This is a genomic window from Rhodococcus sp. NPDC057297, assembly GCF_042667435.1.
Lineage (GTDB): Bacteria > Actinomycetota > Actinomycetes > Mycobacteriales > Mycobacteriaceae > Rhodococcoides.
Map to the genome: position 1 here is coordinate 590,270 of NZ_JBHUZE010000001.1, position 115,343 is coordinate 705,612.

105 protein-coding genes and 1 pseudogene (2 of these 106 running past the window's edge) are annotated in these 115,343 nt (G+C 64.7%); 57 read left to right on the plus strand and 49 right to left on the minus strand.

Translation table 11 applies throughout. The features are described from left to right. A protein-coding gene (gene nhaA / locus ACFULT_RS02755; RefSeq protein WP_378480896.1) for a Na+/H+ antiporter NhaA crosses the window boundary here: on the minus strand, positions 1-1,260 show its 5' portion. It extends 597 nt beyond the left edge of the window; the window shows 1,260 of its 1,857 coding nt (coding positions 1-1,260); its start codon is at positions 1,258-1,260; the stop codon falls past the left edge of the window. Positions 1,261-1,585: 325 nt separating this feature from the next. Between nhaA and ACFULT_RS02760 the strand changes: the two genes are divergently transcribed. Both ACFULT_RS02760 and ACFULT_RS02765 read left to right on the plus strand, forming a co-directional pair. Further along, positions 1,586-2,629 carry a putative zinc-binding metallopeptidase gene (locus ACFULT_RS02760; protein ID WP_378480541.1) on the plus strand — a complete coding sequence of 348 codons (1,044 nt, stop codon included), beginning with the start codon at positions 1,586-1,588 and terminating at the stop codon, positions 2,627-2,629. 20 nt (positions 2,630-2,649) lie between these two features. Continuing rightward, positions 2,650-3,492 (plus strand): GAF and ANTAR domain-containing protein, encoded by an 843-nt coding sequence (locus tag ACFULT_RS02765; protein ID WP_378480542.1) that lies wholly within the window; start codon positions 2,650-2,652, stop codon positions 3,490-3,492. A 10-nt stretch (positions 3,493-3,502) separates the two neighbouring features. Here ACFULT_RS02765 and ACFULT_RS02770 read toward each other — a convergent pair whose 3' ends face one another. From ACFULT_RS02770 to ACFULT_RS02790, 5 genes are read right to left on the minus strand one after another with little or no spacing between them, the layout of a single operon-like run. Continuing rightward, a complete protein-coding gene (locus ACFULT_RS02770) occupies positions 3,503-4,777 on the minus strand; it encodes an EAL domain-containing protein (RefSeq protein WP_241483745.1) in 1,275 nt (424 codons plus the stop codon). An 11-nt stretch (positions 4,778-4,788) separates the two neighbouring features. Then, positions 4,789-5,463: an SAM-dependent methyltransferase gene (locus tag ACFULT_RS02775; protein WP_094719974.1), complete on the minus strand. Its 675-nt coding sequence runs from the start codon at positions 5,461-5,463 to the stop codon at positions 4,789-4,791. Next, entirely contained in the window at positions 5,460-6,239 is a 780-nt protein-coding gene (locus ACFULT_RS02780) for a PIG-L deacetylase family protein (RefSeq protein ID WP_094719973.1), read from the minus strand. The genes ACFULT_RS02775 and ACFULT_RS02780 overlap by 4 nt, the downstream gene beginning before the upstream one ends. Continuing rightward, positions 6,233-7,195 carry an acyl-CoA/acyl-ACP dehydrogenase gene (locus tag ACFULT_RS02785; protein WP_094719972.1) on the minus strand — a complete coding sequence of 321 codons (963 nt, stop codon included), beginning with the start codon at positions 7,193-7,195 and terminating at the stop codon, positions 6,233-6,235. Before ACFULT_RS02785 ends, ACFULT_RS02780 begins: the two co-directional genes overlap by 7 nt. After that, positions 7,192-7,911, minus strand: coding sequence for a glycosyltransferase (locus ACFULT_RS02790; protein WP_378480543.1), 720 nt, complete (start codon positions 7,909-7,911; stop codon positions 7,192-7,194). The genes ACFULT_RS02785 and ACFULT_RS02790 overlap by 4 nt, the downstream gene beginning before the upstream one ends. Positions 7,912-8,123: 212 nt before the next feature. Here ACFULT_RS02790 and ACFULT_RS02795 point away from each other — a divergent pair, with 212 nt between their 5' ends. From ACFULT_RS02795 to ACFULT_RS02825, 7 genes are all read left to right on the plus strand, one after another. Beyond that, positions 8,124-8,645: a DUF6764 family protein gene (locus tag ACFULT_RS02795; RefSeq protein ID WP_037109426.1), complete on the plus strand. Its 522-nt coding sequence runs from the start codon at positions 8,124-8,126 to the stop codon at positions 8,643-8,645. Positions 8,646-8,680: 35 nt separating this feature from the next. Further along, positions 8,681-9,343, plus strand: a complete 663-nt coding sequence (locus ACFULT_RS02800) for an HdeD family acid-resistance protein (protein WP_037109423.1) — start codon at positions 8,681-8,683, stop codon at positions 9,341-9,343. Positions 9,344-9,467: 124 nt separating this feature from the next. Then, complete coding sequence (locus ACFULT_RS02805; protein ID WP_094719969.1) at positions 9,468-10,358, plus strand: L,D-transpeptidase; 891 nt, start codon at positions 9,468-9,470, stop codon at positions 10,356-10,358. Between the two features lie 115 nt (positions 10,359-10,473). After that, complete coding sequence (locus ACFULT_RS02810) at positions 10,474-11,382, plus strand: carbohydrate ABC transporter permease (protein ID WP_378480897.1); 909 nt, start codon at positions 10,474-10,476, stop codon at positions 11,380-11,382. Then, complete coding sequence (locus tag ACFULT_RS02815; RefSeq protein WP_037109402.1) at positions 11,379-12,266, plus strand: carbohydrate ABC transporter permease; 888 nt, start codon at positions 11,379-11,381, stop codon at positions 12,264-12,266. The genes ACFULT_RS02810 and ACFULT_RS02815 overlap by 4 nt, the downstream gene beginning before the upstream one ends. Positions 12,267-12,297: 31 nt before the next feature. Beyond that, positions 12,298-13,617 (plus strand): ABC transporter substrate-binding protein, encoded by a 1,320-nt coding sequence (locus ACFULT_RS02820; protein WP_378480544.1) that lies wholly within the window; start codon positions 12,298-12,300, stop codon positions 13,615-13,617. Continuing rightward, positions 13,617-14,690 (plus strand): ABC transporter ATP-binding protein, encoded by a 1,074-nt coding sequence (locus ACFULT_RS02825; RefSeq protein ID WP_378480545.1) that lies wholly within the window; start codon positions 13,617-13,619, stop codon positions 14,688-14,690. Before ACFULT_RS02820 ends, ACFULT_RS02825 begins: the two co-directional genes overlap by 1 nt. Here ACFULT_RS02825 and ACFULT_RS02830 read toward each other — a convergent pair. Further along, positions 14,668-15,978: a cytochrome P450 gene (locus ACFULT_RS02830; protein ID WP_378480546.1), complete on the minus strand. Its 1,311-nt coding sequence runs from the start codon at positions 15,976-15,978 to the stop codon at positions 14,668-14,670. The two genes, ACFULT_RS02825 and ACFULT_RS02830, sit on opposite strands and share 23 nt — an antisense overlap. A gap of 96 nt (positions 15,979-16,074) precedes the next feature. Then, positions 16,075-18,054, minus strand: a complete 1,980-nt coding sequence (locus ACFULT_RS02835) for a M13 family metallopeptidase (protein WP_378480898.1) — start codon at positions 18,052-18,054, stop codon at positions 16,075-16,077. 62 nt (positions 18,055-18,116) lie between these two features. Here ACFULT_RS02835 and ACFULT_RS02840 point away from each other — a divergent pair. The 3 genes and pseudogenes from ACFULT_RS02840 (at position 18,117) to ACFULT_RS02850 (ending at position 21,785) form a co-directional block, all read left to right on the plus strand. Then, positions 18,117-19,060, plus strand: a pseudogene (locus tag ACFULT_RS02840) (ATP-binding cassette domain-containing protein). Continuing rightward, positions 19,057-20,646, plus strand: coding sequence for an ABC transporter permease (locus tag ACFULT_RS02845; RefSeq protein WP_378480547.1), 1,590 nt, complete (start codon positions 19,057-19,059; stop codon positions 20,644-20,646). The pseudogene ACFULT_RS02840 and the gene ACFULT_RS02845 overlap by 4 nt, the downstream one beginning before the upstream one ends. Positions 20,647-20,720: 74 nt before the next feature. Further along, positions 20,721-21,785 carry a GGDEF domain-containing protein gene (locus ACFULT_RS02850; RefSeq protein ID WP_241483743.1) on the plus strand — a complete coding sequence of 355 codons (1,065 nt, stop codon included), beginning with the start codon at positions 20,721-20,723 and terminating at the stop codon, positions 21,783-21,785. A 37-nt stretch (positions 21,786-21,822) separates the two neighbouring features. On the opposite strand, the gene ACFULT_RS02855 is transcribed toward ACFULT_RS02850, so the two are convergent. Together ACFULT_RS02855 and ACFULT_RS02860 are read right to left on the minus strand one after the other, a co-directional pair. Then, on the minus strand, positions 21,823-22,248 hold the full coding sequence (locus ACFULT_RS02855) for a DUF4190 domain-containing protein (RefSeq protein WP_378480548.1): 426 nt from the start codon (positions 22,246-22,248) through the stop codon (positions 21,823-21,825). 247 nt (positions 22,249-22,495) lie between these two features. Further along, a complete protein-coding gene (locus ACFULT_RS02860) occupies positions 22,496-23,281 on the minus strand; it encodes a pirin-like bicupin family protein (protein ID WP_037109380.1) in 786 nt (261 codons plus the stop codon). A 163-nt stretch (positions 23,282-23,444) separates the two neighbouring features. On the opposite strand from ACFULT_RS02860, the gene ACFULT_RS02865 reads away from it, so the two are divergent. After that, complete coding sequence (locus ACFULT_RS02865; protein ID WP_378480549.1) at positions 23,445-24,824, plus strand: hypothetical protein; 1,380 nt, start codon at positions 23,445-23,447, stop codon at positions 24,822-24,824. Between the two features lie 6 nt (positions 24,825-24,830). Here the strand turns inward: ACFULT_RS02865 and ACFULT_RS02870 are convergent, their stop codons facing one another. After that, complete coding sequence (locus ACFULT_RS02870) at positions 24,831-25,805, minus strand: pirin family protein (protein ID WP_037109378.1); 975 nt, start codon at positions 25,803-25,805, stop codon at positions 24,831-24,833. 123 nt (positions 25,806-25,928) lie between these two features. Between ACFULT_RS02870 and ACFULT_RS02875 the strand changes: the two genes are divergently transcribed. From ACFULT_RS02875 to ACFULT_RS02925, 11 genes are all read left to right on the plus strand, one after another. Beyond that, a complete protein-coding gene (locus tag ACFULT_RS02875) occupies positions 25,929-26,525 on the plus strand; it encodes an MSMEG_1061 family FMN-dependent PPOX-type flavoprotein (RefSeq protein WP_094719962.1) in 597 nt (198 codons plus the stop codon). 10 nt (positions 26,526-26,535) lie between these two features. Next, the gene (locus tag ACFULT_RS02880) at positions 26,536-28,680 is read left to right on the plus strand and encodes a molybdopterin cofactor-binding domain-containing protein (protein WP_378480550.1); all 2,145 of its coding nucleotides are present in this window, start codon (positions 26,536-26,538) and stop codon (positions 28,678-28,680) included. A gap of 62 nt (positions 28,681-28,742) precedes the next feature. Next, complete coding sequence (locus ACFULT_RS02885) at positions 28,743-29,201, plus strand: (2Fe-2S)-binding protein (RefSeq protein WP_378480551.1); 459 nt, start codon at positions 28,743-28,745, stop codon at positions 29,199-29,201. Between the two features lie 102 nt (positions 29,202-29,303). Then, positions 29,304-29,474 carry a hypothetical protein gene (locus tag ACFULT_RS02890; RefSeq protein ID WP_170945190.1) on the plus strand — a complete coding sequence of 57 codons (171 nt, stop codon included), beginning with the start codon at positions 29,304-29,306 and terminating at the stop codon, positions 29,472-29,474. Positions 29,475-29,547: 73 nt separating this feature from the next. Next, a complete protein-coding gene (locus tag ACFULT_RS02895; protein WP_378480552.1) occupies positions 29,548-30,000 on the plus strand; it encodes a GtrA family protein in 453 nt (150 codons plus the stop codon). A gap of 44 nt (positions 30,001-30,044) precedes the next feature. Then, entirely contained in the window at positions 30,045-32,261 is a 2,217-nt protein-coding gene (locus tag ACFULT_RS02900; protein WP_378480553.1) for a DUF2254 domain-containing protein, read from the plus strand. Between the two features lie 188 nt (positions 32,262-32,449). Then, the gene (locus ACFULT_RS02905) at positions 32,450-33,508 is read left to right on the plus strand and encodes a Dyp-type peroxidase (protein ID WP_378480554.1); all 1,059 of its coding nucleotides are present in this window, start codon (positions 32,450-32,452) and stop codon (positions 33,506-33,508) included. Then, positions 33,505-34,314 carry a family 1 encapsulin nanocompartment shell protein gene (locus tag ACFULT_RS02910; RefSeq protein ID WP_037109366.1) on the plus strand — a complete coding sequence of 270 codons (810 nt, stop codon included), beginning with the start codon at positions 33,505-33,507 and terminating at the stop codon, positions 34,312-34,314. Before ACFULT_RS02905 ends, ACFULT_RS02910 begins: the two co-directional genes overlap by 4 nt. A gap of 146 nt (positions 34,315-34,460) precedes the next feature. Further along, entirely contained in the window at positions 34,461-35,423 is a 963-nt protein-coding gene (locus ACFULT_RS02915) for an acyl-ACP desaturase (protein ID WP_037109363.1), read from the plus strand. Positions 35,424-35,471: 48 nt separating this feature from the next. Beyond that, complete coding sequence (locus ACFULT_RS02920) at positions 35,472-37,022, plus strand: acyl-CoA carboxylase subunit beta (protein ID WP_170945209.1); 1,551 nt, start codon at positions 35,472-35,474, stop codon at positions 37,020-37,022. A 113-nt stretch (positions 37,023-37,135) separates the two neighbouring features. Next, entirely contained in the window at positions 37,136-37,840 is a 705-nt protein-coding gene (locus ACFULT_RS02925) for a M50 family metallopeptidase (RefSeq protein WP_094719958.1), read from the plus strand. Here the strand turns inward: ACFULT_RS02925 and ACFULT_RS02930 are convergent. Then, complete coding sequence (locus ACFULT_RS02930) at positions 37,785-39,236, minus strand: NAD(P)/FAD-dependent oxidoreductase (RefSeq protein ID WP_378480555.1); 1,452 nt, start codon at positions 39,234-39,236, stop codon at positions 37,785-37,787. The genes ACFULT_RS02925 and ACFULT_RS02930 overlap by 56 nt on opposite strands. Before the next feature lie 168 nt (positions 39,237-39,404). Next, on the minus strand, positions 39,405-39,773 hold the full coding sequence (locus ACFULT_RS02935) for a hypothetical protein (RefSeq protein WP_037109354.1): 369 nt from the start codon (positions 39,771-39,773) through the stop codon (positions 39,405-39,407). Between the two features lie 91 nt (positions 39,774-39,864). On the opposite strand from ACFULT_RS02935, the gene ACFULT_RS02940 reads away from it, so the two are divergent. From ACFULT_RS02940 to fabG, 5 genes are all read left to right on the plus strand, one after another. After that, complete coding sequence (locus ACFULT_RS02940; RefSeq protein ID WP_378480556.1) at positions 39,865-40,863, plus strand: ATP-binding cassette domain-containing protein; 999 nt, start codon at positions 39,865-39,867, stop codon at positions 40,861-40,863. A gap of 11 nt (positions 40,864-40,874) precedes the next feature. Next, positions 40,875-41,621, plus strand: a complete 747-nt coding sequence (locus ACFULT_RS02945) for an ABC transporter permease (protein ID WP_378480557.1) — start codon at positions 40,875-40,877, stop codon at positions 41,619-41,621. Positions 41,622-41,684: 63 nt separating this feature from the next. Continuing rightward, the gene (locus tag ACFULT_RS02950) at positions 41,685-42,620 is read left to right on the plus strand and encodes a lysophospholipid acyltransferase family protein (protein WP_170945189.1); all 936 of its coding nucleotides are present in this window, start codon (positions 41,685-41,687) and stop codon (positions 42,618-42,620) included. A gap of 14 nt (positions 42,621-42,634) precedes the next feature. Next, positions 42,635-43,369 carry a 1-acyl-sn-glycerol-3-phosphate acyltransferase gene (locus ACFULT_RS02955; protein WP_378480558.1) on the plus strand — a complete coding sequence of 245 codons (735 nt, stop codon included), beginning with the start codon at positions 42,635-42,637 and terminating at the stop codon, positions 43,367-43,369. A 67-nt stretch (positions 43,370-43,436) separates the two neighbouring features. Beyond that, positions 43,437-44,195 (plus strand): 3-oxoacyl-ACP reductase FabG, encoded by a 759-nt coding sequence (gene fabG, locus ACFULT_RS02960; RefSeq protein WP_037112123.1) that lies wholly within the window; start codon positions 43,437-43,439, stop codon positions 44,193-44,195. Between the two features lie 44 nt (positions 44,196-44,239). Here fabG and ACFULT_RS02965 read toward each other — a convergent pair whose 3' ends face one another. From ACFULT_RS02965 to ACFULT_RS02980, 4 genes are all read right to left on the minus strand, one after another. Next, complete coding sequence (locus ACFULT_RS02965; RefSeq protein ID WP_378480899.1) at positions 44,240-45,151, minus strand: SDR family oxidoreductase; 912 nt, start codon at positions 45,149-45,151, stop codon at positions 44,240-44,242. A gap of 158 nt (positions 45,152-45,309) precedes the next feature. Then, positions 45,310-46,155, minus strand: coding sequence for a 3-hydroxybutyryl-CoA dehydrogenase (locus tag ACFULT_RS02970; RefSeq protein WP_275041290.1), 846 nt, complete (start codon positions 46,153-46,155; stop codon positions 45,310-45,312). Positions 46,156-46,160: 5 nt separating this feature from the next. Then, on the minus strand, positions 46,161-47,318 hold the full coding sequence (locus ACFULT_RS02975) for an acyl-CoA dehydrogenase (RefSeq protein ID WP_019666868.1): 1,158 nt from the start codon (positions 47,316-47,318) through the stop codon (positions 46,161-46,163). A gap of 132 nt (positions 47,319-47,450) precedes the next feature. After that, on the minus strand, positions 47,451-48,143 hold the full coding sequence (locus ACFULT_RS02980; RefSeq protein ID WP_378480559.1) for a TetR family transcriptional regulator: 693 nt from the start codon (positions 48,141-48,143) through the stop codon (positions 47,451-47,453). A gap of 123 nt (positions 48,144-48,266) precedes the next feature. Between ACFULT_RS02980 and xylB the strand changes: the two genes are divergently transcribed. Next, on the plus strand, positions 48,267-49,655 hold the full coding sequence (xylB, locus tag ACFULT_RS02985; protein ID WP_378480560.1) for a xylulokinase: 1,389 nt from the start codon (positions 48,267-48,269) through the stop codon (positions 49,653-49,655). A gap of 14 nt (positions 49,656-49,669) precedes the next feature. On the opposite strand, the gene ACFULT_RS02990 is transcribed toward xylB, so the two are convergent. Genes ACFULT_RS02990 through ACFULT_RS03020 form a run of 7 tightly spaced genes read right to left on the minus strand, consistent with a single transcriptional unit; the run spans position 49,670 to position 57,053 of the window. Next, complete coding sequence (locus tag ACFULT_RS02990; protein WP_378480561.1) at positions 49,670-50,743, minus strand: SDR family oxidoreductase; 1,074 nt, start codon at positions 50,741-50,743, stop codon at positions 49,670-49,672. A gap of 35 nt (positions 50,744-50,778) precedes the next feature. Next, positions 50,779-51,495 (minus strand): sulfite exporter TauE/SafE family protein, encoded by a 717-nt coding sequence (locus ACFULT_RS02995; protein ID WP_176459961.1) that lies wholly within the window; start codon positions 51,493-51,495, stop codon positions 50,779-50,781. Between the two features lie 21 nt (positions 51,496-51,516). Further along, positions 51,517-52,527, minus strand: a complete 1,011-nt coding sequence (locus ACFULT_RS03000; protein WP_037112113.1) for an ABC transporter ATP-binding protein — start codon at positions 52,525-52,527, stop codon at positions 51,517-51,519. Continuing rightward, positions 52,520-53,545, minus strand: a complete 1,026-nt coding sequence (locus tag ACFULT_RS03005; protein WP_037112112.1) for an ABC transporter ATP-binding protein — start codon at positions 53,543-53,545, stop codon at positions 52,520-52,522. The genes ACFULT_RS03000 and ACFULT_RS03005 overlap by 8 nt, the downstream gene beginning before the upstream one ends. Then, complete coding sequence (locus ACFULT_RS03010) at positions 53,542-54,525, minus strand: ABC transporter permease (RefSeq protein WP_019666861.1); 984 nt, start codon at positions 54,523-54,525, stop codon at positions 53,542-53,544. Before ACFULT_RS03010 ends, ACFULT_RS03005 begins: the two co-directional genes overlap by 4 nt. An 8-nt stretch (positions 54,526-54,533) precedes the next feature. Next, positions 54,534-55,463, minus strand: coding sequence for an ABC transporter permease (locus tag ACFULT_RS03015; protein WP_020112376.1), 930 nt, complete (start codon positions 55,461-55,463; stop codon positions 54,534-54,536). 9 nt (positions 55,464-55,472) lie between these two features. Then, positions 55,473-57,053, minus strand: coding sequence for an ABC transporter substrate-binding protein (locus tag ACFULT_RS03020; protein WP_378480562.1), 1,581 nt, complete (start codon positions 57,051-57,053; stop codon positions 55,473-55,475). 343 nt (positions 57,054-57,396) lie between these two features. On the opposite strand from ACFULT_RS03020, the gene ACFULT_RS03025 reads away from it, so the two are divergent. From ACFULT_RS03025 to ACFULT_RS03035, 3 genes are all read left to right on the plus strand, one after another. Then, a complete protein-coding gene (locus ACFULT_RS03025; RefSeq protein ID WP_241483871.1) occupies positions 57,397-58,392 on the plus strand; it encodes a 2-hydroxyacid dehydrogenase in 996 nt (331 codons plus the stop codon). Beyond that, a complete protein-coding gene (locus tag ACFULT_RS03030; protein WP_378480563.1) occupies positions 58,389-58,784 on the plus strand; it encodes a universal stress protein in 396 nt (131 codons plus the stop codon). The genes ACFULT_RS03025 and ACFULT_RS03030 overlap by 4 nt, the downstream gene beginning before the upstream one ends. Positions 58,785-59,106: 322 nt before the next feature. Next, complete coding sequence (locus ACFULT_RS03035; RefSeq protein WP_378480564.1) at positions 59,107-59,952, plus strand: endonuclease domain-containing protein; 846 nt, start codon at positions 59,107-59,109, stop codon at positions 59,950-59,952. A 67-nt stretch (positions 59,953-60,019) separates the two neighbouring features. Here the strand turns inward: ACFULT_RS03035 and ACFULT_RS03040 are convergent, their stop codons facing one another. The 6 genes from ACFULT_RS03040 to ACFULT_RS03065 form a co-directional block, all read right to left on the minus strand. Beyond that, entirely contained in the window at positions 60,020-60,913 is an 894-nt protein-coding gene (locus tag ACFULT_RS03040; protein ID WP_378480900.1) for a LysR substrate-binding domain-containing protein, read from the minus strand. An 84-nt stretch (positions 60,914-60,997) separates the two neighbouring features. Further along, positions 60,998-62,278: a glucarate dehydratase family protein gene (locus ACFULT_RS03045; RefSeq protein ID WP_378480565.1), complete on the minus strand. Its 1,281-nt coding sequence runs from the start codon at positions 62,276-62,278 to the stop codon at positions 60,998-61,000. Then, positions 62,278-63,204: a 5-dehydro-4-deoxyglucarate dehydratase gene (locus tag ACFULT_RS03050; RefSeq protein ID WP_037112104.1), complete on the minus strand. Its 927-nt coding sequence runs from the start codon at positions 63,202-63,204 to the stop codon at positions 62,278-62,280. Before ACFULT_RS03050 ends, ACFULT_RS03045 begins: the two co-directional genes overlap by 1 nt. A 31-nt stretch (positions 63,205-63,235) precedes the next feature. Beyond that, positions 63,236-64,834: an aldehyde dehydrogenase (NADP(+)) gene (locus ACFULT_RS03055; RefSeq protein WP_378480566.1), complete on the minus strand. Its 1,599-nt coding sequence runs from the start codon at positions 64,832-64,834 to the stop codon at positions 63,236-63,238. A 160-nt stretch (positions 64,835-64,994) separates the two neighbouring features. Continuing rightward, positions 64,995-66,008, minus strand: coding sequence for an ABC transporter substrate-binding protein (locus ACFULT_RS03060; protein ID WP_094719946.1), 1,014 nt, complete (start codon positions 66,006-66,008; stop codon positions 64,995-64,997). A gap of 24 nt (positions 66,009-66,032) precedes the next feature. Beyond that, positions 66,033-66,857, minus strand: coding sequence for a siderophore-interacting protein (locus ACFULT_RS03065; protein ID WP_037112101.1), 825 nt, complete (start codon positions 66,855-66,857; stop codon positions 66,033-66,035). A gap of 191 nt (positions 66,858-67,048) precedes the next feature. Here ACFULT_RS03065 and ACFULT_RS03070 point away from each other — a divergent pair, with 191 nt between their 5' ends. Together ACFULT_RS03070 and ACFULT_RS03075 are read left to right on the plus strand one after the other, a co-directional pair. After that, a complete protein-coding gene (locus ACFULT_RS03070) occupies positions 67,049-68,398 on the plus strand; it encodes an enolase C-terminal domain-like protein (protein WP_378480567.1) in 1,350 nt (449 codons plus the stop codon). Positions 68,399-68,409: 11 nt separating this feature from the next. Next, on the plus strand, positions 68,410-69,345 hold the full coding sequence (locus ACFULT_RS03075; RefSeq protein ID WP_378480568.1) for a 2-hydroxyacid dehydrogenase: 936 nt from the start codon (positions 68,410-68,412) through the stop codon (positions 69,343-69,345). A gap of 21 nt (positions 69,346-69,366) precedes the next feature. Here ACFULT_RS03075 and ACFULT_RS03080 read toward each other — a convergent pair whose 3' ends face one another. The 6 genes from ACFULT_RS03080 to ACFULT_RS03105 all read right to left on the minus strand — a co-directional run bounded on the left by ACFULT_RS03080 (position 69,367) and on the right by ACFULT_RS03105 (position 75,785). Next, on the minus strand, positions 69,367-70,173 hold the full coding sequence (locus ACFULT_RS03080; protein ID WP_378480569.1) for an IclR family transcriptional regulator: 807 nt from the start codon (positions 70,171-70,173) through the stop codon (positions 69,367-69,369). Positions 70,174-70,226: 53 nt separating this feature from the next. Further along, the gene (locus ACFULT_RS03085; protein ID WP_378480570.1) at positions 70,227-71,387 is read right to left on the minus strand and encodes an enolase C-terminal domain-like protein; all 1,161 of its coding nucleotides are present in this window, start codon (positions 71,385-71,387) and stop codon (positions 70,227-70,229) included. A gap of 12 nt (positions 71,388-71,399) precedes the next feature. Further along, the gene (locus ACFULT_RS03090) at positions 71,400-72,725 is read right to left on the minus strand and encodes a sugar ABC transporter substrate-binding protein (protein ID WP_037112097.1); all 1,326 of its coding nucleotides are present in this window, start codon (positions 72,723-72,725) and stop codon (positions 71,400-71,402) included. 2 nt (positions 72,726-72,727) lie between these two features. Further along, positions 72,728-73,609 (minus strand): carbohydrate ABC transporter permease, encoded by an 882-nt coding sequence (locus ACFULT_RS03095; RefSeq protein WP_170945186.1) that lies wholly within the window; start codon positions 73,607-73,609, stop codon positions 72,728-72,730. A 4-nt stretch (positions 73,610-73,613) separates the two neighbouring features. After that, complete coding sequence (locus tag ACFULT_RS03100; protein ID WP_378480571.1) at positions 73,614-74,555, minus strand: carbohydrate ABC transporter permease; 942 nt, start codon at positions 74,553-74,555, stop codon at positions 73,614-73,616. 258 nt (positions 74,556-74,813) lie between these two features. Continuing rightward, entirely contained in the window at positions 74,814-75,785 is a 972-nt protein-coding gene (locus ACFULT_RS03105; protein WP_378480572.1) for a dienelactone hydrolase family protein, read from the minus strand. 106 nt (positions 75,786-75,891) lie between these two features. Between ACFULT_RS03105 and ACFULT_RS03110 the strand changes: the two genes are divergently transcribed. Further along, positions 75,892-77,070, plus strand: coding sequence for a hypothetical protein (locus ACFULT_RS03110; protein ID WP_378480573.1), 1,179 nt, complete (start codon positions 75,892-75,894; stop codon positions 77,068-77,070). A gap of 102 nt (positions 77,071-77,172) precedes the next feature. Here the strand turns inward: ACFULT_RS03110 and ACFULT_RS03115 are convergent, their stop codons facing one another. Next, positions 77,173-77,985, minus strand: coding sequence for an NAD-dependent epimerase/dehydratase family protein (locus ACFULT_RS03115; RefSeq protein WP_378480574.1), 813 nt, complete (start codon positions 77,983-77,985; stop codon positions 77,173-77,175). A 171-nt stretch (positions 77,986-78,156) separates the two neighbouring features. Between ACFULT_RS03115 and ACFULT_RS03120 the strand changes: the two genes are divergently transcribed. Continuing rightward, entirely contained in the window at positions 78,157-79,236 is a 1,080-nt protein-coding gene (locus ACFULT_RS03120; protein ID WP_037112089.1) for an ABC transporter ATP-binding protein, read from the plus strand. 162 nt (positions 79,237-79,398) lie between these two features. Further along, positions 79,399-80,613, plus strand: coding sequence for a mandelate racemase/muconate lactonizing enzyme family protein (locus ACFULT_RS03125; protein ID WP_378480575.1), 1,215 nt, complete (start codon positions 79,399-79,401; stop codon positions 80,611-80,613). A gap of 3 nt (positions 80,614-80,616) precedes the next feature. Here ACFULT_RS03125 and ACFULT_RS03130 read toward each other — a convergent pair whose 3' ends face one another. Continuing rightward, a complete protein-coding gene (locus ACFULT_RS03130; protein WP_378480576.1) occupies positions 80,617-82,089 on the minus strand; it encodes a mannitol dehydrogenase family protein in 1,473 nt (490 codons plus the stop codon). After that, entirely contained in the window at positions 82,086-83,108 is a 1,023-nt protein-coding gene (locus ACFULT_RS03135; RefSeq protein WP_037112083.1) for an NAD(P)-dependent alcohol dehydrogenase, read from the minus strand. Before ACFULT_RS03135 ends, ACFULT_RS03130 begins: the two co-directional genes overlap by 4 nt. Before the next feature lie 123 nt (positions 83,109-83,231). Here ACFULT_RS03135 and ACFULT_RS03140 point away from each other — a divergent pair, with 123 nt between their 5' ends. The 6 genes from ACFULT_RS03140 (at position 83,232) to ACFULT_RS03165 (ending at position 90,340) form a co-directional block, all read left to right on the plus strand. Then, positions 83,232-84,242, plus strand: a complete 1,011-nt coding sequence (locus tag ACFULT_RS03140; RefSeq protein ID WP_378480901.1) for a sugar-binding transcriptional regulator — start codon at positions 83,232-83,234, stop codon at positions 84,240-84,242. Positions 84,243-84,256: 14 nt separating this feature from the next. Beyond that, positions 84,257-85,591 carry a sugar ABC transporter substrate-binding protein gene (locus tag ACFULT_RS03145; protein WP_037112081.1) on the plus strand — a complete coding sequence of 445 codons (1,335 nt, stop codon included), beginning with the start codon at positions 84,257-84,259 and terminating at the stop codon, positions 85,589-85,591. Beyond that, positions 85,588-86,538, plus strand: coding sequence for a carbohydrate ABC transporter permease (locus tag ACFULT_RS03150; RefSeq protein WP_019667813.1), 951 nt, complete (start codon positions 85,588-85,590; stop codon positions 86,536-86,538). The genes ACFULT_RS03145 and ACFULT_RS03150 overlap by 4 nt, the downstream gene beginning before the upstream one ends. Further along, positions 86,538-87,419 carry a carbohydrate ABC transporter permease gene (locus ACFULT_RS03155; RefSeq protein ID WP_019667814.1) on the plus strand — a complete coding sequence of 294 codons (882 nt, stop codon included), beginning with the start codon at positions 86,538-86,540 and terminating at the stop codon, positions 87,417-87,419. The genes ACFULT_RS03150 and ACFULT_RS03155 overlap by 1 nt, the downstream gene beginning before the upstream one ends. A gap of 18 nt (positions 87,420-87,437) precedes the next feature. Beyond that, entirely contained in the window at positions 87,438-88,544 is a 1,107-nt protein-coding gene (locus tag ACFULT_RS03160; protein ID WP_019667815.1) for an ABC transporter ATP-binding protein, read from the plus strand. 113 nt (positions 88,545-88,657) lie between these two features. Further along, on the plus strand, positions 88,658-90,340 hold the full coding sequence (locus ACFULT_RS03165) for an AMP-binding protein (RefSeq protein WP_378480577.1): 1,683 nt from the start codon (positions 88,658-88,660) through the stop codon (positions 90,338-90,340). Between the two features lie 31 nt (positions 90,341-90,371). Here the strand turns inward: ACFULT_RS03165 and ACFULT_RS03170 are convergent, their stop codons facing one another. After that, positions 90,372-91,523 (minus strand): LLM class flavin-dependent oxidoreductase, encoded by a 1,152-nt coding sequence (locus ACFULT_RS03170; protein WP_378480578.1) that lies wholly within the window; start codon positions 91,521-91,523, stop codon positions 90,372-90,374. A gap of 101 nt (positions 91,524-91,624) precedes the next feature. Between ACFULT_RS03170 and ACFULT_RS03175 the strand changes: the two genes are divergently transcribed. Continuing rightward, positions 91,625-92,941, plus strand: a complete 1,317-nt coding sequence (locus tag ACFULT_RS03175; RefSeq protein WP_378480579.1) for an MFS transporter — start codon at positions 91,625-91,627, stop codon at positions 92,939-92,941. A 111-nt stretch (positions 92,942-93,052) separates the two neighbouring features. Here the strand turns inward: ACFULT_RS03175 and ACFULT_RS03180 are convergent, their stop codons facing one another. The 3 genes from ACFULT_RS03180 to ACFULT_RS03190 are packed head-to-tail and all read right to left on the minus strand — an operon-like array spanning position 93,053 to position 97,112. Next, the gene (locus ACFULT_RS03180; RefSeq protein WP_378480580.1) at positions 93,053-93,838 is read right to left on the minus strand and encodes an alpha/beta fold hydrolase; all 786 of its coding nucleotides are present in this window, start codon (positions 93,836-93,838) and stop codon (positions 93,053-93,055) included. 4 nt (positions 93,839-93,842) lie between these two features. Next, positions 93,843-95,540, minus strand: a complete 1,698-nt coding sequence (locus ACFULT_RS03185; RefSeq protein WP_037112075.1) for a SulP family inorganic anion transporter — start codon at positions 95,538-95,540, stop codon at positions 93,843-93,845. Positions 95,541-95,549: 9 nt separating this feature from the next. Next, complete coding sequence (locus tag ACFULT_RS03190) at positions 95,550-97,112, minus strand: ABC-F family ATP-binding cassette domain-containing protein (RefSeq protein WP_378480902.1); 1,563 nt, start codon at positions 97,110-97,112, stop codon at positions 95,550-95,552. A gap of 269 nt (positions 97,113-97,381) precedes the next feature. Between ACFULT_RS03190 and ACFULT_RS03195 the strand changes: the two genes are divergently transcribed. The 3 genes from ACFULT_RS03195 (at position 97,382) to ACFULT_RS03205 (ending at position 101,806) form a co-directional block, all read left to right on the plus strand. Next, positions 97,382-99,181, plus strand: coding sequence for a penicillin-binding transpeptidase domain-containing protein (locus ACFULT_RS03195; protein ID WP_378480903.1), 1,800 nt, complete (start codon positions 97,382-97,384; stop codon positions 99,179-99,181). 253 nt (positions 99,182-99,434) lie between these two features. Next, complete coding sequence (locus tag ACFULT_RS03200) at positions 99,435-101,057, plus strand: NTF2-like N-terminal transpeptidase domain-containing protein (RefSeq protein WP_378480904.1); 1,623 nt, start codon at positions 99,435-99,437, stop codon at positions 101,055-101,057. An 11-nt stretch (positions 101,058-101,068) separates the two neighbouring features. Further along, positions 101,069-101,806 carry a sulfite exporter TauE/SafE family protein gene (locus tag ACFULT_RS03205; RefSeq protein ID WP_094719932.1) on the plus strand — a complete coding sequence of 246 codons (738 nt, stop codon included), beginning with the start codon at positions 101,069-101,071 and terminating at the stop codon, positions 101,804-101,806. Between the two features lie 10 nt (positions 101,807-101,816). Here the strand turns inward: ACFULT_RS03205 and ACFULT_RS03210 are convergent, their stop codons facing one another. The 3 genes from ACFULT_RS03210 to ACFULT_RS03220 all read right to left on the minus strand — a co-directional run bounded on the left by ACFULT_RS03210 (position 101,817) and on the right by ACFULT_RS03220 (position 104,476). After that, positions 101,817-103,265: a peptide MFS transporter gene (locus ACFULT_RS03210; RefSeq protein ID WP_037112068.1), complete on the minus strand. Its 1,449-nt coding sequence runs from the start codon at positions 103,263-103,265 to the stop codon at positions 101,817-101,819. Between the two features lie 45 nt (positions 103,266-103,310). Continuing rightward, a complete protein-coding gene (locus ACFULT_RS03215; RefSeq protein ID WP_378480581.1) occupies positions 103,311-103,694 on the minus strand; it encodes a DUF3054 domain-containing protein in 384 nt (127 codons plus the stop codon). A gap of 230 nt (positions 103,695-103,924) precedes the next feature. Then, entirely contained in the window at positions 103,925-104,476 is a 552-nt protein-coding gene (locus tag ACFULT_RS03220) for a YceI family protein (RefSeq protein ID WP_019667830.1), read from the minus strand. Between the two features lie 143 nt (positions 104,477-104,619). Between ACFULT_RS03220 and map the strand changes: the two genes are divergently transcribed. After that, a complete protein-coding gene (gene map / locus ACFULT_RS03225) occupies positions 104,620-105,390 on the plus strand; it encodes a type I methionyl aminopeptidase (RefSeq protein WP_378480582.1) in 771 nt (256 codons plus the stop codon). On the opposite strand, the gene ACFULT_RS03230 is transcribed toward map, so the two are convergent. Beyond that, positions 105,391-106,536, minus strand: a complete 1,146-nt coding sequence (locus ACFULT_RS03230; protein ID WP_378480583.1) for a YbhN family protein — start codon at positions 106,534-106,536, stop codon at positions 105,391-105,393. It lies immediately after the preceding gene. Positions 106,537-106,566: 30 nt separating this feature from the next. Beyond that, positions 106,567-108,021, minus strand: coding sequence for an adenylate/guanylate cyclase domain-containing protein (locus tag ACFULT_RS03235; RefSeq protein WP_037112063.1), 1,455 nt, complete (start codon positions 108,019-108,021; stop codon positions 106,567-106,569). A 154-nt stretch (positions 108,022-108,175) separates the two neighbouring features. On the opposite strand from ACFULT_RS03235, the gene ACFULT_RS03240 reads away from it, so the two are divergent. From ACFULT_RS03240 to ACFULT_RS03255, 4 genes are read left to right on the plus strand one after another with little or no spacing between them, the layout of a single operon-like run. Beyond that, positions 108,176-109,369, plus strand: a complete 1,194-nt coding sequence (locus ACFULT_RS03240) for an AI-2E family transporter (protein WP_037112061.1) — start codon at positions 108,176-108,178, stop codon at positions 109,367-109,369. Next, on the plus strand, positions 109,362-110,576 hold the full coding sequence (gene macS / locus ACFULT_RS03245) for a MacS family sensor histidine kinase (protein ID WP_378480584.1): 1,215 nt from the start codon (positions 109,362-109,364) through the stop codon (positions 110,574-110,576). The genes ACFULT_RS03240 and macS overlap by 8 nt, the downstream gene beginning before the upstream one ends. Beyond that, complete coding sequence (locus tag ACFULT_RS03250) at positions 110,573-111,223, plus strand: response regulator transcription factor (protein WP_020112333.1); 651 nt, start codon at positions 110,573-110,575, stop codon at positions 111,221-111,223. The genes macS and ACFULT_RS03250 overlap by 4 nt, the downstream gene beginning before the upstream one ends. A 42-nt stretch (positions 111,224-111,265) precedes the next feature. After that, positions 111,266-111,490, plus strand: a complete 225-nt coding sequence (locus tag ACFULT_RS03255) for an autophagy-related protein 2 (RefSeq protein WP_241483869.1) — start codon at positions 111,266-111,268, stop codon at positions 111,488-111,490. A gap of 29 nt (positions 111,491-111,519) precedes the next feature. On the opposite strand, the gene ACFULT_RS03260 is transcribed toward ACFULT_RS03255, so the two are convergent. Continuing rightward, a complete protein-coding gene (locus ACFULT_RS03260; protein ID WP_037112049.1) occupies positions 111,520-111,909 on the minus strand; it encodes a MarR family transcriptional regulator in 390 nt (129 codons plus the stop codon). Positions 111,910-112,064: 155 nt separating this feature from the next. On the opposite strand from ACFULT_RS03260, the gene ACFULT_RS03265 reads away from it, so the two are divergent. The 4 genes from ACFULT_RS03265 to ACFULT_RS03280 form a co-directional block, all read left to right on the plus strand. Then, positions 112,065-113,171 (plus strand): glycosyltransferase, encoded by a 1,107-nt coding sequence (locus tag ACFULT_RS03265; protein ID WP_378480905.1) that lies wholly within the window; start codon positions 112,065-112,067, stop codon positions 113,169-113,171. A gap of 52 nt (positions 113,172-113,223) precedes the next feature. Then, complete coding sequence (locus ACFULT_RS03270) at positions 113,224-113,892, plus strand: DUF1707 domain-containing protein (RefSeq protein WP_378480585.1); 669 nt, start codon at positions 113,224-113,226, stop codon at positions 113,890-113,892. 70 nt (positions 113,893-113,962) lie between these two features. After that, a complete protein-coding gene (locus ACFULT_RS03275) occupies positions 113,963-114,190 on the plus strand; it encodes a hypothetical protein (RefSeq protein WP_378480586.1) in 228 nt (75 codons plus the stop codon). A 145-nt stretch (positions 114,191-114,335) separates the two neighbouring features. Next, positions 114,336-115,343, plus strand: partial view of a DUF222 domain-containing protein gene (locus tag ACFULT_RS03280; RefSeq protein WP_378480587.1) — the 5' portion only. The gene runs 936 nt beyond the window's last position; 1,008 of the gene's 1,944 nt are visible here — the first part of the coding sequence; it begins with the start codon at positions 114,336-114,338; the stop codon falls past the right edge of the window.

Sequence of the window (115,343 nt, forward strand, 5' to 3'; positions counted from 1 at the left end):
CAGCCAGCCGAGCAGTGCTGCCACGACGGACGCGGCCAGTACGCCGACGCGCGCCTGGTCGGCCAGGAACTCGTCGTCGAGGGCGAGGTCGACGATGAACAGCGAGATCGTGAATCCGATTCCGGACAGTGCTGCACCGCCCGCGATGTGTGAGATCGTCAGACCGGGCGCCAGGGCCGTCGGTTTCATCCTGGCGAAAATTGCTGCTGCACTGGTGATTCCGATGAGCTTGCCGGCGACGAGGCCGACGACGATGCCCCACGTCAACGGTGACGTGGCGGCGGCACGCAGGGTGTCGCCGCTGAGGACGACGCCCGCGTTGGCGAGGGCGAAGATCGGCACGATCAGGAACGCGGTGTAGGGCTGATACAGCCGCATCAGACGTTCGTTGACAGAAACAGCCTGGTCGAGGCCTAGCCTCGCCGCGCGGGCGTACTCGGGATTGGGCGACTGGCGGAACGCTCGGGTGAGGTCGGCTGCGCGTTCCACCTCGCTGCGCCTCGGCGGGTACACCGGCAGGATGAGTGCGATCATGACTCCGGCGAGCGTGGCGTGCACGCCCGACTCGTAGAAGGCGACCCACGTGGCCAACGAGACGACGAGATAGCCGATTCCGCGCCACACCTGCATGCGTCGGAGCAGTGCGATAGCGGCCAGACCGACGAACGCCAGGATCAGCGGAACGATCTCGACCTTGTCGGTGTAGAAGAACGCGATGATGGCCAGCGCGCCGACGTCGTCGGCGACGGCGAGTGTCAACAGGAAGATGCGCAGGCGCGCGGCCTTCTTCGGCCCGATGACCGCGAGTGCGCCGAGGACGAACGCGGTGTCGGTCGAGATGACGACGCCCCAGGCTCCCGCGGCCTCACCGGACGGGTTGAGGACCAGGAACAGGACCGCGGGGACGGCAAGTCCTGCGAGCGCGGCCACGATGGGGATGCTCGCGCGAGAGCGGTCGGTGAGCTCGCCCATCGCGAACTCTCTCTTGACTTCGAGACCGACGACGAAGAAGAACAACGCCATCAAGCCGTCGTTGACCCAGTGCGCGAGATCGAGCGAGATACCGTGGCCACCCACGGTGATCGAGAGTTCGGTGTGCCAGAAGCTCTGATAGGAGTCACCGAAGGGCGAGTTCGCCCACAACAGTGCGAGTAGGGTCGCTCCGAGTAGGACCCCTGCGGCAAGGGTCTCGCTACCGCCCGCTCCGCGAGAGGCGATTCCTTTTCCGGGGCCGAGGGTGTCGGTGATGCGCTGGGCCAGTCGCCGTACGGGCGAGACCGTCGGTGTCATGTCGGCCATCAGGTGCGAGGTCCGGGGAAGGGAAGCGTGCTCATCGGTTGAAGAAATCCCCTCGATCGGTGGTCCAGCCGGTGGACCTGACTCTGCGCAGCGTGTTCGGTCGCTGCGCACACCACGCAACGCGCCGACGGGAAGAAAGCTTCCACCGTTCCGGTGCCCCGTGACCGTATCGTGATTATTCTGTTATCTCCGACGTACCGAAACCGACGGGATACCGTCATATTCGCAGTCGAGCATTGGTGGGCCTGAAGTCGACCAAGGCACCTGAGCAATGAAAGTCGGGATCATGCGTGCTTTGATCTGCCGCAAGTGCGGTCAGAAACTCTCGTTCGAGAACTCACTGTGCCTCAACTGCCACAGTGCGTTGGGGTTCCACCTTCCCACCCGCGCCCTGTTGCCGCTCCCGGACACGGACGGTGACGGTGCCGCCGAGATCGACATCACCACACCCGGCAGCGATGTCGACGTCACCTGGAAGGTGTGCGCCAACCTCGGCACAGCCAGGTGCAACTGGCTCGTCGACACCTCGACCGGCGAGGAACTGTGCTTCTCCTGCCGACTCACCCGAACACGCCCCGCGGACGACGACGTCGATGCGATGGTCGCCTACGCCGACGCGGAGACGAACAAGCGCCGGGTCATTCTCGAGCTCACCGAGCTGGGTCTCCCGATCGACGGGCGTGACAAAGACCCGGAGACCGGTCTCGCGTTCGATCTGCTGTCGAGCGCCAACACGCAGGTGATGACCGGCCACGCCAACGGACTGGTGACGCTCGACCTGGCCGAGGGGGACGACGTCCACCGCGAACAGCTCCGAGTGTCGATGTCCGAGCCGTACCGCACCCTCGTCGGACACTTCCGCCACGAGATCGGCCACTACTTCCAGATGGTCCTCGTCGGAACGGGCGAACACCGACCGCGGTTCGAGGAACTGTTCGGAGATCCGGACACCGACTACCAGGCGGCACTGGACCGGCACTACAACGAGGGTGCGCCGGAGAACTGGGAGGACGACTACGTGTCGTCCTACGCGACGATGCACCCGGCCGAGGACTGGGCCGAGACATTCGCCCACTACCTGCACATTCGTGACACCCTCGATACAGCCGCAGCCTTCGGCATGGCCCCGGCCGGATCGACGCTGGACAGCCCACTGCCAGGCGACGTCGGCTTCGATCAGATCGTGGAGTGGTGGCTACCGCTGTCCTGGGCGCTCAACCAGATCAACCGCTCGATGGGCCACCAGGATCTGTACCCGTTCGTGTTGCCGCCCACAGTGCTGGACAAAATGCGATTCGTGCACCAGCTCATCGCACCCGGCGAACTCTGAGTCGTAAAATCTCGGCGGAGGTGGTTGTCATCAGTGAGCAGGTTCTCGGCGCGGACGTCCCGAAGACGACCGGGGCCGACTTCGATCTGAGTCAGCGTCTGGCGACGGTGGCCAGGGAATTTCGCCGTGAGCACGGAGACCCGGACCGGACACTGGCCGCCATCACCGAGTCGGCCGTCATGAACGTCCCGGCCGCCGAAGCGGCGAGCATCACGACGGTGCTGCGCGGCAAATTCGTACACAGCGCCGCACTGACCGGTGACCTCGCCGGTCAGTGCGACGCGATTCAGCAGAAGATCGGCGAAGGTCCGTGCCTGGAGTCGGCCGTCGAACAGCGAACCATCCGCATCGACGACATGGACTCCGATCGACGCTGGCCACGGTTCGCCGCAGCCGCGTCGGCGCTGGGGGTGCGCAGCATGATCTGCTTTCAGTTGTACGTCGAGGGCCACAACTTCGGTGCTCTCAACCTGCACTCGACCCGTCACGATGCGTTCGGTGAGGACGCCGAGTCGATCGGATCGCTCTTCGCCGCGCACGCGGCCATCGCGTTCTCGAGCGCCAAGGAGGAGCAGCAGATTCGCGCAGCGCTGACCTCCCGCGACATCATCGGCCAGGCCAAGGGCATGCTGATGGAACGCTACAAGCTGGGTGCGCAGGAGGCGTTCGCGTTGCTTTCCAAGCTTTCCCAGGAAACCAACACGCGTCTGGCCGAACTGGCGGGCCGGGTTGTCGCCGACGCCGAGAGTTACGCAGGAGTGGAGCCTGCAGGAACGACCAGGGCAGGAGTGGAGCCTGCAGGAACGACCAGGGCAGGAGTGGAGCCTGCAGGAATGACCCGGAAACGACAGGCCGAGGGCTGATCGGTATCGGTCAGAGCCCGGTACGTTCCACCGGAAGCCGCAGCAGCAGGCTTCGCGCGCAGTCGACCGTCAGTTGCGGGTCGTGGCTCAGGACGTAGGAGAAGCGCCGGTTCATGTCCGGTCCGGTGTCTCCCATGTCCTTCGCCGCCAGCACCGCCGAGAAGTGCGGAGACAGCACGACCACCACCCATTCGAGCCGTACCGGGTCGTCGGGGTCGAGGTCCGCTCCGCGCACGCGCGGCGCGGGCTCGGGATCGATGCCTGCGGCGAGCGCGCCGACGAGGGCGGCTCTCGTCGCCATGACCTCCCAGCGTCGCGCGGTCAGTGGCGTGAAATGTTCCCGGCTCTCGAACGAGCCGAGGATGACGGCGGTCTGCAGGCTCTGGCCGGCAATGGACTCCAGCCCCTTGCTGACCTCCACCAGAAGACGCTTGGTCGACGGTTTGGAATCGCGTCCCGCCGCGGCCAGTTGGTACGGCGAGGAACGCGGAAGCGATCCGCGCTCGGGTGACGTGCGGAAATCCAACGGTGACAGCCGCTTCGACGGCTCTACCGGGACGGGGTTCTGCTCGGTGAAGAACCGGCCCTGCCCGACGCGTGCGCCCAGCGCGATGGCGGTCCCGACGGCGTCCTCGGTGTCGATTCCTTCGGCCATGACGATCGCGCCCGTGCGTTCGGTGTACGCCGCGACGGCGTTGACGACTCGGGCGGTGAACCGGCTCGGACGTTGGGTGATCAAGCTGCGATCGAGTTTGACCACATCCGGTTCGAGGAGTGGCAGCAGAGCCAGCGATTCCGGCTTCACCCCGACGTGGTCGACGGCGATTGCCCAGCCGAGCTTGCGGACGTCGGCCACCGCGCGCAGTAACTGCGCGGGTCGACGGATCAGTGAGGTCTCGTCCAGCTGCAACACGGCGGAGCCTGCGTCGACGTCTCCGCGGTCGGGGAGGTACGGCAGTGTGTCGGGGTCGATCGCGATGAACAGCGGCAGCCCCTGAAGCGAATCGAGGCGTGCGGCACCCTCGACGGCGCCGGCCCAGCGAACGAGGTCCAGGTCGACGGTCATGTCCATCGCCCGCGCCGCCGACGCGAGGGCCGCAGGCTCGCGAAACGCTGAATCCTCGGGTCCCATGACGATGGCTTCGTACCCGATCACCTCACGGGTCATCAGGTCGACGATGGGGGCGAAGTCGGTGTGCAGACTGTTCGGTCCGAGCAGGTCCTCGAGTGCGCCACCGCGATAGGTGCGCGTCGCGGTCTCGCCGCTGGTCATTCTGTCGCTCATCTCAGTCCCACTCATATCAAACCCTCACGTCGTGCGACCGATTCCGGTCTTCCGGTCGGCTCCGCCGACTCGCTCCGTGCGGACGACTCCGCAGCGAACACTTCGAGTATCACATCTTCGTCGACATAACCGCCCATACGGACCAGTCCGTCGGTGGCCCCGATGGCGTCGTGCACCTGGTCACCGGTCTGCGGATAGTCCGCGACGAGGTGTCGCCAATGCACCGCGAGAAGCGTTCCACCGGGCTCGAGATGCGCCACCGCCTGGCCCAGGGCGGCGCGTAGATCGGCGGGGCCGAGGTAGTACCCCACCTCGCTGAGCACGATCAGATCGAACGGACCGACCTCGTCGAAGACGTCCCACGAGTCCGTGAGCGACCATTCGCGCAGCTGAACCCGACCGTCGGACTCGCCGCTGCGTGCGTCGAGACGAGCCCGCGTGGTCTCCAACGCCGACGCGACGATGTCGGTGGACGTCAGATCGTCGCACCGGCTCGACAGTTTCTCGGTCAGTATTCCGACCGAGCAGCCCGGTTCGAGCGCGCGGCGATACCGGGGCTCGGTCAACGCGGCCAACGTCAGAGCGTATTTCCGCTCCTCGTACCAGTTGTTTCCGAGCCGGAACGGATCGTCGTTGCCGTCGTAGACATCGTCGAAATAGTCCTTCTGCAGAGTGCCGTCCGTCATGCGAAGACCACCTCCTCGGATCGAAGCAAACGCGCCAGAATATGCGGGGGTAGTACTGCCCGGTCGGCCGGATCGTCCGACAGGTCCTGGATCTGGGACGTGAACCGGTGCGCCGCGGCCTTTTTCGCTCGGGCCGTGTGATCGTCCAGAGTGATCCCCAGTGCGCGACCCCAGGGAACCTCGGGATGATCCGGCCACGCCCAGTGCCACATCCACACCGGGTACTCGAGCACCGCGATCCCGACGCGTTTCGACGCCGTCAGGCATGCCCGCGCCGTCGCCTCGTGGTCGGGGTGACGGTCGCCGCGCCACGGCGTCAGGCACCAGGTGCCCTGTCCACCGGACAACAGCTCGGTGAGCGCCCGCGCGAGCTCGTCCTCGTGCTCGGCGACCTCGCCGTCCGGGAAGCCGAGCCGGATCGGGTCGACGTCGAGACCGAGTTCGGTCAGAGCGCGCCTCGCCTCACGCGGCCGCTCGTCGATCAGCTGCGCCTCGGACATCGTCGGCGAGCCGGGATGCGACGCGCCGCCGTCGGTGACGGCCACGACGGACACCCGGATGCCCGACGCGGCGGCGAGCGACATCAGGCCACCGACACCGAGCACTTCGTCGTCGGGATGGGGCGCGACGACGATCATCTCGCGGCATCGACCGAGATCGAGCGGCGGGAACGACGGTGTCCACTGCCGCCACACCTCGAGCGGTGTGCCCGGGTCGTCGACGGTGTCGAACGTTCTGGTTTCCTGCGTGTCGGTGTGTTCGGCGGCGGCTACCATGGCGACTCTTCCTTCGCGATCTCCTGGCCCAGCGCTGCGAGATCGCGCTCGGCATGGCTCTGGCGTAGAAAAACGGTCAGATCGGCGACGCGGCGTGCATGCTCACCGTTCGCGCACAGCGGGGCGGCGCCCAACGCGCGGCCCACTCGGTCGATGGTGTCGGTCGCGGCGCTCTCGACGATCGCCCGGACGATCCGTGCTCTGGTGCTGCCGCGGGCCTCCGAGTCGGTGGGATCGGCGTCGATCTCCGCTGCGGCGGTGGTCAGCGCTGCCGACGCGGCGCCGAGCGATGCCGCCACCGCGCCGAGATGAGCCATGGTGTGCGGATCGGAACTCGATTGCGCGGCCGCGTGCAACGTATCGGCGACGGCGCAGGCACTGCCGAACCACACCGCAGCCACGCCGAGCCCACCGTGCCAGAAGCCCGGGCGTTCGACGTAGGACCCGATCTCGCCGACGGGGACCGCGTTCGCACCGTCGAAACGCACTGTCCCGGAGTCGCTTCGAGACATCCCGACGGCGTGCCACGTGTTCGGAATCGGCGAGCACCAGTCCTGTGTCATGTCGACGGCGAACAACCGCGATCGATCTCCGACACGGGCAGTGACGAGGGCATTCGTGACGATATGAGCGCCCGAGCACCACGGTTTGACGCCGGTGAGCTTCCACCCGTTCTTGCCCTGCGCCGCCTCGAGCACCGGCGACGGCGGTTCCGCCGCCCAGACGCCCCAGATCTGCCCGCGGCTCGGAGCCGGGCCGCCGAGTTCGGCGAGAATGGCCACTGCGTCGGCGTGGCCCTCGGCCAGACGCCCGAGAACCGTGTCCTCGCGGCCGAGTCCGGCGAGCGTCAACCAGCGAGTGTCGGTGAAACCCGATCCGGGAAGCGGCATTTCGGGTGCCTCGTCGGCGACGAACCGCTTGAGACGCTCGACGAGCGAGCTACCGTCGACCGTCATCGGGCGATGGCCAATTCGAGATCTTGCAGGTGAGCGGCAAACCCGTCGGGTGCTCGGCCGGAGCGCCTCGACGACGTCAGCACGGGCGAATCGCACGAGTAGAGAACCGGTACGCCCGCGCGTTCGACCCGAGCCATCAGGTCGACGTCTTCGCCGGTGGTCAGTGCTCCGAATCCGCCGACGGTCCAGTACACGTCCGAGCGCAGTCCGAGATTGGTGCCGTGCACGTGGCGATGGCCGGACCTGTGGCGGTAGCCGGCGTCGTACACCAGAGTCAACGCGGGCGAATCCAGCTCGGTGACGACGGTCCCCGCCACGGCATGCGCACCCTGCGCTGCGTGAGCGAGGTGCGAGGAGATCCACTCCAGTCCGACGGTGCTGTCGGCGTCGGTCGTCGCGAACCAGGTGTTGTCCTGTGCTTTGCCTGCGGGTCCGGTGGCCGACAGAAAACCGGCTGCGCGGGCTGCTCCGACGTTGCGTCGCTCGATGGTGAGGACCGTGGCATCGACCTTGTCGGCCCACGTCGCGGCGATGTCGGCGGAGGTGTCGGTGCAGGAATCCAGAACCACGACGAGGTCGACGTCGATGTCGACCTGCTCACACGACCTGACCAGCGCGGACAGGCACGAGTCGAGAAGTGCCTCTTCGTTGTGAACCGGCACAACCACCACAGTGCGCTCGATCGGCGCTTGCTTGTCGAACACTTCGACCCCCATCCGCGGAAGCCGTTCCGTCCCCATACGAGAGAACAGGCCCCGGGCCGCGGTGACCAGGGGCAACGATTCGTACAGGCGTCGGAGGCGGCATTGTGTGAGCCGCCGGTGGCTCGACGGAGAATTGACGGGTCCGATAGACCCGCTAGATGGTCCCCCGTAGTGGCACAATCCAAACATACGAGCGTCGATCACGCTGACAGAAAGGTGCTCCGGTGGCAGGGTACGGGCGATACCGAACGGCAGCGCTGTTCGCGGGCTGCGCTCTTGCCGGAGCCTCGGTGGCCACGGTGTCGCCGTCGCAGGCGTCGGCCGCCGAGTTGTCGTGTCCGGCGCGACCAGGTGTCGACACTGTCGTCGTGGACGGCACAGCCGCATGCGGATCGAGCGTCGACGAGTTCTCCCGCGCGCTGGCACACGCGCTGGACGGAGTGTCCTTCGCACGTGCCGAAGCCGGCGGGTCGGCTCTGTCCGTCGCCCGTTCCGGTGGTGTGGCCGCCGCGGAAAGCGCAGCGGGCACCGTCGGCGCCGTGTCGATCGGCGGTGATTCCGTGTCGATCGTCTCTCCCGATCCAGGCGCTCTCGCGTTCGCGTTGTCGCTGACCAGGGGACAGACGTTCGTCGGAACAGCTGCCGAAGGCGTCAGCTGCCAGGCAGGCGCCGGATTCGCTGTCAACCTCAGCACCGGCCAGATCTGCATTTCCGACGGGTCGACCACCTGGAACTCGATGCCGTGAGCGTTCGGTGACGACGTGCACTTGTACTCATTGCGATGGACAGAAGGAGAACCGACGTGACCACTGAGCCTTCGGGACGCTACGAATTCTCTGAACGCGACGGGGCCGACGCGTTGCTGAGAATCGGCAAGGACTTGTGGTGGGCGGTGCTGCTCAGAGGCATCGTCGCCGTGATCTTCGGCATCGTGGCCCTCGTGTGGCCCGGCGTCACCGTCTGGGCACTCGTCGTGGTCTTCGGTGCCTACGCGATCGTCGACGGCATCTCCGCGATCATCCGAGCGGTCCAGGCGCGCCGTGTCCAATCCGGATGGGTGTGGTGGTTACTCGGCGGCGTCGTCTCGCTCGTCGCCGGAATCGTGGCGTTCGTATGGCCGGGCATAACCGCACTCGCGGCTGTTTTCGTCATCGGTATCTGGGCCATCATGGGTGGAATTCTCGAAATAGCAGGTTCCATCCGCTTGCGAAAAGTTGCAGGCACATCGCCGGGTTCGTCTCACTGGGGAATGCTTCTGTTCGCCGGCATCGTGGAACTCTTGTTCGGACTCGTTCTGGTGTTCTCGCCGGTCAGCGGCATTCTGAGCATCGTGTGGTTGATCGGCGTATTCGCACTGCTGTTCGGTGTCCTGTTTGTCGTATCTGCATTTCAAGTACGGTCGGCAGCGAAGAAAGCAGGAATAGTCGGTCAGCCTGCGGAATGACCCTGAATTCACGAAGTCGATTGGCACTCGGCGGTAAGGGTGTGTGTTAATGGCGGCGAGGACTTCATGCGCCAGCCCACCACACGGCAGGTCGCACAGCACAGAAGGATGGATCGGGATACTCATGGCATTTCGTCGTACTGTCACACGCATCTCTCTGACAGCGGTGATCGCGGCCGTCGGTGCGGCCACCCTGGTGTCGCCCGCCACTGCAGAGCCGTTGTGGCCCGGTGGCCCCGACATCCCCGGCGTCGGATCGTCCGATCAGGTTCTTCCTGTTGTTCCTGAACCGCAGATCCAGCGCCTCGCGCCCGCCAACTTCTCCGATCCGTCGATCACGCCCAACGGTGAGGTCGTCGGAGTCGCGCAGCCCATCGCCATTCGGTTCAACGAGGCCATCGCGGACCGCGGCGCAGCCGAGGCAGCCATCCGGGTCACCACGAGCCCATCGGTCGAGGGCCACTTCTACTGGATCAACGACACCCAGGTGCGGTGGTTGCCCAACGAGTTCTACCCGGCGCACACCCAGGTCACCGTCGAGGCCGGCGGTTCGCGCGCGGACTTCTCCACCGGCGACTCGGTGATCACCACGGCCGACGACGCCACCAAGACCATCACCGTCACCCGCAACGGTGAGGTCGTCAGGACGATGCCCACCTCGTTCGGCAAGGCCGGTCACGAGACACCGAACGGCACCTACATCGTCGGCGAGCGTGTTCGCGAGATGTACATGGACTCCTCGACCTACGGAGTTCCGGTGGACTCCCCCGAGGGGTATCGCACCTACGTCGAGTACGCCACGCGTATCTCGTACAGCGGCATCTTCGTCCACGCAGCGCCGTGGTCGGTGGGTTCGCAGGGCTACGAGAACGTCAGCCACGGCTGCCTCAACGTCAGCACCGAGGACGGCAAGTGGTTCTTCGAGAACTCGCAGAAGGGTGACCCCGTCGTCGTCACCGGCACGGCAGGCGGCACCCTCAGCGGCTCCGACGGCCTGGGGGACTGGAACCGCTAGCCCCCACTCACAGTGGGTTGTTTTCTTTTCGACGACCGACTGAGTTAGGGATTCGTTCACCAACCGTTCTCGGTAGGTGAGCACAGTCCCCGCAGTGAGTACTACAACGGAACGAGTGCTGCCCACAGCACGCCGAAAATCGTTCTTCGGCAGACCGTGGAGTGACTACGCACTCTTCCTGATTCTTCTGGGCCCCAACCTGGCCCTGCTGGTGGTGTTCACCTATCGGCCGCTCGTCGAGAACTTCCAGTTCAGCTTCTACGACTGGAATCTGTCCTCGCCCACGTCGACGTTCATCGGGTTCGCGAACTACCGCGAATGGTTCTCGCGGGACGACACGTGGACCATCGTGTCCAACACTGTCATCTTCACGATCGCCGCCGTCGTCGGATCGTTGGTGCTCGGTCTGGTCCTGGCCATGCTGTTGGACCGAAAGTTGCGGGGCCGCAATTTCGTCCGGTCTGCCGTGTTCGCGCCGTTCGTGATCTCCGGCGCGGCGATCGGTATCGCGTTCCAGTTCGTGTTCGATCCCAACTTCGGCCTGGTGCAGGATCTGTTGCAGCGCATCGGAGTCTCGTCGCCGGACTTCTATCAGGACCCCACGTGGGCGCTGTTCATGATCACGGTGACCTACCTGTGGAAGAACCTCGGCTACACCTTCGTCATCTACCTCGCCGCGCTGCAGGGGACACGCAAGGAGTTGATGGAGGCCGCCGAGATCGACCGCGCGTCCAAGTGGACGACGTTCCGCAAAGTGCTGCTGCCGCAACTGCGTCCGACGACGTTCTTCCTGTCCATCACCGTGCTCCTGAACTCGCTGCAGGTCTTCGACATCATCAATGTCATGACCCGAGGTGGCCCGCTCGGCAACGGCACCACGACGATGGTCTTCCAGGTGTACGAGGAGACTTTCCGCAACTTCCGAGCGGGTTACGGGGCGACGGTCGCGACGATCATGTTCGTGGTCCTTCTGATCATCACCCTCGTACAGGTTCGCATCATGGATCGAGACGATCAGCGATGACCGCCACACTGAAACCGGACACGTCCCAGCCGCCTCGGAGCGCACCGAAAGACCCGCAACGTCAGCGCAGCCTGTCGACGGTGTTCGGCTACATCGCAATGGTTCTCGTGTTGTTGATGATCGGGCTTCCACTGTTCTGGATCCTCATCACCTCGTTCAAGGAACGCGGCGACATCTACGTCCAACCCGTCACCTGGTGGCCGAGTTCCTTCCGACCCGAGAACTATACCGAGGCGACGACGGAGGTCCCGTTCTTCACATACCTACGTAATTCGGTGATCATCACCAGTGTCGTTGCGTCCATCAAGTTCGTCCTCGGCGTACTCAGTGCATACGGCCTGGTGTTCCTGCGGTTCCCCGGCAAGAACATCGTGTTCCTGGTGATCATCGCCGCTCTGATGGTGCCCAATCAGATCACCGTCATCTCCAACTACTCGCTGATCTCCGAGCTGGGATGGCGAAACACGTTTCAAGGCATCATCATTCCTCTCGCCGGCGTTGCGTTCGGAACCTTTCTGATGCGCAACCACTTCCTGTCGCTGCCGGCCGAGATCATCGAAGCGGCACGAATGGACGGGGCAGGGCCTTTCCGGTTGCTGTTCCGGGTGGTGCTCCCGCTCTCCGGACCGACCATGGTGGCGTTCGCGATCATCACGATCGTGAACGAATGGAACGAATACCTCTGGCCCTTCCTGATGTCCGACGATTCGTCCGTCGCACCGCTACCGGTGGGCCTGACGCTTCTGCAGAACAGTGAGGGATACACCAACTGGGGCGCGGTGATGGCCGCGACCATTCTGACCATCCTTCCGATCCTCATCGTTTTCCTCGCCCTGCAACGCCACATGATCAAAGGCCTCACCTCCGGTGCGGTCAAAGGTTGATTCGCTCTACCTCTTCAGGAGAAAGAAACACATGGCCCACATCAATCGCCGCGGATTCCTCACGCTCACCGGTGCAGCAGCCGCTGCCGCCGCCCTGGCTGCGTGCAGCAGCCCGGGAACCAGCTCGTCCGGATCCGAAGGATCGGGCGACGCGAACACCATCAACTTCTGGTCCAGCCACCCCGGCAAGTCGCAGGAGTTCGAGCGCGAGCTCATCTCCCGCTTCCAGGCCGAGAACCCCGGTCTGACGGTCAATCTCATCGATGGTGGCAAGAACTACGAGGAAGTGGCGCAGAAGTTCAACGCCTCGCTGTCCGGCAACGACGTCCCGGACGTGGTGGTCCTCTCCGACGTGTGGTGGTTCAACTTCGCGCTCACCGGCGCCATCGAGCCGCTCGATCAGCACTTCTCCGCCGCGGGTGTGGATTCCAGCGACTACGTCGATTCTCTTCTCGCGGACTACAACTGGAACGGCAACCACTGGGCGCTGCCGTACGCACGCTCGACCCCGCTGTTCTACTACAACAAGGACGTCTGGGCGCAGGCGGGACTCCCGGACCGCGGACCGGCCAGCTGGCAGGAATTCGACGAGTGGGGTCCGCGCATCCAGGCTGTCGTCGGAGGTGGCAAGCTGGCCCACGGCTGGGGCAACGCGGTGGACTACCTGGGGTGGACCTTCGAGGGCCCCATCTGGACGTTCGGCGGTGCGTACTCCGACGGCTTCACCCTGAAGTTCGACGACCCCAACACCATCGCCGCCGGTCAGTTCCTCAAGGACATGATCCACACCAAGAAGTACGCGGCGGTCTCCAACGACATCGCCAACGACTTCGGTGCGGGCATCCTCGCGTCGACGATCGCGTCCACCGGTGACCTGTCCGGCATCACCCAGAATGCGGCGTTCGACTTCGGCACGGCGTTCCTCCCTGCCGCCGACGGACAACCGGGCTGCCCGACGGGTGGAGCCGGCCTCGCCATCCCGTCGAAGATCTCGGAGGAGCGCAAGGTCAATGCGCTGAAGTTCATCGACTTCTTCACCAATGCAGCGAGTACGTCGTACTTCTCGCAGAACACCGGGTACATGCCGGTCCGTAAGTCCGCGCAGGAGGATCCGAGCGAGATCGAGTTCCTCGCCGCCAACCCGAACGCCAAGACGGCCGTCGACCAGCTCGCTCGGACGCGGTCGCAGGACTACGCACGTGTCTTCGTTCCCGGTGGTGACAAGATCATCGGTACGGGCCTCGAGCAGATCGCACTGCAGAATGCCGATGTCGCAACCACGTTCGCCGGCGTTCAGGATCAGCTGCAGCAGATCATCGACCGCCAGATCACCCCGAACCTCCCGTCGTAATGGCAGGGGTTCACTACGCGGGCGTATCGCACCGCTACCCGGGGGCGGACACGCTGGCCGTCGACTCGCTCGAACTCGACATCGCCGACGGTGAATTCATCGTTCTCGTCGGCCCGTCGGGGTGCGGCAAGTCGACGAGCCTGCGGATGCTGGCCGGTCTGGAATCGGTCGAGAGCGGCCACATCGACATCGGCGGCGTCGACGTCACGTCGCTCGCTCCTCGTGAGCGGGACGTGGCGATGGTGTTCCAGAACTACGCGCTCTACCCCAACATGACCGTCGGGGACAACATGGGATTCGCGCTCCGCAACGCGGGAATGAGCAAGGCGGACACAGCTGCTCGTGTACTCGACGCCGCGAAGATGCTGGAACTCGAGCCCTTGCTGAACCGCAAACCCGGCAAGCTGTCGGGTGGTCAGCGTCAGCGGGTGGCGATGGGCCGTGCGATCGTCCGGCAGCCCAAGGTGTTCTGCATGGACGAGCCGCTGTCCAACCTCGACGCCAAACTGCGCGTCAGTACCCGGGCGCAGATCGCCGGATTGCAGAAGCGGCTCGGCACCACGACGGTGTACGTGACGCACGATCAGGTCGAGGCCATGACGATGGGTGACCGAGTCGCGGTACTGCAGGCAGGCAAGTTGCAGCAGATCGCGTCGCCGCGTGAGCTGTACGACAACCCGGTCAACACGTTCGTCGCGTCGTTCATCGGCTCACCCGGGATGAACCTGATCGACGCCCCGGTCGTCGACGGCGCCGCCGTTGTCGGCGACGTGCGCATCCCTGCTCCCACGCAGGATCCCCGCGTGACGGTCGGAATCCGGCCGGAGTCGTGGGATCTCGTCGGGAAGGGGGTTGGGGCTGTTGCGGTGGCGGTCGAACTGATCGAGGAGCTGGGCGCCGAGTCGTTCCTGTACGGCGCTCCACCCCTCGGTTCGGACTGGAGCACGCAGTCCGGCCGGGTGTCGGTGCGCGTCGACCGGCGGTTGTCCATCGGGTTGGCCGAGACCGTTCGGCTCGTTCCGAAGCTCGACGAGGTGTTCTTCTTCTCCGCTACGACGGGTGATCGGCTGTAGCGGGTTGTCCCAGATCCACCGGCAGCGACGCCCAGCCGTGCAGGACTCGGGTGTCGCGGCGAATTCCCTCACCTGCGAGCCGCAGGTGGGGGAATTTGTCGAACAGGGTCTTCAGACCCACTTCGGTTTCCGCCTTGGCCAACGACGCGCCGAGGCAGTAGTGCCTGCCGCCGGAGAACGACAGGTGCTTGCCTGCGTTGGCTCGGGTGACGTCGAAGCGGTACGGGTCGTCGAACACGTCGGGGTCGCGGTTGGCGCCGGCCAGGACCAGAATCACCAGCGACCCTTCGGAGATGGGGACGCCCTCGATCGTCACGTCGTGGCGTGCCATGCGGGCGGTGAGCTGCACCGGGGATTCCAGCCGAAGCATCTCGTCGACGGCCGTCGGCCAGTGCGACGGGTCGTTGCGCAGAATCTCGAGTTGGTCCGGGTTGTCGAGCAGGAGCCGGATTCCGCTGCCGAGTAGGTTCACGGTCGTTTCGAAGCCCGCCGCGAGTACGAGGCCTGCCGTTGCCCGCAGTTCCTCGTCGTCGAGTCCGACGCCGTCGTCCTCGGCCCTGATCAGCTGGCTCATCAGGTCGTCGCCGGGGTTGCGGCGCAGTTCCGCGAGGTGGCCGGCAAGCCAGGCGTCGAACTGTGCCAGGCCGTCCTCGACGCGGTTGAACTGCTCCCAGGACAGCCCGATGTCCAGGCTCGGGGCGGCCATCTCCCCGAATTCGAGCACCCGTTGCCGGTCCTTGTCGGGGACTCCGAGGATGGTGCTGATGACGGCGACGGGCAGCTGCGCGCAGTACTCGTGCACGATGTCCACCTGTGGACCTGCCGCGGCGAGCTCGCTGAGCAGACTGTCGGCCTTCTCCTGCACCATCTCTCGCATGCGGGCGACCGCGCGTGGGGTGAACACCGAGGTCACGAGCTTTCGGTACCGGGTGTGCTCGGGCGGTTCGACCGACAGCAGGGAGGGCGGTTTCAGCGGATGAAGAGCCTTGGACCTGGTTCGGTTCTCGATCCATCGAAGTGGACTGGGCAGGCTGGCGCCGATCTCGGTGACCCTGAGGTCGTCCGAGCGCAGCAGATCGTGGACCACGCGATGGGTGACCGTGATGTTGGAAATCCGGGTTTTCACCAGGGGCCCGGTGGCGCGAATCTTCTCGAACACTTGCCGCGGATTCGCGCGCGTCTCCGGATCGACAACCAGCTTGGCCTGCAGATCACCGGCCTTCGCGGCCTTCTCGGCCCCGTACCGCACGAGACCGTGCGCTGCGATCCACCTGATTCTGTTCTTCACGTCGTCCCCCCATCCGTTGTGGGTGGAAATGTAGGCCAGGGGGCAGGAGCGGAGCCTGCGGAGCGACCCGAAGGCACTACATTTCCACTCACGTGATTACCAGATCCTGACCCGCTCCTGTGGCTCCAAGTACAACGCATCGCCCGGCTTCACATCGAACGCTTCGTGAAAACTGTCCAGATTGCGTACTACGCCGTTGCAGCGGAACTCGGGCGGCGAGTGCGGATCGACCGCAAGCCTGCGAATCGCTTCCTCGTCGCGTGCCTTCGTTCGCCACACCTGCGACCAGCCGAAGAACACTCGCTGCAGCCCGGTCAGCCCGTCGAGCACCGGAGCCTCCTTGCCGTCCAGCGCGATCTTGTACGCGGCGACGGCGATGGACAGGCCGCCGAGGTCGCCGATGTTCTCACCGATCGTGAACTCGCCGTTGACCTTGTGGCCGGGGAGCGCCTTCGGTTCGAACTGGTTGTACTGGTCGATCAGCGCAGTGGTGCGTTTGCCGAATTCAGTTCTGTCCGAATCGGTCCACCAGTCCACGAGGTTGCCGTCGCCGTCGTACTTGGCGCCCTGGTCGTCGAAACCGTGCCCGATCTCGTGGCCGATGACGGCTCCGATTCCGCCGTAGTTGGCCGCGTCGTCGGCGCCCGAGTCGAAGAACGGAGGCTGCAGAATCGCTGCAGGAAAGACGATTTCGTTGAGCCCCGGGTTGTAGTAGGCGTTCACGGTCTGCGGAGTCATGAACCACTCGTCACGGTCCACCTCGCCACCGAGCTTGTCGAGATCGCGCTGGTATTCGGCGACGTAGCCGCGTCGGTAGTTGCCGAGAAGATCGCTCGCCTCGATCTCCACGGCGGAGTAGTCGCGCCAGCGATCCGGGTACCCGATCTTCGGGGTGAACTTCTCGAGTTTGTCCAGTGCCTTCTGCCTGGTCTCCGGGCTCATCCACTCGAGATCGGTGATGTTGCGACGGTAGGCCTCACGCAGATTCGCGACGAGAACCTCCATGCGCGCCTTGGCATCCGCGGGGAAGTGACGCTCGACGTAGAGCTTGCCGACGGACTCGCCGAGCAGGTCCTGCACCAGCGAGACGCCACGCTTCCAGCGCTCCCGGTTCTCCTCGGTGCCGCTCAGCTTCTTTCCGTAGAACGCGAAGTTCTCGTCGACCAGCGCGGCAGTCAGGTAGGGCGCACGGCCGTGCACGATGCGCCAGGCGAGCCACGCCTTCCAGTCCTCGATGTCCGCGGACACCCACAGTCCGGTGAACGTGGACAGGAACGGGGGCTGCCGCACGACGATCTCGGCGAACTGCTCCGTGGTGCCTCCGAGTCCGGAAATCCATGCGGTCCAGTTGAATCCGGGTTCGTTCTTCACCAGCGTGTCGAAGTCGACCAGGTTGTAGCTCTTCTCCGCGTCACGACGCGCGACGACGTCCCAGTGGCCCGCGGCGAGCTTCTTCTCGAGGTCGAACACCTTCCTGGCGTCGTAGGAGAGTCCGGCGAGCGAGAACATCTTCTCGATGTGAGCGACGTAGGCGTCGCGGATGTCGGCGTACCCCTCCTCGCGGTAGTACGACTCGTCGGGCAGGCCGATGCCGGACTGCGAGAAATGTACGAGGTAGCGGGAGGAATCCTTGGCGTCGGTGTCGACGTAGTGGCCGATGGCGCCGCCGATCCCGGTGCGCTGCAACGAACCGAGAACCTCGGCGAGGGTGACCAGGTCACCTGCATCGGCGACGGCAGCAAGTTCGTCGGCGATGGGCGTCAGGCCGGCGTCCTCGACGGCGTCCGCATCGAGGAAGCTCGAGTAGAGGTCGCCGATCTTCTGCGCGTCGGTCCCGACCGGGGGGTGCGACGCCGCGCTCTCCTGGATGATCGTGCGCACGTCCTCTTCCGCCTTGTCGTACAGCGTCCGAAACGCCCCGTCGACGGCCCGGTCCGCGGGAATAGCGTACTCGTCCAGCCACTTGCCGTTCACGTGGACGAACAGGTCGTCCTGCGCCCGAGTGTCCGCGTCCGTGTAGCTGAGGTCGATACCAGAGTTCGCCTGTCCAGAATCCACAACTGTCATGCATCCCATCTTTACACTCATCGCTGAGAAGTGGCCTTCGAGTCGTGACTGCAAAGGCAGGGAGCTCGTCCATGGTGGTGCACGTCAGGGATTTGCGGAAGACCTTCGGCACGTCGCTCGCGCTGGCGGGCCTGGATCTGAGCGTCGGGCAGGGCGAAGTGCACGGCTTTCTCGGCCCTAACGGTGCGGGCAAATCGACCACCATCCGCGTGTTGCTGGGGCTCGTTCGTTCCACGTCCGGGGAGGTGTCCGTGTTCGGAAAGGACCCCTGGGCCGACTCGGTGGAGTTGCACCGCCGCCTGGCGTACGTGCCGGGGGACGTCACGCTGTGGCCGTCGTTGACCGGTGGTGAGGTGATCGACGTCCTCGGTCGTATGCGGGGTGGTCTCGATTCGCGTCGACGCGAGGACCTGCTGGAGCGCTTCTCGCTCGATCCGAGGAAGAAGACTCGCACCTACTCCAAAGGGAACCGGCAGAAGGTCGCCCTCGTCTCGGCGTTCTCGTCGAACGCAGAACTGCTTCTGCTCGACGAGCCACCTCCGGTCTGGACCCGCTCATGGAGCAGGTCTTCGCCGACTGCGTCGCCGATGCGTCGGCCCGCGGTGCGACGGTGCTGCTGTCCTCGCACATTCTGTCGGAGGTCGAGAAGCTCTGTGAACGTGTGACGATCATCCGTGAGGGCAGAACCGTCGACACGGGATCGTTGAAGGACATGAGGCACCTGACGCACACGACGGTCACCGTCGTCGTCGAGACCCTGCCCGGTGCTGGTCTGCCCGATGCCTCCCCGCCCAATGCCTCCCCGCCCGATGCCTCCCCGCCCGATGCCTCCCCGCCCGATGCCTCCCTGCCCGGGGTGATCGAGGTCGACGGGCACCGACTGACCTGCCGGGTGACGCCTGATGAACTGCCGGAGCTGATGACGAGGCTGGCTGCGCTGGGGATCACCAGCATTGTCAGCTCGCCGCCCACGCTGGAGGACCTGTTTCTGAAGTACTACGTGGCGCAGTCGTGAGCGGCATTTCCCAGTTGGTCCGACTGTTCGCTCGCCGCGACCGGGTGGCGATGCCACTGTGGGTGCTGGCCATCGGCTTGGTTCCACTGCTCTACGCAGTCAGTTTCGAAGGGCTCTACCCGACGGTGGCAGATCGTCAGGCGTTCTACGAGGCGACAGTACAGACGCCCGCCGAGCTGGCGTTGGTCGGCCCGATCTTCGGCGCCGACCTGGGCGCGCTCGTCACGTGGCGCTCCGGGATTCTGTTGACGCTCGTGCCTCTCGCGGCACTGCTGACGGTGATCCGGCACACCCGTGCGGAGGAAGACGCGGGCCGAACCGAGTTGGTGGGCTCGACGGCGGTCGGTCGACGCGACGGGCTGTGCGCGGCCATGGCGCTGGCGGCGACGGGTGTCTTGATGACGGCGGTGATCGCCGCGACAGCGCTGACGGCCTCGGGGTTCGCGGTGGGTGGCAGCGTCGCGTTCGGAGTGTCGATCGCAGCGGTGGGCGTCGTGTTCGTCGGGGTCGCTGCCGTTGCCGCGCAGGTCGGCTTCAACGCGCGTGCGGCGCGCGGTTACGCGATTTCGGTGCTGGCGGCGGCGTTCGTGCTGCGGGCCGTCGGTGATGCGGGCGCATCAGGAACTTCAGGGTCTTCCGGGACGCTGTCGTGGCTGTCGCCGATCGGATGGTCGTCGCAGCTGAGACCGTTCGCCGACGAACGGTGGTGGGTAGTGGTGCTTCCGGCAGTGGCGGCGACGGTCGCCGTGGGGCTCGCGTTCACTCTCGCGAGTAGGCGTGACCTGGGCGCCGGTCTGGTGGCGGTGCGCGACGGTAAGCCCACGTCGTCTCTGCAGGGCGTGTTCGGCCTGGCGTGGCGCGCCCAGCGCGGCAGCCTGCTTGCGTGGACCGTCGGACTCGGGGTGATCGCGGCGGTGCTGGGCAGTGCCGCGGACAGCGTGCAGGGGCAGTTGGGCGGGAGTGCGGCGATCGGCGACGCGCTGAGCAAGTTCGGCGGGTCCTCGCTGGTCGATTCGTTCCTGGCGACGGCCCTCAGCATCCTCGGAATCGGTGCGGCGGCCATGTCCGTCTCGTCGGTGCTACAGGCCCACGGCGACGAGGAGTCGTCCATCGCGGAGATTGTGTTGGCCGGGAGCGTCGGGCGGACTCGGTGGCTGGTGAGCACAGTCGTGTTCGCGCTGGGCGGCCCGGCCGTCGCGATGACGGTCGTCGGCTTCGCTGCAGGTCTTCCGTACGGAATGTCGGTGGGCGACGTCGGGTCGGTGCTGCCGGGAGTGCTCGCCGGTGCGGTGAGCCAACTGCCCGCAGTCTGGATACTGACGGCGTCGGGCATCGTTCTGTTCGGGTTCGCCCCTCGGTTCTCGGTCGCGACCTGGGGTCTGCTGGCCGCGTTCGTGATGCTGGGGCAGGTCGGGACCGTGCTCGGTCTTCCCCAGATGGTGCTCGACCTGTCGCCGTTCACGCACCTCCCGCATCTTCCTGGCGGTACTGTCTCGGTGACGCCACTCGTGTGGCTCGTCGTCGTCTCGATGGTCGGGCTCGTGACCGGGATCGTTGCTTTCGAGCACCGCGATCTCCGTAGTTGAGCCAGAGCGGTTAGCATTTCTCACAACCGGACCGCAGGGTTGGTTCCATAGTCGGGCGCAAAGGAGACGTACGGGTGACGTTTCTGCGCAGATGGTGGCATCAGTCCTACAGCTACGGCTGGATGGTGCACTACTTCGACGGGCACGGCGCGCTCACGGCGTACCGGGTAGGCGTCGGGTTGAGCTGTTTCTGCTTCGGACTCGCCGCGATCACGACGTACCTCACTGCGGTTCCTCCCACCTCGACCGTGGCGAACGCCGTGATCATCGGTGGAACAGTCTCGTCGTTCGCGGCAGGGCTTCTCTGGATCCGCGGGCCGTGGCCGCCCGAGCGCCGGTCGCTGATGTTCGTGGTCTACGCCGACATCGGCACCACGGTCGCGTTGCTGTCCTACGGTTCGATCCAGATGTCGTTCCCCGGCTGTGCTTTGCTGGCCGCCACCGGTGTCTACGTGCAGATCTATCACAGCCCGCGGGTGCTGTTGATGCATCTGGGTTGGTCGGCGTTCACCGTCGCGCTGATGTTCGTGCTGATCATGACGACCCCGCACTTCGATCACGGTCTGGCCGTATCTCAGCTGGTGGTGCTGCTGCCGGTGATGTTCGCCGCGCCGGTCTTTCTGCAGTCGGTGCTGCTGAGCCTCCGGCTCGACGCCGACGGCGCCAGAACCGACCCACTCACCGGTCTGCACAATCGGCGCGGGCTCGACGAGAAGGTCGCGCAGTTCCTCGACGATGCCCCCGACGTGTCCGTGATGGTCCTCGACGTCGACCGGTTCAAGTCGATCAACGACCGATTCGGCCACCAGGCCGGCGACGTGGCGTTGCAGCTCATCGCTCGGCGGTTGCGAGTCGACGACCTGCTGGTCGCACGCACCGGCGGCGAGGAATTCGCGGTCGTCGCCAAGGTGGGTCTGGATCAGGCCAGATCCATCGCCGAGTGGTTGCGCAATCGACTGCATTCACCGCAGGATGCATGTCCCCTGACGGTCAGCGTCGGCCTGGCGCATGTTCAGCCCACCGAATCCGAGCCGATTCGCACGGTCACGGGCCTGATGCGCCGCGCTGACGTCGCCATGTACGAGGCGAAGCACCGGGGCGGAAACCAGGTCGTGGAAGTCGGCTCCCTCCGCACGTGAGCACCCCGGCAGGGGTGCCGACGTACGGAGAGACTCGCTAGCGGTAGCGGTCCTCGATGTTCTGCTGGAACCTGTCGCTGCACTGGTCCTGTGCGGACTGGCTGTTGCCCGCGTCGTTCATGCAGTCGATGAAGTCCTGCCCACCGACGTTGTTGAACCAGCTGACACCGAAAGCGATCAGCGCCACGGACAGCGCTGCGGCGACGAAGCCCAGAATGATGGCGACCAGCGACACCGTCCCGTTGGTCGCGTCACCCTTCTTCACCCGCGATCTCGCCACGAATCCCAACGCCACCGCGAGCAGGCCGAGGACGATTCCGCCGACGACCGACCAGAACGTCAGCACACCGACGATCGCCGCGACGAGCGCCACCGTGCCCAGGGTGTTCTTCGGTGCCGACGGCGGGTACTGCCCGGGCTGCTGGTAGCCGCCTGCCTGGTAGCTACCCCCCCTGGTAGCCACCCGACTGGTAGCCGCCGGGCGGATTTTCACCTGACGGGTAGTTGCCGGGCGGCGGTGGATATCCGCTCGCCGGTGGTGGGTAATTGCCGGGCGGTGGCGGGTAGTCACCGGGTGGCTGATCGCCGGGTGGCTGGTGTCCAGGTGGCGGATAGGTCATGTGGTGTCCCCCCGTTGTCGTTGCGTGCTTGTCGTTGCGTGTTTGTCGTTGCGTGCTTGTCGTTGCGTGCTTGTCGGTCGGGGCAGCGTGTCAGAAGCCGAGGCGAGAATGCATTTCCCAGACCAGGACTTCCGCGTGTTCGTACGATTGGATGCGCTGCCCACCGGAATCGCTCATGCGGACTGCGTCACCTTCGTACAGTTCCCCGACTCCCTCGACCTGCACGGTGCCCTGTGCGACGAAGACGTGGAGGAACGGGGCTTCGGGAAGCGTGATGGGCCGCTCGGGCTGCAGGCGTGCGACGTGCAGCGCTGCTGCCTTCTGATTGATTCTGATCGCGGCGTGGCCGTCGTGCTTCTTCATTCCGGATGCCACGGGTACCAACCCGCCGCGTAACAGTTCGTCGTCCACTTCGAGCTGCTCGTAACCGGGATCGAGACCGGGGGTGTCCGGAACAACCCACATCTGGACGAATCTGACCGGTTCCTGGTGCGTCTCACCGCTGATCCGCCAGGAATCGTTCTTCTCGGAGTGCATGATGCCGCGGCCTGCACTCATTCGTTGTGCGAGACCGGGATAGATGACGCCGGAGTGCCCGATCGAATCCTGGTGAACCAGTGACCCTTTTGTCACCCAGGTCACGATCTCCATGTCCTTGTGTGGGTGGCTGTCGAATCCTTGCCCGGGAGAAACGATGTCGTCGTTGTTGACGAGCAGGAGGCCGTGGTGGGTGTTGTCCGGGTCGTAGTGCTGGCCGAAGGAGAACGAATGTTTCGAGTCCAGCCATGCCACACGGGTTTTCAAGCGATCACCGGCGCGATGGATGTCGATGTGCGGGATCGAAGGTTGGTGCGGACTACGTCGTGGAGCGGACATGAGACCACTCTACGGAGCGCACTCGAACCTCGGAACTGCACTCGCATAACTTTCGCGCGACGAAAGGCGCTGATGTGTGAGCGAATGCGACGCCGGGTAAGGGCCGATAGGGTTCGGGACACATCGAACTTCGGGCATACCGAGCGAAGGCGGCACACTTTCCATGATCGAGTCGACGGGCGTGACCACGGTGGACCTCGAGGCGGCACTGCTCACCTGGATTCCGCAGCAGCGTTGGTTCGCCGCGAAGGGCACACCGGTGGTTTCCCTCGACATCGTCGAACGCGTACGCATCGGCGCCCGTCCCGACGTCACGGCCGAGCATCTGCTGGTGGACATCGGACTCGACGCACCACTCGCGCAGAATCCACAGGTGCAGCGGTATCAGGTTCCGTTGGGGTTTCGCAGCAGCGCCCCCGACGAGGTGGCTGCATGGCAACTTCCGCTTCCCGGTTACGACGTCGTCGTGTACGACGGCATGAGGGATCCGGCGATCATCTCGTTGTACGGTGACGCACTCGCGGAGTCGGCGTCGTTCGGGCGCATCGATTTCGAGACGCTTGCCGAGGATTCGGTGGATTCCGGGCTGGTCGGTCGAGTACTGGGTGCAGAACAGTCCAATACGTCGGTTGTGCTCGGCGAAGTGCTGCTGCTCAAGCTTTTTCGTCGCATTTCACCGGGCGTGAACCCCGATATCGAGCTGCATCGAGCGCTGGCGGAAGCCGGCTGCGACAACGTCGCGCCGCTGCGTGGGTGGATTCAGACGGAGGAGGTCGGCGATCTCTCGATGCTGGGGATGGCGCAGGATTTCGTCGTCGACTCGGCCGAGGGGTGGACGGCGGCCCTCGCGTCCGTCACGGATCTGATCGCCGGGGGTGCAACCGACGCGTTCGCGGTCGAGTCGTTCGAACTGGGGAAGGCCGTCGCGCGCGTGCACGCGGATCTGGCGACGGAGCTGGGAACGTCGAGGCGTCCGGCGTCCGAGCTGGTGCAGGAGATCACCGAGCGGGTCGAGGCGGCGGCGCTGGTGGTGCCGGAGTTGGCCGAGTGCCTGCCCGCGGCCCGTGAACTGATCGCTCGCGCTCGCTCGGGCGAGACGACGGTGCACCGCATCCACGGCGACCTTCATCTCGGTCAGGTACTGCGGACACCGCTGACATGGCTGCTGATCGACTTCGAGGGGGAACCGTCCAAGTCACTGGAGGAGCGGCGCCGGCCGGACAGTCCGCTACGGGACGTCGCGGGGATGCTGCGGTCCTTCGACTACGCGGCACACCATCTGCTCGTGGACGGTGCTGGACCGGACGGAGCCGGGCTGGACGAGGCAGTTGCGTCGAGGTGGGTGGAGCAGAACTCCGCTGCGTTCTGCGAGGGGTATGCCTCGGTGACCGGGGAGGATCCGCGCGCCACAGAGGCTCTGCTGGGCGCGTACGAGTTGGACAAAGCCGCCTACGAAGCGGTGTACGAAGCGCGCAACCGGCCCACGTGGCTGGACATCCCGATGCGCGCGGTACGGCGACTGGCGCCGCCCGCACGCACCTGACGATCGTTACTCGGTCGGTGCGCCCAGTCGCCCGGCCTGGTAGTCCTCGAAGGCTTGCACGACCTCGGACTTGGTGTTCATGACGAACGGGCCTGCCATTGCGACGGGCTCCCGGATCGGCTTGCCGCCGAGCACGAAGATCTCCATCGACTCTCCACGCGAATCGGCGGCAAGATCGATGACGTCGCCCCTACCGAACAGCGCGGTTTGCCCCATGCGGATCGGCCTGCCTGCCGATGCACTCCCGACGGATGCACTCCCGACGGATCCGCCCCCGCCGACGGTGCCCGAACCGGCCAACACGTAGGCCAGCGCGTTGAACTCCGGGTTCCACGGCAGGGACAGTGCTGCCCCCGGTGCCACCGTGATGTGCGTCAGTGCGATCGGGGTGTACGTCGATCCCGGTCCCTGATGCCCGGCCACTTCGCCGGCGATCACGCGGACCAGCGCACCGCCGTCACTGCTGGACAGCAGTGCGACTTTGTTGCCCGTGATGTCCTGGTACCGCGGCGTCGCCAGTTTGTTCGCCCGCGGAAGGTTCACCCACAACTGCACGCCGTGGAACAGTCCACCGGACATCACCAGGTGCTCCGGCGGAGCTTCGATGTGCAGTATGCCCGCACCGGCCGTCATCCACTGCGTGTCGCCGCCGCCGATGGTTCCACCGCCGCCGTGGGAATCCTTGTGTTCCATGATCCCGTCGATCATGTACGTCACCGTCTCGAAACCGCGGTGCGGGTGCCACGGAGTTCCCTTCGGCTCACCGGGCGCGTAATTCACCTCGCCCATCTGGTCCATGTGAATGAACGGATCGAGCGAAGAAAGGTCGATACCCGCGAACGCCCGACGAACCGGGAACCCTTCGCCCTCGAACCCTGTGGGGGCTGTGGTGACGGTCTTGACCGGCCGGGCCACCGCCGTGGCGTCGGGGAGTGGGATGCGGGGGAGAGCAAGGATGTTGTCGACCGTGACAGCGGGCATGGTGGGCTCCTCGACGATGCAGTCGGCTGGATTCCCGCCGGCTGGATTTAGTTGCTTAGTCAACTACTGCTGCCGAGTGTAACGGCCATGGCGCCGAACTATTCCCCCGCTACCCTGTACTGCATGTCGGCACTTCGAGACGCTGCGTTCGCAGCCACCATCGCGTCGGTTCCGGATCTCGAGGCCCTTGTCGGCGAGCCCTCGGAACTCGTGCGAACGAAGGTGGGCCACGTGGTCACCCCCGGTGTCCGAGCGTTCCTCGACGATGCCCGCTTCCTTCTGTTCGCGACGTCGGATGCCGACGGCAACTGCGACGTCAGTCCGCGAGGAGATGCGCGCGGCGCTCTGCTGCATCTCGACGACCGGACGTTCGTGATCGGGGACCGGCCGGGCAACCGCCGAGTCGACAACTTCCGCAACGTCCTCGCCAATCCGCACGTCGGAATGTTGTTCGTGGTGCCGGGCGCATCGCACACACTCCGGGTCAACGGCCGCGCGACGCTGACGGTTGCTCCCGAGATCCTCGACTTGCTCGAGGGTGAGGAGGCGCGGCCCAAGCTCGGTGTGGTCGTCGAGGTCGACGAGATATTCGCGCACTGCCCCAAGGCCTTCCAACGTTCAGGGCTGTGGGACAGCGCGCAGTGGGTCGACCCGGCCTCGCTTCCCAGCTCCCGCGACATGACTGCGGAACTCAAAGCGGCGACACGCGTTTCGGCGTGACGGTTCAGGCATGCGTGACGAGAAGGGGGAGTCGGTGTGGAGTAGGCGAGCGTTTCTGACGACTCTGCTCATCGCTCCGACGCTCACCGTTGCGGTGTCACCGTCCGCCTCGGCCCAGGATGCGTCGGGTCTCGGTGACAGCATGGATCTGGGTGACGTCTTCATCGCGGCGGGCAAGCCGACGGAGCATCTGCTGGTCGTTCTGGATGTACGCGCAGATGGCACCGTCGGTCTCGTCATTCCTCGCGCCGAGGTGGGGCAGGGTCTGACGACGTCGCTGGCGATGCTCGTCGCCGACGAGCTCGACGTACCCGTTTCGGCGGTGCGCGCGTCCCTTGCCGATGCCCGGCCCGAACTGCTGTTCGGCCAGATGACCGGCAGTTCCAACTCGATCCGCTCGATGTACTGGCCGGTGCGTCACGCGGCAGCAGGTGTGCGGGCACGTCTGATCGCGGCGGCCGCGGTGACGTGGACGGTGCTTCCCGACGCGATCTCGCTACGCGAGGGTGTTCTCACCGCTCGGGACGGTAGGTCGATGGGGATCGGGTCCGTTGCCGTGGCCGCCGCCGACCCGTTGCTGCGTGTCGTCTCCGGTCCGCCCAAGCAGCAGAAGAGTCTCGCCGGGACCGGCAGGCTCGACGCACGCGCCATGGTGACGGGTACACACGAGTACGCTCTCGACCTCGAGGTGCCGGGCGCACTCCCGGTGGTCGTCAAGCGTCCCCCGACGATCGGTGCCCGCGTGGACGGCGTCGACGAAGCCGGCCTGCGAGGCCTTCCCGGTGTGGTCGACGTCGCCGTGATCCCGACGGGTGTTGCGATCATGGCCGAGACCTTCGGTCAGGCAATCGACGCCGCTGCGGCGGCGCAGGTCACGTGGACGGCAGGCACCGTCGACGACGAGAACGACGAGTCCATCCGAGCTCGGCTGCACGGGGCCGTCGAACCGTTCGACACGGCAGGTGATCTCGAAGCCCGTTTCGATTTCGCGTTCGTGTCGCACGCGCCGATGGAAACCAATTCTGCGGTAGCCGATGTACGTTCGGATTCCGCCGAGGTCTGGGGCTCGATGCAGACGCCGATCATCGCGAAGCAGACCATCGCCCGCGCGCTCGGCCTGCCTGTGCCGAGTGTGACCGTGCACGTGGTTGCCGGGGGTGGATCGTTCGGTCGCAGACTGTTCTTCGACGCGCCGTTGGAGGCCGCTCGAATCTCGAAGGCCATGGGTAGACCGGTTCGGTTGATGTGGACGAGGGTCGACGACATGCGTCACGGCCGGGCCCGTGCCGCGTCCCACCACAGGTTCGCCGTCCGCACCGACGGCCGGACGGTGTCGTCGTTCGATCATCGAATCGCTTCTGTTGCAACGGACTTCTCGCACGGGTTCGGTGAGGCGTTGACTGCCGGAAGCGGGGGATCGGGACGGTCGGTGTACGCGCGGACCGTGGTCACCCCCTACCGATTCGGCGGCGTGCAGGAGTCCCTGCGTGAAGTGGACCTGCCGATGAACACCGGCAGTTGGCGGTCGGTGTTCTCCGCCACCAGTCGAGGCGCCGCGGAAATCGTCGTCGACCGTGTCGCGGCGCGACTCGGTATCGACCCGGTCGAGTTCCGTCGCGTACACCTCGAGGATCCACGCCACCGAGCGGTGCTCGACGCCGCCGCGTCCTCGAGCGGGTGGGGCAACCCGCTACCGGCAGGAGTGGCCCGCGGAGTCGGGTTCCATGCCGAGTACCGGTCGTGCGCGGCGGTCGTGGTCGAGATCGATGCCGTGGATCCGGAGCGGCCACGTGTCCGTCGCGCGGTGATCGCTGTCGACGTGGGTACGGTGATCAACCCGCTCGGGCTGAAGGCTCAGATGCTGGGTGGCCTCACCGACGCCATCTCGACGACACTGTCCGCGGGCCTGCACATCGATGCCGGGCTTCCGGTGGAGGGCAGTTTCTCGCAGTTCCATTACGCCAGGCAGCGAGACTCGCCACTCGACGTCGAGGTGGTCGTCGTCGACAGTGGGGGCGGGCCGGGCGGAGCTGGCGAATTGGGCGTGCCTCCCGCCGTCGGGGCCGTCGCGAATGCCTACGAGAAGGCGACGGGGAGGGAGATCACGTCGTTTCCCCTACGCTTCGCCGTCGACTTCGAACCGTTCCCCCGATGACAACCGCTGCCTCGGAAGGTGCACGCGCATGAAGGACTTTCACTCATGACGGACTCTCGCTCATGACGGATTTCGTGGTGAACGGTCGACCGGTGTCCGTCGTCGCCCCGGATGACTTGGCGTTGCTGTGGGCGCTGCGGGACAAGCTGGGCATCAGGGGGCCGAAGTACGGGTGCGGCATCGGGGTGTGCCACGCCTGCACGAGTCACCTCGACGGCGAAGAGATCCTGCCGTGTGTCACTCCGCTGTCCGAGGCCGAGGGCCGCGAGGTCACGACCATCGAGGGTCTGGCCGACGGCGACCGCCTGCATCCGGTTCAGCAGGCATGGCTGGACGAGGACGTGGCCCAGTGCGGCTACTGCCAGCCGGGGCAGATCATGGCCGCTGTCGCGTTGCTCCGTCGTACTCCCGAGCCGACCGACGAGGACATCGACCGCATCGAGAACGTGTGCCGGTGCGGCACGTACTTCCGGATTCGACGGGCCATCGCGCGGGCCGCCGAGCTGGGTGGCGGAGCATGAGAGCGCCGCGGGGCGTCGGCCGCACATGTCCGATTCGGGGTGGATTCGACCCGCACTTCGGCTGCCCAGTACGGTAAGGGGCGACACGGGAGGTAGGCAGTTATGGAAAGTATCGGCGCGTTCATCGGAATCGTCGTGGTCGTTCTGACGATCGTCTTGGTTGTTTTCGGGTGCGCGATGCTGTTCCTGGCGTCCGTGAAGCCTGATCTGTTCAACTTCGATCTCACGCGTGGCAAGCGCGCCAAGGCGGAGAAGAACGCTCGATCCAAGTAATCAGGCCCTGTCTTTCAGTGACACAGGCCATAGTCGGGGACCGAATGTCACAGGTCTGCGGTTGTATGGATTCATGAGTAGCAGGGTCGACGCGCGAACCCGGGTCGATACCTGCGGTCCGCGACTCAAGGCCAGGTTCCTGGGCGAGTCGGCGACCGCGCAGTTCGTCAGATTCGTCTTCGTCGGCGCCTCCAGCAATATTCTGTACGCCGCTCTGTTCGTCGGCCTCGCGTCGTTCGGATCGTTCGTCGCCAACATCGTCGGAATTGCAGCCAGCACCGTCTTGGCCAACGAGCTGCATCGGCGCCACACCTTCCATGCCGCGGAACGTGTCGGCTGGTTCCAGACTCAGTGGGAAGCAGGCGGCCTCGCCCTCGTCGGACTGGCACTCGGTACTGCCGCACTCGCCGCGGTCCACGTCCTCTTCCCCGGCTCGTCCGCGCTGGTTCAGATAATCGCGGTCATCGCCGTGAGCGCAGCCACCGGCGCACTCCGCTTTCTCGCCCTCCGCGGGTGGGTTTTCTAGCTCTCACCACGTAGTTCACCTGCCCGGCTATAGGCTGGCTGGCCATGAGCGGGTGGTTCACCGAAACGATCGTCGACAACGGACGATTACCGCTGTTCTTCCTGCTCGTGTCGTTTCTGCTCGCCTTTCTGTTCATCCGATTCAGCGTTCGCATGATCCGTGCCGAGGTCTCCTGGTGGCCGGGCAACGTCACCCCGGGTGGGATGCACATCCACCACGTGATGTTCGGACTGATCATGGTGCTGATCTCGGGGTTCTCGCTGGTCGCGATCGCGAACTATCACACCCCGGTCGCCAATTGCATCCTCGCGAGCGTCTTCGGCGTCGGTAGCGCGTTGATGCTCGACGAGTTCGCACTGATCCTGCATCTGCGGGATGTGTACTGGGCGGAGGAAGGTCGAGCGTCGATCGACGCAGTTTTCGTTGCGATCGCCATCACCGGCCTGTACTTGCTGGGGGTGCACCCGATCGGTTTCGCCGGCGACTTCGACGCCTACCAGCAGGATCGTTCGTTGGTCACGCTCGCTCTCGTGCTCGGCGGACTTGCGTTCCAGTTGGCGCTCGCCGCCGTCACGCTGCTCAAGGGCAAACTGTGGACGGGTCTCGTCGGCTTGTTCTTCGTGCCGTTGTTGATCGTCGGTGCGTCGAGGCTCGGGAGGCCGGGCTCTCCCTGGGCCAGGTGGCGGTACGCCGACAAGCCGAGTAAACAAGCCAAGGCGTGGTCGCGTGAGAAGCGATTCCGTGAGCCGATGATCCACGCGAAGATCGTTGTGCAGGAGGCGCTGTCCGGTCGCTTCGGAGTCCCGGTGAACATCGCCCCGGTGCAGGAATTCCCTGTCGCGGACTCGCTGCAGGCGTCCAAACCCTCACTGCCGAACCGGGTGTTGTCGACGATCCGATGGGGCAGTACCCGCCGACGCCTGCGTCGCCCTCCGGTGTGGCGACTTCCGACGCTGTTGGTGCTGTTCTTCTTGATTCTTGCCATCGTTCTCGTCGTCGTCGACGCGGAGCTCGCAGGCAGCGACGGGACCGTCACGGTCGAGTCGAGTCTCGACATCGGTGCCACGGCAACACTGCTGGCAGTGATCGCGGGCGGGATGATCACCCTCACCGGTCTGGTGTTCACGGCCATCACCCTGGCGATGCAGTTCGGCGCGTCGCAGATCTCGGTCCGCGTGGTTCCGATGCTTGCGCAGGAAGCCATCATGCGATGGTCCATCGGAATGTTCCTGTCCACCTTCGTTTTCGCCATCGTCATCGCCTCGGACATCGCGCTGTCCGGTCAGTCGTCGTCGCCGGTACTGTCGACGTCGATCGCAATTCTGCTGTCGTTCGTCAGCGCGTTCCTGTTCATCGGACTCGTGTCCCGGGTCGGGATGATCCTGAACTCGTCCCGGTTGCTTCGCTGGCTCGCGGCGCAGGGCAGAACCTCGATCGTCCGAATGTATCCGGCAGTCAAGGAATCCGCCCCGACGGCCATGGCGGACAGTGCAGTGGTGGCCGATCCGGACGACCGAACGTCCTTGCCCGAGTCGACCTCGACGGTGAGGTTGACGCAACTCTCACCGGACGGACGAGTGCTGCTGGCGGTGAATCTGGCAGGCATACAACGCATGGCATCGTCCTGGGGTGTGACCGTGCAACTGATGCCGACCATCGGCGAATTCGTGGCCCAGGATGCCGTTCTGTTCCGCGTCGAGGGACCGCAACTACGCGTTCGGCCGCACAAGCTGATGGCGGCCCTCGTCTTCGGCGACACGCACAGCCCGACGGTCAGCCCTGCTGCCGCCCTGCAGGCCATCGTCGACATCGCGTTGAAAGCCCTGTCCCCGGCCATCAACGACCCGGGACGTGCAGTGCAGGCAATGGATCACCTGGAGGACCTGCTGATGACACTCGCGCCGCGAGTGCATGCAGAAGCCGAGGATTCCGCGCTCACCCGCGTCCGAGGAACGCGTCGGACATGGGGTGATTACGTCGCGGTCGCCACCGACGAGATCCGACACTTCAGCCGCGGCTCGACCCAGGTGCAGCGTCGACTCCGGTCGTTGTTCGAAACCCTCAGGGCCGCATGCCCGCCGGATCAACACCCGCCGCTGCTCGCGCGGCTGAGTGCGCTCGACGCTCAGGTGGCGCGGGAGTGGTCGGGCAGTCTCGACGTCGGCCTCGCCAGCGTGGCCGATCCCCAGGGGTTGGGTTCGGAGATGGGGGCGATGGGTCGAATCCTCCCACTCAGGCTGGGAGTGGAGCCTGCGGAATGACCCGGGGGGGCTGGGAGTGGAGCCTGCGGAATGACCCGGGGGGCTGGGAGTGGAGCCTGCGGAATGACCCGGGGGGCTGGGAGTGGAGCCTGCGGAATGACCCGGGGGGGCTGGGAGTGGAGCCTGCGGAATGACGGATGGCAGTAGTCGGTGGGGGTAGCAGGTAGATCGGGGTCGGGGAATCGGCAATGACGCGGTGTGAGGGTTGTGCAAAACTTGCTCCCGTGACTTCGCAACCGGTGCTTTCTCCGCTGACTTCGGCGGCGATTTTTCTTGTGGTCACCATCGACGACGGTGGCGAGGATGCGGTTCGGGATGTGCTGTCCGGGATTCAGGGTCTGCAGCGGTCGGTCGGCTTCCGGGTTCCCGAGGGGAAGCTGACGTGTGTGGTCGGGATCGGCTCCGACGCATGGGATCGGTTGTACGGCAGCCCGCGGCCTGCGGAACTGCATCCGTTCGTGCCGTTGGCCGGTGCGACGCACAGTGCACCGTCGACGCCGGGAGATGTGTTGTTCCACTTGCGCGCTCAGCAGATGGATCTGGTGTTCGAGATGGCTACGCAGATCATGGATGCGCTGGGTGAGTCGGTGACGGTGGTCGACGAGGTGCAGGGGTTCAAGTTCTTCGAGATGCGCGATCTGATGGGCTTCGTCGACGGCACGGAGAACCCGACGGGTGACGACGCGGCGGTGGCGGTCACCGTCGGTGAGGAAGATCCGGGGTTCGCCGGTGGCAGTTGCGTGATCGTGCAGAAGTATCTGCACGACATGGCGTCGTGGAATTCGTTGACGACCGAGGATCAGGAGAAGGTCATCGGGCGAACGAAGTTGACCGACATCGAGATGGACGACGATGTGAAGCCGTCGAATTCGCACACGGCGCTCAATGTCATCGAGGACGAGAACGGTGTGCAGCTCCAGATTCTGCGCAACAACATGCCGTTCGGTAGCCCGGGGGCGAAGGAATTCGGGACCTATTTCATCGGGTATTCGGCGTCGCCTGCCGTGACCGAGGAAATGCTCCGCAACATGTTCCTCGGTAAGCCGGAGGGCAACCACGACCGGATCCTCGACTTCTCGACGGCTGTCACGGGCACGTCGTTCTACGTTCCCACTGTGGATTTCCTGGAGGATCCACCGGAAGTACCCACCGTGCAGGATGCGCAGTCATCGCCTGGGGTGTCGGACGGTTCGCTGGGAATCGGAAGTCTGAAACATCTGTCCAACAAGGGAGTGTCGGTCCAATGAGTAATTTGCATCGTGAACTTGCTCCGATCTCGTCGGCGGCGTGGGCCGAGATCGAAGAAGAGGCGACGCGGACGTTCAAGCGCAACGTCGCAGGCCGTCGCGTCGTCGATGTGAAAGGTCCGGCCGGGTTGACACTTGCGGCCGTCGGCACAGGTCATCAGCGGCCTATCGAGCCGATCGCCGACGGAGTCGTCGCACACGCGAGGGTGGCGCAACCGGTGGTGGAACTGCGCGTTCCGTTCACGGTGAGCAGGCAGGCGATCGACGACGTCGAACGGGGAGCGAGCGACAGCGACTGGCAGCCGGTGAAGGATGCGGCCACCCAGATTGCTTTCGCCGAGGACCGTGCGGTGTTCGAAGGCTATGCGGCAGCGGGCATCACGGGTCTACGAGACAGTGCGTCCAATCCGGAGTTGAAGCTTCCGTCGGATCCGCGGGACTACCCGGAGACCATCAGCCAGGCCATCACGGCGTTGCGTTTGGCGGGCGTCAACGGGCCGTACTCGTTGCTGCTGAGCGCCGAAGCGTTCACCGCCATCAACGAGACGTCGGATCACGGCTATCCGATCCGCGAGCACCTGCGCCGGTTGCTGGACGGAGAAATCATCTGGGCACCGGCGATCGACGGTGCGTTCCTGTTGACCACTCGTGGTGGTGACTACGAGTTGCACATCGGGCAGGACCTGTCGATCGGCTACTCGTCGCACGATGCGTCGAGCGTGGAACTGTACTTCCAGGAGACGCTGACGTTCCTGGCGTACACGAGCGAAGCCGTCGTTCCTCTGGTTGCCGCGCCCACAGTGTGACCGAATGGTCTGACCGAACGGTGTGAGCCTGCCCAAAGTCCTCGCGGGCAGGGTTGCTACATCTAACAGAATTTCCGGCACCTGGCATTTCGACCGGTCGAGCACACCTACGCTCTCGTAGGTATTCGATTCGAGGAGGCATGTCCATGGTCAGGGAACTGACACAGCTGGAGCTGCTGCAGGAGCTGGTTCCGGTTGCGGAAGACAACGTGAACCGGCATCTGTCGATGGCGAAGGAGTGGCATCCCCACGACTACGTGCCGTGGGACGAGGGCCGCAATTTCGCCGAGTTGGGCGGCGTCGACTACGACCCGGAGCAGAGCAGGCTGTCGGACGTGGCACAGGCCGCGATGGTCACCAACTTGCTCACCGAGGACAATCTGCCGTCGTACCACCGCGAGATCGCCGAGAACTTCTCGCAGGACGGCGCCTGGGGTACCTGGGTGGGCCGGTGGACCGCCGAGGAAAACCGTCACGGCATCGTGATGCGCGATTACCTGGTGGTCAGCCGCGGGGTCGATCCTGTGGCGCTCGAAGAGGCTCGCATGATTCACATGACCAACGGGTTCGCGTCTCCCGCCGGTTCGCACACGGGGTTGCTGCATTCGGTGTCCTACGTGACGTTCCAGGAGCTCGCGACGCGTGTGTCGCACCGCAACACCGGCAAGGTGTGCGACGACCCGATCGCCGACCGCATGCTTCAGCGCATCGCGGCCGACGAGAACCTGCACATGATCTTCTACCGCAACATCTGTGGTGCCGCGATGGACATCGCACCGGACCAGACTCTGAACGCGGTGTCGGACATCGTGACGAACTTCCAGATGCCGGGTGCAGGTATGCCGAACTTCCGGCGTAACGGTGTGTTGATGGCCAAACACGGTATCTACGACCTGCGTCAGCACCTCGAAGAGGTCGTGTGGCCGGTGCTACGTAAGTGGCGTGTGTTCGAGCGAGAGGACTTCACGGGCGCCGGCGAGAACAAGCGCGAGGAGCTCGCAGCCTTTCTCGAGGACCTGGAGAAGCAGGCAACGAAGTTCGAGGAGATGCGCGACCGTTCACTGGCTCGTGATGCGGCCAAGGCGGAGAAGGCACAGAAGGCGTCCTGAGTTCCTACATGCTCGCACCGGGGTCCGCATCGAACAACGGAGTTCGTTCTGAACGCGACAGCTGAAAAACTGGCGACTCTCGCCGAGAAACTCGAACACGCGCGTAACCCTGGTAGTGAGCGGGCGATCGCCAAGAGAAGTGCCGCGGGGCTGCCGGGTCCGCGGGACCGCATCGATGCGTTGCTCGATCCCGGTAGCTTCGTCGAGTACGGTGCCTTGATGCGGGCTCCCGGTAGCCCGAAGAATCCGTACGGCGACGGCGTCGTCACCGGGCGCGGCACCGTCGGGGGCAGGCCTGTCGTCGTGTATTCGCACGACAACACGGTGTTCGGTGGGTCGCTCGGAGAGATGTTCGGGCGCAAGGTCGTTGCGATGATGGAACTGGCCGCCAAGACGGCGTGTCCGATCATCGGTATCAACGATTCCGGCGGTGCACGGGTGCAGGATGCCGTGACGTCGCTGGCCTTCTATTCGGAGATCGGGCGTCGCCAACGGCTGCTGTCCGGATTGGCGCCGCAGATCTCCATCATGCTCGGCAAGTGTGCAGGCGGTGCGGCGTATTCACCTGCGTGCACCGACTTCATCGTCGCAGTGCAGGATCAGGCGTACATGTTCGTCACCGGACCCGACGTGCTCAAAGCGGTGACCGGGGAGAATATTTCAGCCGAGGATCTCGGCGGCGCGACGAAGCAGGCGAGCTACGGCACCGTGCATCACGTCGCCGATTCCGAGCCCGATGCATTCGCGTGGGTGAAGACGCTCCTCGGTTACCTGCCGAGCAACTGCCACGAGATCGCACCCGTCGTGAACCCAGGTCTGGAACCGACTGTGACGGAATCGGATCTGAGCCTCGATTCCTTCCTTCCCGACTCGGACAACACCGCGTACGACATGCACGACGTCATGACGAAGGTCTTCGACGACGGGGAGTTCCTCGAGGTCGGCGCGCTGTACGCACCGAACGTCATCACTGCCTTCACCCGCGTCGACGGCAGAACCGTCGGCGTCGTCGCGAACCAGCCGACCTATCTCAGTGGTGCTCTGGACATCGCCAGTTCGGAGAAGGCTGCACGCTTCATCTACATCTGCGACGCCTTCGCCATCCCCATCGTGTTCCTCGTCGACATTCCCGGCTATCTGCCGGGGTTGGAGCAGGAACGCGCCGGTGTGATCTACCGTGGCGCGAAACTGCTCGCGGCGGTGATCGAATCGACCGTCCCGAAAGTAACCGTCGTCATCCGCAAGGCGTACGGGGGTGGTTATGCAGTAATGGGTTCCAAGAACCTCGGCGCGGATCTCAATTTCGCGTGGCCGACGGCCCGCATCGCCGTGATGGGCGCCGAGGGTGCTGTCGGGCTGCTGAAGCGTCGGGAAATCGAGGCAGCGGGCGAGAACGGTCCGCAGGTGCGTCAGGACTTCATCGACTTCTACAACGAATACGTCGCGACGCCGTACACGGCAGCCGAACGTGGGTACATCGATGCCGTCATCGAACCGTCGCAGACTCGGCTGGAAATCCGTCGAGCATTGACCTTGTTGGCCGACAAGACACCCGAGCCTCTCCCTCCGCGGCGTCGATCGTTGCTGCGCCCTGTGTGAGCACGGTTCTGAAGGTCGTGGTCCGAAGCGAGACTCGGTCGACGGCGTCCTGAAGCGGACCGGCGCCGGCTGCAGCACTGCAAGCGCACGAGTGCACTCGCATAGGGTGTGGTGTGCAGCAATTCTGGGACCGCGTTTCCGCGGTGAGTCCTGATCCGCCTGTCTGGATCGTCCAAGTGGCAGCTCTGGTGGCTCTGGCGATCGTGTCGATTCCGCAGACGTGGAGGGTTGCCCGCAATGTTGTGACCATCGCCCACGAGGGCGCTCACCTGTTCGTGGCGCTGATCACCGGCAGGCAACTGGTGGGACTGCGACTGCACTCCGATACGTCGGGGGTCGCTATTTCGAAGGGCAAGCCGACGGGCCTCGGGGTCATAGCGATGACGTTCGCCGGCTATGTCGGACCGTCGCTGCTCGGCCTCGGGGCTGCGTTCGTACTGGGGACGCAGCACGCGTCGGCGGTGCTGTGGATCGGGATCGTCTCGATCGCACTGATGCTGCTGATGATCCGCAACGTCTACGGATTGGTGTCGTTGGTCGTGGTCGGTGCGGCGCTGTTCGCGGTGTCCTGGTGGGGAACCGGTGAGCAGCAGGTGGCCGCCGCGTACTTCATCACGTTCTTCTTGCTGATCGCCGGACCACGGCCCGTCCTCGAACTGCAACGTTCACGCAGTCGAGGACGGGCACGCGATTCCGACGCCGATCAGTTGGCTCGTCTGACGTTCCTACCGGGAATCGTCTGGGTGGGCCTGTTCCTGCTGGTCACGTCCGGCTGTCTTGTAGTGGGCGCGTGGAGGATACTGGCTCCGGTGCAGTGACGGGGGCGTCGCCTCCTGGAGTTTCCGGTGCGGTGAAGTAGAACATGGCACGTCTGGCGTCGACCTGCTGTTCGGTCATCGCCAGCTGACCTCGTCCGCGGGAGAAGAACGCGGTCAGCCAGGAGATGACTGTGGTCAGGCGGCTGCGGAAGCCGACGATGTAGAGCAGGTGCACCAGCAGCCACATGACCCAGGCGACGAAGCCGGTGATCTTGATGGGGCCGACCTGCGCGACGGCGGAGAAGCGGGACACCGTCGCCATCGAGCCCTTGTCGAAATACTTGAAGTCCTTGCGCTCGGGTACCTGCTTGCCCGCGCGCACTGCTTCGACGCCGTCTTCGATGACACGTGCTGCGTATCGGCCACCCTGGATCGCGACCTGCGCGACACCGGGGAGCTTGTCCAGTGCCATCATGTCGCCGACGACGAACACTTCGGGGTGGCCGGGGAGGGTGAGGTCCTTGTTCACGATGACGCGGCCTGCGCGGTCGATCTCGGCTCCGGACTGCTCGGCGAGGGTCTTGCCGAGGGGGCTCGCGGCGACACCTGCAGACCAGACCTTGGTTCGCGAGGCGATGCGTCGGACGCTTCCGTCACTGTCCTTGACGGTCAAGCCGTTGGCGTCGAGGTCGGTGACCATCGCGCCGAGTTGGATGTCGACGCCCATTTTCGTGAGTCGTTTCGCGGCCGCCTGGCCGAGGGAGTCGGCGAACGGGGGCAGGACCTTGGGTGCGGCGTCGAGCAGGATGACCTTCGCTGATCGGGAGTCGATGTGCCGGAAGGTGCCGTCGAGGGTCTTGTTCGCGAGTTCGGCGATCTGGCCTGCCATTTCGACGCCGGTAGGTCCGGCACCGACGACGACGAAGGTCAGCAGCTTCTCGATCTCGGCCGGGTCAGTGGCGAGTTCGGCCTGGTCGAAGGCTCCGAGGATGCGGCCGCGGAGTTCGAGGGCGTCGTCGATGGTTTTCATGCCCGGTGCGTATTCGGCGAAGTGGTCGTTGCCGAAGTAGGACTGGCCTGCGCCTGCGGCGACGATGATGCTGTCGTAGCTGGTTTCGGTGATGCGCTCGAGGAACTGGGAGGTGACGACTCGGTTCTCGAGGTCGATGGCATTGACCTCGCCGAGGATCACCGAGGCGTTGTGCTGGTCCTTGAGGATCATTCGGGTGGAGGGCGCGATCTCTCCTTCGGAGAGGATGCCGGTGGCCACCTGGTACAGCAGCGGCTGGAAGAGGTGGTGTGTGGTCTTGGCGATCAAGGTGACGTCGACGTTGGCCTTGCGCAGTTGTTTCGCTGCGAAGAGACCCCCGAACCCGGAGCCGATGATGACGACGTGATGCCGGTGCACCCGCTGGGCGAGTGCAGGAGTCAGGTCAGGCGTGGTGGATGCGGACATTGGTTGTGTCCTTCTTCGGTTCGGGACGGTCGGGTGCGAGGCCGTCATGTGTGCTGTGTCACTATGGTGATTGAACAGTACACCAAACCATGTACGAATGTTAAGACAAAATTTGCAGCAGTTCGTCGAGTGGATCGACTCCACTCGACGAGGGTGCGGCGGGGTTGCTCAGTCCTTGTGCGGCGTTCGTTCCCCGGTGTCGGGATCGATGTCGAGCACCACATCCGGAGAATCGGGATGGTAGAGGACGGGCCGAGCTGCCGTGGCACGCTTCGCCCCGGCGCGTAGCAGCAGAACTCCGGAGGCCACCAGAACGATCGTCGCGATGCCGGCGATCCATACCCACCCTTCGAACCCGCCTGCGAGGGCGGTGATGAACAGTGCTGCCGCAACTATTCCTGACATCACGAGGATGATTCCGGTGCGGTTCTCTGCGGTCTTGATCCAACGCGGACCGGGCGCGGTCTTGTTCTTGGCCATGACAAGTAGTCCCTTCAGGTTGCCTGAGCCCGAGATACCCGCTGGGAGAGCATTCACACAAATGCTCCTCGACTGCGGACCGTAACCGTCCGCAAGGGGTCCTAGCGTCTCCTCCGTCAGGATCCGCACGGGCAGAAGAGGGGCTCACATGATCGAAACGACAGGATTGACGAAGAGTTTCAACAGGGGGAAATCGACAGTCGAGGCTGTTCGGGGCATCGACCTGTCCGTGGCCGAAGGCGAGCTGGTTGCGTTGCTCGGCCCGAACGGCGCGGGCAAATCGACCACACTCCGGATGCTCACCACACTGTTGCCGCCTACCTCGGGCTCGGCTCGAATCGCGGGCCACAGTATCGAGACCGACCGTGATGCGGTGAGGCGCAGTCTCGGGTACGTCGGACAGGGCAACGGGGGTGGCCACAACCAGCGCGTGCGCGACGAGCTGATCACCCAGGGACTCTGCTACGGAATGCCCAAGCAGCAGGCTGCTTCTCGTGCGGATGAACTGTTGTCCGCACTGGACCTGACGGATCTCGAGAAGAGGACCGTCGGCACGCTCTCGGGAGGCCAGCGTCGTCGCCTCGACATCGCGATCGGGCTGGTGCACCGGCCACCGCTGCTGTTCCTGGACGAGCCGTCGACTGGAATGGACCCGCAGAGCCGGGCCAACTTGTGGGACCACATCCTTCGGCTGAGGAAGGAGATGGGGACCACCATCGTGTTGACGACGCACTATCTCGACGAGGCGGATTCCATGGCGGAACGGGTCGTCGTCATCGACAAGGGCACGATCATCGCCGATGACACTGCCGACGCGCTGAAAGCCGAGTTGGCAGGTGACCTGGTGACGCTCAGTCTGTCGGCGTCTACCTCGTCCGGTGCGGCGGAGGCGTTGACGGCGGAGACATTGACGGCGGAGGCGTTGGCGGCGGTGGTGCAGGGCGTCGACGGGGTTCGCGACATCACGACGTCGGGGCATCGGCTGAACATACGGGTCGCACGCGGGGATCGTGCTCTGCCGGAGCTGTTGCGTCGCAGTGAGTCACGCGGCTTCTCCATCGAGGCCGCAGACCTGTCTCGTCCGACTCTCGACGACGTGTTCCTCGGCCTGACCGGCCGCAGTCTTCGTGAAAACGCAACGGTGTGAAGGAGATCGGCATGAACGTAGTCACAGGCAGTGTGTTGGTCATGAACCGTGAACTGCGCCCGATGGTTCGGGACCCGTTCACGGTAGTTTTCAGTCTCACTCAACCCTTGATCCTGCTCGCCTTGTTCGGTCCGCTTCTGGGTGGCATTCCCGGCCTCGGCGACGGCAACGTGTGGGACTGGTTCGTGCCAGGGGTGCTCGCGATGATCGCGATCTTCGGTACATCGATGACCGGGTCCAATCTGCTCATGGAGCTCCGCGAGGGATCGCACGAGCGCATGCTCGTCACTCCGTTGCCCAGATCCGCTCTGCTCATCGGGCGGGCGGTGAAGGAGATGGTGCCGCTCGCAGCCCAGTCGGTGTTGATCGTGCTCGTGGCGTTGCCCCTCGGACTGTCGGTCGATCCGTTCGGCGCAGTCGTCGGAATTCTCCTTCTCGGAGTGTTCGGCATCGGTCTGGGCGCGCTGTCGTACTCGTTGGCGCTCACGGTTCAGGCGCAGGACTGGGTTTTCTGGGCAGTGCAGCAGACGCTCATGTTCCCGCTGCTGATCTTGTCCGGCACGATGCTGCCGTTGGACGATGCTCCGGGATGGATGCAGGTTCTCGTCGACGTCAACCCTCTCGGTTACGTCGTCAGCGCCGAACGGGCTTTGTTCGCGGGAGATTTCGCGTCCGTTGAGGTGCTGCACGGTGCGGTGGCGGCCGTGAGTGTCGCCGTCGTCGGACTCGGGGTCGGAATCAGAGCGATGCGGCGTTGACGATCGTCGGTTCGATGTTTTGTCCGGACATCAGTTCTTGACGAGGTGGAGTACGGTTCGGGTATGAGTGATGCAGATCACCGAAGTGAGGAACTGCAGGAGCAAGCTCAGCGGCAGGCCGCGGCGGCACGGGTGAAGATGAAGCGCCGCCGCGATCGGCAAGAAGGGGGCTTGGGGGGATACGTCGCCGAACGGGCGGGGGACTGGGACCTCGACGACCAGGACACGGCCGCGATGGATCGGCAGGTACGGTTCTGGCGCTTCGTCACGGACAAGTGGTTCCGCATGGAGATCGACGGGTGGGACAACATCCCGGACCCGCCGGTGCTCGTCGTCGGAGTTCATACCGGTGCGCCGTTCGTGTGGGACGCATGGACAGTCGGCGCCCAGTGGTGGCGTCGTTTCGGCGAGAAGCGAACTCTGCACGGCACAGCCCACGACGCGTTGATGGCGTTTCCCGTCATCGGAACGGTGTTCCGGGCGATGGGCGTGCTCCCGGCCGCCCCAGATTCCATGGCGACCGCACTGGCCGAGGGCCGCGACGTCATCGTCTGGCCGGGCGGGGAAGTGGACTCGCTGCGGCCGTGGAGTGAACGGGATGTCGCAACCCTCGGCGGGCGAACGGGTTTCGTCAAGATGGCGATTCGCATGGGCGTGCCGATCGTCCCGGTCGCGACGGTCGGTGGGGCCGACGCCATGCCAGTCCTCGTTCGAGGCGACAGGCTCGCACGGGTGCTCGGTCTCGACAAGGTCGCGCGGCTGAAGGTGTTCCCGATAGCACTGTCTCTGCCGTGGATCATTGCTCCCGCGGCGCTTCCTCAGATTCCGCTTCCGGCGAAGATTCGCACCAGGTTCATGCCGGCGATCACCGTCGACCACGACCCGACGCGCTGCGAGGACGAGGACTACGTCGACGCGAAATACGAGGAAGTGCGCGCGCTCATCCAGAGCGGAATGGACGACCTCGCGACGAAGCGTCGGTTTCCGATCTTCGGGTAGCTAAGCTTCCCTCCATGGATCGACCCGCGGTAATTCTGGACAACGACACCACTGTTTACGACTTCTATCTGCGCCACCAGCAGAACCGTCAGGTCGCGAGATTGGCCTACGCAACGCTTGCCAGGCGCTTCAAGCCGCGCGTGAGCTACCCCGAGGGTGCGCGGGAGGAACTCCGCCGCCTCGTCTACGACGACACGCGCCTGATCATTGCCGTCAACCATCTGTCGGAGACAGACCCGTACACCGTCGCCGCGACGGCATGGGCGTCGCCGCTGCGACCGGTGATCGGACGCACCCGTGTTCTGGCCAAGGACGAGCTGTTCCAGGAACCCAAGCAGCGCAGACGGATCGACATGATGGGCGGAATACCTGTGTTCCGCGGCAAGAATCACGGAATGCGGGCCGTCAGTGCGGCAGGCAACCGCATGATGGACGTCAGTGCCGAGCGGGTGAGACGCGGTGACGACTTGGCGATCTTCCCCGAAGGAACCTGCAACCTCGAGGATCCCACGAAGGTGCAGAAGGTGGGCAGCGGCATCGGCCACATCGTCTCGCGCGTTCGTGCACTCGGCGTCGAGCCGGTCCTGATCTGCATCGGGCTGAGCTACGGCGACCCGCAGAAGCTCAAATCGGCGAGCGTGTACATCGACACTCCGATCACCGGTCTGCCGGACAAACCGTTGCACATCACGCGCACCGTGTCCGACGGTATGCAGAAGGCCCTCGACGGCGCGGTAGCCGCCTACTGAGCAGTCACTCGGTTATTGGTAGAACAGGTGGCAGAGGTTTCATCCATCGCAACTTCAGGAGACGCACGTGAGTGATGCAGTCAAGACCGCAGTGGTGACCGGAGCAGCACGGGGAATCGGCGCTGCGGTAGCGAAACGCCTGGCCAAGGACGGATTCGGTGTCGCAGTCGTGGACCTCGACGAAGCCGCATGTTCCGACACCGTCGGAGCGATCCAGTCCGCAGGCGGACAGGCGGTGGCCATCGGCGCGAACGTCGCCGACGAGGAGTCGGTGAAGACCGCGGTGGACCGTATCGCAACCGAGTTCGGTGCGCCGACCGTGTTGATCAACAACGCAGGAATCACGCGGGACAACCTGCTGTTCAAGATGACCGTCGAAGACTGGGACTCGGTGCTCGGTGTGCACCTGCGCGGCTCGTTCCTGATGACCCGCGCGATCCAGAAGCACATGATCGACGCCAAGTGGGGTCGCATCGTGAACCTCTCGAGCACCTCGGCGCTCGGCAACCGTGGGCAGGCCAACTACTCGGCCGCCAAGGCAGGCATGCAGGGATTCACCAAGACGCTGGCCATCGAACTCGGCAAGTTCGGCGTCACCGCCAACGCCATCGCTCCCGGTTTCATCGAGACCGAGATGACGGCAGCGACGGCCGAACGCGTCGGCATGCCGTTCGAGGACTTCAAAGCCGCTGCGGCGTCGCAGATTCCAGTCAACCGAGTCGGCAACCCCGACGACATCGCACACCTCGCGTCGTTCTTCGTCAGCGAGGGTGCAGGCTTCATCTCCGGGCAGGTCGTCTACGCCGCCGGCGGCCCGAAGGACTAGCGGGTCGTGGGAGGTCCGCCCACCCGGCAGGCCTCCCATCCGCTCTACGGCGTCGGCATTCCGCCGTTGACGTTGAGAGTCTCACCCGTCACGTAGCCCGATTCCGCGGACGACAGGTAGACGTATGCCCCGGCGAGTTCGGCGGGCTGGCCTGCGCGGCCGAGCGGGGTCTCCTTGCCGAACTCCGGCAGCGCCGACGTCGGCTGCCCGCCCGACGCCTGCAACGGCGTCCAGAATGGGCCAGGCGCCACGACGTTCACCCGAATTCCCTTGGGCGCCAGCTGTTGTGCAAGTGCCTTGCTCATCGTGTTGATGGCCATCTTGGTGGTGGCGTAATCCACGAGTCCAGGCGACGGCGTGTATGCCTGAATGGAACTGGTGTTGACGATCGTCGACCCCGGCGGCATATGCGGAACGGCTTCCTGAATGGTCCAGAACAGCGCGTAGACGTTCGTTTTGAACGTCGCATCGAACTGCTCGGAGGTCAGATCGGCCAAGTCCTCGACGAACTGCTGCTTGCCGGCCACCGTGACGAGCAGGTCCAGTCCACCGAGCTCCTCGACGGTTGTCCGGACGATCCCGCGGGCACCCTGCTCGTCGGTCAGATCGGCGGGCGCAAGTACAGCCGTGCGTCCGGCGTCGCGAATCAGCTGCGCGACTTCCTGTGCGTCTTTCTCCTCCGACGGCAGATAATTGAGCACGACATCCGCGCCTTCACGAGCGATGGCAATGGCGGCTGCGCGTCCGATGCCCGAATCAGCACCGGTGACAAGGGCTTTACGTCCCTCCAGCCTGTTCGTGCCACGGTAGGTGTCCTCGCCGTGATCGGCCTTCGGTTCCAGATCCGAGGCGAGACCCGGCGGATCCTGATGCTGCTCGGGGTACCCATCCTGACGGTACTGCGTCACAGGATCGGTGAATGTGTATTGGTCCGTCACGGTGAATGCGTCTCCCAACATGGAGTGTGAATGCGAACCGTTGTCTCGATTCAGTACCCACGCTGCTTTCCCTGCAGTCATGCGTCGCAAACGCATGACTGCGCCACAGCAACCGTCCGAGCGTTGCCATGGCGCAGTCATGCCGCGGTGGATTGGTGGAGCGGTGGAGCGGTGGATCAGTAGGTGTAGAAGCCTTGACCGGTCTTGCGGCCGAGCTGCCCGGCTTCGACCTTGCGTCGAAGCAGCGGAGGCGGTGCGTAGTGGGTCTCGCCGAACTCTGCGTACAGCGATTCCGCGACGGCCAGGGTGACGTCGAGGCCGACGGTATCGGTCAAGCGCAACGGTCCCATCGGATGGGCGCAGCCGTTGACCATGCCCTCGTCGATGTCCTCGGCGCTGGCGAAGCCGGATTCGAACATCCTGATCGCGGACACCAGGTACGGGATCAGCAGAGCGTTGACAATGAACCCGGCCCGGTCTCCGGAGCGAATCGTCTTCTTGCCGAGGGTGTTCCCCGCGTACTCGGTGACGGCGGCGACGGTCTCTTCGCTGGTCACCAGGCTCACGACGATCTCCACGAGAGGGAGCACCGGTACCGGATTGAAGAAGTGGACGCCGACGACCTGGCCCGGCCGCTTCGTGGCGTTCGCCATCTTGATGACGGGAATCGACGACGTGTTGGTCGCGAGGATGCCCTCGGGCTTGACGATGGAATCGAGCTTGCCGAACAGCTCGAGTTTGAGCGACTCGATCTCGGGTGCAGCTTCGACGACCAGGTCACGGTCCGCGAAGTCCTCGATGTCCAGCGTCAACGAGATTGCTGCGCGGGCTTTCTCGGCTGCGTCGGCCTCGATGCGTCCGGACTTGACTGCGCGAGCGAAGGACTTGTCCAGGCGTGCCTCGGCGGCGTCGGCGGCTGCCTGGCTGGTCTCGAGAACGATGACCGACGAGCCCGCGCGCGCAGCGACCTCGGCGATACCGGCGCCCATGGTGCCGCCGCCGATGACTCCTACCAGTTCGATGTTGCTCATTTCAGCAGCGCCCGGGACATGACGACACGCTGGATCTGGTTGGTGCCCTCGTAGATCTGGGTGATCTTGGCGTCGCGCATCATCCGCTCGACCGGGAAGTCGGTGGTGTATCCGGCGCCGCCGAACAGCTGAACGGCGTCGGTGGTGACCTCCATTGCGACGTCGGACGCGAAGCACTTCGATGCGGCGGAGATGAATCCGAGGTTCTTCTCGCCACGCTCGGCGCGGGCAGCCGAGGTGTAGACCATGAGGCGCGCTGCTTCGACCTTCATCGCCATGTCGGCCAGCATGAACTGCACGGCCTGGAAGCTCGAGATGGACTGGCCGAACTGCTTGCGGTCCTTGGTGTATTCGATCGCGGCGTCGAGTGCGCCCTGTGCCAGGCCCACGGCCTGAGCGCCGATCGTGGGACGCGTGTGATCGAGGGTCTGCAGTGCAGTCTTGAAGCCGGTGCCGGGCTCGCCGATGATGCGGTCGCCGGGGATCTTGCAGTTCTCGAAGTACAGCTCGGCCGTCGGCGAACCCTTGATGCCGAGCTTCTTCTCCTTCGGGCCGACGACGAAGCCCTCGTCGTCCTTGTGCACGATGAAGGAGCTGATGCCGTTGGCACCCTTGTCGGGGTCGGTGACGGCCATGACCGTGTACCAGTCCGACTTTCCGCCGTTGGTGATCCAGCACTTGGAGCCGTTGAGGATCCAGTCGTCACCGTCGGCTGCGGCGCGGGTTCGCATGCTGGCGGCGTCGGAACCCGCCTCACGCTCGGACAGGGCGTACGACGCCATCGCGCCGCCGGCGAGCGATGGGAGGACCTGCTTCTTCAGCTCGTCGGAGCCGTTGAGAATCAGGCCCATGGTGCCGAGCTTGTTCACGGCGGGGATCAGCGAGGACGATCCGCAGACACGGGCCACTTCCTCGATGACGATGCAGGTGGCAACCGAGTCCGCTCCCTGGCCCTCGTACTCCTCGGGGACGTGGATGGCGTTGAATCCGGAGTTGTTGAGCGCAGTCAACGCCTCCTCGGGGAAGCGTGAATCCTCGTCCACAGCCTTGGCGTGCGGGGCGATTTCCTTCTCGGACAGCGCGCGGATGGCTGCGCGCAGCTCGTCGTGCTCCTCCGGAAGACGGAAGAGGTCGAAGTCCGGATTACCGGCCATGGTGCAACTCCTACGGCATAGATCGACAGGCACTCAGTGCCACGTATGCGTCGAGACTACGGCAGAGTTGGACATTCGAGCAAGGATTCGTGGCACTGGGTGCCAAGTTTGCTCGCTGGATGAGCCGAAATCTCACCCGTCCAGATGCTCGCCGAGTGCGTCGACGACGGCCTCGGCCGATGTTCCCCGCCGGAACACGGCCACCACGACGTCGTCCGACTTGCCGGCGGACGCGGAATCGGAGCCCGCCCCTCCTCCTGTTGCGCCGTAGCCCGCACGCACCCTGCTCAGAGCAGTCTGCAGATCAGCGGGCGCGATGTCGATGCCGTCGCGAATCATTCGTCGCAGCACGTAGTTGTGGGTGGCTGTGATCGTCGCGCAGAACTGGATCGTTTCGAGGTGCGAGTGGTCGGGGGCGGCGCTGCGCAGGTACTCGACGAACAGTCGCTCGTACTTGAACACGGTCACGATTTCTCGGTCGCGCAGCGCAGGATTCTGGTGAACCACCTGGTAGCGGAGTCGGGCGTACTCCTTCCAGTCGGTGAAACGATCGAACACGAGTTGGGCCGCGTCGCACACGGCAACCCAGGGATCGTCGTGTTCGGCCTCGAGGAACGCGGCGGCCTGAGCGAGGAGGATCTCGTGGTCGACGAAGATGACGTCGTCCTTGCCCTTGAACTGGCGAAAGAACGTACGACGCGAGATGCCCGACGCCTCGGCGATGTCGTCCACCGAGGTGGCGTCGTATCCGCGGACGGAGAACAGGTCGAGTGCGGCCTTCGCCACGGTCAGACGGAAGGCCTCGGAGTCCTCGGTGTCACGCATAGCTGACGAAGGTATCCCAGTTTCGCGAGTGTCGAGAACTCCTACTTACGGAATCGGCTGTGTCGTTCGTCCGGGCCGGTAGAGTCGACTGAACCGTTTCTCGCGCTGGAAGGATCTTCGATCTTGGCTCTCGTCGCAGGTATCGACTCGTCCACTCAATCGTGCAAAGTCTTTGTACGCGATGCGGATTCGGGAGAGCTCGTTCGTAGTGGGCGGGCCTCGCACCCGTCCGGAACCGAGGTGGACCCGGCCGAGTGGAAGAAGGCCCTCGACACCGCTGTCGCCGACGCGGGTGGACTGGACGACGTCGACGCCGTGTCCGTCGGCGCTCAGCAGCACGGGATGATCTGTCTGGACTCGTCGGGCGATGTCGTTCGGCCTGCACTTCTGTGGAACGACACACGGTCGGCACCGTCGGGTGCCGACCTGGTGGAGGAGTTGGGCGCGCAGGGTTGGGCCGACGCCGTCGGCGTGGTTCCGCTGGCGTCCATCACGGTGACGAAGCTTCGGTGGCTCGCGGACAACGAGCCGGAGAACGCAGATCGCACTGCAGCGGTGTGCCTTCCGCACGACTGGCTGAGCTGGCAGCTAGCCGGCGCCCCGGGCCTGGACGCGCTCGCCACGGACCGCGGCGACGCCAGTGGTACTGGGTACTTCTCGGCGGCGACCGGACAGTACCGACACGATTTGCTGGAACTGGGATTCCGCGGCCGGACGCCCCGATTGCCCAGAGTTGCAACGCCGTTCGAGCGTATCGGCGAGACGGCAGGCGGTGCGGTGATCGGTCCCGGTACCGGTGACAATGCGGCAGCCGCACTCGGATTGGCTGCTCGCCCTGGCGACGTGGTGGTATCGGTCGGCACGTCGGGTGTCGTCTCGGCGGTGACCGACGTCGCCGCGGCCGACCCGTCGGGAATCATTGCTGGTTTCGCCGACGCGACCGGACGCCAGTTGCCGTTGGTCTGCACGCTGAACGCAGCGAGAGTGCTCGACGCAACGGCGTCGTTGCTGGGCGTCGACCATGCAGAACTGTCTCGGCTCGCATTGGCGACACCGAGTGACGGCCTCGTTCTCGTTCCGTACCTCGAAGGCGAGCGAACACCCAACCGGCCGGACGCATCCGGGGCCGTTCACGGTCTACGCCTGGGCAATTCGACGCCAGGTCACCTGGCCCGCGCGGCCGTCGAGGGCCTGCTGTGCGGGCTGGCCGATGGCATCGACGCACTCCGAGACGCCGGAATCGAGACCAAGCGAGTCCTGCTCGTGGGCGGCGGTGCCAAGTCGGCAGCGCTGCGTGAATTGGCGCCTGCCATTCTCGGTATGCCCGTCGTGGTTCCGGAGCCGGGCGAGTACGTCGCCGACGGCGCCGCCCGCCAAGCTGCATGGGCGTTGGCGCAGACGCCCGAGCCGCCGCAGTGGGAGTCGGCGCCCGCCCGCACCTACGAGGCCGATCCGACGCCGTCGATCCGCGCACGGTACGCAGAAGTCAGGGACCTGACCGAAGGGGTGTAGCGAAACGAGCCGGCCTAGGGAATCAGCCGAGCATCGCGGTAACGCTGGACCACCGATGCGATGCCATCGGGGGTCGATCGGAAGCCGAGGAAACCGGCTTTCTTCGACTTGTTCATGTCGGTGAGGCACTCCATGTCGCGGCCGAGGTCGCCGTCGGTGTGCCACCAGGACGCGAGCTTCGTGACGTCGGGCTCGACCAGATCGTGCGTGGCGGCGATACGTGTCCATGTCTCGGCGGCGTCCGCCATCCGAGGCTCGAGCGGACGTGGTTCGGTGTCGTACCCTTCGGGCTCGACACCGAACATTTCGGCGAACTGCGGCCACATCCAGCGCCAGCGGAAGACGTCGCCGTTGGCGATGTTGAACGCTTCGTTCTTTCCGTTGTCGTTCGACGATGCCCACACCATCTGTTCCGCGAGCAGGTCCGCGTCGGTGAGGTCGGTGAGACCGTTCCACTGGGTGTCCGACCCGGGAAAGACGAACGGGGTGCCCAACTCGGCGCAGATCGAGGCGTAGACGGACAGAGTGAGCACCATGTTCATCGCGTTGCCGACGGCGAAGCCGGAGATCGTGTGCGCACGATGCACACTCCACGTGAAGTCGTACTTGTCCGCGCCGGCGAACAGTTCGTCTTCCTGGGCGTAGTAGAAGTTGGGGGTGTCGAGTCGCTCTTCCGACTCGTGGAACGGGGTCTCGGCCATGACGGCGTCGCCGTAGGCGTCGAACGGCCCGAGGTAGTGCTTGAGGCCGGTCATCAGCGCGACGTGGTTCACCGTTCCGGACGGCCCGAGCACGTCGAGGACGTTGCGCAGTGTGGCCGAGTTGACCTCGATGTTCTCTTTCTCGGAGTCCTTCTTCATCCAGGCCGTGAAGAAGACTATGTCGGGGTTCACCTCGGCGAGAGCGTCGGTCAGGCTTGCGGTGTCGAGCAGGTCGGCGGCCACGGGCGTGACGCCGTCGACGGGGGTCTTCCCGCTGCGGCTCAGCCCGTAGGTGGTCCAACCTTGTGCAAGGGTCTCGCGGCACAGGGCTTGACCGGAGATTCCGGTGGCACCGACGATCAAGGCACGGTGTTGGGGTTCGCTCATGAGCCGTAACTACCCAGTTAGTGAGTAGTTGACACTCACAGGGTGACGAGCTGCTGTCCGATCAGGACGACCGCACCGATCGTCGAGACCACGATGGCGGTGAGTCTCAGCCGTCTACGGTCCATGAGTCGGTTGACGAAACGAGACAGTACGTAACCGAGGATCGTGGCCGGCGCGAGCAGAACGAACAACAGGGCGGTGTGACCGTCCACCGCGCCGGCGGCTGCGAGAGCGACCAACGACATGACGGATCCGACAAGGAAGAACGCGCTCATGGTACTGCGTAGCTTCGCACCCGTGTTGCGCTGCCACACCAGCGCCATGGGCGGACCGCCGATCGAGGTGGCGGTGCCCAGCAACCCGGACGCAGCTCCGGCCACCATCAGATTCCGCCTGCGCGGCAGGGGGATCCATCCGAACGACGTCAGTGCGATCCCGAGCAGAACAACACCTGCGAGCATCAACGCCAAGCCACGTTCCGGCAGCGCCACCAACAGCAACGCGCCGAGAATCGTGCCGGGAACCCGGCCCGCCAGCGCCCAGCTGGCACCGGACAGATCCAGCGAGGTCCCCTCCTTGATCAACACCATCGTGCTGACGAGGATCGCCAGCATGATCAGGGTCCCGGGCACGAGACCAGGGTCGACGATCGCGACGATCGGCGCCGCGAGCATTCCCATGCCGAACCCGATGGACGCCTGCATGCACGACGCGAACAGGATCGCGCACGCCACCACGGCGAACCCCGACAGCGGCAGATCACCGATCACCTCTCACGTCCCGGCGGCGACGAGGCCCAGGTCGTTCTCGACGAGTGGGTAGTGGCATTCGGCCATGTGGTCGAACTCGTTGCGGTCGCGGGCAACCGGTGGTGCGTCCGAGCTGCACAGTTCGGTCGCTTTCCAGCAGCGGGTCCGGAACCGGCACCCCGACGGCGGGTTCAGTGGAGACGGGACCTCGCCCTTCAACAGGATCCGCTCTCCGCGGGAGGCGGCGTCGAGCTTGGGAGCTGCGGACATCAATGCTGCCGAGTAGGGGTGGCTCGGCCTGTCGAAGACGGCGTCGGTGGCACCGGATTCGACGATACGGCCGAGGTACATGACGGCCACTCGGTCGGCGACGTGTCGGACGACCGACAGGTCGTGCGAGATGAACACGTAGGAGATCCCGAGTTGCTTCTGCAGATCGTTGAGAAGATTGAGTACCTGTGCCTGAACCGAGAGGTCCAATGCCGACACCGGCTCGTCGCAGATGATCACGTCGGGGTTCAGTGCCAGTGCGCGAGCGATGCCGAGACGCTGCCGCTGGCCGCCGGAGAACTCCTGCGGGAACCGGTGTTCGTCGCTCGGGCGTAGACCGACCAGGTGCAGCAGCTCACGGACTCTCGCGGACCGATCCCGGCGAGTCTTGTACAGGGTCTTGTGGCTCCGCCACGGCTCGCTGATGATGTCCGCGGCCGTCATTCGTGAGTTGAGGGAACCGTACGGATCCTGGAACACCATCTGGACGCGTCGGCGAAACCCCAGGAGATCCTTGCCTTTCAGCGAGAACGGGTCGACACCGTCGAAGTCGACGGTTCCGGAGTCCGGCCGCTCGAGCATCATCAGCGTGCGGGCAAGTGTCGACTTACCGCAACCGGATTCGCCGACGAGTCCGAGTGTCTCGCCTCGGCGCAGGTCCAGATCGATCGCGTCGAGTGCGCGGAGGTCGCCTCCGCCGACCTTGAAGGTCTTGTTCAATCCGCGGACCGTCAAAAGCTGTTCTGCTCGTGCTGTTTCAGACATGAGACACCTCGTTCGAAAAGTGGCAGGCGGAGAATCGGCCGTCTCCGACGGGTTCTAGGGACGGGCGTCGGTCGATGCAGATGTCCCGGGCGAGCGGGCATCGAGCTTGATAGACGCATCCGTCGGGCACCGAGTGCAGATCCGGCGGAGTGCCACCGATGGATTTCAGGTCCTCTCCGCGGACGGCGTGCACGGGAACCGAATCGAGAAGACCCTTGGTGTACGGGTGGCGCGGATCGGCGAACACCTCGGACACCAGGCCTGTTTCGACGACGTTGCCCGCGTACATGATCGCCACGCGGTCCGCCTCCTCGGCGACGAGCGCGAGGTCGTGCGTGATGAGTACGACGGCCATGTCGTGTTCGGTCCGCAGCTCGCGGAGGAGCGTCATGATCTGTGCCTGCACCGTCACGTCGAGTGCCGTGGTCGGTTCGTCCGCGAGCAGCACCGAGGGACTGAGGGCCACGGCCATCGCAATCAGCAAGCGCTGACGCATACCACCGGAGAACTGGTGGGGATAGGAGTCCGCCCGCGACTCCGGCTGGGGAATCCCGACGCGGCGCATCAGCGAAATGGCCTCCACCTTGGCTTCTTTCGCGCTCAGACCGCGGTGGATGCGGAACGGTTCCGCGAGCTGGGTGCCGACGGTGTACACCGGATTGAGTGCGGTGAGGGCGTCCTGGAAGACGATCGCCAGTTCCGTTGCGGCGATGTGGCGTCGCACCTTGGACTTCGCGGACACCAGGTCGACCTTGCCGAGATCCGAGCTGTCGATCTCCACGGAACCGTCGGTGACGTCGGCGATCGGTTCGAGCAGGCCGACGACGGCCTGTGCCGTCATCGACTTACCGCAGCCGGATTCGCCGAGCAGAGCCAGAGTTTCGCCACGCCTGGCGCTGAACGTGACGTGGTCGACGGCTCGAATGACGCCCGAGGGGGTCCGTAGATCGACCGTCAGGTCGCGCACGTCCATGGCGATGCGGTCGGTGTCCGGGCGTGCTGCGGCAGGTGCACTCATGAGACGACCTTTCGGACGGGGAGAAGGCGGGACTTGGCCGAGCGCGGGACGGTCAGACGCCAGCGCTGAGCAGGATCGGTGGCGATGCGTGCCCAGGCTGCGAGCACGGTGGCCGACACCGTGGTGATGACGATGGCGAGGCCGGGGAAGAACGACAACCACCAGGCGGTCTGCAGGTACGTGCGGCCCTGCGCGACCATGAGCCCCCAGCTGACGTCGGGCGGCTGAATTCCGATGCCCAGGAAACTCAGTGACGATTCCGCCAGCATGACGAAGCAGAAGTCCAAGGTGGCGACGGTCAGCAGCGTCGGTAACAGGATCGGTGCGACGTGCCGACGAATGACCGACCCGCTCGACGCACCGAAGGTACGGGCGGCGTCGACGAACAACCTGCTCTGCAGTTCCGCGGATTCGGCGCGTGCGGTACGCAGGTAGATCGGGATACGGGTGATGGCAAGAACCAGAACGATGTTCGCGGCGCTGGGGGAGAAGACGTACAGCACGACGACGGCCATCAGCAGAGACGGGAAGCTCATGATGACGTCGGCGACGCGCATCGCCGTCGTCTCACGCCATCCGCGGTGGTACCCGGCCCACATTCCGATGATCGAGCCGATGATGGCCGACAGGATGACGGCGGGGATCGCCACGGACAATGTGGTCTGGCACGCGACGATCAGGCGAGCGAGCATGCTGCGGCCGAGGGGATCGGTACCGAGAATGTTCATCCAACCGGTGTCGAGGGAGAACGGTGCCAGGTTGGAGCGGTTGAGGTCCTGCGCGGTGGCCGCGTCGCCGACGAGCATCGGCCCGAAGATCGCCGTCAGGAACACCAGGACCAGAATGCCTGCCGCGACGGTCGCGACGCGGTCGCGGAGAAGGAGCTTCCACAACGGCGCGGAGCTGGTGCGCGACGCCGGCGTCGGATCCGGAACATCCTCCGGCTCCGACGTTTTCGGTGCTTCGAAATCGAGTGACATGGTGGCTCCTAGACCTTCGCCTTGTCGCGGACACGGGCGTCGAGCAGTGCGTAGCAGGCGTCGATGACGATGTTGAGTACGAAGATGCTGATGGCGGTCAACAGCACAGCCGCCTGCAGGACCGCGAAATCACGCTGGAGGATGGCGTCGATCATGAGCTTTCCGATACCGGGCCATCCGAAGATCGCCTCGACGACGACTGCTCCGTTGACCAGACCGACCATGAGGTCGCCTGCAACGGTCAGCGCCGGTGCCGCTGCGTTGCGCAGTGCGTGGTGGGTGACCACACGGATGTCGCTTGCGCCCTTGCTGCGGGCGAGCCGGACGTACGGCGCGGACAGTGCGGCCACCATCGCACCTCGCACGACCTGGGTCAGTACACCCAGTGGGCGGATGAGCAGTGTCGCGATCGGCAGGATCCACGACAGCATGCCGGCACCGGTTCCCGACGTCGGGAGCACACCGAAGGTCACGGCGAAGAGCCAGACGCCCATGATCGCGAACCAGAAGTCCGGGATGCTTGCCGCCGTCATGGACAGCAGGCTGGAGATCCGGTCGGCGAGGGAGTTGGGTCGGTACGCCGCCCAGCACCCGATGACGATGGCGCCGACGATCGCCAGGAACATCGTCATGAACGCCAACTGCAGCGTGGCGGGGAACGCGCGAAGAGCCATGGTCGACGCGGCTTCACCGGTGCGCAGCGAGTCGCCGAAGTCCAGATGGACGACGCCGCTGAGGTAATCGAACAGCTGCGTCAGGAGCGGCTGGTCGAGCCCGTTCGACGCCCGGAACGCCTCACGCTGGGCCTGGGTGGCGGACTCCGGCAGGTAGAGACTCGTCGGGTCGCCGGTGAGGCGGGCCAGGAGGAATACACCGAGGAGCACGACGATCAGCGGAACCAGGCTGGTGTAGATCCTTCGTCGCAGAAATCTGAACATGATGGGCCTCTAGTCCGTTTCGGGTGAGTCGGCGCGGGTCATCGCGGCGAGATGCATCTCGTCGACAGTGGCCGAGTTGGGGGCGTAGTCGACGGAATCTGCCTTGGCGAGAACACCTTCCATGTGGGCGATGAACGCCATCTGCATGATCTCCTTGGGCTCCTCCGCGAACAACTGTGCGTATGCGTCCTGCCGGGCGTCGCCGGTGAGGACGGCGGCCTGACGGACACGCTCGTCGAACTCCGGTGTCCCGCCTGCGCTCTGGAATCCTTCGCTCATGAGGTACTGGTCGGCGGTGAACGCGGCGTCGCCTGCCTGGTTTCCGTGCTGAATGACGAGGAGGTACGGACCGACGTTGGGGAACGGGCGTTCCTGGTACTCCGCTGTTCCGGCCGAGTCCGTCATCTCGATCGACACGTTCATCCCCAGCTGGGACAGTGCGTACTGCACGACCTCGAGAGTTTCGTTCACCTTCGGGAACTGACCGGTCCGGCCGATGAGTCGGATCGGAGTATCGACGGGTACGCCGTCCGCCCGTGCCTCGTCGATCAACTCCTGGGCTCGGGCGGGGTCGTACGGCCACGGTGAGAGTTCGTCGTTGTATCCGATCACTCCGTCCGAGACCAGCTGCGCCGCAGGCTTTCCGAGTCCCTGGAACAAGGCGTCGACGATTCCCTCGCGGTTGATCGCGTAGTTGATCGCCTGACGTACCCGCATATCGTCCAGCGGAGTCTCCTCGAGCTGGATACGAACCGCTGTCGTCTCGTTGTTCGGGTAGGCGACTCCGAGGTCGCCTGCGCCGTCCTCCGGTCCGAGCGAGGTCGCGATCTCGGCTTCCCCGTTGGACACCATCGACGCGCGGACGCTGCCCTCGCTTCGCCACTGGTACGTCGCGCGGGCGTAGTCCGGCTTGTCGCCCCAGTACGTCTCGTTGCGTACGAGCGACAGACGCTGGCCGTAATCCCAGTTGTCGATCGCGAACGGTCCGGTGCCGATCGGCTCGCGCACGCGTTCGGTGAGGCTGTAGGTCCTCGGCACCATTTCGACGAAGGAAAGCTTCAGCGGAAGGATCGGGTCCGCACTCGGTGCCGCGACGCTCACGGTCAGTGGATCGATGATCTTCACGTCCAGGTCGGCGTCGCCGAAGACGTAACCCTCGACGTTGCATCCGAGGTCCGAGTTCACGGCCCGCTCGATCGAGTGCGCTGCGTCCTCTGCTTCGAACGGGCTGCCGTCGCTGAAGGTGACGCCGGGATGAAGCTGGAAGGTCCATTCACGGTCCGATACCTGGGTCCAGGAGTCGGCCAGCTTCGGCTCGAGGGTTCCTTCGCTCGGGTTCCGTTCCATCAGGGGCTCGGTGATGTTGGACCGCGTGACGACCCCGACCGATGTGAGGGAGACGTCGCACGCTTCGAGGGTCGGCGGCTCTTCCTGCAGAACGATGCGGAGGGTGTCCGCACTCGCGGCGGTGCCGCTGCCGGAGTTCGCCACCGTGCAACCGCTCGCGATCATCGAAAAGCTCAGTGCGCCAGCGATGATGATCGCGCTGCGCGTGGTCCGTCCCTGCTGCACTGCCTGTGCAGGGCTCATGGTGACCTCCAGGTGGATGGGGAGTGCGACTGCACGTGGTGCAGCGCTTATCTGTGACGGTAGACACACGGTAGGAGTGGCGCATATCGGCGTCAACACGACAATCGCCCCTAACCAGGGGGTTTTGTGGGTCACATCGACCCGCATCACGAGGTCTGTGTCACATCACGACGCGTCTGACCTGGTCGGACAGCGTTGCTCAGCTGAAGATAGGGTGTAGTAAGTACGTCGACAATGCCGTTTGAGTATCAATCCATGTTATTTACGTGTTGGACAGGTATCCGAAAGGCGACATAGCGTACTGGAAAACGCGCACGCGGCGAGTCCTGTGAGGAGCTGAGTAATGGCAACGGTTGGAGCCACGGAATCATCTGCGGTGCAGAGTGATTCGAACAGAACCGGACGGGTGCTTCGGGTCGGGCCGCTCAAGCCGTCCCTGATGGACACGCTCGCCGGCGACTACGACGCCCTCGTCCTCCCCGATGTGGCCGAGCGCGACGAGTTCCTGGCTCGGCACGGCGAGTCGATCACCGCAGCGGTCACCTCCGGCCGAACGGGAGTGGACGCGACACTCATCGAGCAGCTCCCCAATCTGGGGGCGATCGTGCACTTCGGCGTCGGGTACGACACCACCGACGTCGACGCGGCATCCGCGCGCGGTGTCGTGGTCAGCAACACGCCGGACGTCCTGACCGACTGCGTCGCCGACCTAGCGGTGGGACTCGTGATCGACGCGCTCCGTCAGGTGTCGTTCAACGACCGTTACGTCCGCGCCGGCCGCTGGGCCGCCGAGGGCAACTCGCCGCTGACGTCGCAGGTCACCGGAAAGCGGGTGGGCATCATCGGTCTCGGACGCATAGGAAGCGCAATCGCGGACAGGCTCACCGGGTTCCGCTGCTCCATCGGCTACCACAACCGCAACGAGATCGCCGACTCCCCGTACACGTATTCACCCACGGCCGCAGGGCTTGCCGGAAGCGTGGACATCCTCATCGTCGCAGCCTCGGGAGGTTCGGGCACCAAGCATCTCGTGGACAGTGACGTGCTCGACGCACTGGGCCCCCAGGGCTACCTCGTCAACGTCGCCCGAGGAAGCGTCGTCGACCAGGATGCGTTGGTGGAACGGCTCGCCGACGGCAGGCTGGCAGGCGCAGGGCTCGACGTCTTCGCCGACGAACCGGATGTGCCGGAGAAGCTTCTCGGCCTCGACAACGTGGTTCTGCTGCCCCACGTGGGCAGTGGAACGGTGGAGACGCGCGCGGCCATGGAAGCGCTGACGCTGCAGAATCTGGACCAGTTCCTCGCTGATGGAACTCTCACGACGCCGGTGACCCGATGACAGTCGTGGTCGGCTACTCGCCGACTGCCGAAGGTAAAGGCGCACTGCCCTTCGCGTTCGGCGAAGCCGTGCAGCGCGGCGTCGACCTCGTCGTCGTCGCCGAGGAGGACAGTGCCTCGGAAGAAGGATTCGGCGCAGCAATCGAATCCGCGCGCGACGAGGCCGGAGCCGGTGGAGTCGTGGTGAAGGTGCACGACAACGAACCCGGGCGCTCGCACGCCGACAACCTGATCGACCTGTCCTACGCGGAGGGAACCGACCTGGTGGTGATCGGCATCAGGCGCCGATCACCGGTCGGAAAACTGTTTCTGGGCAGCATCTCTCAGCGAGTTCTGCTGGAAGCTCAGTGCCCGGTGGTTGCAGTCAAGCCTGCAGTAGGTCTGCCCCGCTGATCCGACGGATCACCAGAAGCCGAGGCTCTGTCCGTTGGAGAAGATGTTGAATGCGTCGCTGAACAGGGAGAACAAGATTCCGAGCATGTGAGATCCACTTTCCGAGATTGTGTAAGGACACATCAGTTTAGAGTCTCGTGGGTGAGATGTCACAGTTCCGCGTATCTCAGGCGGGATCCCGCCTGAGACGCATGGAACTGTTACACGGCGCCCGTTGTCCACAATCTTCGAGTTGTCCACAGGCTTCGAGTTGTCCACAGCCTTGCCGAAACACCAGGTCGACGACGAATCTCGCGTAGTCGGGTGTCCGACACTTCGAGGCATGCATCCTCACGGACTGGCCACCAGAGAGCAATTGCTGGCGTCGGGTATCTCCAGTAGCGCCATCTCCCGCAGGTTTCGACGGATTCTGCCCCGGATCTACTGCTCCGGCGAACCCACCGTCATTGCCCGGTGCCATGCCATCACACTGTGGCAGCCCAGGGCTGTGCTGAGTCATCGCACTGCGGCATGGCTGTTCGGATGGATCGAGGCCCCCCCGCAGCACGACTTCACTCTGCCCGTCGGTAGCACCGCGCGCACACCGGACTGGCTGACAGTTCACCGACGCACGTTGGAGGTCGGGGACCTGTCCGAATCGCAGGGACTCCCGGTGGTCGCTCGGCCCCGGACGCTGATCGACTGCGTTTCGGTGATGGCGCCGGAGGTCGTAGCGCGCCTCGTCGACGAGCGCCTCGTGGGCGACGTTCCCTCCGAGGAGGTCCTTGCCTTGCTGAACGGATTCCCGAGGCGCAAGGGAAACGGTCGCGCGCGCCGGCAGCTCGAGTCGGCGGCAACCGGGTTCGCATCTGAGCCCGAGCGCGTGCTGGACCGCCAGCTCATCGTTCTGGGTCTGCGCCTCGAGACCAACTATTGGGTCGGCCGGTACCTGTGCGACTTCGTGGACGTCTGGGCGATGGTGATCGTCGAGGTGGACGGCCGAGAATTCCACATAGCACCTGATGTGTTCAGCCGGGACCGTCGACGCCAGAACGACCTGGTCCTGGAAGGTTGGCTGGTCCTTCGGTTCTCGGCCCTGGATGTGTTGTCGAATCCGGAAGCGGTCGCTCGTCGGATCATCGAGGTGGTTCGACGACGCAGGAAGGCGCGCCGTCCGGGTGTCATGTGACATTTCCGTATTTTTCGGACGGGATCCCGCCTGCCGCGGGCGCAACTGTTACGTCACGCCCGCCGACCTACTGCCATTCCCGGGACGGGAGGACGTCGGACATGAAGCGGTGCAGTGCCGGGTTGTCGTTGTCCACGCGCCAGGCGGCGTTGAGTTCGACAGGGCGTCGGGGCGTGGTTTCGACGGGACGGAAGACGACGCCGCTCGGTTGCATGGTCGTGGACGATTCCGGTACCAGTGCCATGCCGATCCCGGAGCGGACGAGGACCAGCATGGTGTGCACCTGTGTCACGTACTGCACGTACCGGGGCGTGACGCCGACGACGGTGAACGTACTGATCAGCAGTTCGTGGAAGTACCGGGCGTCGACGGGTGAGTACATGATGGTCGGTTGGTCGTCGAAGTCGCCGATGGTGAGCGTGTCGAGTTCTGCAAGCGGATGATCGGCGGGCAGGGCAGCGACGAGTGCCTCGTGCAGGACCGGCCTGGAGGCGATCCCGGGGCGCTTGAGCGGTGGTCGGGCCAGACCGAGGTCGAGGTCTCCGATCGCGAGGGATTCCATCTGCACCGCGGACACCATCTCGCGGAGAACGATTTTGACGTCCGGTAGTTCGATTCGGGCCTTCTCCAGCAGTTGCGGCAGCACTGCGTGTGCCGATGCACCGGTGAAACCGACGACGACGGTACCGAGGTCTCCGGTGGGCACGCGCCGGACGGTGAGTACCGCGCCTTCGGCGAGGTCGAGGATGCGTCGGGCGTCGGGGAGGAAGGCGATTCCTGCTGCGGTGAGCATCACCGATCGGCTGGTGCGGTCGATCAGCTGGACGCCGAGTTCGTTCTCGAGCTGCTGGATCTGTCGGCTCAACGGGGGCTGAGTCATGTGGAGGCGTTCCGCGGCGCGCCCGAAGTGCAGCTCCTCGGCGACGGCGATGAAGCAGGTCAGGCGATTGAGGGAAAACAACCCATTCACTCCCGATATCGAAGAAGGCCACTCGCGGTCAGGTCGGGTATCAACCTAACCCACGAGTGGCCTTGTTCGACGCACTTACCAGCGAGGACTGGTGTTGACGAAGCTGGGATCGATGCTCTGCATGTACCCGGTGTCGTCGCGGTCACGGAGGCCACAATCGAGGTACTGCTGGTGCAGCGCGGCGAGTGCGTCCTCGTCGATCTCGATGCCGAGCCCGGGTCCGGTGGGAACGGCGACGGATCCGTCGACGATCGTCAGGACACCGGGCTCGATCACATCCTCGTTCTTCCACGGCCAGTGGGTGTCGCAGGCGTAGGTGAGGTTGTCCGTCGCGCCGGCGAGATGGACCATGGCGGCCAGGCTGATCCCCAGATGACTGTTGGAATGCATGGACAGTCCGAGATCGAAGGTGTCGCAGATCCCGGCGAGCAGCCGAGACCTCTGCAGCCCACCCCAGTAGTGATGGTCCGACAGAACCACTTTCACCGAGTTCTTCGACACCGACGGTGCGAGTTGATCGAACGCGACGACACACATGTTGGTTGCCAAAGGCATCTTCGCTTCCAGAGCGACCTCGGCCATGCCGTCGAGTCCGGGTGTCGGATCCTCCAGGTATTCGACGATGCCGTTCAGCTCGGACGCCACGCGGATCGACGTGTCGACCGTCCACGCGGCGTTGGGATCGAGCCGCAGCGGAAGGTCGGGGAACGCGTCGCGCAGCGCCTTGATTCCGGCGATCTCCTCGTCGGGCGGGAAGACGCCTCCCTTGACCTTGATCGCGCCGAAGCCGTACTCGTCGATCATCTTCCGTGCCTGACGAACCAGGCCGTCGGGATCGATCGCTTCGCCCCACTCGTCGGGCTCGCGGCCGGGATGCGCGGCCCACTTGTAGAACAGGTACGCGCTGAATGGGACGGAGTCGCGCACTTTTCCACCGAGCAGGTCCGACACTGGACGCCCGAGGGCCTTGCCCTGCACATCGAGGCATGCGACCTCGAAGGGCGAGAAGACGCGATCGGTAGTGCTCGCGGTCGTGATCATGCCTGCGACGCCGTCGCCACCGGTGATCGTCGACGTCGCCAGCTGCGTGTCGATGGCCGTGCGAATCGCGTTGAGCGCGAACACGTCCAGGCCGGTGATGGCCTCGGCGGCTGCTTCGAGCCTGGCGACGTGCGCCGTGTCGGCGTAGGTCTCACCGAGGCCGACGATGCCGGCCTCGGTGTCCAACTGGATGATCGCCCGCAGTGCATACGGCTGGTGCACACCGACCGTGTTCAGCAACGGAGGGTCGACGAATGCAACGGGTGTGATCCGTGCGCCGGTGATGCGGACCGGTCCGCGAACACTGCCGGACATCAGTGGACCGCGAGCTCGTTCGCCAGAACTGCACGACCGGCTGCGACGATCTCGGTGAGCTCGCTCAGGTGCGGTGCGCTGATGTCGATCAGAGGCGGACGGACGGGTCCTGCTTCGATGCCTTCCATGGTGACGCCGGCCTTGATGAGAGAGACGGCGTAGCCGGGAACCTGATCGCGCAGGCGCACGAGCGGGTGGAAGAACTCACGAAGCAGTGCAGCAGTGAGCTTGTCGTTGCCGCTCTCCATGGACTGGTAGAAAGCCAGAGCCAACTCGGGCGCGAACGCGAAGGTCGCGGAGGAGTACAGCGTCACGCCGATCGCCCGGTACGCCTGCTGCGACACCTCGGCGGTCGGCAGACCGTTGAAGAACTGGAAAGGCTTGCCCGACGGTTCGAGCGAGTCCAGAACCGCGCGAACGATACGACCGACCTGGTCGAGATCGCCGGTGCCGTCCTTGAATCCCACGACGGTCGGGAACTGCGCGACCTCGACCGCGGAGGCTTCGGTGAAGCGCGCGTTGCCGCGGTTGTAGACGATGAGCGGCAGATCCGTGGACTCGGCGACGGCCTTCGTGTAGCTGACGAGCCCCGCCTGCGGCATCGTCACGAGGTAGGGCGGGAGGAGCAGAATGCCGTCGGCGCCGTTGATCTTCGCGCTCCGGGCGAAAGCCTTTGCCTGCGCGACGGATCCGCCCGCACCTGCGTAGACGGGGACGCGTCCGGCGACGACGTCGACTGCGGTGCGGACGATCTTGCCGAACTCCTCGGCTTCGAGTGCGTGGAATTCGCCGGTGCCGCAGGCGATGAAGACTCCACCCGGGCCGGCGTCGACGCCCTTGGCGACGTGGGCGGCGAGCAGGTCGTAGTCGACCTCGCCGGACGCAGTGAAGGGGGTGACTGGGAAGAAGAGGACTCCGTCGAGCATTTCGTATCTCCTGTGTGGTGAGGGGAAGGGATCAGTCTTGGGTGAGCTGGCCGTCGATGCGACGCCAGATTCCCTCTGGATTACCGTCGGCAATGGCGCTGGGCAGCAATGCCTTCGGAACGTCCTGGTAGGCCACTGGCCGAAGGAAACGTTCGATGGCGAGGGACCCGACGGACGTGGTGGCCGAGTTGGATGTCGCGGGGAACGGTCCGCCGTGCACCATGGCGTGGCCGACCTCGACGCCGGTGGGCCAGCCGTCGAACAGAATGCGTCCGGCTTTGAGTTCGAGAACCTCGAGGAGTTTGCCTGCCTCGGAGTGGTCGGCGTCGTCCACATGGATCGTTGCGGTGAGCTGGCCTTCGAGAAGTGCCGCGACGTCTCGAACCTGCTGCGCATCGGTGCACTTGACGACGAGGCTCGATGCACCGAAGACTTCCTGCTGCTCCACCTCGGACGCGAGGAAGGAATCTGCGTCGGTCACGAACAGCGCTGCGCGGCAGGCGTTCGGGGCGTCGGTCTCGGTGCCGCGCGCGACCTCGGTGGCCGACTGCGCGAGTTCCTCGACGCCGCTCGCGTAACTGGCGGCGATGTTCGGCGTGAGCATCGTGGTCGGGGTGGTCTCGGACACGGCCGTACGCGCGGCGTCGACGAACGAGTCGAGGCCGGGGCCGTCGACGGCGATGACCAGTCCCGGGTTGGTGCAGAACTGGCCCGATCCGAGCGTCAGGGACGCGACGAACGCACGACCGAGATCCGCTCCGCGGGTCTCGAGAGCTTTGTCGAGGACGAACACCGGGTTGACCGAGCTCATCTCGGCGTACACCGGGATGGGTTCGCGGCGCCCGGCGGCAGCGGCGACGAGAGCGGTTCCACCCGAACGTGATCCGGTGAATCCGACTGCCTTGACGCGTGGGTCGGTCACCAGTGCCGTGCCGAGGCCGCGACCGGAGCCGTAGAGCAGCGAGAAGGTGCCCGACGGCATTCCGGTGGAGGCCACCGCGTCGGAGATCGCGCGTCCGACCAACTCGGACGTTCCTGGATGCGCGTCGTGAGCCTTGACGATGACGGGGCAGCCGGCGGCGAGTGCGGATGCGGTGTCTCCGCCCGCGACGGAGAACGCGAGAGGAAAGTTGCTGGCGCCGAACACGACTACCGGCCCGAGTGGGATCTTCCGCTGACGGATGTCGGAGCGGGGAAGCGGAGCGCGATCAGGCTGAGCGGGGTCGATGCGCGCACCGTTCCAGCTGCCTTCGCGGAGTACGGAGGCAAAGAGCCGAAGCTGTCCGGTGGTGCGGCCGACCTCGCCGGTGATGCGTCCGACGGGCAGTCCGGATTCTGCGACTGCACGTTCGATCAGGGTGTCGCCGAGTGCGGCGATGTTGTCGGCAATCGCGTCGAGGAACTGTGCTCGGGTCTCGGAGGAGGTGGCGCGGTAATCCGCGAACGCCGACCAGGCGGCAGCAGCGGCAGCGTCGACGTCGCCCAGATCGCCGTGGTGGTAAGCAGGTTCGAGTGACTTGCCTGTGCTCGGATCGATGCCGTTGATGGCGGTTCCGGAACCCTGCACCGCCTTGCCCGCAATGATCAACTTGCCGGTCAGTTCGGTGGACTGCGTCAGTGATGCTGTCATGGGTGACTCCTTGTACTCGACTCGATCGGCGACACCGCGTGAGGGTGTGGCTCGGACTCGACGTCAACGTTAGGAGTCCGATCGATACGTGTCCAAGTCAAAAAGTCTTACCTTCGATACCTGAACGGCATCGATCGACGAGGGCTTCCGAAGAGGTGAGCTACGAGAGCAGAGTGCGTCGTAGATCGTCGATGACCGCAGCGGCGGCCGTGAGGTTGTACCCGTCGAACCACGGCGCGGAGTCGACCTTGTACGCACGCCCGGCCTGCACTGCGGACAACGTCGACCAGAGTGGACTGGACACCAGCGACTGCTCCACCTCGTCGCCTGCATCGGCCTGACCGCCTGCGCCGACGTAGTAGAGGATCACGTCCGCGTCGATCATCGGCAGGTTCTCCGAGCTGACGGCGACGTTGACCTTGGTCGGGTCTGCTCCCGGCGCGGTGTCGGCGGTCGGAGCGATCCCCGCGCCGGACAGAATGTCCGCGTACAAGAACGTCGACGACGCCGCGAGCGTGTTGTACGACCGGACGTCGCCCGAGGTGTCCGAGACGCGCACCACGGACAACCTGAGCCCGTCGGGCCATGCCTGTGCGACATCGGCCCGAAGATCGGCGATGCGATCGTCCAGCCCGACGAATGCACCGACGGCATCGTCCTTGCGGCCGACCGCGTCGGCAACGTCGATGTACTGGTCACGCCAGTACGTGAACGGGATCAACACGGTGGGGGCGATGGTCGACAGTTCGGAGTAGAACGGCTCGCCGATGGGCTGACGTCCGACGATCAGATCGGGGTTCGCTGCCGCGATGGCCTCTAGTTGGACATCGCCGAGGGCGGTGACGCCGATGGACGGTAGTTGCTGCGAGGCCTCGCCGACCAGCGTGCGGACACCTCCGCCCAGAGTGCCCGTCGCGACGACGGGAACGTCGAGTTCGTCGAGCGTCTGCAGGCCGACATACGCGTCGAGGCTGACGATTCGCGTCGGGCCGGCCGGCACGACGACATCGCCCATGGGCGTAGAGAGGGTCCGTGTTCCGTCGTCTGCGGCGGGTGTGGTGTCGCCGTCGGCTGCGCAGGCAGTGATCAGCGACGCGAGCGCGAGGCCTGCCGCGGCTCCGAAGCGCCTGCGCGAGAGATCGTCGGTGACGGGTGTGTGGGCGAGGGTGATCATGTCTTCTCCTGGTGGGGTGGTGGGTCAGAGGCCGGATTCTTCGAGGGCGGCGTCGACGACCTGGGTCAGCTCGTGTCCGCTCAGGCCCTGGGCGAGTGCGCGGTCGCGGACGGAATCGATGTGCTCTCGGACCTCGGAGAACCGCTGCTGCCAGGCTTCTTTGTCGCGTCGCCAGTAGCCCTTGATGTCGAACCGGTCCGGAGTCCACCCCAGTTCGCGGTGGTAGAGCTTCCGGATCGCTCGGGCGTCGGACGCTTCGGTCGCCGCCCACAGATAACCGCCGCCGCTGGGTCTGTCGAAGGATCGGACTGTCTCGAGCAACTCATGGTCGGTCGTCCACTCGTACGTGACGGTCGCTGCACTCGGCACCTGTTGCTCGTCGGCTCGGCTCGGCACCGATGCGATGACGTGCGCTGTGGCGCCTGAGGGAAGTTGTTCGACGGCACGGGTGAGAGCGGGTAGTCCGGTCATGTCGGCAACCAACAGTTGCCACTCGGTGTCGGTAGGTGGCCGATACCATCCGTGCGGCTCCGACACGCGGATCCGATCACCGGGCTGCGCATGTTCTGCCCACTGCGCGGCAACGCCGCCGTCGTGAACTACGAAGTCGATGTCGAGGTGTGGGCCGGCCGGGTCGAAGCGGCGGACGGTGTAGCTACGCAGGGTGTCGTCCTCGAAGATCAAGCGGAGACGTTCGTCGGGCACGCCGGTGGTCGCGAAGCCGGACAGGTCGGCACCGCCGAGGCGTACGCGGAGCATGGAGGGCGTCACGTACCACGACGACAGGGTCACGGCGTCGAACGTCCTCGGTTCCGAAGGGCGGCGTTCGGCGGGAACGGTCGGGGGCATCCGGGCAGCTTCCTGTCGAGACCTGTTCAACTCTGACCTGTTCGATATTAGGGTAGCCATACTTTGCCCGACGATCGCCCCGTGTCGATACCCGCAGTGCATCGATCCATGCCTATCTCGTCTTGGACACGCATAGGTGTGGAACCATAGGGTTCGTGTGAGCCGAGTCACGACCACGGAAGGTTCCACCGATGAACGCGCGTACCGCCACCACCCCTGCCGTCACCCGAATGCGAGTGGTTCCCATCGCGGGTCACGACGGCATGCTGCTCAACCTCAGCGGTGCGCACGCACCGTATTTCACGAGGAATCTGGTGGTGCTGACGGATTCGGACGGCCGCACCGGCGTCGGCGAGGTCCCTGGTGGTGAGCCCATTCGCCGGTGCCTCGAGGATGCCCGGTCTCTGGTCGAGGGCCAGTCGGTCGGTGCGTACAACGCGATCCTGCAGTCGATGCGAACAGCGTTTTCGGACAGGGATTCCGGCGGTCGCGGCGCGCAGACGTTCGACCTGAGGATCGCTGTCCACGCAGTTACCGCGGTCGAGTCGGCCTTGCTGGACCTGCTCGGGCAGCACCTCGGTGTCACCGTCGCCGCGCTGCTCGGCGAGGGTCAGCAGCGCGAGAAGGTTCAAGCCCTCGGTTACCTGTTCTTCGTCGGCGACTCCGCGAAGACGGATCTGGCGTACCGGACGGCATCCGACGAGTCGGCCGGTGCCGACGACTGGGCTCGCATCCGTCACGCCGAGGCGCTCACCCCCGATGCCGTCGTTCGACTCGCCGAGGCCGCTCAGGCGCGCTACGGATTTCAGGACTTCAAGCTCAAAGGCGGGGTACTTCCCGCCGCCGAGGAGGCTGCTGCCGTGACGGCGCTGCATCGACGCTTCCCCGACGCTCGAATCACGTTGGATCCCAACGGTGGATGGTTGCTGAAGGATGCGATCGAGACCTGCCGCGGGTTGCGCGACGTACTGGCCTACGCCGAGGATCCGGTCGGTCCGGAGGGTGGATTCTCCGGCCGTGAGGTCATGGCGGAGTTCAAGCGGGCCACCGGGTTGCCCACTGCGACGAACATGATTGCCACCGACTGGCGGGAGATGGGCCACACCATCCGCACCGGTGCCGTCGACATTCCGTTGGCCGATCCTCACTTCTGGACCATGAGTGGCTCGGTGCGGGTTGCGCAGCTGTGCGACGCGTGGGGTCTGACCTGGGGGTCGCACTCCAACAACCACTTCGACGTATCGCTCGCCATGTTCACCCACGTCGCGGCCGCAGCACCGGGGAACATCACCGCGATCGACACACACTGGATCTGGCAGGACGGTCAGCGAGTGACCAAGGAGCCCTTCGAGATCGACGGGGGTTACCTCACGGTGCCGGACAAGCCCGGTCTCGGTGTCGAACTCGACTGGGAGCAAGTGGATGCCGCGCACGAGCTGTATCAGCGTGAAGGCCTCGGTGCGCGTGACGATTCCATCGGTATGCAGTATCTGATCGACGGATGGGCCTTCGACAGCAAGAGCCCGGCCCTGGTTCGATGAGAGCACGGTCGATGAAGATCGTCGTCGGAGACGGAAACATACTGCCGTACCGAGAGCAGTTCGAGGACGGACTGCCCGACGGCGCCGACGTGATCTGGGTCGTTCCGTTCGACGAGGCTCGTGTGCTCGCGGAACTGCCCGACGCCGACGTGTACGTGGGCGGAAAGTTCAGCGCAGCGATGGGTGCGGCCGGGTCCCGGTTGAAGATGGTCCACGTCGTCGGTGCTGGAACCGACAACGTCGACCGATCCGGTCTGAGCCCGGACGTTCAGGTATGCAACACCTTTCACCACGAACAGTCCATAGCCGAGTACGTCGTCTCCGCGACCGTGATGCTACGTCGCAATTTTCTCGTTCAGGATCGTGCGCTGCGGGCAGGCGTGTTCAGTACCGCCGTCTACGACTCGTCGATTCCGCAACCTCTGTCGCTCGTGGACGCCCGCATCGGTTTCGTCGGGTTCGGGCACATCGGCAAGCGGACATGGAAGCTCTTCGAGGCCTACGGAGCGCACGGAGCCGCAGTGACCGGTAGTGGTACAGCAGCCGACGTCGGCCTCGAATGGTTTTCCAGCACCGCTGATCTCGGAAAGCTGATGCACTGGTCCGACGTCGTGGTCGTGTCGGCGCCGCTGACCGACTCGACGCGCGGCATGATCGGCGAGGACGAGTTGTCCAGTTTGGGCAGCGGCGGCATCCTCGTCAATGTCGGTCGAGGGCCTGTGGTTCAGGAGCAGGCTCTGTTCGATGCGCTGGCCGGGCACACGATCGCGGCTGCAGCCATCGACGTCTGGTACCGGTACCCCGGCGCAGACGGTGTCGGTCGACCGAGCACGTTACCGTTCGCGGACCTGGACAACATTCTGATGACCCCGCATTCGTCCGGCGTCACCCACCACACGTTCGTCGGGAGAGTCGCGGACGTCGCGGCCAACATCTCACGCCTGTGAACGCGTGAACGCTGGTGCGGGTCAGCGCACGCCCTCGGCGCGGAGCTCACGAGCCCAGGCGTCGGCGTGCTTGGTCAGGACACCGGCGATGCGCTCGAGTTCACCCGGATACGACGCCACCTCCGCGGGCATCGACACGCTGAGCGCGTCGGTGGCGGGAATGCGGTAGGGCACCACCGTCGCGATGCAGACCACGCCGGGTGTGCCCTGCTCCTGTTCGAGTGACCATCCGCGCTTGCGGACCTCGGCCAGCTCCGCGATGAGCGCGACGCGGTCGACGATGGTGTTGTCGGTGTATCGCTCCAACGTCTCGGGAAGAAGCTGAGTCACCTCGTCGGTGGTGAGCTCGGCGAGCAACGCCTGACCCAGAGCTGTGACGTGACACGGCAGCTTGCGGCCGACGCGGTGCATGCGCCGGACCTCGAGCTTGGAGCCTCGGCTGGCGAGGTAGATGACGTGGTCCTCGTCGCGTCGGGCGAAGTGGACCGTGTGGCGGACGTCGGAGCGTAGCGCTTCCAGAACCGCGGCGGCCCTACCGACGACGGAATCCTTGTCGAGGTAGGACGTGCCGGTCAGCAGAGCGTGAGTGCCGATGCCGTAGCGCGAGCCCGACTCGTCGGCCTCGATCCACCGCAGATCCTTCAGAGTGCGCAGGAGGGCGTGCAAGGACGATCTGGGGTATTTGCACGCCTCCTGCAGCTCGCCGAGACTCATGCGAGTCGGCGAGGCCGCCAGCGTCTCCAGGATGTGAATGGTCCGTTCCGCGGACTTCACCGGCTGGGTGTCCGGAGTGGAGCCTGCAGTAACCGTCTTCACGTCGTTCACCATGAGGACAGTGTCCCTCATATGGAACGCAGTTTCACTCCTGGACACCACTTGACTCAGTATTCCTGTACGAGATTGGCTGCGACGTACTCGTGATCGATCTCTTCCCCCAGGCCAGGACGGTCGGGCATGTGCACGATTCCGTTCTCGTCGATGGGATCGACGATGGATTTGAGGTGCGGCGGAACCCAGTCGTAGTCGGTGTGCGGGTGCAGCAGCCCCCGCTCGTACCAGTGAACGTTGGGCGCCCCGCCGACGAGCGCGAGGTTGGGAGCACCGTTGCCGTGGATCTCGCACTCGAGCCCGAATCCGTCGGCCATGTGCACCGTCTTCATCGCCGGCGTGATCCCGCCGCCGTTCATCGCGCCGACCCGCAGGATGTCGCAGGCCTCGTTGGCGATCCACTCCGACCTGGACTTGTGCCGTCCCGGAGTGGTCTCGGGACCGATGACGGGGGTGTCGATCTGGTCCGCGAGCCACTTGTACGAGCGCAGCGAGAACTCGTCCATCGGCTCCTCGAACCAGGCGAACTTCAAGCGGTCGAGTTCGCGGCCCAACGTGAGGGCTTCGGTGCGCGAGTACCAGTGGTAGCCGTCGAGCATCAGTGAAAAGCCGGGTCCGACGGCGTCGCGTACCGCGGCACAGGCGTCGATGTCGCGGTGAAGGTCAGGGGCGCCGGGGTGCGGCGGCATCCAGGTGTGCAGCTTGATGCCCTGGTAGCCGCGTGCTTTCAGATCACGAGCGAACGCTGCGAAGTCCTCCGGTGAGGACAGGCCGCCCTCGATGTCGTCACCGCACATGGTGCTCGCGTACGCCTTCACCTCGGAGCGGGCTCCACCGAGCAACTTCCACACCGGAGTGTCGAACTTGTTGCCCGCCAGGTCCCACAGAGCCTGGTCGACGTAGCTGAGCGTGTGCTCGGGCAGTTCGACGGCCTTGGTGCGCTGCCGGATCGCGAATTTCTTCTCGACGGACTCTCGCGCAAGCGGATCGGTCCCGATCAGGACCGACTGGAAGTACTGCTCCACCTGGTCCTGACGCAAGTAGTTGGGCTTGCCGAGAACGTAACCGCTGGCTCCGTCGGAATCGGTGATGCGCAGCAACGCCTGGGTGGACTGGCTGGACGGGCCGGGGTGACGGTGTCCGTAGGAGTCGACCGACGTGCGCGCCTCCGTCTTGAACACCTGCACGGCAACTTCCGTGATGACGCTGGACATGGTGCTTATCCCCTATTTGCCCTGACGGGCATCGTATTTGGCCTTGGAACGGTTGAGTTTCTCGGCGAAGTCGTCGGCGAAGTCCTGGGCGCTGAGCTGCCCGATCAGAACCTTCTGCCACTGGCCCAGCATCTGCACCTGGACGATCTTGCCGAAGTCCGGCAGGTAGTCCGGCGGCGTGACCAGGACGGTCTTCGGGTCGTCGAGTGCGGCCTGAGCGGCCTGCACGGACGGCATCGTCTGGAACGACGGCGCCGACCGCGCGACGGTGTTGACCGGAATCTGGCCGACGTTCTCGTTCCAGTACGCCTGCGACTCCGGAGACGTCATGAACTCGAGGAACTTCCAGGCTGCAGCCTGGTGCTGACTGGACTTGAAGACCGTGTACGACGGGAACGGGTCGGTCATCACCGTGCGGACGCCGTTGTCCGCGAGCGGAAGTGCGACTGCGCCGACCTTGTCGCCGAGCGCCTTCCTGTGGTTGCTGAGCGAGCCGAGGTTGTGCTGCATCATCGCAACCGACCCGCCCCCGAAGCTGGCCACCATCTGCGGGAATCCGTTGTTGACGTCGGCGGTGGGGGTGTCGACGTCGTACAGGGCGGCGAATCGTTCGATGGCCTCGACCATCTCGGGGCGGTTGACCGTCGATTCGCTGCCGTCGAAGAAGTTCTCGATACCGGTCGTCGCGAACATGTGTTGCAGTAGCGGATAGATCGATCCCGCTCCGCCGCGGATGGTGAATCCGTACCGGCCGGCGGCCTTGTCGGTCAGTGCGTCCGACGCCTCGTAGAACTCGTCCCAGGTGTCCGGTGGTTCCAGTCCTGCCTCGTCGAACCAGTCGGCGCGGTACCACAGTGTTGCGTTGTTACTGGTGAACGGCAGGCCGTAGAGAACCTCACCACCGCCGGACTCGCGAGCGGATTCGATGATCTTGGGGTCGTAGTCGGTCTTCTGCGGCGATGCGTCGAGGAACTGGTCCAGCGGAATGACGGCATTCTGAGCGACGAGCGGCGCGAGGTATGCAGTGGAGACGATACCGAGGTCCGGGGCCGAACCGCCGGCAAGCGCCGTCTGGTACTTCTGCTGCGCGCTGTCCGACGGTAGGCCGACGTACTCGATGTCGATACCGGGATTCGCAGCTTCGAAACGGCGAATCAGTTCTTCGTACAACGGAGTTCGATCAGGTCCGGCATTGTTGTCCCAGAAGGTGAGGGTGCCGCTGTTCGGGTCGCCCAGTGCGCCGTCGGGCAACGATGTTTCCGAGCTGCAGCCCGCGAGGACGAGCGCGGCCACAGTGCCGACGAGGAACGTTCTTCTGGCCAAATGTGTCTTCGTCATGATCAGCCCTTCACCGCTCCGGCGCTGAGGCCCTGGACGAGGTACTTCTGGATGACGGCGAAGACGGCGACCACAGGCACAGCGGCAATGAGACCGCCGGCCGCGAGGACACCGAAGTCGACGTTGTAGGAACCGATGGTGTAACTCAAACCGACTGGCAACGTGAACTTCTCCTGGCTGCTGATGAACATCAAGCCGAACAGGAAGTTGTTCCAGCTACCGATGAAGGCGAACGAGCCGACGGCGATGAGGCCGGGCCGCAGCAGGGGCAACATGATGATTCGGAACGCTTTCATGCGCGAACATCCGTCGACCATCGCCGCCTCTTCGAGCTCCACCGGGATCTGGGAGATGAAACCCGCCATCAGCATCGCGGCCAGAGGTAGTTGGAACACGGTGTCGGCGACGATGAGGCCGAACAGGTTGTTCACCAGTCCCATTTCGCGGAACACCTGGAACAGCGGGATGAGCAGCATGGCGCCGGGCACGAACTGGCTGCACAACAGCGCCATGACGAGGGGGATCTTGGCGCGGAACTTGAAGCGCGCCAACGCGTATCCGGTTGCCAGGGCCACGAAGGTCGTCAGGACCAGGGACAGTCCGGCGACGATCAGGGAGTTCTTGAAGAAGAAGCTGAAGCCCAGCGTGTTCCACACGGTGTCGAAATGATCGAACGTGATGGGCCAGGGAAGCATCGAGTTGGAGCCCGCGGGACGGAACGCGAACACGATCATCCAGTAGAACGGAACGAGCGTGAACAAAAGGTAGAGCGCGAGCGGGAAACCAACGCTGAAGAAACGCGGCTTGGTCTTGTGCACACGCAGTTCGGTGTGGGAATCGGGTGCCGGGGTGGCGATCACCGGTCGATCGGCGGTAGTGGTCATGTTCTCAGGCCTTGTCGCTGTTGAACTTGCTCAGGCGCAAGTAGAGGATCGAGCAGAAGAGCAGGATCACGAATGCCACGGTGGTCAGTGCCGAGCCGTATCCGAAGTCCTGGGCAGTGGTGGCGAGTTGCGAGACGTAGAGCGGCAACGTCGTCGTGACGTCTGCCGGTCCGCCGGCGGTCAGTGTGTACAGCAGGTCGACGTTGTTGAACTCCCACACGCCGCGAAGCAGCGTCGAGAGAATGATGACGGCCTTGAGGTGCGGGAGGGTGACGAAGCGGAACCGCTGCCAGCGGTTGGCGCCGTCGACGTTCGCAGCCTCGTACAGATCCTTCGGTGCACTTTGCAGTTCCGCGAGGATCAGGATCGCGAAGAACGGGACACCGCGCCACAGTTCGGCCACCGACGTGGCCCAGAAGGCGGTGTCAGGATCGGCGATGGGGGCGGCCGTGCCGTCGCCGATCCCCATGTCGCCGAGAAGCTTGAACAACCCGGTCGACGGGTTGTAGATGAGGAGCCAGATACCGGTAGTCAGAACGCCGGACACGGCCCACGGCGAGAACACCAGGGCGCGAGCGAGGCCGCGGCCGCGGAATACCTCGTTGACCAGCAGCGCCAGTCCGAGGCCGAGGATCAGCTGGAAGACGACCTGGACGCCGACCCATTTGGCGGTGACGACCAGGCTGTTCCAGAAAGCGTCGTCGGCGAACATGAGCTTGAAGTTCTCGAGACCGGCAAAACCGTTGTCCCACGGCGTCGTCGGGTTGTAGTACTGCAGGCTGTAGTAGAAGACACTGCCCACGGGGTAGAAGATGAAGACCACGAGCAGTACGACGACGGGTGCGATGAGGATGTAGGGCGCCGACATGCGGCGTTTCTTCCGGATCGGGACGGCCGCGGCGGGTGCAGGCTTCCCTCCCGACCTGGGTGGTGTGGTGGTGACCATGGGTGACGCTCCGAGGGTGAGGGCCTGTGGTGGGCCGACGGGCTGTAGGTCTTGGATCTGGCGGGGGCTCGCGAAGACGGTGGGGTGCCGGAGAGAGGCAGGTACGGGAGAATGTCAGTGGTGGGCCTGCCTGGGCTCAACGTGATGGGACGTCGTGCTCGTTCATCCGTATCCGTTCACATATATGAACTCACATCGTCTATGTGAATCGCTGAATTCACTATGACGGCAGTCACAAGGCATGTCAAGCGTGACGGGTCATACCGTCCGGCGCAGCCAGTCGGTCACGGCACCCTGCATGTCCGCGGTGAACACATGACGGTCGTCGAACCACTGCGTGACCAGGGCGTCGGTGCCGCTGTACGCCTGCGCCAGCGCGGCGTCGGCGTCGCGCATTCCAGCGAGCCCGAAATGGCTGTCGTGCTGGGCGAATTGGACCAGAAGTGGAGTCGGTGCGGCGGAGGCGGCGACCGCGGGCCAATCGCACACGGCCGGCAATCCCGGAGTGATCATCAACCAGGTGGTGTCGTCGGCATGACCGTCGGCGATGTCGGCGAACGTGCTCATCATGGCGGTGATGACGGCGGCTTTCACGTCGGTCGCGGCAAGGAGATGCGCGACGCGGGCTCCGCCGCCGGAGAATCCGGTGGTAGCGATGCGGGCGGCGTCGACTCCGGGAAGTCCGCGCAGGACGTTCAACGCGACGAGATCCTCGCGAAGAACCTTTCCGGCCAGGGACGACCCGGTCAGCGCCGCGGCCTTGGCGATCCCGTGTTCGTGCTCGCGGGCGGCGACTTCGTAGCGCTCCTCGTTCATGTCGGCGGCCTTGCGGGCGCGGTCGGGGAAGTCGGCCCATGAGATACGGCGACTGCCCCAGGGGAAGACGTCGTGAACGAGAACCGCAAAGCCGGCGTCGACGAGTCCCGCCGCCACGGACTGACCGTCGTAACCCTGTTTCCGCAGTTCGGAGACGCCGGGAGCGGGCCCATCGGGTCCGTCCGAGACCTTTTCCTTGCCGTAGAACTTCAGCCCGTCGTGACCGTGCATGAGGAGCACCGCGGGCAGGACGTCACCGGCGTGGTCGGCGGGTTTCAGAAACCATGCCTCGGTCGGTGTGCCCTGCTCCGGGGTGGCCCAGGTCAGTTCGGTTCCGACTACGCCGTCGCGGCGCCAGGTGCGGCCGACGACCGGTTCGGGACGGTCGTGGTGCAGGTCGGAGGAGGTGCCCAACGCGTGCAGGATAGCGGCACGTCGGTTGGATCGTGGACAGTTCGACTCTGAATGTGTTCCCATGTGTGAACTCTGTCCTGTCTGTTGAATGCTTGAAGGGCCATCCATGACCGAGAACTCCGTCGATCGCATCGTCGCGCACGCCTATCCGTGGGATGTGCTCGGCGATCCCCATTTCGTCGATCGCGTACACGCCCTGGGCGTCCGTGAAATAGCGCTTGCTGCCAGCTATCACTCGACCAGGGCCGCAACCCCGTTGCACCCGTCGCACAAGGTCGTCGACGCCCACCACGCGGCGCTGTACCGCCCGGTGCGTCCGGAGGCGTGGGGCGGGCTCACGGTGCAGGCGAGGTCGGCCGCCTGGGGCGGATCCGAGGACGCATTCGGTGACGCCGCAGCCGTACTCGTCGCGGCGGGAATCAAGGTACATGCATGGATCGTTCTGTCGCACAGCACGATTCTGGGTCACGCCCATCCGGATACGACCGTCGTCAACGCGTACGGTGACCGGTACCCGTACGCACTTCAACCCGGGCACCCCGACATCGTCGCCTACGCACGCACCCTCGCAGCGGAAGCTGTCCGGGGCGTCGACCTGTACGGCGTGTCCATCGAAGCCGCGGGTCAGTTGGGATTCGCCCACGTCGGACCGCACGAGAAGACCGACGGGGCGTACCCCGGAATCGGTGACACGTTGATGTCGATCAGCTGCACTCCTCGCGAGCTGGCCGCGTGGGCCGAACACGGCGTCGACTCGGACAAGATCGTCGCGAGACTGCGCGACGGTATCGACGCGTTGTCCGCAGGAACGTTGGCCTCGTCGTCGACGATCGAGGACGTCCTCACTCCTGATGAAGCCGGCGCTGTGCTGGCAGTGCGTCACGCCGACGCCGACACGCTGCGCCGCGAAGTGCTCGCAGCAGTGCGCGCGGAAGTTCCCGACGTTCGCGTCACGCTCCACGGGCACCCCGATCCTTGGAAGACCGGTCCGTCTCCTGCCCTCACGAGCACCGCAGCATCCGACGCCGACGCGGTACTTGTCTCGGCCTGGCCAGGAACTGCCGAGACGGTGTCGGTCGTGGAGAAGACTCGCGCGCTGGTCGGTGACGGCATTGCCGTCGGCGCATACGTTTCCGTGTTGCCGCCGAAAAAACTCGACGAGGTCGACGCCCACGTCGCAGCAACCGTCGCAGCCGGAGCGAACGAACTGCACCTCTACCACCTCGGCCTTGTCAACAAGCCGCAACTCGACTCGCTCGGCTCCGTCATCGCGAACTACTCCTAGCCGTTACCCCCGCCGCACCGAACCGCCCTCCACCGGACCGAAAGCGACGTTCGGTCAGTTCAACTGACCGAACGTCGCTTTCGCTACGGGTGGAGCACCGCACTAGTGCATGCGTGTGCCCAGCGGGTGGTCGCAGAATGCACCACCGACGCGCTGGAGGATCGGGTCGTCGAAGGTCCATTCGTGATCGGCGAGGAATTCGTCGGCGAACTGCTCGGCGTCGTCCTGGGGTTCGTATCCGATGGCGGCGCCCTGTTCGCCCGACCACCAGGCGCGGGAGTTCTTCGAGATACCCCAGACGGTGTGAAATCCCTTGGCGCTGTCGGACAGGGACGCTTCGATGAGGCGTGCGGTGTCGGCCGGCGACATCCAGCTGGCCAGGCCGCGGTAGTTCGGTGGCTTCTCGAAGCTGGAGCCGATGCGCAGGTTGACCACGTCGATGCCGAAGCGGTCGTGGTACAGCCTCCCCAGTGCCTCGACTGCAGCCTTCGACCAACCGTAGAAGCCGTCGGGACGTGGAGTCACATCGCCGGCCAAGGGCTCGCCGCCTGCTTCCGCGTGCGTCCAGAAGCCCACGGCGTGATTGCTCGATGCGGCGACGATGCGGGTGACCCCGTGCGCCACGGCGGCGTCGAAGATCGCCTGCGTGCCGTCGACGTTCACCGACAGGATGTTCGCCCACGAGTCCTCGGTGCTCAATCCGCCGAGGTGCAGGATGGCGTCGACGCCGTTCACTGCCCTGGCCACCGCGGCGCGATCCGTGACCGATCCTTGGACGAATTCTTCTGTGGCCGAGTCGGTATCGGTGATGTCAGCGATATCGAACAGCCTGAGCGTGCGATCCGGCCTACGCAGTAGCGGGCGGAGCATCTTTCCCATGTTTCCGGCAGCGCCGGTGATCAACAGCGTCGTCATGTTTCCTCGTTTCCATCGAAAAGTCTTGTGCTGCGCATCACGTTAGTGCATAGTTCGAGACGAAGTCACCATGTTGACTCAAGTTCACATACATGAACACACGTGAACACAGTTCGATACTCCCACTCGGATCGTCCGGCACGTTCCTGCCGGTGAAGGAGCACACCCACCATGGCAACAGTTGCATTCGAGAACGTCACCAAGTTCTTCCCCGGGGGAGACAAGCCCGCCGTCGACCAGCTCGACCTCGCGATCGAGGACGGCGAGTTCCTCGTCCTCGTCGGACCGTCCGGCTGCGGTAAGTCCACGTCGCTCCGCATGCTCGCCGGTCTCGAGGACGTCGACCGCGGCGCCATCACCATCGGCGGCAACGACGTCACCGAGTTCCAGCCCAAGGACCGCGACATCGCGATGGTCTTCCAGAACTACGCCCTCTACCCGCACATGACCGTCGGCGAGAACATGGGCTTCGGCCTGCGCATCGCAGGTGAGGACAAGGCCGAGATCAAGCGTCGCGTCGAGGATGCCGCCAAGATTCTCGATCTCACCAAGTTCCTCGATCGCAAGCCCAAGGCGCTGTCCGGCGGTCAGCGTCAGCGGGTGGCGATGGGTCGAGCGATCGTTCGCAAGCCCCAGGTCTTCCTCATGGACGAGCCGCTGTCCAATCTCGACGCGAAGCTCCGCGTACAGACTCGCGCGCAGATCTCGGCCTTGCAGCGGCGTCTCGCGACCACCACCGTCTACGTGACGCACGATCAGGTCGAGGCCATGACGATGGGTGATCGAGTTGCTGTCCTCAAGGATGGAGTGTTGCAGCAGTGCGATACTCCTCGCCGGATGTACGAGCATCCGAACAACGTCTTCGTCGCCGGCTTCATCGGATCCCCTGCGATGAACCTTCTCGAACTTCCCCTCGTCGACGGCGGAGTGCGCTTCGGCGGCGAGGTCGTCCCTGTTCCGCGTTCCGCGATCGCCGGCATCGGCGAAAGCTCGGTCACCCTCGGCGTCCGCCCCGAGGATCTCGAACTCACCACAGGCGCGGGTCTCGAGGTCACCATCGACGTGGTCGAAGAACTGGGCGCCGACGCCTACGTGTACGGCCAGGCCGACATCAACGGCACCAAGCAGCCCATCGTCGTGCGCGCCGACGGCCGCATCCCGCCTCGCCGTGGCGAGAAGATCACCCTGTCCTACGCCGCCGAGCGCACTCACCTGTTCTCGACCGTCACCGGCGAACGCCTCGTCGACTGACAGGCTCCGGGGGGTGGAAATGCATGCAGCGTGGTGTATTTCCATCCCGTGGCGGTGATGCCGAACCCGTATCGATGCATCCACAAATAGTCTTGGACTTGAATGAATCAACCCCATAGCGTGTGAGGTACACCACCAGCCGTTCAAGGGAGATCAGTCGCAGTGTCCATCGACGTAGAGACAAGAACTTCGAAGCCCACCAGCGGACTCACCGCACCCGACGCGGCGATCAAGGCCCTCGCGGCAGGCGACGCGACCATCGACCGGATCGCACACGTCACGCTGAAGTCGATCACGCTGCCGCTGAAGAGCCCCATCAGTGATGCCAAGGTGTTGACGGGCAGGCAGAAGGCGATGACCGAGGTTGCATTCTTGTTTGCGGAAATCCGCACGGAGCAAGGGCACGAGGGCATCGGATTCAGTTACTCCAAGCGCGCAGGCGGACCGGCTCAGTTCGCGCACGCGCAGGAGATCGCCCCCGTCCTGATCGGTGAAGATCCCAGCGACATCGCCAAGATCTGGACCAAGCTGCAGTGGGCGGGAGCATCCGTCGGACGCAGTGGCGTTGCGACACAGGCTATTGCGGCTATCGACATCGCGCTGTGGGACCTCAAGGCCAAGCGTGCCCAGCTGCCGCTTGCCAAGCTGATCGGTGCAACGCGTGACTCGGTGCAGACGTACAACACCTCGGGTGGTTTTCTGCACACGCCTATCGAGGAAGTGCTGGACAACGCGACGGCATCCCTCGCAGCCGGAATCGGCGGCATCAAACTCAAAGTGGGTCAGCCGGATTGGCGCACCGACATCGCGCGCGTCACAGCTGTCCGCGAGCACCTCGGCGACGACGTGCCGCTCATGGTGGACGCCAATCAGCAGTGGGATCGCCCCACCGCCAACCGAATGTGTCGAATCCTCGAGCAGTTCGACCTGGTCTGGATCGAAGAGCCGCTCGACGCGTACGACGCCGAAGGTCACGCAATGCTAGCCCGCACGTTCGACACCTCGATCGCCACCGGTGAGATGCTCGCCAGCGTCGGCGAGCACGTACGCCTGATCGAGGCGGGGTCCGTCGACATCATTCAGCCCGACGCCCCGCGCATCGGCGGCATCACACAGTTCCTGAAACTCGCCGGCCTGGCCGAGCATCGCAACCTGCAGATGGCGCCGCACTTCGCGATGGAAATCCATCTGCACCTCGCGGCTGTCTACCCGCTGCAGACCTGGGTGGAGCACTTCGACTGGCTCGACCCGCTGTTCAACGAGCACCTCGAAACCCGTGACGGCCGAATGCATCTCTCCGACCGTCCGGGCCTCGGCTTCACGCTCAGCGATCAGGCCAAGGCCTGGACCATCGGCACGGCGGAGTTCGGCAAGTAACCCCTATGTGAGGCGGAGGCGTTCCAGGGTCGCGCGGGCGCCTTCGGAGTGCAGAGAGTCCAACTGCGTGCGGTATTCGGCGACGAAGCGTTCGTTGTCGATCAGGTCGCCGAAGACCGCGCGGTTGGCGATGAAGGCCGTCGGATCCTGGTGCTGGCTCGAGGCGATCGGGACGAGCGAGTCCTTGAGCGCGTCGACGATGTCGATCGGTTGACCCTGCTCGTCGACGCCTTCGGCGTAGCGCGCCCAGCTGGCGACGACGGCAGTGGACAACCGGATGTCTCCGCCCGTTTCGAGATTCTTGCGGATGACGGGCAACAGCCACTTGGGAATTCGGTCCGACGATTCCGCGCACAGCCGCGCGACGGTGTCGCGGATCTCCGGGTTGGAAAAGCGTTCGATCAGTGTCTTCTTGTAGTCATCCAGATCGATGCCGGGGACCGGCTGCAGCGTCGGAGTTGCTTCGTTGTTCATGTAGGCCAGCAGGAACTCGGAGAACAGTGAGTCCTGGGCTACCTCGTGCACCAACCGGTAGCCGCTGAGGTAGCCGAAGTACGCGAGTGCCTGATGGCTCGCGTTCAACAGTCGCAGCTTCATCAGCTCGTACGGCGTGACGTCCTCGACCACCTGTACTCCGACGTCCTCGAACGGAGGGCGACCGAGCGTGAACTTGTCCTCGAGGACCCACTGCGTGAACGGCTCGCCCGCGACAGGCCACTGATCGTCCAGCGCGTAACGCTCCGAAAGGCTCTGCACCACTTCGGGAGTGGTCACCGGCGTGATGCGATCGACCATCGAGTTGGGGAATGCGCCCTCGGCGGTCAGCCACTGCGCCAGCTCGGGATTTTTCAGGTGCGCGAACGCAGTGAACGTCGACTGCGCGATGTGCCCGTTGCCCTCGATGTTGTCGCACGACATGATGGTGAACGGCTTCAGTCCGCGGTCCTTGCGTCGCGCGAGCGCGTCGACGACCAATCCGAACGTCGTCGACGGAACGGCCCCGTCCTTCAGATCGGCCTGAATGGAGGGATTCGCGGCGTCGAATTCGCCCGTCGTCGCGGAGAAGTTGTACCCGCCTTCGGTGATGGTGAGCGAGACGATGCGCGTCGACTCCGCGGCCATCTTCTCGATCACGGCCTCGGGATCGTCCGGTGCGAAGAGGTACTCGACGATGGATCCGATTACTCGGGTGTCCCAGGTGCCGTCCGCGTGCTTGAGCGCCAGCGTGTACAGGCAGTCCTGGGCATCCATGACGTCCTTCATCTTCCGGTCACCGGGGAGGACTCCGACGCCGCAGATTCCCCACTCCGAAGCTTCGCCCTGCTGAAGCAGCCGGTCGACGTACATCGCCTGGTGGGCGCGGTGGAACCCACCGACACCGAAGTGCACGATCCCGGCCGTCACCTCGGACCGATCGTAGGTGGGTACCGCGACGTCCTCGATGAAGTCGTCGAGAGTGCGCGAGTTCAGCTTCATACGTCGGTCTCCTTCGAGAATCCTGGGATGACAACAGCTTTGATGCTTCCAGCGACCTTGTCCGCGTTCAACGCGTCCTCGGCGTGCGCGAGATCGAACCGTGCGGTGACCATGGCGTCGAGATCGACGAGTCCCCCGAGAACCAGTTCACGAGCGATGGGCCAGGTATTGGCGTAGCGGAACACTCCGGTCAGTACCAGTTCGCGGTTCTGGATCAACGAGATCGGCAACGCGTAGTCGGATCCACCCATACCCACCAGCACCACGGTACCTGCGGGCCGAACCGCATGAATGCCGTCGACGACGGCCCTGGCCGCACCGGACGCGTCGATGAACGCGTCGACCTCGAGCTCTCGAACATCGTCCGTTGCAGGGTCGAGGACCTGCGTCGCGCCGAAGGTGGACGCGTTGACCCGACGAGCCGCGTCGATGTCGCTGACGATCACGGTCGTGGCGCCGAATGCGCGGGCGACCTGTGCGGTGACGAGGCCTACCGGTCCCGCGCCCGCGATCAACACGCTGGAGCCGGCGGTGATTCGTGCCTTCTGGGCCGACGCGATGCCGACCGACAACGGTTCGAAGAGGGCAGCGGCTTCGTCGGAGATCTCGTCGGGAATCGTGTGCGCGAAGACCGACTGGATCAACACGTACTCGGCGAGGGCGCCGTCGATCGGCGGCGTCGCGAAGAACTCCATGGACGGGCACAGGTTGTATCGGCCGGCGCGCGACTGTGCGCTCGTCGGATCCGGGCGCTGAGGTTCGATCGAGACGCGCTGGCCGATTCGGGTGTCGGCCACTGCGGAACCGACTCCTACGATCACGCCTGCAGCTTCGTGTCCGAGTACCAACGGGCCGTTCACGACGTGGTCGCCGATTCGGCCTTCCCGGTAGTAGTGCGCGTCCGACCCGCAGACTCCGACCGCGGTCACCCGCACCAGCACCTCGTCTGCCGCCGGGGTCGGAACCGGTCGCTCCTCCAGTCGAATCTCGTGGGGTCCGCTGAGAACGCTGACCTGCATCGACTGTGGCACCTCGAACTCTTCATGGGGCGGTGTTGTGTAGATCACACCTGAATGTTAGCTTAATGAGCAGAAGAACACACCCTGAGCATATGCTCACCGCCTGCAGGAGATGTCGTGACAATTTCGGTCCCCGAGGTTCCGGGACCGCAGCGTTCGTCGAAAACCACCGACGACCTGCGGCTCGCCCTCCGTGCGGCGTCGATGTATCACGTCGAGGGGGCGACGCAGGCGGAAATTGCCGCCAAGCTCGGGGTCTCCCGCCCCACCGCAGGACGGCTGGTCGCCAAAGCGCGAGCACTCGGACTGGTCACGATCGAGATCAACGTGCCCGACGAGTTGCAGGGCACCGTGCACGCCGATATCGAGCGCGATCTCGAGCGAACCTTCGGGCTGACGGAAGCTCTCGTCGTTCCCGACGTCATCGACGGCACCGACCGGGGGTACGGGTCGCTCGGGCGTGCCGCGGCCGCCGTGTTGTCCAGGCGGTTGGCGTCGACCGACACACTCGGATTCACGTGGGGCCCGGAAACCGTGGCCGTCGCGCATTCGCTGAAGTCCAGGGGCGCGAAATGCGCCCAGGTGGTTCAGCTCGACGGGTCGATGAGTTCGGCCGACTACCAGACCGGTGTGGAGTACACCCTGGGCCGCTGCGCGGAGCATCTGCAGGCACGGCCCGTCCGGTTGAACGCGCCGCTGTACGCCGATCCGGCGACAGTGACGGCGTTGCAGCAGGATTCGGTGATATCCCGCGCCCTACAAGCCGGGACCGAGGCCGAAGCGATGATGTACGGCCTCGGTCCCGTTTCCACGTCGACCACGCTGTTCGAGGGCAGCTTCATCGACCTGGAGATCATCGACGAACTCCGCAATCTCGGCGCCGTCGGTGAAATCGGTGGTCGATTCTTCGACATCGACGGGACCCCGACGGGCGGCTCGCTCCCGGACCGGACGGTGTCCGTCGGACTCGACGCCATCCGGTCGTGCGACCGGGCAATTCTGATCTCCGGTGGTGTCAAGAAACACCAGGCAATACTCGGTGCACTTCGCGGTGGCTTCGCCTCCGTACTCGTCACCGACATCGAAAGTGCGCGTTGGTTGATGGCGCATACAACGGAAGGTGTGTCCCAGTGAGGTTATTACCCAAGGTGGTCGTCGCGGCCTCGCTCGCGACGACCCTGACGCTGTCCGGCTGTGCCGGCGCAGGTTCGATCGGTGGTGACGGTGACGGTACGACGATCACCGTCGCCATCGTGTCGAACTCGCAGATGTCCGACGCCATCTCGTTGGCGCCCGAGTTCGAGGCCGAGAACCCGGGTATCAATCTGAAGTTCGTGTCTCTGTCGGAGAACGAGGCTCGTGCCAAGATCACCGCGTCCGTCGCCACCGGTGGCGGTGAGTTCGACGTCGTGATGATCAGCAACTTCGAGACCCCGCAGTGGGCCGAGAACGGTTGGCTCACCAACCTGTCCGAGTACGCCGACGCGACGCCTGGATACGACGAGGACGACTTCATTCCGACGCTGAAGGAGTCACTGTCCTACGAGGGCAGCATGTACTCCGTCCCGTTCTACGGTGAGTCGTCGTTCCTGATGTACCGCAAGGATCTGATGGAAGCGGCAGGCATCACGATGCCGGAGGAGCCGACGTGGCAGGAAGTCGCCGACGCCGCCGCGAAGCTCGACAGCCCCGACGTCTCGGGTATCTGCCTCCGTGGGAAGCCCGGCTGGGGTGAGGTTCTCGCCCCGCTCAACACGGTCATCAACGCGTTCGGTGGACGCTGGTACGACGAGAACTGGAACGCGCAACTCACCAGTCCCGAAACCGAAGCGGCAGTGCAGTTCTACGTCGACACCGTCCGTGAACACGGACAGGCGGGCGCTGCGACGAGTGGTTTCAGCGAGTGCGGTACGCAGCTTTCGCAGGGGAACACCGCGATGTGGTACGACGCCACCTCCGCCGTGTCGGTGCTGGAGGACCCGACGTCGAGCAACGTCGTCGGCAAGATCGGATACGCCAAGGCGCCGAGCGAGGCCAAGAGCGACAACGGCTGGCTGTACTCCTGGGCGCTCGGAATCCCCACCACCTCGGAGAATCCCGACGACGCATGGAAGTTCGTGTCGTGGATGACCAGCAAGGAGTACCTGAACAAGGTCGGGAACGAGCTGGGGTGGGAGCGTGTTCCGCCCGGAAGCCGCTTGTCCACCTACGAGATTCCCGAGTACAAGGAAGCATCCGCAGCCTACGGTCAGGTGACGTTGGACTCGATCAACGGTGCGGACCCCAACAATCCGACGGTCGACCCCGTTCCGTACACGGGTGTGCAGTTCCTGACCATTCCCGAATTCCAGGATCTCGGAACCCGTGTCAGCCAACAGATCAGTGCAGCAGTTGCAGGACGAATCAGCGTCCAGGACGCGCTCGAACAAGCGCAGCAGTACGCCGAAGTGGTCGGTAAGACGTACCAGGAGGGCCAGGGATGACCACCACCGAAACGAGGTCGGCGGAAGCCGATTCCGAGAAGTTCGTACCGAGACCGAGAACCATCTCCAAGGCCGAGGGGTGGCGTCGACGCGGCCCGCTCCTGCCCGCGATGGTGTTCGCTATCGTCGTCACTCAGATCCCCTTCCTGTTCACGCTGTACTACTCGACTCAGTCGTGGAACCTCGTCCGACCGGGTTCGCGAGAGTTCAACTGGCTCAACAACTACGTCGACGTGTTCCGTGACAGTCAGTTTCGTGAAGTCGCACTGAACACGGTCATCATGATCGTCGGCACCGTCATCATCTCGGTGATCCTCGGTCTGTTCCTGGCGTTGCTGCTGGATCGGAAGTTCATCGGCCGCAGCCTGATCCGTACTCTCTTGATCACACCGTTCCTGATCACCCCGGTCGCCGGTGCGCTGATCTGGAAGACCACGATGTTCGATCCGGTCTTCGGCCTGATCAACTTCGTGCTCAGCCCGTTCGGCGTGGACCAGATCGACTGGGTCTCCCGCTACCCGCTTCCGGCCGTCATGGCCAACCTGATCTGGCAGTGGACGCCGTTCATGATGCTGCTGATCCTCGCCGGCCTGCAGTCGATGCCCAAGGACATCTCCGAGGCGGCGCGAGTCGACGGCGCAGGGCCCTTCAAGCTGTTCCGGGAGCTCACCCTCCCGCACCTGCGGCGGTTCATCGAACTCGGCGCGGTGCTCGGTGCGATCTACCTGGTCAACACGTTCGACGCGGTGTACATGATGACCTCGGGCGGCCCGGGTGTCGCCTCCGCGAACCTGCCGTTCTACATCTACCAACGCGCCTTCCTCGGATTCGACATCGGGCAGGCCGCGGCCATGGGCGTGGTCACGGTGGTGGCCACCATCATCGTCAGCACCTTGGCGCTGAGACTGATCTTCAAGAGCTTCAGTGGAAACGAGGAGGCTGCGTGATGAGTACCGCTACCACGAACAAGAAAGCAGTGCCGCAGACATCCGACGGTGTCGCCATCAAGCGCAAGAGCAAGTGGGGCCCCGGCACCATCTGGTCGTTCGTCGCCTGGGTCGCGGGCATCACGTTCTTCTTCCCGGTGCTGTGGATGGTGCTGACCGGCTTCAAGCAGGAGGCCGACGCCTACTCGGACCCGCCGAAGCTGTTCTTCACCCCGACGCTGGATCAGTACCGCGGAGTGCTCGAGAGCGGCATCGGCACCACACTGCTCAACTCGGCGTTCGCGACCGTGGTCTCGACGCTTCTCGTTCTGCTGCTGGGTGTTCCGGCCGCGTTCGCGCTGTCGCTGCGGCCGGTGAAGAAGACGAAGGACGTGCTGTTCTTCTTCATCTCCACCAAGATGCTCCCGGTGGTCGCGGCTATCGTTCCGTTGTACGTCATCGTCGGCGACATCGGCATGCTGGACAACATCTGGACCCTCGTGATCCTCTACACCGCAATGAATCTCCCCATCGCGGTGTGGATGATGCGGTCGTTCTTCCTCGAGGTTCCGAGCGAGTTGCTCGAGGCCGCCAGCATGGACGGTGCATCACTGTGGACCTCGGTGCGTGAGGTGATCCTGCCGCTCGTCTCTCCCGGTATCGCCGCGACGTCGCTCATCTGCGTCATCTTCTCGTGGAACGAGTTCTTCTTCGCCGTCAACCTCACCGCCGTTCAGGCACAGACCATTCCGGTCTATCTCGTCGGCTTCATCACCGGACAGGGCCTGTACTGGGCACAGCTGTCCGCCGCTGCGACATTCGCAGCCCTCCCCGTCGTCCTTGCCGGATGGTTCGCGCAGAACAAGCTCGTGCGCGGTCTGTCCTTCGGCGCCATCAAATAGGTACAGGAGCTCACTGAAATGGCTGCAATCACGTACAAGAAGGCATCCTGCGTCTACGAAGGTGCCGACAAGCTCGCCGTCGATTCACTCGACCTCGACATCCAGGACGGCGAGTTCGTCGTCCTCGTCGGACCGTCCGGTTCCGGCAAGTCCACCGCTCTGCGCATGCTCGCCGGGCTCGAGGAGATCGACGGCGGCGCCATCGAGATCGGTGGCAAGAACATGGTGGGCGTGCCGTCCAAGGACCGCGACATCGCCATGGTCTTCCAGAACTACGCGCTCTACCCCAACAAGACCGTCGGGGAGAACATGGGCTTCGCGCTCAAGATGCGCGGCGTTCCGCTGGAGGAGCGCAAGGCGAAGGTCGCGGAGGCCGCCAAGATCCTCGACCTGACGGAGTACCTCGACCGTAAGCCGGGCAAGCTCTCCGGTGGTCAGCGTCAACGAGTTGCCATGGGCCGCGCCATCGTTCGTGAGCCCCAGGTGTTCTGCATGGACGAACCTCTGTCCAACCTCGACGCCAAACTGCGCGTGCAGACGCGCACGCAGATCGCGGCCCTGCAGCGTCGTCTCGGCACCACGACCGTGTACGTCACCCACGATCAGGTCGAGGCCATGACGATGGGTGACCGGGTTGCCGTGCTGCGCGGTGGCAAGCTGCAGCAGTTCGCGTCGCCCACGGACCTCTACGACAATCCGGTCAACGCCTTCGTCGCCGGCTTCATCGGCTCACCCGCGATGAACCTCATGACGGTGCCCATCGGGTCCGGCGGAGTGCAGATCGGCAACTTCCTGTTGCCTCTCGAACGCGACGAACTGACCAAGCTCGCCTCGCTCGGCCTGGACAACGTGACTGTCGGGCTTCGGCCCGAGCAGCTCGGGATCACGCGTGGAAGCGGGGAAGGTTTCGAGGGCAAGGTCGACCTCATCGAGGAGCTGGGCAGCGAATCGTACGTCTACGCCCACCTCGACGACCCCAAGGTCAAGGGACTCGACGGCGGACCGGTGTCCCTCGTCGCACGCTCGGCCGTCCGCGCTCCCGCCAAGATCGGCGAAAGCGTCGCCCTCACACGGCTGGACGGTGCGATTCACCTGTTCCACCCGGAATCGGGTGAGCGGATCTGATCACTCTGCGGCAGGGCGCTACCCCCGTACCCCTGTTCGGGGGTAGCGCGCTCACCACTCGACTCAATAGCGTGGAGAGTAAGTGAGATGTGCGCCACAGCTAGGGAGTGATCATGACGGACGGAACGGGCTACACCGCATTCAAGCAGGCCCGCGACCTGCTGCTGGATGCCTACGGCGATTACGACGCCGCGACGGCGAACTTCCAGTGGCCTACCTTCGGTGAGAAGTTCAACTGGGCGATCGACTGGTTCGACGCGTACGCACGCGGCAACGACGGTATTGCCCTGTGGATCGTCGAGGAGGACGGGTCCGAGGGCAAGTTCACGTTCGACTCCATGTCCCGGCGTTCCGACCAAGTGGCGCGGTGGTTGGAATCTCTGGGCATCGGCCGCGGCGACTCGGTGATTCTGATGCTCGGTAACCAGGTCGAGCTCTGGGAGTCGATGCTGGCCGTCATGAAGCTCGGCGCCGTTCTGATGCCGACGACCACGGCGATCGGCTCCGTGGACTTGACCGACCGCCTGCAGCGAGGGAAAGCCAAGGCCGTCATCGTCAACCCCGCCGATGCACCGAAGTTCGACGAGGTGCCGGGTGAGTATCTGAAGCTGTCGGTCGGTGCGCACGACGGGTGGACCGACTTCCGTTCGGCGTACGACGTCCAGGACGCGCAACCGTTCGAGACGGTGACAGCCCCCGACGATCGCCTTCTGCTGTACTTCACCTCGGGAACGACGAGCAAGCCGAAACTCGTCGAGCACACTCAGGTGTCCTACCCCGTCGGCCACCTGAGCACCATGTACTTCCTCGGCGTCAGGCCGGGCGACGTCCACCTCAACATCAGTTCACCGGGGTGGGCCAAGCACGCGTGGAGTTGCTTCTTCGCGCCGTGGATTGCCGAGGCGACCATCTTCGTCTACAACTACACGCGGTTCGACGCCACGGCGCTGCTCGCGCAGATCCGTCGCGCCGAGGTGACGACGTTCTGCGCACCGCCGACGGTGTGGCGCATGCTGATTCAGGCCGACATCTCCGGTGGCCGGGGTGCGCTGCGTGAGGCCATCGGTGCGGGCGAACCGTTGAACCCGGAGGTCATCTCGCACGTGCAGAAGCAGTGGGGGCTGAACATCCGTGACGGCTTCGGACAGACGGAAACCACTGCGCTGGTGGCGAACACGCCGGGCGCGGAGCTGAAGTTCGGTTCGATGGGTCGACCGCTCCCCGGTGTGCCCGTCGTGATCATCGATCCGGTGACCGGTGAGCGCGCCGACGAGGGTGAGATCTGCCTGGACCTCGAGCAGCATCCGTTCAACCTCATGACCGGCTACCTGGACAACCCGGCTCGCAACGCCGAGGTCATGTCCGGTGGGTACTACCACACCGGGGACGTCGCGTCGCGGGATGCCAAGGGCTACATCACGTACGTCGGACGCACCGACGACGTGTTCAAGGCGTCGGATTACAAGGTCTCGCCCTTCGAGCTCGAAAGCGTGCTCATCGAGCACCCGGCCGTGGCCGAAGCGGCCGTCGTCCCTGCTCCCGACGAGACGCGCCTGGCCGTGCCGAAGGCCTACGTTGCCCTCGCCGCCGGCTGGGAACCGAACGAGGACACAGCAATCGAGATTCTGAAGTACGCCCGCGAACATCTGGCGCCGTACCTGCGGGTGCGTAGAATCGAGTTCTTCGAGCTTCCGAAGACCATCTCCGGCAAGATTCGACGCGTCGAGCTTCGAGCCCGCGAGAATTCCGGTGAAGTCCTGTCCGGGGAGTATCGGGACGACACCATCCGCATGTGAGTGAAAATGTAGGTCGAGGCCTACATTCCACTTACATGAAAGGTGTTCCGACCGAAACATTTCTCGAGTCACGGGCCCGTGTAAGACCGCGCTTCTCGAGGATCGGCCGCACGCCTTCGCCGAAGTGGTAGGCCTCCTCGAGGTGCGGATAGCCGGAGAGAACGAAGTGATCGAGCCCGATCGACGCGTACTCGGCGATGCGATCGGCCACTTCCTCGTGCGAGCCCACCAAAGCTGTGCCCGCCCCTCCGCGGACCAGGCCGACACCCGTCCACAGATTGGGCGCGATCTCCAGTGAGCGGGCGTCGGCGCCTGCCGTGTACGCGCTGCCGCCGCCGTGCAGTTCACGCATACGACGCTGGCCCTCGGACACCGAGCGGGACAGGCTTTCCTGAGCCGCTTCGACGGTCTTGGGGTCGAGGGCACCGAGCAGGCGGTCCGCCTCTGCCCACGCCTGCTCGGACGTGTCTCGTGAGATGACGTGCAGCCGAATGCCGTAATCGAGGGTGCGGCCCTGCACCTCCGCCAGGTCTCTGATCCACGCGATCTTCGATGCCACCGCCGCTGCCGGTTCGCCCCACGTCAGGTAAGTGTCCGCGAACTGCGACGCCACCGTCCCCGCGGCCGGAGACGAACCGCCGAAGAAGATCGGCGGCGCCGGATCCGGATGACGCTGCAGCACAGCGTCTTCCACCTTGATGTATTTGCCGTCGAAGGACACCGGCCCGTCGTTCGCCCACAGGCGGCGGGTGACGTCGAGGAATTCACCGCAGCGCTCGTAGCGCTGGTTCTTGTCCAGAAAATCACCGAACCGTCGCTGCTCGTGGTCCTCGCCACCGGTGACGACGTTCAGCAGGAGACGTCCGCCGGACTGCCACTGGAACGTCGCGGCCATCTGAGCGGCCAACGTCGGACTGAGCAGACCTGGCCGTAGAGCGACAAGGAACTTGAGGGTCTCGGTGGTGTCGATCATCATCGCCGTCGTCAACCACGCGTCCTCGCACCACGCACCCGTCGGCGTCAGGACCGCCTCGAATCCGTTGCTCTCCGCTGCGGCGCCGATCTGGTTGAGATACTTCAGCGTTGCGGGTCGATCCCCGGACATCGACGATCCGTGTCCACCCGCCATCAGATTGCGGGAGTCGCCGTACGTGGGCAGGAACCAATGGAAGCGCGCAGACATGCTGAGCAAGTTTGGCAGGGTGGGATGCGCAGGTCCAGCGTTCGAATCAGCATGATTTCAATGGGTGAACCAGTCGGTCTGTCGTCTTACTCTGGCTCCACATGACCACATTTGCCGAGGCCGCGTCGGCCGAATCGGAGCCGGCCCGACGCAAGCGACTACGCACCGTCGTTGCCGCGTCGCTGTTGGGGACGACAGTCGAATGGTACGACTTCTTCCTCTACGCGACGGCCGCCAGCTTGGTGTTCAACCGACTCTTCTTTCCCGATCAGAGCTCGTTCGTCGGAACGATGCTGTCCTTCGCGACCTTCGCCGTCGGATTCGTCGTCAGACCCATCGGCGGCGTCGTGTTCGGGCACTTCGGCGACCGGATCGGGCGAAAGAAAACGCTCGCGTTGACGATGTTCATCATGGGAATCGCCACGGCGCTCATGGGCGCGTTGCCGACAACCGAACAGATCGGCGTACTCGCGCCGATCCTTCTGCTTCTGCTTCGGATTCTGCAGGGCTTCGCACTCGGTGGCGAATGGGCGGGGGCAGTGCTGCTCGCCGTCGAGCACAGCCCCGAGAAGAAGCGCGGACTCTTCGGCAGCATCCCGCAGATCGGACTTGCACTCGGTTTGGCATTGGGGACAGCGGTGTTCGCACTGCTCCAAACCGTGTTCGACGACGACGCCTTCCTCGCCTACGGATGGCGTATCGCCTTTCTTCTCAGCCTCGTGTTGGTGGCCGTCGGTTTGGTCGTGCGTCTGAAGGTCGAAGAAACCCCTGCCTTCCAAGCGGTTACCGACCTGAAGCAACGCTCGTCGGCGCCCGTACGCGAGGTATTCGCACGCAAATCCATTCGCAGCACCGTCCTGGGTTTGCTCTCCAGGTGGGGCGAGGGGGCCGCGTTCAACACCTGGGGTGTCTTCGCCATCACCTACGCAACGACACAACTGGACTACGAGAAGGTGCCCGTCCTGCTCGTCGTGACCGTTGCCGCGCTGGTGATGGCAGTGCTCCTGCCGGTTTCCGGTCTGTTGGTCGACCGATTCGGGGCCAAGCGGATCTACATCATCGGTATCGCGTTGTACGGCATCGCAGTGTTCCCGGTCTTCGCCTTGTTCGGCACCGGCAGTCTGTGGCTGTTCGGCCTGGGACTGGTATTGGTGTTCGGATTCGTCCACGCCCTGTTCTACGGCGCACAGGGAACGCTCTACGCAAGCCTCTACCCGACGGAAATTCGCTACACCGGATTGTCCATCGTCTACCAGTTCTCCGGCATCTACGCCTCGGGCGTCACACCGTTGATCCTGACGGCTCTCATCGCAGCAGGCAGCGGATCACCCTGGCTTGCCTGCGCCTTCCTCGTCGGAACCTCCGTCATCAGCGTCATCGCCACAGCCCTCGTCCGTAAGCGGGATCTGTACCTCTGACCGTGTCTTTTCCGGACCGAACGCCACATTCGGTCCGGAAAAGCGGGTGTCCGAAAGCGGGTGTCCGAAAGCGGGTGCCCGAAAGTGGCTGTCGGAAAAGCGGGTACGACGCTAAAGCTTCAGGAACGGTTCGACGACGGCGAGGACTTCGGCGCTTGCGGCGGGGGTGGTCGAGTGGTCGAATCCGCGGATGGTGTGCAGTTCGGAGTTCTCGACGAGTGCGGCTGCGGCTGCGGTGTCGTCGAGCCGCGTGGTGTCCTGGGATCCGACGTAGAACAGTGACGGGATCTTCAGGCCGCGCAGGTCGGCGTCGGACAGTCCGGGTTCTACGTCGGATGCCCGGAAGTAGGCCGCCATGGCGTCGGAGTCGTCGGCGGAGAACACAGCACGTGTAGCAGCGTCGACGGGGAACAGCCGGTGCTTGTTCCACTCCTCGATGAATCCGTCCATTCCTCGGTCGGCGAGGACGTCGGCGCAACCGGGGAAGAACAGCCGGTCGAAGGCGCCTTTCTGCGGTCCGTGCGAACCGCCGCCGGAGATCAGCTTGGTCACCCTCTCGGGTGCGCGTGCTGCCAGGGTCAGGCCGGCTCGGGCGCCGTAGGAGTAGCCCCAGTAATCAGCGCTGGGGACGCCTACCGCGTCGAGGACTGCCACGAGGTCGCCGACGATGGAGTCCATCGTGTACGCCTCGATCTCGTGCGGCTTGTCGCTTCGCCCGTGGCCGCGCATGTCGACGAGGATCAACGTCCGGCTGGGTCGAAGTGCCTTGACGTATCCGAAGGTTCGCCAGATCGTGTGCGTCAGCAGGCTGCCGTGCACCAGCAGCAACGGTGGTCCTGATCCCACGACCTGGAAGGCGATGCGGGTTCCGTCGGCGGGGTTGGTAGCGAAGTCCACGTGTTCATTGTGCTCCACCCCGGCGATGGAAGGCATCGACGGCTGCTTCAACGGTGTAGTGGAATCTGGACGCGTCGAATCTGCTGCCCACGCCGAAACGGATGAGCCGATCCTTGATCGGGCCTTTCATCTCGGCGAAGGCAAGGCGAATTCCTTTGTCCTCCAGGAACTGATCGAGCTCGACGAGTTCGTCGACGGCCGTGGTGTCGAGCCCGGTGATGGGTTCGGCGGCGACGACCACCCATTCCACCGGCACCGGAGCAGCTGCGACGGCAGTGCGAATGTACTGGTCGAAGATGTCGCCGTTGGCGAAGAAGAGCGGCGCGTCGAATCGGACGAGAAGCAGACCCGGGATCCGTTCACCGTCGGGGTGCCGGTCGATGTCGTGGAAGCCAGGACGGTCCGACGTTCGGACCAGCTCGGTGCGGTACGGCTGCCAGGCGCGCGCGACGACGGCGAAGAACGACAGGGCGATCGCGACGAGTATTCCCTGCAGCACCCCGACGAGGACGACGCCGAGGAAAGCGGCTGCCGCCAGACCGAATTCGACCCGACTCATGTGCCACATCCGTACGAGACCGGACACGTCGATCAACGACGTCGCGGCCACGATCACGACCGCACCGAGCGCCGCGTCAGGAAGGTAGGCGGTGATCCCGGGAGCAGCGAGGACGAACGCGAGGACAGCGAGAGCTCCCACGACCCCGGTCAGTTGAGTTCGAGCACCGTTCTGTTCGGCGACCGGTGTCCGAGATCCACTCGCCGAGATCGGGAATCCGCCGAACAACCCCCCGGCGACGTTGGCCACGCCGATGGCTTTCATCTCGGTGCTGCCGTTCACCTCCTCGCCGTGTCGGGCGGCGAAAGTGCGGGACAGAACGCCGGTGTCGGCGAACGCCAGCAGGGCTATCGCTGCGGCGGGCCCGATCAGCGACACGACGTCACCCCAGTCGACCCCACCGAACGAGGGGAGAGGCAGACCGCGGGGTAGTTCGCCGACCATCGACAGTCGATCGGTGAGATCGAGAAACGCGACTGCGACCATTGCGCCGACCACCGCAACGAGAACGCCGGGGATGCGCGGGATCCACCGTCGGAAAGCGGGAATGACGAAGAGGCATCCGAGTCCGACAACAGCGGCGACCGGGTCGATGTCGCCGCCCGGAACGGAACGGACGATCTCCGTGAACTGCCCCGTCACACCGTCCGCAGCCACGGAGAACCCCAGTACTTTCGGCAGCTGGCCGACGATGACGATGAGTGCTATCGCATTCAGATAACCGAGCCTGATGGGTTTCGACAGCAGTTGGGTGACGAACCCGAGCCGAAGGTAACCGCCCGCGATCAGGATCACGCCGACCAGCACGCCGAGGATCCCCGCCAACGCCAGAGCGCTCGCCGGGTCGTCGGTGACGGCCAATGGGATGACGGCGGCGGCGATGAGCGGCGCCAGCGACGAATCCGGCCCCAGGACCAGAATCTTCGACGGACCGACCACGGCGTACGCGAGCAGTGGAACGATCGTGGCGTACAACCCGGCGTATGCGGGCAACCCTGCTGCCTGCGCATATCCCATCCCGGCTGGAATGAGAAGAGCCGTCAGTACCAGGCCTGCCGTGATGTCGTTGCGTAGCCACTCGCGGCGGTAACCACGGGCAGTGACTACTCCGGGCAGCCGGCCGACGATTCCCGCTACGGTCATCGCTCGAACCTACAGCGACTCGGGCAAATCGGTCTCCTCGTCTCGGCCCAACTCCACCCATCTCGTCGGCTGGAGGTCTCGAAGGAACGGCAGATCATGGCTGACGACGACGAGTGCGCCCCGGTAGCTCGCCAGCGCCTCGGTCAGATGCTTCTTGCTGGCGAGGTCGAGGTTGTTCGTCGGTTCGTCGAGCATGAGCAGTTTCGGTGCGGGGTCGGCAAGCAGGATTCGGGCAATCGCCGCCCGCAGGCGCTCCCCGCCCGACAACGTCGACACCACCGCGTCCGCGTCGCTGCCGCGGAACAGGAATCTCGCGAGCTGGGCGCGGATCTGCTCGTTGGTGGCGTGAACGGCCACATCGGCGACATTCTGTGCCACCGTTCGTGACTCGTCGAACACATCGAGGCGCTGCGGCAGGTACCGCCACGGTACCGACGGTCCAGCCCTGTCGATCGTGCGCAGCAGGGTGGTCTTCCCGCTGCCGTTCGGCCCGATCAACGCAATGCGCTCCGGACCGACGATGGCGAGTTCGTCGACCATCGAGATCTGCTGACCGGCAAACACTTCCGTGTCGGGAAGATCGACGCGAATCTCCTTGTCGTCACGAAGTCGTTCCTCGGCAGCAGCGAGTACGTCCTGGGCGTCGTCGACCTTCTCGATGTGGTTGTTGCGCAATTTGCCCGCCGATACCTGAGCTGCACGTTTACGTGCACCCATGACAATCTTGGGCTCGCGCTTCTGCTCGTACATCTTCTTGCCGTACCGCGCCCGTCGATCGATCTTCGTTCTGGCCTCGACCAATTCGCGTTCCTGTTTGCGAACGTCGTTCTTGGCATCGTGCAGTGCGGCCCGCGCAGCCTCCTGCTCGGCATCGATCACCGACCGATAGTGCGTGTAGTTGCCGCCGAACATTCGCAGCCGAGTGGGCCCGGATCGGTCGGCCCTCAGCTCGGCCGTGGAGTCCATGAGATCGAGAAGTTCGATGTCGTGACTCGTCACCACCAGGACGCCGTCGAACGACTGAACTGCCTGGTAGAGCCGGGCGCGGGCGCGCAGATCCAAGTTGTTCGTCGGCTCGTCGAGCAGCAGTACGTCCGGCTCCGCCAGCAACTGTGCCGTCAGAGCCAACAGCATCGATTCACCACCCGACAGGGTTCCTATGACCCGATCCAGATCGGTTCGGACAGAAACGATGTGACCGAGGCCGAGTTGCCCGAGCAAAGCGACGGCCTGGTCCTCGGCGTCCCAGCGATTGCCGACCACGCCGAAGTCGTCCTCGGATCCTTCACCGGATTCGATGCGGTGCAACGCTTCTCGGAGAACGCGCAGCCCGAGGATGTCGTCGACCCGGCGATCGGTGTGCAGGGCGACGTCCTGCGGAAGGTATCCGACGACTCCGTCGACGGTGACCGAACCGCGGGTCGGTGTGTACTGGCCCGTGACGATCTTCAGCAGCGTGGACTTACCGGCCCCGTTCGATCCGACGAGTCCTGTTCTGCCCGAGGAGAACACAGCGTCGAGACCGTCGAAGACAGGATCGCCGCTCGGCCAAGCGAAGGTGAGATCGGACATGCGCAGAGAAGGAGAAGTAGACATGATTGCTCCAGAGGTGTGCGTGCAGGGATGCAGGCGAGAAAACCTCTAGAAGAGCAACGGCCTCTCCGATTCTGTTGGCAGCAAGGCGAGAACCACGATAGACCCGCGTCGGATCCCCCGCAACCCATTTACGTGAGTGGAAACATAGGCCAGCGGACAGGAGCGGAGCCTGCGAAGCGACCAGAAATCACCTGTCATTTCCACTCACGTAGGAATCGGGCATGATCGGACGGGTGCGCACATCCATGAAGACGGTTCCCGCTCTCTGTGCTGTGGTGGCACTGGTTCTTGCCGGCTGCGGGGACGACGGTCCACCGGAACCCATGACCACCGCGCAAGCGTTCGTGGACGCGATCAACAGCGGGTCGGCCGACGCGGCGGCCGCGCTCACCACCGACCCCGCCGCCGCGACGGCGTCGCTGAACGGCCTGTACGACGGTTTGAGCGGGGGCGGCACCGTGACGGCGACTCCCGATTTCGAGGTCGCCTCGGCATCCGACGAGGGCGGCGCGGTGACCCTCGACGCCACCTGGCGGTTCTCGACGACCGACGACGGCACCGAAGAACCCGACGGCGAACCGAAGCAGTGGCAGTACGACACCTCCGCCACGGCAACCGAAACGGAGCAGGGCTGGCGCATTCAATGGGACCCGGCCGTACTGGCACCGGGACTGTCCGCGGACACCACTGTCAGATACACCCCGACCGACGCGCTCGTGGCTCCGCGAGTGTTCGATCGAGGCGGCGCCGAGTTGATGTCGCAGCAGACGGTCACCCTGGTGAATGTCGACTCCACCGCCGATCCGGCGGCCGTCGCGTCGTTCATCACGCCGATCGTGCCGACCATTACTGCAGAGTCGATCGCCACCGATCAGGCTGCTTCTCAGGGGAATTCCACGACGGTGGTGTCGCTCCGGCAGTCGGACATCGATCCGATCGCCGCGCCCTTGGCCGCAACGCCGGGCGTCACGCTTGCCCCGCAGCTTCGACTGCTCACTACCGACCGAGCGTTGGCGTCGCCCGCGTTGACCGGGGTGTCCGAGCTGTGGCAGTCCCAGGTCGACGACAACAAGGGCTGGTCCGTTCAGTCGGTGAACACCGACGGCACGGTGACGCAGCTCGCCGGGCTCGACGCCACCCCCGCGCCGGACATCGCGACGACGCTCGACACCGGCCTGCAGCTCAAAGCGGAGAATGCGCTTGCGTCGATCCCGCAGCAAGCGGCGATCGTCGCGCTGCAACCATCCACCGGCAACGTGTTGGCGGTCGCGCAGAACTCGGCAGCCGATGCTCAGGGGCCGATCGCGCTGACCGGTCTCTACCCGCCCGGATCCACATTCAAGACGGTCACCACGTCCGCCGCACTCGAAGCCGGTACGGCCACCCCCGACACGGTCCTGCCGTGCCCCGGCACCGAGAACATCGAAGGTAGGCAGATACCCAACGACGACAACTTCGATCTGGGCGACGTACCCCTGCACACGGCGTTCGCGCGCTCGTGCAACACGACGATGGGACGCCTCGGCGTCGGCCTGCCCGCCGACGGCCTGCAGCAGACGGCACTGCAGTACGGCCTCGGCGTCGACTACGTGACGCCTGGCCTGACCTCCGTCACCGGCAGCGTCCCTCTCGCGGACACCCCGGCAGCACGCGTCGAGTCGGCCATCGGTCAGGGAGCGGTCACGGCAACACCGTTCGGGATGGCGTTGGTGGCGTCGTCGATCGCCGGTGGATCGCTGAAGCCCCCGACCCTGGTCCAGGGTCAACCGGGTGTCGCCGACAAGACGGTGGCGCCGGTCGACGTCACCGTTGCCGATCAGGTCAAGACGATGATGCGAGAAACGGTCACCGGCGGAACAGCCACTCAACTGCAGGACATCCCCGGCTTGCTCGGCAAGACCGGTACCGCCGAATTCGGCCCCGACAACGAAGGTGCTCACGGCTGGTTCGTCGGCATCCAGGACGACCTCGCCTTGGCGGTCTTCGTGTACGACGCCCAGAGCTCATCGCCGGCCGTCGACGCTGCGGGTCGATTCCTGCGCTGATCCGCTGACGGGTGCATTGACCGAACGTCACATTCGCTCGTCTTGCCCCTGGCCGCGCAGGTTTCAGCGGGTGCGCAGGTTGCAACCCGCGCGCTGGCAACAACCCGCGCAGTCGGCGATGAAACACGAGCGAACGTGCCGTTCGATCCGGAAAGGGGAGCCGGCGACGCCGAATCGTGACCGTAGCGAGTGAATACCGTGCTTGTTACTCGTGTGACTCTAGTGAATATTGTGACTCATGAGTTCTGTGGGGATGCCGGTTGTGCGCCGGATACGCGGCCGCTACGTGGTTGCTGTGGGGGCAAGTCTTGCCGTGACGTCGACTGTTGCGTTCTGGACGCTGGACAGTCCGCCCAGTGAGGGCGAGCGCGTCGTGGACCAGTTCGTCGCAGCACTCAACGACCGTGATGTCCAAGCCGCGGCGGCGTTGACCACGTATCCCAACGCTGCGGCTGCGAGTCTTCAGCAGATGTTCGACGGTTTGGCGGCGGGCGGGCAGTCGACGGGCGACTTCGAGGTCGGCCAGTTCATCGATCTGAGCGGCGACTCGGGATTCTTCACCGTCGATTCCGACTGGCATTTCCGTGACGGTCAGGATTGGGCCTACGACACTCGTGGCACGGCCAAGAAGCTCAGTGTCGGCTGGCGCATCGCGTGGGAGCCGGCTGTCGTGGCGCCGGACATGGTGCCGGGTGGTTCGGTCCGGTACGTACGCACCGATGCCGCGCCGCCGTCGGTCTTCGATTCGGCTCGGAACGTGCTGATGAACGAGCGGACGATCAACGCCGTCCTGCTCGACCCTGCGCAGATGCCGGACCCAGCGGCGTCCGCCGCGCAGCTTGCCGACGTCATCGACGTCGTCGCACCGCTGATCACGTCGGACTCGTTGCTCACCGAGTTGGCGGCGACGCCGGGCAGTTCGGTGCTCGCCGTCAATCTGCGCGACGACGACTTCGCGGTGCTCGAAGACGATCTCAGGGCCATTCCCGGTGTTGTCATCGCGCAGACGCCGAAGCTGATCGCGGGGGACCGCCGGATCACCTCGCCGCTGCTGGACTCGTTGCGCGACGCATGGCAGCAGAACCGCGATGCGACGGCAGGCTGGGCCGTCGACGTCATCGGTCCGGATGGGACGTACGTGCGGCAGGCAGGCTTCCAGGGGCCTGCCGGTCCGGATCTGCACTCGACGCTCGATCCGCGGGTTCAGCTTGCGGCCGAGGAAGCCGTGGTCAGTGCTCCGTCGTCGGCCTCGATCGTGGCGATTGCACCCTCGACCGGTGCGATAGTCGCCGCCGCGCAGAACAGTTATGCGAACGAGCAGGGACAGATCGCGTTCTCGGCGATGTATCCCGTCGGATCGGCGGCCGATCTGCTGGCCGTCGAGGGAGTGGATCCGACGAGTCTCGGTTTCGGCGTGGATTATTCGATGCCGGGCCTGAACGCCTACACCGGGCAGTTCCCGTCGAGTACTAGTTCCATCGACCGGTTCCGGAACGTCGGGAACACGTCGTCCGACGTCACGGTCACCCCGTTCGGCCTGGCCCAGATGGGTGCTGCCGTGGCGCGAGGTGGCGCGACGCTGCCGTCGATCGTCTCGGGTCAGACGGCGACCGCCAGCAAGGAGACTGCAGCGATTCCGGAGTCTGCACTGCAGCGTCTGCGCGAAATCTTCCAGAACTCCGCGCACGATGAAGGTTTTGCGGCCTACGACGGGTTGACCGGTTTCGCCGGTAACAGCGACGATGATCGCTGGTTCATCGGCACCCGAGGTGACCTGGCGTTCGCGGTGTACATCGAGGACGCGTACGGCACCGATCAGGCCGTGAAGATGGGCACGCAGATGCTGACTGCATTGGACTCCGGCACCACCGAGTAGCTTTACCCTTCGTGACTCTGCTCGAATTCGGACTACTCGTCGTCGCCGGTTTCTTCGCCGGCCTCGTGGGTTTCGTGACCGGGTTGGCGTCACTGGTGTCCTATCCGGCGCTGTTGATGGCAGGCGTACCGCCGGTCGCCGCGAATGTCACCAACACGGTGGCGATGGTGGCGGTCGGAGTCGGGGCCACCACCAACGCGTCGAGCGAGATCGCCAAGGACGGAAAGAAACTCGTTCGGTTGGCGGCGATCTCCGCTGCGGGTGGGCTAGCGGGTGCACTGTTGCTGCTGTTCGCGCCCGAGGGTTCGTTCGAGGCGGTCGTGCCGTTCCTGGTTGCTTTCGCTGCGATCGCATTGCTGGCACAGCCGCGTATTCGAAAGCTCGCTGCCGGAGGCGAATTTCCTCGTTTGTATCCCGTCTCGCTGTTTTTCGTGGCGATCTACGGCGGCTACTTCGGTGCAGGCGCGGGCGTGATCTTCCTGGCGCTGGCGTTGATCTGCACGTCCGACTCGATCTGGCGCGCAAGCATTCTGAAGAGCTTCTTCCTCGGTATAGCCAATGCAGTTGCGGCCCTGGTCTTCGTCTTCTCCGGTGACGTGCACTGGCTCGCTGCGCTTGCCCTCGCCCTCGGGGCGTTCGCGGGCGGTTACTGCGGCCCCCCGGTGGTGAAAGTCATCCCGCCGACGGTGTTGCGGATCGCCGTCGGAGTGCTCGGACTCGGCTTGGCCGTGTGGCTGTACCGGGGTTAGCGAACTCCGCTCAGCGAACTCCGCTCATCATCTTCTTGATCCACGGCGTGAGTGCGACGAGGACGACACCGACGGCAATGGACACACCGCCGACCGTGTAGAAGAACGGATCGGGGTTGTCCTGGTCGTAGTAACCCGCAAGCGTGCCTGCCATGGCCGAGCCGAGCGCAACGGACAGGAAGAACAGCGCGACCATCTGCGTGTGAAAGTTCTCGGGAGCGAGTTTGGTGGACAACGAAAGTCCGACCGGCGACAGGAAGAGTTCTGCGAACGTGAACAGCAACAGAATGCCGATGAGCGCCAGCAACGGCATCGACGCACCCGCGAGTGAGGGCACGAACGCCAGGAACGCGAGACCCATGATGGATACGCCCGCTGCGAATTTCAGAGGCGTCGACGGTTGGCGGTCACCCAGTTTGGTCCAGACGGCCGCGAATACGCCGGCAAAGATGATGATGAACACCGGATTTATCGACTGCACCCAGTTGGGCGGGAACTCCCAGCCGAACAGGTTGCGGTCCAGCTTGGAATCGGCGATGAGCGGGACGGTGGTGAACTGCTGCTGGAACAGTGACCAGAACGCCGCGCTCGCTATGAACATGGGAATGAACGAAATGACGCGGCGGCGCTCGATCTTGGTGATCTGCTTGCTGGAGAGAATGATTGCGAAATATCCGATTGCAGCGACGACGGTCACTCCCACCACCACGTCGGACAGATTCGATGCGGTGAGTGCGCCGAAGATCGCGAGGAGTGCGACGGCAACGATCGCAACGACTGCGATGATCGCCCACCGCGCACGCTCTGCGCTGGGCAGCGGATTGGGAGGTGTGGCTCCGATAGTGCCGAGGTGTTTGCGGCCGAGGGTGTACTGAATCAGTCCGAGCGCCATACCGACTGCAGCCAAGCCGAATCCGGCATGGAAGCCCGCAGTGTCCCACGCGAGGCCGGTCAGCAGCGGGCCGACGAATGCACCGAGATTGATGCCCATGTAGAACAGCGAGAACCCGGCGTCGCGACGGTTGTCGTGCTCGTCGTACAGATCGCCGACGAGGGACGTCGCGTTCGCCTTGAGTCCACCACTACCGAATGCGACGAGGACCAGACCGACCCCGACTCCGAGGAACCCGGGAAGAAGCGCCAGGGCGATGTGACCGAGCATGATCATGACGGCGCTGTAGAAGAGCGTGCGTTCCGAGCCGAGGAGCCTGTCTGCGATCCATGCGCCGAGGATGGTCGAGAGATACACCGTGCCGCCGTAGGCGCCCACGATCGACGTCGCCGAACTCTCGGCGATTCCGAGTCCGCCGTCGGCCACCGAGTAGTACAGGTAGTAGATGAGGATGCCTTGCATCCCGTAGAACGAGAACCGCTCCCACATCTCCACGCCGAAGAGGTTCGCCAGCGCGAACGGCTGCCCGAAGAACGCTGTGTCTTGCTTGCTCTGAACATCGGCCATTAGTGAACTGTCCCATGCTCAGGCGGCGAATTGGGGGAGATACGGTCAGTTTTTCGGGGTCGGTAACAACTTCGCGAGTGCGCGCCACCCGAGCAGGAAAACAGCAAGCACCGTCGACGCGACGACGGCGAAGCTGAAGGCCGTTCCCTGCCCGCTGATCACCCTGAGAATCATCCCGACGACAACCGTCGACACCCAGACGACGACTCCCGTCGGGAGGATCACGTAGGCGTCGAACTTGTCTCGATACAGCGCCCAAGTAGCAGCCCAGCCGACCGCGGCACCCGCCACGAACGGCCACGCAGTGTGCACGAGGCCGGTGATCGCACCCGCCTCGTCATGGCTGCGCCGGCCGATCGCGCAGAACACGATCACGAGAATCAGATCGACGACGGCGGCAATGATCGGGCTGCGCTTGGTCACCCACACAGAGTAAATGGGTCGTTCCTGCCGGCTCCACTCCCGTCCAAACGGGTCGTTCCTGCCGGCTCCACTCCCGTCCAAATGGGTCGTTCCTGCCGGCTCCACTCCCGTTTAATTGGGTCGTTCCTGCCGGCTCCACTCCCGTCCAAACGGGTCGTTCCTGCCGGCGCACGAGAGCACCGGGCGACCGAAGAGGTCACCCGGCGCTCAGGTGAAGAGGAGAGAGGCGGGCTGCATCAAGCAGCGAGGCCGGCCTCGATCTCGAGGGTCAGTGCGATCTTGTCGCCGACGACTGCGCCGCCGCCTTCGAGGGGCATGTCGATGGAGATGCCGAAGTCACGACGGTTGATGGTGGTGCTGGCCTCGAAGCCTGCGACCGGGCCTGCGCCCATTCCGGGGTTGACGCCGTTGAACTCGAGCTTCAGGTCGATGGACTTGGTGACGCCGTGGAGGGTGAAGTCGCCCGTCACCACGAAGTCGCCGCCGTCGGCCTTGACCGAGGTGGAGGTGAACGTAGCGGTGGGGTACTTCTCGACCTCGAAGAAGTCAGCCGTCTTGAGGTGGCCGTCGCGCTGCTCGTTGTCGGTGGTGATGGAGGTGACGTCGATTTCGGCATTGACCGAAGGGGTGCCGTCCTCGGCGACCGTGATGGCGCCGGAGAAAGCCTGGAAGCGGCCACGGACCTTGCTGACGACGAGGTGGCGTACCGAGAATCCGACGGTGGAGTGCGCCGGGTCGATGTTCCAGGTGCCTGCGGACAGTTCGGGCAATGCGATGGCGGTGGTCATGACAACTCCTGTTTGGTTGAAGGTTCAAGTTGTATCTTACACAACCGGACCGCGGTCCGCATCTATTCCCGCAGATAATTTTCGATTTCCGGACCGGTATAGTTCGGCCGGTATAGTTATTGGACCGCTCGGGAAGGGCTACCGTGATCGAGATACTGAACCCCAACCAGGTTGCCCTGGCGCGTGAGACCGGCGCGCTCGTCGGCGAGATCCTGCAGACCATGAAGAGTCGTAGCGTCGTCGGCACCAACTTGCTCGACATCGACCGGTGGACGAAGGAAATGATCCTCGGGGCCGGTGCGGAATCCTGCTACGTCGACTACGCGCCGTCCTTTGGTAGCGGCCCGTTCGGTCACTACATCTGCACGGGCGTCAACGACGCTGTTCTGCACGGACGCCCTCACGACTACACCCTCGCCGACGGCGACCTGCTCTCGCTCGACCTGGCAATTCTCCTCGGAGGTATCGCCGCGGACTCCGCCATCAGCTTCGTCGTCGGCGAGACGAAGCCCGCGGAAAGCGTCGCGCTGATCGACGCCACCGAGCGCGCGTTGGCCGCCGGAATCGAGGCTGCGGGCCCAGGGGTCAAGATGGGTGACATCTCGCACTCCATCGGATCGGTTCTCACCGGTGCGGGTTACAAGGTCAACACCGAGTTCGGCGGTCACGGAATCGGTTCGACGATGCACCAGGATCCGCACGTCTCCAACAACGGCCGCAAGGGCCGCGGATACACACTCAGGCCGGGGCTGTTGCTCGCCCTCGAACCGTGGGTGATGGCCGATACCGACAAATTGATCACCGACACCGACGGATGGACCCTCAAGAGCTCCACCGGATGTCGCACTGCGCACAGTGAGCACACCATCGCCGTCACCGACGACGGAGTCGAAATCCTCACGCTCGCACGGTAATCAGGCGGGTTCCGGATCCGATCTGTCAATCTTGGGCTGCGCATCGCGGTGAATGTTCTTGGCCTCCTGCTTCTCCAACGCGATGTCGTACCCCAGATCCTCGTGCTGGTGTTTACGGAACAACACGAGAAAGACGATCCAGCCGACGATGGCGACAAGGATGAAGCTGACGGCGCGGTAGACGAACGCCGCAGCCACGGCCTGCGAGGCGCTGATCGACGCCGCGCTGGTCAGCAACGCGATCAGGGTGGCGTCGACGATGACGAGTCCTCCGGGAGCGAGCGGGACCGACCCGACGGCCTTGGCGGCGGCGAACGCGAACAGCAACCCCGACAAGCGCGGATCCGAGCCGACGGCGAAGCATGCGAAACCAAGGCAGGCGACGTCGGCTACACGATGCAACGCCGACCAGCCGAGAGTCAGACCGGCGTCTTGCTTACCGAGCTGTACCGACTGGACCTGTTCGATGACCTCGTCGATCCGCTCCTGCCCGGCGTCGGCAGGCTGATTGCGAAAGTCGTTCACCTTGTGCAGAACCCACCGTGCGGCACTGCGAATGGACCGTGGGTGCGCCGAGACGTATCGGACGGCCAGAACGATCGCCAGCACGCCGGCGATCGGAAGCACCAGCGTGAACGTGTTGACGGACCCGCCGACGAGCAACGCCCCCGCGACGCCGAGGACGGCCAGCCCAGCAGCGGCAATGACACCCGATATCGCGAGCTGCCACGACGCGACGACGGGACTGGCACCCCAGCGTCGGGTCTGGCGGTAGGTGAACGCCGTCGAGAACACCTGACCGGCGGGCAGCGTCAGGGACATCGCAGTGCTGCCGTAGATGACGGCGACGGACTTGGCCTGGCGAACCCGCACACCACCTGCCTGAAGCAACTGCTTCTGCACCCGACCGAACGCGCTCAGCGACACGGCCTGGGTGAACACACACGCAGCGAGCCACCCCCAATGAATCTCGGTGAGCGCCTGCCAGGACTCGTGCAACCGCGGCCACAGGTAAATGCCCTCGCCGACGAGAAGAGCGATCAACGCGACCCCGGCGATCCACTTCAGCCAGCGGAGGCGGTTTCTCCGGCCTCGGTTGCCTGCCTCAGGAGCGCCGGCTACGTGCTCGGGTCTCGGTTCGGCCACCTTCACAGGGTAACCACACGAGACGAACGTTCATGGGTGCTCAACAGGCCAGGCAAGGTGAGTGAGGCGTCGTCTGCCGCGTAGTTGGACCTGATCTCCGAGCTCCCAATGTTCCTGTTCCTCGTCACTCGCGAAGTACAGAGCGGACGTCGACGCCAGCACGCGGCCGGGCCGAAGTTTGGACAATTCGGTCAAACGAGATGCTTCGTTGACCGGGTCTCCGATGACTGTGTACTCGAACCGCTCCTTCGCGCCGATGTTTCCTGCCACAGCGAGACCGGCCGACACACCGATGCCGATGTCGAGTCCGACGATGTCATCGAGAGCAAACCGCAGGTCGCGCGCCGCAGCCAGCGCTGCCGTCGGAGCGTCGGGCCGGTCGAGGGGCGCCCCGAAGATCGCGAGGGCAGCGTCGCCCATGAACTTGTTGACGAAACCGTGGTGCTGATCGATCACGTCGACCACTACGCGGAAGAACTCGTTGAGAAGCTCGACGACTTCGCTCGGCGGGCGCTCCGACGCCGTGGCCGTCGACCCGACCATGTCCACGAACAGAACCGCGACGAAGCGGGTTTCTCCGCCCAATTCGGTACCGAATTGCAATGCGCGTCGGGCCACGTCCTCACCGACGTGCTGGCCGAACAGCTCCCGAAGCACCCGACGCTCGGCCGATTCCTCCATCATCCGGTTGAAGCCGACCTGCAGCCGACCGATCTCGCTGCCGTCGAAGACGTCGACCTCCACGTCGTTGTCTCCGCGCTGAACACGCTCGATCGCCCGGCGCAGCTGCCGAATGGGATCCGAGATCTGACTCGCCGTCAGCATCGACAGAATGAACGCCTGACCGACCGCCAGAACACTGAGCAGGATGATCGCGACAGCGAGCGAATCGGTGGAGAACACCAGATCCGTCGTCAACTGCGTCGCGCAGAGCAAGATGATGCCGATGACGGGCATCAGCGTGCCGAGACCCCACGTCATCGCCATTCTGGTCCCGACGCCCGGCGTCATCGTCCGGTCGAATCGGCCCTCACTGAGAGCCATCGCAGCCACCGGCCGCAGAATTCTCTCCCCGAGCATGTAGGTGAAGCCGAACGTCACCGTCGCCGCCATGATCACCGTGACGATCACCGCCACCGCCAGCGACGGCATCTCCGTCACCGTGAGCAGCACGAACAGCACGCCGCCGATCACCCACAGGACAAGATGCACGATCGCCTGACGCAGCGGAGCATGCAGCGTCGCCATCTGCTCCTTACGATTCGGCGGCCCACCGCGCAACTGCCACCGAATCACACTCCGCAACGTCCGAGCCGCGTAATACAGACTCACCGCACCGGCCGCGACCAGATACGCCCCGAACACGTACACATTGCGAACACGATCCGCGACGATCGACTGCGACTCCTCGATGGGAAGCCCGTACCGCACGAACGCGAACACCAACACCGCGCCGAACAGATTCGACAGCAACATCGACAACATATAGAGAGGCCAGCGACTCTTCAGGGTGAGCGAGACCGCTCTCAAAGATGCCAGCACGGGTTAAATTTACCGGGTGACCGAACGCGAGCCGCAGGCAGAAGCGTCAAAGGTACTTCCCAGCCGCCCAGCACCCCCTCCAACAGCGGCCGATTCGGTGCATCCTCTCGTCCGTATCGGCGCCGAATGGACCTGGCGACTGCTGGTCATCTTCGCCGGCTTCATCACGTTCTGTTACGTCGTCGCACGGTTGGACACCGTGGTCATCCCCCTCGGCCTTGCGTTGCTGGCGTCGGCGATGCTGCTCCCACTCGTCGACTGGATGCAACGACGCGGTGTACCGAGAGCCGCGGCGGTCGTGGTCGTCATCATCGCCAGCATCGGCGTCGTCGCCGGGATCATGACGTTCGTCGTCGAGCAGTTCATCGAAGGGCTGCCGCAGCTGGGTGATCAATTCACCACCTCGATAAACGACGTCCAGCGGTGGCTGGCCGACGGGCCCTTCCACATCTCGCAGGATCAGATCAGTCAGGCGAGCGAGAACCTCGTCAAGGTCATCCAGGACAACCAGGCCGCGGTGACGTCGGGTGCGTTGACGACTGCGACAGTCATCGGCGAAATCCTCACCGGCGCCGCGCTGACGCTGTTCATCCTGATCTTCTTTCTGTACGGCGGCGACCAGATCTGGGAGTTCGTCACCCGGCTCGCCCCCACCGGAGCGCGACGGCGGATCCGCCTCGCCGGCAGCCAAGGATTCGGGTCCCTCGTCGGATACGTGCGCGCGACGGTCGCCGTGGCCGCTGCCGACGCCATCGGAATCGGTGCCGGTCTCGCGATCCTCGGCGTGCCGCTCGCACTTCCGTTGGCATCGCTGGTGTTCATCGGAGCGTTCATTCCGATCGTCGGTGCCTTCCTCACCGGATTCGTGGCCGTGTTCATCGCCTTGGTGACGAAAGGCTGGCTGACGGCACTGATCACGCTGGGCATCGTCGTCGCCGTCATGCAGCTGGAAGGGCATGTGCTGCAACCGTTGTTGCTCGGCCGTGCAGTGCGGCTGCACCCGCTCGCGGTGGTACTGGCCATCACCGTCGGCATTCTTCTGGCTGGAATCGTCGGTGGCCTGCTGGCCGTCCCCATCGTCGCCGTCCTCAACACTGCAGTTCGGTCTTTGCTCGCCGACGATCCCGACGAGGTCTACGAGGAACTGGAGGAGCACGATCCGGGGGAGCCTCTGTTCCCGGCCGAAGCCGACAGCCCGCACCCCCACAATCGCGAACTCGATCCGGGCAGTCTGAGCACCCCGGATTTGTCGAAAGAGACCGGCTCGGAACGGAAGCCGACCGATGAGTGATGCGGTCACACCGCTGTGGCGGGCGTCGCAGGCGTTTCGTCTGATCACGTTGATCTACGCGATCAGCTATCAGGTGGCCTCGATGTCCTATTACAGCAACGTTCGGTTGAGCTGGTTCTTCGTTGCGCTCATGGCGGTGTGGACCGGTCTGTCCGCGGCACTGCTGTCGAGGGCGACGTTGCCGCGGTGGAAGGTGGTGCTCGCCGACCAGATCGTCGTGATCGGGCTGATGGCGTCGACTCGCCTCGTGTCGGAATACGATTGGTACAGCACTCACCAAACCCTCCCGACGACGCTGTGGGCAACCAATGCGGTCATTTCGGCGGCAATTCTGTTCGGGCCCAAGGGAGGTATTGCGTCAGGCATCCTGCTGGCGGCGGTCAGCGCTGTGGTGCGCGATCAGATCGATCTGGATCTGTGGACCGATGCGACCGCACCGGTTCTGGTATCCGTCGGTCTTGCCCTCGGGTTGGCGAGCAACACCGCCCATCGTGCGCACGCCGAACTCCAGCGCGCCGCCCGACTCGCGGCAATCACCGAGGAAAGAGAGCGTCTCGCCCGGCAGGTGCACGACGGTGTGCTGCAGGTTCTCGCGCTCGTTCGCCGTCGTGGATCGGAAATCGGCGGCGTAGCAGGAGAACTCGCCGAACTAGCGGGCGAACAGGAGGTAGCGTTGCGGATGCTGATCTCCGAGCAAGGAGAACCGAGCAGAGTCGACGCCACCCAGGCTGAAGTGGATCTGCGAAGCCTTCTGCGCCCTTACGGCAGCACCACTGTCTCGGTGTCCTCACCGCCGGATCCGGTGTTGGTCGACAGGTCGGTCGCCGAGGAGCTCTCCGCCGTGGTCGACACTGCACTGTCCAATGTCGCGCTTCATGCAGGCGAGGGTGCTCGAGCGTACGTCCTACTGGAGGACGTCGACGACATGGTCATCGTCAGCGTGCGCGACGACGGCGATGGTATCGCTCCCGGCCGACTGGCGGCCGCGGAAGCCGAAGGGCGGATGGGCGTGTCGAAGTCGATACTGGGCAGGGTCTCGTCGATCGGCGGCACGGCTGTGCTGGACACCGACGTGGGCGCCGGAACCGAATGGGAGATCAAGGTGCCGAAACAGCGGAACGACCCGGAGGGGCAGGAGTGGAGCCGGCGGAATGACCCGGAGGGGCAGGAGTGGAGCCGGCGGAACGACCCGAGGGGCAAGCGATGACGCAGGAGCAGATTACCGTGATGGTCGTCGACGACCACCCCATGTGGCGAGACGGCGTCGCACGGGACCTGGAGGCCGCGGGTTTCGACGTCGTCGCGACGGCGGACAGCGTCGGCGCTGCAGGAAGGCGGGCGAAAGCCACACAGCCCGACGTCGTGCTGATGGACATGCATCTGCCGGACGGAAACGGAGCGGACGCGACGAGCAAGGTCCTCGAGGGCTCGAAGAACAGCCGAATACTGGTGCTGTCCGCATCGTCCGAACGAGAGGACGTACTCGACGCCATCAAAGCGGGTGCGACGGGATACCTGGTCAAGAGCGCGTCGGCCGACGAACTGTACGAGGCCGTTCGTTCCACCGCTGCGGGGCAGGCGGTGTTCACACCCGGACTTGCAGCGCTGGTTCTGGGTGAGTACCGGCGGATGTCGAGCGCGCCGGAGGGGGAACGAGACTCTCGCCCGACCCTGACCGAACGCGAGACCGAGGTTCTTCGTTTGGTCGCAAAAGGATTGAGCTCCAAGCAGATCGCGACGAAGCTGACGCTCAGCCATCGAACCGTCGAGAACCATGTGCAGGCCACTCTGCGCAAGCTGCAACTCGCCAATCGAGTCGAGTTGACGCGCTACGCGATCGAACAGGGTCTGTAACCGAGTGTTTGCATGCCCGGGCAGACGGGCACACCAGAACGCATGACCGATACCGACAAGCCCGTCGACACCACCGTCGATCCCACCGAGAAGACGCGCGGTCAGGATGCCGACACCGGGCAGAGCGCGAACGAGCGCGGACGCGCAATCGAGGAGTTCGACGAGCACATCGACGGATCCGGTGACGAACCGTCGTTCCCGACGCCTGATCCCGACGACGTCACGGACACTCCGACGGACCCGAAAACCACCACCCGCACCGAGTGACGCCTCGAGGCCTCAGGCTGAGGTGCTGATCAGCGGCGGACCAGTCGGCCGATGGCGCACCTCGCGTACGGCAGGTACGGGAGCACAAAGGCCGGTGAACCGTCCATGGTCAACCAGGTGCGGCTCCCGTCCGGCCGCGACGCCACCCCGTGGGTGAGCGTCAGCCCCAGCTTGCGACTCTTGAACCAGACTTTCGATGTCCACGTCCAGCCTGCTTCGTCCACTTCGGTCACCTCGAAGTCCAGTCGAAGCCACAGTGGGCCTTCGAGCCGGCCGAACGACTGCGTGCACAAGCGCGACATCGAATATTCGACGGACACGATCTGCGTTGCCCACGACGACCACTGGCGTGGGTCCATGTATCGCTCCCACACCGCACCGGCTCTTGCCTCCCCCACGGCATCGATCGTGATCTCCATCTCACGAATTTACCCGGCGATTTGCCGGGAAAAACGTGGTGAGCGGTCTATTTGGCGGTTCGGCAATGCGGGGCAGATCGTTGTCCCGACTCTCGACGTTCAAAGTTCTCCTCCTCGTCGACGACCGGTCACGGCGCGTGGTCACACTCGACGCGGTGCGCATCGTGCAGCTGGCCAATTTCTACGGACCGCGTTCCGGCGGTCTGCGGACCGCCGTGGATCAACTGGGGGCTGGGTACACGGCGTCCGGCCACGAGGTGGTTCTGGTCGTGCCGGGGGAGCGAGCGACCGAGACGATCTTGCCGTCGGGAGTCCTGCGCATCACCCGTCCCGCAGGCAAGATTCCGTTCACCGGTGGCTATCGCGCGGTCAATCCTCGATCCACGGCCGGACTTCTGAGCGGGCTGCGCCCGGACGTCGTCGAAGTATCGGATCGCCTCACGTTGCGCGGAATGGGAACGTGGGCAGCCCGGCGCGGAGTTCGGAGCGTGATGATTTCCCACGAGCGCCTCGATCGTCTACTCGGGCAGATGATGCCCGACGCGACGGCACGAGCACTCGCCGACGTCGCGAACCGTCGCTCAGCCGAGACGTACGACGCCGTCGTGTGCACCACTGCTTTTGCGCGACGCGAGTTCGAGCGAATCGGCGCCACCAACGTCTCTCAGGTTCCACTCGGCGTCGACCTCGACATGTTTCATCCGGGCCGGCGCGTCGGCGATTCCCGGTCGCCCTGGCATCGGGGCTCTGGGCGACTGCTTGTCCACTGTGGCCGATTGTCGGTGGAGAAGCGGGTGGACCGCAGCATCGATTCGGTTGCTGCGCTTCACCATTCCGGATTCGACGTCCGATTGGTGATTGCGGGCGACGGACCGAGACGCGCAGGGCTCGAACGTAGAGCCCGAGGACTCCCCATCGAGTTCCTCGGATTCGTCGACGGGCGTGAGGAACTCGCATCCCTGCTCGCGTCGGCGGATGTCGCTGTGGCGCCGGGGCCGCACGAGACGTTCGGGTTGGCCGCGCTCGAGTCACTGGCAACTGGAACCCCCGTCGTCGTATCGCGGTCGTCCGCGCTGGCCGACATCGTGACCACGGACTGCGGTGGGCGCTTCGACGACACCGCAGACGGATTGGCGACGGAGCTGTCGAGGGTGTTCGACCTACCCGCTCCAGCCCGACGGACGGCGTCGCGGGCCAGGGCGGAGCAGTTCGGCTGGCCGCTGTCGGTGGCGGGGATGCTGAGCGTGCTCGAATCCGCATGATGGCCAGGTTCGGCGTCGACACCTATCCTGGAACGCATCTATCCTGGAACCCATGGAGGCGAGGGATCTACGAGTGTCCGACGCAGAGAAGGAGCATGTGGGTCAGCTCCTGCAGCGCGCAGTAGGGCAGGGCATGCTGTCGCTGGGCGAATTCACCGAGCGGATGGACACGGCGCTGGCCGCCAAGACCCGCGGTGAACTCAACTCCGTCCTCGCCGACCTACCTGGCATGCAGATCGCCGAGGAGCACCGCCCGCCCAGTCCCACCCCGTACAACGCCGGCACGGCGCCGTCCTACCAGCCGCCGACGCATTCGCCCTGGCACGGGCATGCAGGAAACGCTCACGGTGGTCCGGGTGACGTGGTGCGCGGAACGATGTCCACGGTGTCGCGCAAAGGGCCGTGGCACGTACCGCCGAAATTGTCGATCCAGAGCAAGATGTCGACGATCACGCTCGATTTCACGCAGGCAATCATGTCGACCCAGGTGGTAGAGGTGACTGTCGACGATTACTGCAGCACAATCTCTCTCGTTGTCCCCGAGGAGGCGACGGTCGACCTCAACGGCCTCGACACAGTGGGAGGCAGCGCGAACAACAAGGTCCGCACCGGCCCGCCCATCGGCCGTTTGCACGTGGTCGTGCGTGGCAAGGTTCGCTTCGGCTCCGTCACCGCCAAACACCCACTCGGAACCTCGTTCCGACGGATGTTCGGACACTGATCGCGCATCGGGGTGAATCTCAGGGTCGACCCCGATTGACGACGCCCGGACCCGGCGAAACGATGAAGCGATGCAGATCCAACAAGTGTGGCCACTACTGGCAGTCCGTACGCGGTCGTGGTTGATCGAACACAACGGTGAGCCGCTCGACCCGCATGTCGAGGCCGAACTTCTCTCCGTCGCGGGAGATTCGCCCGACCCGTCGTGGTGGGCCGGGCATTCTTCGGCGGATCAGTCGGAACTGACCGACGCCGCCGTCGACTGGATCGAGTCGGTGGCAAACGGCGAATTGGATTGATGGAAAGTAAATTTCAGGCTGTTGCTTGATCAGCTTCCTCATCCGGGTCGCCTGTGTTCGCGGACGGGCCGAAGCATCGAGCAATCTCCACCGCATGGGAACGTGTGTTCGAAAACTTGTCGGTGGGTCTGGTTATGGTGGTGTCATGCTCATGGGGGATGAGGGTTCGGGGACAGCAGTCGGTGACGGGGTAGTCGGTGACTCGGTAGTCGATGATTCGGTAGTCGGTGATTCGGTAGTCGACGGCTCGGCGGTCGAGAGCGCGGGGTCGGGGGTGACCGGTGCGGGGTCTGTGTTGCCGATCGAGGCGGCGTATCTGGCTCAGGTGGTGGCGACGTTGGAGCGTCAGGTGGAGATTCTGAGTCGGATGAACATGCGTGGTGCCAGTACGGCGGATCAGCGTGCGGTGTTGGTGCGTACCGAGGCGGTGACGCGGTCGTTGTTCGGGCAGTCGCACACCTGGTTGGCGGATCTGATGGATCTGCGTGGTCTCGACGACATCTGGGGATCGGTCCCCGACGCTCTGGCGGTGTTGCTGCGGATCTCCCGCAGGCGGGCTGGGCAGCGTATCCGTTTGGCGGAGACCCTCGGTACGCGCACAGCGATGACGGGTGAACGTCTGGCTCCGGAACTGCCCGCGACAGCTGTTGCCGCGCAGGAGGGGGTGCTCGACGAGGAGCCGCAGGAGGTGATCCGCAAGTTCTTTCGGCGTCTGGGTAGCAAAAGCGATGTCGAGACGCGGGCGAGCGCGGAGCGGCAGTTGGCGCAGCTGGCTCGGGAGCTCGGTCCGGACGAGTTCGCCGCTGCCGCGCGCCGGTTGTACGACCTGCTCGATCCGGACGGGGATCTGACCGACGAGAGCACTCTCGCCGACCGCTGCTACGTGCGGATGGGTAAACCAGGGCCCGACGGTCTACGCAAAGGCAGCTTCGTCGTCGACCCCGAAACCGGTGCCTACATGGAAGCGATCTTCGAGAAATGGGCCAAACCCGGCATGCTCGACCCCGACGACGCCTCACCCCTCACCGACCCACCCGAACCCACACCGAAGACAGACACAGTCGACACCGCTTCGACCGAACCGACACTGTTCGGCAACGGCAACGGCAACGGCAACGGCAACGGCAAAGACAGTGCCAGTGACAGCGACGAG

Bases quoted from the DNA above. Each gene is read 5' to 3' on its own strand.
- ACFULT_RS02760 (WP_378480541.1), top strand. From the start codon at position 1,586: ATGCGTGCTTTGATCTGCCGCAAGTGCGGTCAGAAACTCTCGTTCGAG.
- ACFULT_RS02770 (WP_241483745.1), bottom strand. From the start codon at position 4,777: ATGAGCGACAGAATGACCAGCGGCGAGACCGCGACGCGCACCTATCGC.
- ACFULT_RS02775 (WP_094719974.1), bottom strand. From the start codon at position 5,463: ATGACGGACGGCACTCTGCAGAAGGACTATTTCGACGATGTCTACGAC.
- ACFULT_RS02780 (WP_094719973.1), bottom strand. From the start codon at position 6,239: ATGGTAGCCGCCGCCGAACACACCGACACGCAGGAAACCAGAACGTTC.
- ACFULT_RS02785 (WP_094719972.1), bottom strand. From the start codon at position 7,195: ATGACGGTCGACGGTAGCTCGCTCGTCGAGCGTCTCAAGCGGTTCGTC.
- ACFULT_RS02790 (WP_378480543.1), bottom strand. From the start codon at position 7,911: ATGGGGGTCGAAGTGTTCGACAAGCAAGCGCCGATCGAGCGCACTGTG.
- ACFULT_RS02800 (WP_037109423.1), top strand. From the start codon at position 8,681: ATGGACAGAAGGAGAACCGACGTGACCACTGAGCCTTCGGGACGCTAC.
- ACFULT_RS02805 (WP_094719969.1), top strand. From the start codon at position 9,468: ATGGCATTTCGTCGTACTGTCACACGCATCTCTCTGACAGCGGTGATC.
- ACFULT_RS02815 (WP_037109402.1), top strand. From the start codon at position 11,379: ATGACCGCCACACTGAAACCGGACACGTCCCAGCCGCCTCGGAGCGCA.
- ACFULT_RS02820 (WP_378480544.1), top strand. From the start codon at position 12,298: ATGGCCCACATCAATCGCCGCGGATTCCTCACGCTCACCGGTGCAGCA.
- ACFULT_RS02825 (WP_378480545.1), top strand. From the start codon at position 13,617: ATGGCAGGGGTTCACTACGCGGGCGTATCGCACCGCTACCCGGGGGCG.
- ACFULT_RS02835 (WP_378480898.1), bottom strand. From the start codon at position 18,054: ATGGGATGCATGACAGTTGTGGATTCTGGACAGGCGAACTCTGGTATC.
- ACFULT_RS02860 (WP_037109380.1), bottom strand. From the start codon at position 23,281: ATGTCCGCTCCACGACGTAGTCCGCACCAACCTTCGATCCCGCACATC.
- ACFULT_RS02865 (WP_378480549.1), top strand. From the start codon at position 23,445: ATGATCGAGTCGACGGGCGTGACCACGGTGGACCTCGAGGCGGCACTG.
- ACFULT_RS02870 (WP_037109378.1), bottom strand. From the start codon at position 25,805: ATGCCCGCTGTCACGGTCGACAACATCCTTGCTCTCCCCCGCATCCCA.
- ACFULT_RS02875 (WP_094719962.1), top strand. From the start codon at position 25,929: ATGTCGGCACTTCGAGACGCTGCGTTCGCAGCCACCATCGCGTCGGTT.
- ACFULT_RS02880 (WP_378480550.1), top strand. From the start codon at position 26,536: ATGCGTGACGAGAAGGGGGAGTCGGTGTGGAGTAGGCGAGCGTTTCTG.
- ACFULT_RS02885 (WP_378480551.1), top strand. From the start codon at position 28,743: ATGACGGATTTCGTGGTGAACGGTCGACCGGTGTCCGTCGTCGCCCCG.
- ACFULT_RS02890 (WP_170945190.1), top strand. From the start codon at position 29,304: ATGGAAAGTATCGGCGCGTTCATCGGAATCGTCGTGGTCGTTCTGACG.
- ACFULT_RS02895 (WP_378480552.1), top strand. From the start codon at position 29,548: ATGAGTAGCAGGGTCGACGCGCGAACCCGGGTCGATACCTGCGGTCCG.
- ACFULT_RS02900 (WP_378480553.1), top strand. From the start codon at position 30,045: ATGAGCGGGTGGTTCACCGAAACGATCGTCGACAACGGACGATTACCG.
- ACFULT_RS02905 (WP_378480554.1), top strand. From the start codon at position 32,450: ATGACGCGGTGTGAGGGTTGTGCAAAACTTGCTCCCGTGACTTCGCAA.
- ACFULT_RS02910 (WP_037109366.1), top strand. From the start codon at position 33,505: ATGAGTAATTTGCATCGTGAACTTGCTCCGATCTCGTCGGCGGCGTGG.
- ACFULT_RS02915 (WP_037109363.1), top strand. From the start codon at position 34,461: ATGGTCAGGGAACTGACACAGCTGGAGCTGCTGCAGGAGCTGGTTCCG.
- ACFULT_RS02930 (WP_378480555.1), bottom strand. From the start codon at position 39,236: ATGTCCGCATCCACCACGCCTGACCTGACTCCTGCACTCGCCCAGCGG.
- ACFULT_RS02940 (WP_378480556.1), top strand. From the start codon at position 39,865: ATGATCGAAACGACAGGATTGACGAAGAGTTTCAACAGGGGGAAATCG.
- ACFULT_RS02945 (WP_378480557.1), top strand. From the start codon at position 40,875: ATGAACGTAGTCACAGGCAGTGTGTTGGTCATGAACCGTGAACTGCGC.
- ACFULT_RS02950 (WP_170945189.1), top strand. From the start codon at position 41,685: ATGAGTGATGCAGATCACCGAAGTGAGGAACTGCAGGAGCAAGCTCAG.
- ACFULT_RS02955 (WP_378480558.1), top strand. From the start codon at position 42,635: ATGGATCGACCCGCGGTAATTCTGGACAACGACACCACTGTTTACGAC.
- ACFULT_RS02975 (WP_019666868.1), bottom strand. From the start codon at position 47,318: ATGGCCGGTAATCCGGACTTCGACCTCTTCCGTCTTCCGGAGGAGCAC.
- ACFULT_RS02980 (WP_378480559.1), bottom strand. From the start codon at position 48,143: ATGCGTGACACCGAGGACTCCGAGGCCTTCCGTCTGACCGTGGCGAAG.
- ACFULT_RS02990 (WP_378480561.1), bottom strand. From the start codon at position 50,743: ATGAGCGAACCCCAACACCGTGCCTTGATCGTCGGTGCCACCGGAATC.
- ACFULT_RS03000 (WP_037112113.1), bottom strand. From the start codon at position 52,527: ATGTCTGAAACAGCACGAGCAGAACAGCTTTTGACGGTCCGCGGATTG.
- ACFULT_RS03005 (WP_037112112.1), bottom strand. From the start codon at position 53,545: ATGAGTGCACCTGCCGCAGCACGCCCGGACACCGACCGCATCGCCATG.
- ACFULT_RS03010 (WP_019666861.1), bottom strand. From the start codon at position 54,525: ATGTCACTCGATTTCGAAGCACCGAAAACGTCGGAGCCGGAGGATGTT.
- ACFULT_RS03015 (WP_020112376.1), bottom strand. From the start codon at position 55,463: ATGTTCAGATTTCTGCGACGAAGGATCTACACCAGCCTGGTTCCGCTG.
- ACFULT_RS03020 (WP_378480562.1), bottom strand. From the start codon at position 57,053: ATGAGCCCTGCACAGGCAGTGCAGCAGGGACGGACCACGCGCAGCGCG.
- ACFULT_RS03025 (WP_241483871.1), top strand. From the start codon at position 57,397: ATGGCAACGGTTGGAGCCACGGAATCATCTGCGGTGCAGAGTGATTCG.
- ACFULT_RS03030 (WP_378480563.1), top strand. From the start codon at position 58,389: ATGACAGTCGTGGTCGGCTACTCGCCGACTGCCGAAGGTAAAGGCGCA.
- ACFULT_RS03035 (WP_378480564.1), top strand. From the start codon at position 59,107: ATGCATCCTCACGGACTGGCCACCAGAGAGCAATTGCTGGCGTCGGGT.
- ACFULT_RS03045 (WP_378480565.1), bottom strand. From the start codon at position 62,278: ATGTCCGGCAGTGTTCGCGGACCGGTCCGCATCACCGGCGCACGGATC.
- ACFULT_RS03050 (WP_037112104.1), bottom strand. From the start codon at position 63,204: ATGCTCGACGGAGTCCTCTTCTTCCCAGTCACCCCCTTCACTGCGTCC.
- ACFULT_RS03055 (WP_378480566.1), bottom strand. From the start codon at position 64,834: ATGACAGCATCACTGACGCAGTCCACCGAACTGACCGGCAAGTTGATC.
- ACFULT_RS03060 (WP_094719946.1), bottom strand. From the start codon at position 66,008: ATGATCACCCTCGCCCACACACCCGTCACCGACGATCTCTCGCGCAGG.
- ACFULT_RS03065 (WP_037112101.1), bottom strand. From the start codon at position 66,857: ATGCCCCCGACCGTTCCCGCCGAACGCCGCCCTTCGGAACCGAGGACG.
- ACFULT_RS03070 (WP_378480567.1), top strand. From the start codon at position 67,049: ATGAACGCGCGTACCGCCACCACCCCTGCCGTCACCCGAATGCGAGTG.
- ACFULT_RS03075 (WP_378480568.1), top strand. From the start codon at position 68,410: ATGAAGATCGTCGTCGGAGACGGAAACATACTGCCGTACCGAGAGCAG.
- ACFULT_RS03080 (WP_378480569.1), bottom strand. From the start codon at position 70,173: ATGGTGAACGACGTGAAGACGGTTACTGCAGGCTCCACTCCGGACACC.
- ACFULT_RS03085 (WP_378480570.1), bottom strand. From the start codon at position 71,387: ATGTCCAGCGTCATCACGGAAGTTGCCGTGCAGGTGTTCAAGACGGAG.
- ACFULT_RS03090 (WP_037112097.1), bottom strand. From the start codon at position 72,725: ATGACGAAGACACATTTGGCCAGAAGAACGTTCCTCGTCGGCACTGTG.
- ACFULT_RS03095 (WP_170945186.1), bottom strand. From the start codon at position 73,609: ATGACCACTACCGCCGATCGACCGGTGATCGCCACCCCGGCACCCGAT.
- ACFULT_RS03100 (WP_378480571.1), bottom strand. From the start codon at position 74,555: ATGGTCACCACCACACCACCCAGGTCGGGAGGGAAGCCTGCACCCGCC.
- ACFULT_RS03110 (WP_378480573.1), top strand. From the start codon at position 75,892: ATGACCGAGAACTCCGTCGATCGCATCGTCGCGCACGCCTATCCGTGG.
- ACFULT_RS03115 (WP_378480574.1), bottom strand. From the start codon at position 77,985: ATGACGACGCTGTTGATCACCGGCGCTGCCGGAAACATGGGAAAGATG.
- ACFULT_RS03120 (WP_037112089.1), top strand. From the start codon at position 78,157: ATGGCAACAGTTGCATTCGAGAACGTCACCAAGTTCTTCCCCGGGGGA.
- ACFULT_RS03130 (WP_378480576.1), bottom strand. From the start codon at position 82,089: ATGAAGCTGAACTCGCGCACTCTCGACGACTTCATCGAGGACGTCGCG.
- ACFULT_RS03135 (WP_037112083.1), bottom strand. From the start codon at position 83,108: ATGCAGGTCAGCGTTCTCAGCGGACCCCACGAGATTCGACTGGAGGAG.
- ACFULT_RS03150 (WP_019667813.1), top strand. From the start codon at position 85,588: ATGACCACCACCGAAACGAGGTCGGCGGAAGCCGATTCCGAGAAGTTC.
- ACFULT_RS03155 (WP_019667814.1), top strand. From the start codon at position 86,538: ATGAGTACCGCTACCACGAACAAGAAAGCAGTGCCGCAGACATCCGAC.
- ACFULT_RS03160 (WP_019667815.1), top strand. From the start codon at position 87,438: ATGGCTGCAATCACGTACAAGAAGGCATCCTGCGTCTACGAAGGTGCC.
- ACFULT_RS03165 (WP_378480577.1), top strand. From the start codon at position 88,658: ATGACGGACGGAACGGGCTACACCGCATTCAAGCAGGCCCGCGACCTG.
- ACFULT_RS03170 (WP_378480578.1), bottom strand. From the start codon at position 91,523: ATGTCTGCGCGCTTCCATTGGTTCCTGCCCACGTACGGCGACTCCCGC.
- ACFULT_RS03175 (WP_378480579.1), top strand. From the start codon at position 91,625: ATGACCACATTTGCCGAGGCCGCGTCGGCCGAATCGGAGCCGGCCCGA.
- ACFULT_RS03185 (WP_037112075.1), bottom strand. From the start codon at position 95,540: ATGACCGTAGCGGGAATCGTCGGCCGGCTGCCCGGAGTAGTCACTGCC.
- ACFULT_RS03190 (WP_378480902.1), bottom strand. From the start codon at position 97,112: ATGTCCGATCTCACCTTCGCTTGGCCGAGCGGCGATCCTGTCTTCGAC.
- ACFULT_RS03195 (WP_378480903.1), top strand. From the start codon at position 97,382: ATGAAGACGGTTCCCGCTCTCTGTGCTGTGGTGGCACTGGTTCTTGCC.
- ACFULT_RS03200 (WP_378480904.1), top strand. From the start codon at position 99,435: ATGCCGGTTGTGCGCCGGATACGCGGCCGCTACGTGGTTGCTGTGGGG.
- ACFULT_RS03210 (WP_037112068.1), bottom strand. From the start codon at position 103,265: ATGGCCGATGTTCAGAGCAAGCAAGACACAGCGTTCTTCGGGCAGCCG.
- ACFULT_RS03220 (WP_019667830.1), bottom strand. From the start codon at position 104,476: ATGACCACCGCCATCGCATTGCCCGAACTGTCCGCAGGCACCTGGAAC.
- ACFULT_RS03235 (WP_037112063.1), bottom strand. From the start codon at position 108,021: ATGTTGTCGATGTTGCTGTCGAATCTGTTCGGCGCGGTGTTGGTGTTC.
- macS (WP_378480584.1), top strand. From the start codon at position 109,362: ATGAGTGATGCGGTCACACCGCTGTGGCGGGCGTCGCAGGCGTTTCGT.
- ACFULT_RS03250 (WP_020112333.1), top strand. From the start codon at position 110,573: ATGACGCAGGAGCAGATTACCGTGATGGTCGTCGACGACCACCCCATG.
- ACFULT_RS03255 (WP_241483869.1), top strand. From the start codon at position 111,266: ATGACCGATACCGACAAGCCCGTCGACACCACCGTCGATCCCACCGAG.
- ACFULT_RS03260 (WP_037112049.1), bottom strand. From the start codon at position 111,909: ATGGAGATCACGATCGATGCCGTGGGGGAGGCAAGAGCCGGTGCGGTG.
- ACFULT_RS03270 (WP_378480585.1), top strand. From the start codon at position 113,224: ATGGAGGCGAGGGATCTACGAGTGTCCGACGCAGAGAAGGAGCATGTG.
- ACFULT_RS03275 (WP_378480586.1), top strand. From the start codon at position 113,963: ATGCAGATCCAACAAGTGTGGCCACTACTGGCAGTCCGTACGCGGTCG.